Origin of the sequence: Agrococcus terreus (assembly GCF_014645235.1) — a bacterium.
Lineage (GTDB): Bacteria > Actinomycetota > Actinomycetes > Actinomycetales > Microbacteriaceae > Agrococcus > Agrococcus terreus.
Map to the genome: position 1 here is coordinate 1,454,012 of NZ_BMLM01000001.1, position 114,512 is coordinate 1,568,523.

The 114,512-nt window shown below is 74.1% G+C and carries 104 protein-coding genes and 5 tRNA genes (2 of these 109 running past the window's edge); 89 read left to right on the plus strand and 20 right to left on the minus strand.

The features are described from left to right. The 3 genes in view from IEW90_RS07045 to IEW90_RS07055 are tightly spaced (at most 56 nt apart) and all read left to right on the plus strand, a layout consistent with a single transcriptional unit that may run on beyond the window. Window positions 1-537: the 3' portion of an ADP-dependent NAD(P)H-hydrate dehydratase gene (locus tag IEW90_RS07045; protein WP_188717443.1), read on the plus strand. The gene continues 282 nt to the left of window position 1, outside the view; only the last 537 of its 819 coding nucleotides appear in the window; its start codon lies beyond the left edge, outside the window; the stop codon is at window positions 535-537. 56 nt (window positions 538-593) lie between these two features. Continuing rightward, window positions 594-2,021 (plus strand): helix-turn-helix domain-containing protein, encoded by a 1,428-nt coding sequence (locus IEW90_RS07050; RefSeq protein WP_188717446.1) that lies wholly within the window; start codon window positions 594-596, stop codon window positions 2,019-2,021. Next, window positions 2,018-3,472, plus strand: a complete 1,455-nt coding sequence (locus tag IEW90_RS07055; RefSeq protein ID WP_188717448.1) for a helix-turn-helix domain-containing protein — start codon at window positions 2,018-2,020, stop codon at window positions 3,470-3,472. The genes IEW90_RS07050 and IEW90_RS07055 overlap by 4 nt, the downstream gene beginning before the upstream one ends. A 4-nt stretch (window positions 3,473-3,476) precedes the next feature. On the opposite strand, the gene IEW90_RS07060 is transcribed toward IEW90_RS07055, so the two are convergent. The 5 genes from IEW90_RS07060 to IEW90_RS07080 form a co-directional block, all read right to left on the minus strand. Then, window positions 3,477-4,976, minus strand: coding sequence for a DUF7059 domain-containing protein (locus tag IEW90_RS07060; RefSeq protein ID WP_229679531.1), 1,500 nt, complete (start codon window positions 4,974-4,976; stop codon window positions 3,477-3,479). A 9-nt stretch (window positions 4,977-4,985) separates the two neighbouring features. Then, a complete protein-coding gene (locus tag IEW90_RS07065; RefSeq protein ID WP_188717450.1) occupies window positions 4,986-7,157 on the minus strand; it encodes a 3-hydroxyacyl-CoA dehydrogenase NAD-binding domain-containing protein in 2,172 nt (723 codons plus the stop codon). Further along, complete coding sequence (locus IEW90_RS07070; RefSeq protein WP_188718064.1) at window positions 7,157-8,341, minus strand: thiolase family protein; 1,185 nt, start codon at window positions 8,339-8,341, stop codon at window positions 7,157-7,159. The genes IEW90_RS07065 and IEW90_RS07070 overlap by 1 nt, the downstream gene beginning before the upstream one ends. Before the next feature lie 91 nt (window positions 8,342-8,432). Further along, window positions 8,433-9,611 (minus strand): HRDC domain-containing protein, encoded by a 1,179-nt coding sequence (locus IEW90_RS07075; protein ID WP_188718065.1) that lies wholly within the window; start codon window positions 9,609-9,611, stop codon window positions 8,433-8,435. Between the two features lie 61 nt (window positions 9,612-9,672). Further along, entirely contained in the window at window positions 9,673-10,269 is a 597-nt protein-coding gene (locus IEW90_RS07080; protein WP_188717452.1) for a DUF3000 domain-containing protein, read from the minus strand. Window positions 10,270-10,292: 23 nt separating this feature from the next. On the opposite strand from IEW90_RS07080, the gene IEW90_RS07085 reads away from it, so the two are divergent. After that, window positions 10,293-11,480, plus strand: a complete 1,188-nt coding sequence (locus tag IEW90_RS07085; protein WP_188717454.1) for an alpha/beta hydrolase family protein — start codon at window positions 10,293-10,295, stop codon at window positions 11,478-11,480. A 10-nt stretch (window positions 11,481-11,490) separates the two neighbouring features. On the opposite strand, the gene IEW90_RS07090 is transcribed toward IEW90_RS07085, so the two are convergent. Beyond that, complete coding sequence (locus tag IEW90_RS07090; protein WP_188717456.1) at window positions 11,491-11,922, minus strand: SufE family protein; 432 nt, start codon at window positions 11,920-11,922, stop codon at window positions 11,491-11,493. Then, window positions 11,919-12,866: a sulfurtransferase gene (locus IEW90_RS07095; RefSeq protein WP_188717458.1), complete on the minus strand. Its 948-nt coding sequence runs from the start codon at window positions 12,864-12,866 to the stop codon at window positions 11,919-11,921. Before IEW90_RS07095 ends, IEW90_RS07090 begins: the two co-directional genes overlap by 4 nt. A 135-nt stretch (window positions 12,867-13,001) precedes the next feature. On the opposite strand from IEW90_RS07095, the gene zapE reads away from it, so the two are divergent. Continuing rightward, complete coding sequence (zapE, locus tag IEW90_RS07100; RefSeq protein ID WP_188717460.1) at window positions 13,002-14,006, plus strand: cell division protein ZapE; 1,005 nt, start codon at window positions 13,002-13,004, stop codon at window positions 14,004-14,006. Between the two features lie 30 nt (window positions 14,007-14,036). Here zapE and IEW90_RS07105 read toward each other — a convergent pair whose 3' ends face one another. After that, window positions 14,037-15,236, minus strand: coding sequence for a Na+/H+ antiporter NhaA (locus IEW90_RS07105; protein ID WP_188717462.1), 1,200 nt, complete (start codon window positions 15,234-15,236; stop codon window positions 14,037-14,039). A gap of 187 nt (window positions 15,237-15,423) precedes the next feature. Between IEW90_RS07105 and IEW90_RS07110 the strand changes: the two genes are divergently transcribed. After that, window positions 15,424-16,650 (plus strand): ammonium transporter, encoded by a 1,227-nt coding sequence (locus IEW90_RS07110; RefSeq protein ID WP_188717464.1) that lies wholly within the window; start codon window positions 15,424-15,426, stop codon window positions 16,648-16,650. A gap of 68 nt (window positions 16,651-16,718) precedes the next feature. Here the strand turns inward: IEW90_RS07110 and IEW90_RS07115 are convergent, their stop codons facing one another. Together IEW90_RS07115 and IEW90_RS07120 are read right to left on the minus strand one after the other, a co-directional pair. After that, a complete protein-coding gene (locus IEW90_RS07115; RefSeq protein WP_188717465.1) occupies window positions 16,719-17,396 on the minus strand; it encodes an SDR family NAD(P)-dependent oxidoreductase in 678 nt (225 codons plus the stop codon). A gap of 38 nt (window positions 17,397-17,434) precedes the next feature. Next, window positions 17,435-18,688, minus strand: a complete 1,254-nt coding sequence (locus tag IEW90_RS07120; protein ID WP_188717467.1) for a hypothetical protein — start codon at window positions 18,686-18,688, stop codon at window positions 17,435-17,437. 255 nt (window positions 18,689-18,943) lie between these two features. On the opposite strand from IEW90_RS07120, the gene IEW90_RS07125 reads away from it, so the two are divergent. Beyond that, the gene (locus tag IEW90_RS07125) at window positions 18,944-19,330 is read left to right on the plus strand and encodes a four-helix bundle copper-binding protein (protein ID WP_188717470.1); all 387 of its coding nucleotides are present in this window, start codon (window positions 18,944-18,946) and stop codon (window positions 19,328-19,330) included. A gap of 69 nt (window positions 19,331-19,399) precedes the next feature. Here IEW90_RS07125 and IEW90_RS07130 read toward each other — a convergent pair. After that, window positions 19,400-19,475 (minus strand) — tRNA-Val (locus IEW90_RS07130). A 166-nt stretch (window positions 19,476-19,641) separates the two neighbouring features. On the opposite strand from IEW90_RS07130, the gene IEW90_RS07135 reads away from it, so the two are divergent. From IEW90_RS07135 to IEW90_RS07200, 14 genes are all read left to right on the plus strand, one after another. Next, window positions 19,642-19,713: transfer RNA gene (locus IEW90_RS07135), tRNA-Gly, on the plus strand. 36 nt (window positions 19,714-19,749) lie between these two features. After that, a tRNA-Cys gene (locus tag IEW90_RS07140) sits at window positions 19,750-19,820 on the plus strand. 16 nt (window positions 19,821-19,836) lie between these two features. Further along, a tRNA-Val gene (locus tag IEW90_RS07145) sits at window positions 19,837-19,908 on the plus strand. A gap of 131 nt (window positions 19,909-20,039) precedes the next feature. Then, on the plus strand, window positions 20,040-21,509 hold the full coding sequence (locus IEW90_RS07150) for a protein adenylyltransferase SelO (RefSeq protein ID WP_188717472.1): 1,470 nt from the start codon (window positions 20,040-20,042) through the stop codon (window positions 21,507-21,509). A 107-nt stretch (window positions 21,510-21,616) separates the two neighbouring features. Next, a complete protein-coding gene (thrS, locus tag IEW90_RS07155; RefSeq protein WP_229679612.1) occupies window positions 21,617-23,527 on the plus strand; it encodes a threonine--tRNA ligase in 1,911 nt (636 codons plus the stop codon). 143 nt (window positions 23,528-23,670) lie between these two features. After that, window positions 23,671-24,189, plus strand: coding sequence for an HIT family protein (locus IEW90_RS07160; RefSeq protein WP_188718066.1), 519 nt, complete (start codon window positions 23,671-23,673; stop codon window positions 24,187-24,189). Window positions 24,190-24,307: 118 nt separating this feature from the next. After that, window positions 24,308-25,207 (plus strand): pyridoxal 5'-phosphate synthase lyase subunit PdxS, encoded by a 900-nt coding sequence (pdxS, locus tag IEW90_RS07165; RefSeq protein WP_188717475.1) that lies wholly within the window; start codon window positions 24,308-24,310, stop codon window positions 25,205-25,207. Between the two features lie 2 nt (window positions 25,208-25,209). Then, on the plus strand, window positions 25,210-25,803 hold the full coding sequence (pdxT, locus tag IEW90_RS07170; RefSeq protein ID WP_188717477.1) for a pyridoxal 5'-phosphate synthase glutaminase subunit PdxT: 594 nt from the start codon (window positions 25,210-25,212) through the stop codon (window positions 25,801-25,803). Window positions 25,804-25,867: 64 nt separating this feature from the next. Continuing rightward, window positions 25,868-26,806 carry a DMT family transporter gene (locus tag IEW90_RS07175; protein ID WP_188717479.1) on the plus strand — a complete coding sequence of 313 codons (939 nt, stop codon included), beginning with the start codon at window positions 25,868-25,870 and terminating at the stop codon, window positions 26,804-26,806. Window positions 26,807-26,845: 39 nt separating this feature from the next. Then, a complete protein-coding gene (locus tag IEW90_RS07180) occupies window positions 26,846-27,463 on the plus strand; it encodes a hypothetical protein (RefSeq protein WP_188717481.1) in 618 nt (205 codons plus the stop codon). A 24-nt stretch (window positions 27,464-27,487) separates the two neighbouring features. Further along, window positions 27,488-28,249, plus strand: coding sequence for a YebC/PmpR family DNA-binding transcriptional regulator (locus IEW90_RS07185; RefSeq protein ID WP_188717483.1), 762 nt, complete (start codon window positions 27,488-27,490; stop codon window positions 28,247-28,249). A 4-nt stretch (window positions 28,250-28,253) separates the two neighbouring features. Next, window positions 28,254-28,814, plus strand: a complete 561-nt coding sequence (gene ruvC / locus IEW90_RS07190; RefSeq protein WP_188717485.1) for a crossover junction endodeoxyribonuclease RuvC — start codon at window positions 28,254-28,256, stop codon at window positions 28,812-28,814. 103 nt (window positions 28,815-28,917) lie between these two features. Further along, entirely contained in the window at window positions 28,918-30,591 is a 1,674-nt protein-coding gene (locus IEW90_RS07195; protein WP_188717487.1) for an MDR family MFS transporter, read from the plus strand. Continuing rightward, the gene (locus IEW90_RS07200; RefSeq protein ID WP_229679532.1) at window positions 30,575-31,051 is read left to right on the plus strand and encodes a MarR family winged helix-turn-helix transcriptional regulator; all 477 of its coding nucleotides are present in this window, start codon (window positions 30,575-30,577) and stop codon (window positions 31,049-31,051) included. Before IEW90_RS07195 ends, IEW90_RS07200 begins: the two co-directional genes overlap by 17 nt. 25 nt (window positions 31,052-31,076) lie before the next feature. Here IEW90_RS07200 and IEW90_RS07205 read toward each other — a convergent pair whose 3' ends face one another. Next, window positions 31,077-31,259: a hypothetical protein gene (locus tag IEW90_RS07205; protein WP_188717490.1), complete on the minus strand. Its 183-nt coding sequence runs from the start codon at window positions 31,257-31,259 to the stop codon at window positions 31,077-31,079. A gap of 115 nt (window positions 31,260-31,374) precedes the next feature. Here IEW90_RS07205 and ruvA point away from each other — a divergent pair, with 115 nt between their 5' ends. The 6 genes from ruvA (at window position 31,375) to IEW90_RS07235 (ending at window position 38,363) form a co-directional block, all read left to right on the plus strand. Continuing rightward, window positions 31,375-31,974, plus strand: a complete 600-nt coding sequence (gene ruvA / locus IEW90_RS07210; protein WP_188717491.1) for a Holliday junction branch migration protein RuvA — start codon at window positions 31,375-31,377, stop codon at window positions 31,972-31,974. Further along, on the plus strand, window positions 31,971-32,984 hold the full coding sequence (ruvB, locus tag IEW90_RS07215) for a Holliday junction branch migration DNA helicase RuvB (protein ID WP_188717492.1): 1,014 nt from the start codon (window positions 31,971-31,973) through the stop codon (window positions 32,982-32,984). The genes ruvA and ruvB overlap by 4 nt, the downstream gene beginning before the upstream one ends. A gap of 63 nt (window positions 32,985-33,047) precedes the next feature. Further along, complete coding sequence (gene yajC, locus IEW90_RS07220; RefSeq protein WP_229679533.1) at window positions 33,048-33,434, plus strand: preprotein translocase subunit YajC; 387 nt, start codon at window positions 33,048-33,050, stop codon at window positions 33,432-33,434. A gap of 3 nt (window positions 33,435-33,437) precedes the next feature. Further along, window positions 33,438-35,135: a protein translocase subunit SecD gene (secD, locus tag IEW90_RS07225; protein ID WP_188717493.1), complete on the plus strand. Its 1,698-nt coding sequence runs from the start codon at window positions 33,438-33,440 to the stop codon at window positions 35,133-35,135. Next, window positions 35,135-36,106, plus strand: a complete 972-nt coding sequence (gene secF / locus IEW90_RS07230) for a protein translocase subunit SecF (RefSeq protein ID WP_188717494.1) — start codon at window positions 35,135-35,137, stop codon at window positions 36,104-36,106. Before secD ends, secF begins: the two co-directional genes overlap by 1 nt. Window positions 36,107-36,134: 28 nt before the next feature. Then, window positions 36,135-38,363: a RelA/SpoT family protein gene (locus tag IEW90_RS07235; protein ID WP_188717495.1), complete on the plus strand. Its 2,229-nt coding sequence runs from the start codon at window positions 36,135-36,137 to the stop codon at window positions 38,361-38,363. Window positions 38,364-38,379: 16 nt separating this feature from the next. Here the strand turns inward: IEW90_RS07235 and IEW90_RS07240 are convergent, their stop codons facing one another. Then, a complete protein-coding gene (locus tag IEW90_RS07240; protein WP_188717496.1) occupies window positions 38,380-39,546 on the minus strand; it encodes an ROK family transcriptional regulator in 1,167 nt (388 codons plus the stop codon). 113 nt (window positions 39,547-39,659) lie between these two features. Between IEW90_RS07240 and IEW90_RS07245 the strand changes: the two genes are divergently transcribed. From IEW90_RS07245 to IEW90_RS07275, 7 genes are all read left to right on the plus strand, one after another. Beyond that, window positions 39,660-41,171, plus strand: coding sequence for a sugar ABC transporter ATP-binding protein (locus IEW90_RS07245; protein ID WP_188718068.1), 1,512 nt, complete (start codon window positions 39,660-39,662; stop codon window positions 41,169-41,171). Continuing rightward, a complete protein-coding gene (locus IEW90_RS07250) occupies window positions 41,168-42,178 on the plus strand; it encodes an ABC transporter permease (RefSeq protein ID WP_188717497.1) in 1,011 nt (336 codons plus the stop codon). The genes IEW90_RS07245 and IEW90_RS07250 overlap by 4 nt, the downstream gene beginning before the upstream one ends. Then, window positions 42,175-43,251, plus strand: coding sequence for an ABC transporter permease (locus IEW90_RS07255; protein WP_188717498.1), 1,077 nt, complete (start codon window positions 42,175-42,177; stop codon window positions 43,249-43,251). Before IEW90_RS07250 ends, IEW90_RS07255 begins: the two co-directional genes overlap by 4 nt. Then, window positions 43,248-44,462 (plus strand): substrate-binding domain-containing protein, encoded by a 1,215-nt coding sequence (locus IEW90_RS07260; protein WP_229679534.1) that lies wholly within the window; start codon window positions 43,248-43,250, stop codon window positions 44,460-44,462. Before IEW90_RS07255 ends, IEW90_RS07260 begins: the two co-directional genes overlap by 4 nt. Before the next feature lie 94 nt (window positions 44,463-44,556). After that, window positions 44,557-45,411, plus strand: coding sequence for a sugar phosphate isomerase/epimerase family protein (locus IEW90_RS07265; RefSeq protein WP_188717500.1), 855 nt, complete (start codon window positions 44,557-44,559; stop codon window positions 45,409-45,411). Beyond that, window positions 45,408-46,562, plus strand: a complete 1,155-nt coding sequence (locus tag IEW90_RS07270; protein ID WP_229679535.1) for a Gfo/Idh/MocA family protein — start codon at window positions 45,408-45,410, stop codon at window positions 46,560-46,562. Before IEW90_RS07265 ends, IEW90_RS07270 begins: the two co-directional genes overlap by 4 nt. Further along, a complete protein-coding gene (locus IEW90_RS07275) occupies window positions 46,559-47,560 on the plus strand; it encodes a sugar phosphate isomerase/epimerase family protein (protein ID WP_188717501.1) in 1,002 nt (333 codons plus the stop codon). The genes IEW90_RS07270 and IEW90_RS07275 overlap by 4 nt, the downstream gene beginning before the upstream one ends. A gap of 76 nt (window positions 47,561-47,636) precedes the next feature. Here the strand turns inward: IEW90_RS07275 and IEW90_RS07280 are convergent, their stop codons facing one another. Continuing rightward, on the minus strand, window positions 47,637-49,139 hold the full coding sequence (locus IEW90_RS07280) for a DUF349 domain-containing protein (RefSeq protein WP_188717502.1): 1,503 nt from the start codon (window positions 49,137-49,139) through the stop codon (window positions 47,637-47,639). A 57-nt stretch (window positions 49,140-49,196) separates the two neighbouring features. Continuing rightward, window positions 49,197-49,958, minus strand: coding sequence for a peptidylprolyl isomerase (locus tag IEW90_RS07285; RefSeq protein ID WP_188717503.1), 762 nt, complete (start codon window positions 49,956-49,958; stop codon window positions 49,197-49,199). Window positions 49,959-50,054: 96 nt separating this feature from the next. Here IEW90_RS07285 and IEW90_RS07290 point away from each other — a divergent pair, with 96 nt between their 5' ends. From IEW90_RS07290 to pyk, 45 genes are all read left to right on the plus strand, one after another. Next, window positions 50,055-51,392 (plus strand): replication-associated recombination protein A, encoded by a 1,338-nt coding sequence (locus IEW90_RS07290; protein ID WP_188717504.1) that lies wholly within the window; start codon window positions 50,055-50,057, stop codon window positions 51,390-51,392. Window positions 51,393-51,542: 150 nt separating this feature from the next. After that, window positions 51,543-52,172, plus strand: a complete 630-nt coding sequence (gene rpsD, locus IEW90_RS07295; RefSeq protein ID WP_188717505.1) for a 30S ribosomal protein S4 — start codon at window positions 51,543-51,545, stop codon at window positions 52,170-52,172. A gap of 113 nt (window positions 52,173-52,285) precedes the next feature. Beyond that, entirely contained in the window at window positions 52,286-52,465 is a 180-nt protein-coding gene (locus tag IEW90_RS07300) for a hypothetical protein (protein ID WP_188717506.1), read from the plus strand. Between the two features lie 81 nt (window positions 52,466-52,546). After that, complete coding sequence (gene alaS, locus IEW90_RS07305) at window positions 52,547-55,204, plus strand: alanine--tRNA ligase (protein ID WP_188717507.1); 2,658 nt, start codon at window positions 52,547-52,549, stop codon at window positions 55,202-55,204. Between the two features lie 14 nt (window positions 55,205-55,218). Next, the gene (gene ruvX, locus IEW90_RS07310) at window positions 55,219-55,695 is read left to right on the plus strand and encodes a Holliday junction resolvase RuvX (RefSeq protein WP_188717508.1); all 477 of its coding nucleotides are present in this window, start codon (window positions 55,219-55,221) and stop codon (window positions 55,693-55,695) included. Between the two features lie 3 nt (window positions 55,696-55,698). Beyond that, window positions 55,699-56,775, plus strand: coding sequence for an endolytic transglycosylase MltG (gene mltG / locus IEW90_RS07315; RefSeq protein WP_188717509.1), 1,077 nt, complete (start codon window positions 55,699-55,701; stop codon window positions 56,773-56,775). Continuing rightward, entirely contained in the window at window positions 56,775-57,620 is an 846-nt protein-coding gene (locus IEW90_RS07320; RefSeq protein ID WP_188717510.1) for a shikimate dehydrogenase, read from the plus strand. The genes mltG and IEW90_RS07320 overlap by 1 nt, the downstream gene beginning before the upstream one ends. Before the next feature lie 9 nt (window positions 57,621-57,629). After that, on the plus strand, window positions 57,630-58,256 hold the full coding sequence (locus IEW90_RS07325; protein WP_188717511.1) for a DUF1684 domain-containing protein: 627 nt from the start codon (window positions 57,630-57,632) through the stop codon (window positions 58,254-58,256). A gap of 67 nt (window positions 58,257-58,323) precedes the next feature. Then, window positions 58,324-59,508, plus strand: coding sequence for a chorismate synthase (gene aroC, locus IEW90_RS07330; RefSeq protein ID WP_188717512.1), 1,185 nt, complete (start codon window positions 58,324-58,326; stop codon window positions 59,506-59,508). Continuing rightward, a complete protein-coding gene (locus IEW90_RS07335; RefSeq protein WP_229679536.1) occupies window positions 59,505-60,035 on the plus strand; it encodes a shikimate kinase in 531 nt (176 codons plus the stop codon). Before aroC ends, IEW90_RS07335 begins: the two co-directional genes overlap by 4 nt. Before the next feature lie 53 nt (window positions 60,036-60,088). Further along, on the plus strand, window positions 60,089-61,150 hold the full coding sequence (gene aroB, locus IEW90_RS07340; protein WP_188717513.1) for a 3-dehydroquinate synthase: 1,062 nt from the start codon (window positions 60,089-60,091) through the stop codon (window positions 61,148-61,150). A 46-nt stretch (window positions 61,151-61,196) separates the two neighbouring features. Then, a complete protein-coding gene (locus IEW90_RS07345) occupies window positions 61,197-61,625 on the plus strand; it encodes a type II 3-dehydroquinate dehydratase (protein WP_188717514.1) in 429 nt (142 codons plus the stop codon). Between the two features lie 51 nt (window positions 61,626-61,676). Continuing rightward, window positions 61,677-62,237 (plus strand): elongation factor P, encoded by a 561-nt coding sequence (gene efp, locus IEW90_RS07350; RefSeq protein ID WP_188717515.1) that lies wholly within the window; start codon window positions 61,677-61,679, stop codon window positions 62,235-62,237. Window positions 62,238-62,239: 2 nt separating this feature from the next. Beyond that, window positions 62,240-62,659, plus strand: a complete 420-nt coding sequence (gene nusB, locus IEW90_RS07355) for a transcription antitermination factor NusB (protein ID WP_188717516.1) — start codon at window positions 62,240-62,242, stop codon at window positions 62,657-62,659. 115 nt (window positions 62,660-62,774) lie between these two features. Beyond that, on the plus strand, window positions 62,775-63,347 hold the full coding sequence (pyrR, locus tag IEW90_RS07360) for a bifunctional pyr operon transcriptional regulator/uracil phosphoribosyltransferase PyrR (RefSeq protein WP_188717517.1): 573 nt from the start codon (window positions 62,775-62,777) through the stop codon (window positions 63,345-63,347). Then, the gene (locus IEW90_RS07365; RefSeq protein ID WP_188717518.1) at window positions 63,344-64,309 is read left to right on the plus strand and encodes an aspartate carbamoyltransferase catalytic subunit; all 966 of its coding nucleotides are present in this window, start codon (window positions 63,344-63,346) and stop codon (window positions 64,307-64,309) included. Before pyrR ends, IEW90_RS07365 begins: the two co-directional genes overlap by 4 nt. Beyond that, window positions 64,306-65,613: a dihydroorotase gene (locus IEW90_RS07370; protein ID WP_188717519.1), complete on the plus strand. Its 1,308-nt coding sequence runs from the start codon at window positions 64,306-64,308 to the stop codon at window positions 65,611-65,613. Before IEW90_RS07365 ends, IEW90_RS07370 begins: the two co-directional genes overlap by 4 nt. Further along, window positions 65,610-66,101, plus strand: a complete 492-nt coding sequence (locus tag IEW90_RS07375) for a PH-like domain-containing protein (RefSeq protein WP_188717520.1) — start codon at window positions 65,610-65,612, stop codon at window positions 66,099-66,101. The genes IEW90_RS07370 and IEW90_RS07375 overlap by 4 nt, the downstream gene beginning before the upstream one ends. Next, on the plus strand, window positions 66,098-67,318 hold the full coding sequence (gene carA / locus IEW90_RS07380) for a glutamine-hydrolyzing carbamoyl-phosphate synthase small subunit (RefSeq protein ID WP_188717521.1): 1,221 nt from the start codon (window positions 66,098-66,100) through the stop codon (window positions 67,316-67,318). The genes IEW90_RS07375 and carA overlap by 4 nt, the downstream gene beginning before the upstream one ends. Then, window positions 67,318-70,590 (plus strand): carbamoyl-phosphate synthase large subunit, encoded by a 3,273-nt coding sequence (gene carB, locus IEW90_RS07385; RefSeq protein ID WP_188717522.1) that lies wholly within the window; start codon window positions 67,318-67,320, stop codon window positions 70,588-70,590. The genes carA and carB overlap by 1 nt, the downstream gene beginning before the upstream one ends. Continuing rightward, on the plus strand, window positions 70,587-71,393 hold the full coding sequence (gene pyrF, locus IEW90_RS07390; RefSeq protein ID WP_188717523.1) for an orotidine-5'-phosphate decarboxylase: 807 nt from the start codon (window positions 70,587-70,589) through the stop codon (window positions 71,391-71,393). Before carB ends, pyrF begins: the two co-directional genes overlap by 4 nt. Further along, window positions 71,390-72,304 carry a guanylate kinase gene (gene gmk, locus IEW90_RS07395; protein WP_188717524.1) on the plus strand — a complete coding sequence of 305 codons (915 nt, stop codon included), beginning with the start codon at window positions 71,390-71,392 and terminating at the stop codon, window positions 72,302-72,304. Before pyrF ends, gmk begins: the two co-directional genes overlap by 4 nt. A 79-nt stretch (window positions 72,305-72,383) precedes the next feature. Further along, window positions 72,384-73,142, plus strand: coding sequence for a GAF and ANTAR domain-containing protein (locus tag IEW90_RS07400; RefSeq protein ID WP_188717525.1), 759 nt, complete (start codon window positions 72,384-72,386; stop codon window positions 73,140-73,142). A 159-nt stretch (window positions 73,143-73,301) separates the two neighbouring features. Further along, entirely contained in the window at window positions 73,302-73,517 is a 216-nt protein-coding gene (locus tag IEW90_RS07405; protein WP_188717526.1) for a hypothetical protein, read from the plus strand. A gap of 115 nt (window positions 73,518-73,632) precedes the next feature. Next, window positions 73,633-73,890 carry a DNA-directed RNA polymerase subunit omega gene (gene rpoZ, locus IEW90_RS07410; RefSeq protein ID WP_188717527.1) on the plus strand — a complete coding sequence of 86 codons (258 nt, stop codon included), beginning with the start codon at window positions 73,633-73,635 and terminating at the stop codon, window positions 73,888-73,890. Further along, window positions 73,890-75,104, plus strand: coding sequence for a bifunctional phosphopantothenoylcysteine decarboxylase/phosphopantothenate--cysteine ligase CoaBC (gene coaBC, locus IEW90_RS07415; RefSeq protein WP_188717528.1), 1,215 nt, complete (start codon window positions 73,890-73,892; stop codon window positions 75,102-75,104). The genes rpoZ and coaBC overlap by 1 nt, the downstream gene beginning before the upstream one ends. Then, window positions 75,101-76,288, plus strand: a complete 1,188-nt coding sequence (gene metK / locus IEW90_RS07420; protein ID WP_188717529.1) for a methionine adenosyltransferase — start codon at window positions 75,101-75,103, stop codon at window positions 76,286-76,288. Before coaBC ends, metK begins: the two co-directional genes overlap by 4 nt. Window positions 76,289-76,302: 14 nt before the next feature. After that, on the plus strand, window positions 76,303-78,276 hold the full coding sequence (locus tag IEW90_RS07425; protein ID WP_188717530.1) for a primosomal protein N' family DNA-binding protein: 1,974 nt from the start codon (window positions 76,303-76,305) through the stop codon (window positions 78,274-78,276). 58 nt (window positions 78,277-78,334) lie between these two features. Next, entirely contained in the window at window positions 78,335-79,297 is a 963-nt protein-coding gene (locus IEW90_RS07430; protein WP_188717531.1) for a methionyl-tRNA formyltransferase, read from the plus strand. Further along, a complete protein-coding gene (locus IEW90_RS07435; RefSeq protein WP_188717532.1) occupies window positions 79,294-80,634 on the plus strand; it encodes an RsmB/NOP family class I SAM-dependent RNA methyltransferase in 1,341 nt (446 codons plus the stop codon). The genes IEW90_RS07430 and IEW90_RS07435 overlap by 4 nt, the downstream gene beginning before the upstream one ends. A gap of 44 nt (window positions 80,635-80,678) precedes the next feature. Beyond that, the gene (gene rpe, locus IEW90_RS07440; protein ID WP_188717533.1) at window positions 80,679-81,380 is read left to right on the plus strand and encodes a ribulose-phosphate 3-epimerase; all 702 of its coding nucleotides are present in this window, start codon (window positions 80,679-80,681) and stop codon (window positions 81,378-81,380) included. Further along, window positions 81,377-81,640 (plus strand): phosphoribosyl-ATP diphosphatase, encoded by a 264-nt coding sequence (locus IEW90_RS07445; RefSeq protein ID WP_188717534.1) that lies wholly within the window; start codon window positions 81,377-81,379, stop codon window positions 81,638-81,640. Before rpe ends, IEW90_RS07445 begins: the two co-directional genes overlap by 4 nt. Window positions 81,641-81,678: 38 nt before the next feature. Next, window positions 81,679-82,518 carry an ATP phosphoribosyltransferase gene (gene hisG, locus IEW90_RS07450; RefSeq protein ID WP_188717535.1) on the plus strand — a complete coding sequence of 280 codons (840 nt, stop codon included), beginning with the start codon at window positions 81,679-81,681 and terminating at the stop codon, window positions 82,516-82,518. 7 nt (window positions 82,519-82,525) lie between these two features. Next, window positions 82,526-83,284, plus strand: a complete 759-nt coding sequence (gene hisF, locus IEW90_RS07455; protein ID WP_188717536.1) for an imidazole glycerol phosphate synthase subunit HisF — start codon at window positions 82,526-82,528, stop codon at window positions 83,282-83,284. Next, complete coding sequence (gene hisI, locus IEW90_RS07460; protein WP_188717537.1) at window positions 83,281-83,634, plus strand: phosphoribosyl-AMP cyclohydrolase; 354 nt, start codon at window positions 83,281-83,283, stop codon at window positions 83,632-83,634. Before hisF ends, hisI begins: the two co-directional genes overlap by 4 nt. Continuing rightward, complete coding sequence (locus tag IEW90_RS07465; RefSeq protein WP_188717538.1) at window positions 83,631-85,142, plus strand: anthranilate synthase component I; 1,512 nt, start codon at window positions 83,631-83,633, stop codon at window positions 85,140-85,142. The genes hisI and IEW90_RS07465 overlap by 4 nt, the downstream gene beginning before the upstream one ends. Before the next feature lies 1 nt (window position 85,143). Then, window positions 85,144-85,695: a Trp biosynthesis-associated membrane protein gene (locus IEW90_RS07470; RefSeq protein WP_188717539.1), complete on the plus strand. Its 552-nt coding sequence runs from the start codon at window positions 85,144-85,146 to the stop codon at window positions 85,693-85,695. Window positions 85,696-85,747: 52 nt separating this feature from the next. Further along, the gene (locus IEW90_RS07475; RefSeq protein WP_373284733.1) at window positions 85,748-86,014 is read left to right on the plus strand and encodes a DUF6704 family protein; all 267 of its coding nucleotides are present in this window, start codon (window positions 85,748-85,750) and stop codon (window positions 86,012-86,014) included. A 3-nt stretch (window positions 86,015-86,017) separates the two neighbouring features. Next, window positions 86,018-86,806, plus strand: coding sequence for an indole-3-glycerol phosphate synthase TrpC (gene trpC, locus IEW90_RS07480; protein WP_188717540.1), 789 nt, complete (start codon window positions 86,018-86,020; stop codon window positions 86,804-86,806). Further along, on the plus strand, window positions 86,803-88,020 hold the full coding sequence (trpB, locus tag IEW90_RS07485; protein ID WP_188717541.1) for a tryptophan synthase subunit beta: 1,218 nt from the start codon (window positions 86,803-86,805) through the stop codon (window positions 88,018-88,020). The genes trpC and trpB overlap by 4 nt, the downstream gene beginning before the upstream one ends. Beyond that, window positions 88,017-88,916, plus strand: coding sequence for a tryptophan synthase subunit alpha (trpA, locus tag IEW90_RS07490; protein ID WP_188717542.1), 900 nt, complete (start codon window positions 88,017-88,019; stop codon window positions 88,914-88,916). Before trpB ends, trpA begins: the two co-directional genes overlap by 4 nt. A gap of 230 nt (window positions 88,917-89,146) precedes the next feature. Further along, on the plus strand, window positions 89,147-90,085 hold the full coding sequence (gene lgt, locus IEW90_RS07495) for a prolipoprotein diacylglyceryl transferase (RefSeq protein ID WP_373284755.1): 939 nt from the start codon (window positions 89,147-89,149) through the stop codon (window positions 90,083-90,085). Window positions 90,086-90,155: 70 nt separating this feature from the next. Continuing rightward, window positions 90,156-94,721, plus strand: coding sequence for a glutamate synthase large subunit (gene gltB / locus IEW90_RS07500; protein ID WP_373284734.1), 4,566 nt, complete (start codon window positions 90,156-90,158; stop codon window positions 94,719-94,721). Beyond that, window positions 94,714-96,165, plus strand: coding sequence for a glutamate synthase subunit beta (locus tag IEW90_RS07505; RefSeq protein ID WP_188717543.1), 1,452 nt, complete (start codon window positions 94,714-94,716; stop codon window positions 96,163-96,165). The genes gltB and IEW90_RS07505 overlap by 8 nt, the downstream gene beginning before the upstream one ends. Before the next feature lie 122 nt (window positions 96,166-96,287). Beyond that, window positions 96,288-97,781, plus strand: a complete 1,494-nt coding sequence (pyk, locus tag IEW90_RS07510; protein ID WP_188717544.1) for a pyruvate kinase — start codon at window positions 96,288-96,290, stop codon at window positions 97,779-97,781. Between the two features lie 62 nt (window positions 97,782-97,843). On the opposite strand, the gene IEW90_RS07515 is transcribed toward pyk, so the two are convergent. Then, window positions 97,844-97,925: transfer RNA gene (locus IEW90_RS07515), tRNA-Leu, on the minus strand. Between the two features lie 47 nt (window positions 97,926-97,972). Here IEW90_RS07515 and IEW90_RS07520 point away from each other — a divergent pair. Next, window positions 97,973-98,620: an ANTAR domain-containing response regulator gene (locus tag IEW90_RS07520; RefSeq protein ID WP_188717545.1), complete on the plus strand. Its 648-nt coding sequence runs from the start codon at window positions 97,973-97,975 to the stop codon at window positions 98,618-98,620. Window positions 98,621-98,872: 252 nt separating this feature from the next. Next, window positions 98,873-99,742 carry a hypothetical protein gene (locus IEW90_RS07525; RefSeq protein WP_188717546.1) on the plus strand — a complete coding sequence of 290 codons (870 nt, stop codon included), beginning with the start codon at window positions 98,873-98,875 and terminating at the stop codon, window positions 99,740-99,742. Between the two features lie 230 nt (window positions 99,743-99,972). On the opposite strand, the gene IEW90_RS07530 is transcribed toward IEW90_RS07525, so the two are convergent. Then, window positions 99,973-100,404: a PaaI family thioesterase gene (locus tag IEW90_RS07530; RefSeq protein WP_229679537.1), complete on the minus strand. Its 432-nt coding sequence runs from the start codon at window positions 100,402-100,404 to the stop codon at window positions 99,973-99,975. Between the two features lie 76 nt (window positions 100,405-100,480). Between IEW90_RS07530 and polA the strand changes: the two genes are divergently transcribed. The 5 genes from polA (at window position 100,481) to IEW90_RS07555 (ending at window position 109,017) form a co-directional block, all read left to right on the plus strand. Continuing rightward, window positions 100,481-103,102 carry a DNA polymerase I gene (gene polA / locus IEW90_RS07535; RefSeq protein ID WP_188718074.1) on the plus strand — a complete coding sequence of 874 codons (2,622 nt, stop codon included), beginning with the start codon at window positions 100,481-100,483 and terminating at the stop codon, window positions 103,100-103,102. After that, a complete protein-coding gene (locus IEW90_RS07540; RefSeq protein ID WP_188717547.1) occupies window positions 103,102-104,097 on the plus strand; it encodes a TIGR03560 family F420-dependent LLM class oxidoreductase in 996 nt (331 codons plus the stop codon). Before polA ends, IEW90_RS07540 begins: the two co-directional genes overlap by 1 nt. 86 nt (window positions 104,098-104,183) lie before the next feature. Continuing rightward, on the plus strand, window positions 104,184-105,875 hold the full coding sequence (locus tag IEW90_RS07545; RefSeq protein WP_188717548.1) for a DUF885 domain-containing protein: 1,692 nt from the start codon (window positions 104,184-104,186) through the stop codon (window positions 105,873-105,875). A 176-nt stretch (window positions 105,876-106,051) separates the two neighbouring features. Continuing rightward, window positions 106,052-107,509, plus strand: coding sequence for a 30S ribosomal protein S1 (gene rpsA, locus IEW90_RS07550; protein WP_188717549.1), 1,458 nt, complete (start codon window positions 106,052-106,054; stop codon window positions 107,507-107,509). Window positions 107,510-107,601: 92 nt separating this feature from the next. Continuing rightward, window positions 107,602-109,017 (plus strand): serine hydrolase domain-containing protein, encoded by a 1,416-nt coding sequence (locus IEW90_RS07555; RefSeq protein ID WP_188717550.1) that lies wholly within the window; start codon window positions 107,602-107,604, stop codon window positions 109,015-109,017. Here the strand turns inward: IEW90_RS07555 and IEW90_RS07560 are convergent. Next, window positions 109,014-109,637 (minus strand): DUF4126 domain-containing protein, encoded by a 624-nt coding sequence (locus tag IEW90_RS07560; RefSeq protein ID WP_188717551.1) that lies wholly within the window; start codon window positions 109,635-109,637, stop codon window positions 109,014-109,016. The two genes, IEW90_RS07555 and IEW90_RS07560, sit on opposite strands and share 4 nt — an antisense overlap. Before the next feature lie 100 nt (window positions 109,638-109,737). Here IEW90_RS07560 and IEW90_RS07565 point away from each other — a divergent pair, with 100 nt between their 5' ends. Both IEW90_RS07565 and IEW90_RS07570 read left to right on the plus strand, forming a co-directional pair. Next, window positions 109,738-111,360, plus strand: a complete 1,623-nt coding sequence (locus IEW90_RS07565) for a sensor histidine kinase (protein WP_188717552.1) — start codon at window positions 109,738-109,740, stop codon at window positions 111,358-111,360. After that, window positions 111,357-112,559: a nucleotidyl cyclase domain-containing protein gene (locus IEW90_RS07570; protein WP_188717553.1), complete on the plus strand. Its 1,203-nt coding sequence runs from the start codon at window positions 111,357-111,359 to the stop codon at window positions 112,557-112,559. Before IEW90_RS07565 ends, IEW90_RS07570 begins: the two co-directional genes overlap by 4 nt. A gap of 55 nt (window positions 112,560-112,614) precedes the next feature. On the opposite strand, the gene IEW90_RS07575 is transcribed toward IEW90_RS07570, so the two are convergent. Together IEW90_RS07575 and IEW90_RS07580 are read right to left on the minus strand one after the other, a co-directional pair. Further along, a complete protein-coding gene (locus IEW90_RS07575; protein ID WP_229679538.1) occupies window positions 112,615-113,439 on the minus strand; it encodes a response regulator transcription factor in 825 nt (274 codons plus the stop codon). 137 nt (window positions 113,440-113,576) lie between these two features. Beyond that, complete coding sequence (locus IEW90_RS07580; RefSeq protein ID WP_188717554.1) at window positions 113,577-114,089, minus strand: hypothetical protein; 513 nt, start codon at window positions 114,087-114,089, stop codon at window positions 113,577-113,579. Between the two features lie 256 nt (window positions 114,090-114,345). Here IEW90_RS07580 and coaE point away from each other — a divergent pair, with 256 nt between their 5' ends. Further along, window positions 114,346-114,512: the beginning of a dephospho-CoA kinase gene (gene coaE / locus IEW90_RS07585; protein WP_188717555.1), read on the plus strand. The gene runs 451 nt beyond the window's last position; 167 of the gene's 618 nt are visible here — the first part of the coding sequence; its start codon is at window positions 114,346-114,348; its stop codon lies off the right edge, out of view.

A 114,512-nucleotide genomic window follows, 5' to 3' on the forward strand; every position in this document is an offset into this window, starting at 1 on the left:
CGGCTCCGCGCGCTGCTGCTCGATGCGCTGGGGTCCGGCGCGCCGTGCGTCATCGACGCCGGCGCGCTCGACCTCGTGGGACGCGCGGGCGGCCGTGCGGTGGCGACGCCCCACGCCGGTGAGCTCTCGCGCGTGCTCCGCGCGCTCGGCAGGGACCTCGACGCGGAGGCGGTGCGCGCCGACCCCGCCGCCGCAGCGGCGGACGCCGCGGCGGCCCTCGAGGTCGTCGTGCTGCTCAAGGGCGCCACGACGCACGTCGCCGCGCCTGACGGCGCTGTCGAGGCCGTCGCCGCGACGACCCACCGGCTGGCGGTCGCCGGCAGCGGCGACGTGCTCGGGGGCCTGCTGGGGGCGGCCCTCGCGGTCAGCGCCGGTGCGGGCGGCAGGCTCGGCCTCCGCGAGATCGCCGAGGTCGCCGCCGAGGGCGCGCGCCGCCACGCCGCGGCCGCGCTGCTCGCGAGCGGCGGCGACGCGGGACCCGGCGCTCGGCCGATCGCCGCCCTCGACATCGCCGAAGCGCTGCGCGACGTCGTCTGAGGCGTGCCGGTATGTCGAGGTGCTGAGGAGTCCTCGATGTCCGTAGGATTCCCTACGTGGATGCCGACGACCTCATCGCGCGCGTGCGGGAGCTCGTCGCCGAGGGCGATCGCCTCGGCGCCGCGGCGGCGATGCAGCGCGGGATCGCCGCGGCGCCCGACGGCGCGACGCGGCTGCACCTCGAGGCGTACGGGCATTCCTTCCTGCTGGCGGTGAGCGACGGCCGCGGTGCCGACATCGGGGAGGTCCGAGCCGCGCTGGCGGCGCTCGACGAGCCGGATGCGCTCGCGCTCGACCCGGAGCTGCGGGAGCGGCTCCGGCTGGAGCTGCGGCTGTCGATCGCGGCGCTCGAGCGCGACGAGCGCGCGCACGACGAGCTGGTCGTCGCTGCGGCACGGCTCGTGCCGCAGCACCCGAGGGCGCTCACGACCGCGGTGCGCGCGGTCAACAACCGGCTCATGCTGCAGCTCGACCGCTTGGAGGACGAGGGCATCGGCCCCGGGCAGCAGGCCCACGTCGACGCCGCCCTCGCGATCGGGCAGGCCCGCGGGCTCGCCGCCGTGCTCGGCGGCCGGGGCCGCATCGACCGCCGCGCGGTGATCGCCGCCGTCGAGATGGGGGAGGGCGAGCGTGCCTGGCGGTGGACGCTCGAGGCGCTCGACCGGGAGATGTCCTCGTCCGAGCGCGTCGGGCTCGAGGGCCTGGGCGCGCAGATCGCCTGGGAGCGCGGCGACGCGGAAGCGGCGGTGCGGCTCGGGGAGCAGGCGAAGGCGCACGCGCAGGGCCGCAGCACCGATTGGACGCGGTCGCTGGGTGCGCTCGGGGGCGTCGTGGCGGCCGCGCACGGCGTGGGCTCGATGTCGGCGGCGCTGCGGGCGTATCGCCGGTCGGCGTCGCGCGAGGCGCATCGGATGCTGCCGACCCGGGGACACACCGTCGCGGCCATCGCGCTGGAGTCGGGCGCCGATCGCGACGAGGTCGAGGCGATGCTCGTCGGCTGCTACGGAGAGCGTGCCGGCTGGGAGTCGCCGTGGCGCGCGTTCTTCGACGCGAACGCGGCGCCGGGATCCTGGCGCACCGACGGCGTGCTCGACGCGTGGTGCGAGGATGCGGGGCCGGCATGGCGCCGCGCGGCCGCGATCCGGCTGCGCGCGCTCTGGCGCCTGCGGCAGGGCGACCACGCGCTCGCAGCGCGCGACGTCGCCCTCGGGCTGCGGCACGTCGCGCGCTGGCCCGGTCGGCGACGGGTCGCGCTCGAGCGCCTGCTCGACCAGGTGCGCCCGGTGCGCTCGATCACGGCATCGCAGTCCGCGGTGCTCGAGCTGGTGGTCCAAGGGCTCACCGATCGCGAGATCGCGGCGCTGCTCGACCGCTCCTCGCGCACGGTCGAGTCGCACGTGCGCGCCCTGCTGCGCGCGTACGGAGCGCCGAACCGCGTGGCTCTCGCGGTGGCCGCGTCGAGCGAAGCGATGCTCGGCCGATGAGCGACGAGGCAGGGGCGCTCGTCGCCGAGGCCGACGCGCTCATCGATGCGGTGCGCGAGGCGATCGCGGACGGCGACACCCTGGGCGCCGGCGTGCTCATGCGGCGCGCGTTCGACCTGGCCGTCGACGACGTGACCCGGCTGCACCTCGCGTCGCACGCCGCGTCGTACCGGCTCGCGCTCGCCGACGGCGACGAGGCGCAGGTCGAGGACATCGAGGGCATCCGGGCACGGATCGCGGGCGCAGACAGCGACGCCCTGGCGCCCGGGCTGCGCAGGCGCCTGGACCTCGAGCTCCGCATCTCGGCGGCGGTGCTCGGGCGCGACGAGGCGGCGCTCGACCAGCTCGTGGTGGCGTCCGCACGGCACGCGCGGCGCCACCCGGCCGCGAGGTCGACGACGCTGCGGGCAGCGAACAACCGCCTGATGGTGCAGCTCGACCGGCTCGAGCGCGTCGGCATCGGCCCGGGAGAGCCGGGGCACCTCGACGCCGGCATCGCGATCGGGCAGGCGCGCGCCATCGCCGACGTCCTCGGCGCGCGAGGCCGCATCGACCGCCGCTCGATCCTGGCGGCCACGATGATGGGCGACGCGGAGCGCGCACGGCGGTGGACGCAGGATGCGCTCGCGGGCCCGATGGCCGCCTCCGAGCGCGTCGCCCTCGAGTCGCTCGGGGCGCACCTGGCCTGGGAGCGGGGCGACGCGGCTGCCGCGATCGCGCTCGGCGATCAGGCTCGCGCGCACGCCCAGGGGCGGAGCGCGGAGTGGACCCGCACCCACGGCGCGCTCGGCGGCGTCGTCGCGGCGCTCGCCGGCTCGGGTTCGCTCCCGGCGGCCCTCCGCGCGTACCGCCGCTCCGCGAGCCGACGCAGCCACCTCGGCTTCGCCGGCACGCGAGCGCTCCTGGTCGGCGTGCTCGCGCTCGAGGCGGGCGCCGACCGCGATGAGGTCGAGCGCATGGTCGCCGGGTGCTACGGCGACCGGGCCGGGTGGGATCCGCGCTGGCGGGCGCTGCTCGACACGACCGCGGCGCCCGGGACGTGGCAGGACGGCGGACCGCTCGACGACTGGTGCGACGGGATCGGCCCCGCGTGGGAGCGCGCGACCGCCCTGCGCCTGCGGGCGCTCGCGCGCCTGCGCCGCGGTGACGCGAGCGGCGCCGCCGCCGACGTCGCGACGGGGCTGCGGCTGCTCGCGGGATGGCCGGGACGGCGGCGGGAGGCGCTGGAGCGGCTCCGCGACCGCCTGCGGTCGGCCCGCGCGGTGACGCCCGCGCAGGCGGCCGTGCTGGCGCTCCTGGTGCGAGGGCGCACCGATCGCGAGATCGCCGACGAGCTGGGCCGCTCCGCGCGCACGGTCGAGTCGCACGTGCGTGCGCTGCTGCGCGCCTACGACGTGCCGAACCGCGTCGCGCTCGCCGTCGCGGCCGCGCGCGGATCCTTCCTCGCCTGACCGCTCAGGCGGGCGTCAGCATCCCGATCCGCACGAGCTCGCGCACCCGCGGTAGCAGGTCGGCCACGAGGGGCGCCTCGTCGACCTCGAGGAGGCCCGCGATCGCGCCCAGCAGCACGCCGACGGGCAGCTCGCCGTCGCTCGCCCCGACGAGGCCGGCGAGCGCCGCGTCGACCGATAGGCTCCGGCCGAGCCCGCCGCCCTGGCGCAGCTCGATGACGGTGGGGCCCGCGGCGCCCGGCACCTGGTGCCGCGCTTCCGTGACGTCGGGCGCGGCGAGCAGGCGCGCCCCGAGCAGCGCGTCGTCGTCGCGCGCCGCGAGCCACGCCTCGGCCTCCAGCGCCTCGGCGAGGTGCGCGCCCGCGCGCTCGAGCGCGACGCCCTGCGGCACGCGCTCCGCGCGCGCGAGGCCGGTGCCGCCATCGTGGAGCACGACCCAGCCCATGCCGACCTCGTCGACGGCGCGCGCCTCGAGGTCGTCGAGCCATGCGCCGAGGAGCGCGTCGTGGCCGTCGTCCCCGGGGCGCGTGCCGCCGTCGCGCAGCCACAGCTCGGCGTACGCGACGGGGGAGAGGGCCTCGCGCTCGAGCACCCAGGCATCGAGCCCGGCGCCCGCCCAGCCGAGCGCGCGGTCGCGGCCGGCCGCTCCGCCGCGCGTCTCCCAGTTGCCGAGCATCCGAGCCGTGCCGCCGGGCGCGAGGTGCGCGGCGACGCCGCCCACGGCCGCCTCCATCAGCCGGTCGCCCTCGAGCCCACCGTCGCGGTACTCGTAGGCCGGCACGCCCGCTGCGCGCGGCGTGATGACGAACGGCGGGTTCGAGGCGACGAGGTCGAATCGCTCGCCCACGACGGGCTCGTAGAGCGAGCCGAGCCGCAGCTCGATGCCGTCGACGCCGTTGAGCGCCGCGTTCAGCGCGGCGAGCTCCAGGGCGCGCGGGGAGACGTCGGTGGCGACGACGCGCTCGGCGAAGCGCCGCAGGTGCAGCGCGACGATGCCGCAGCCTGTGCCGAGGTCGAGCGCCGTGCCCGCCGCCACGGGAGGCAGCAGCTGCACGAGCGTGCGGGCGGCGCCGCCGACGCCCAGCACGTGGTCGGGCCGCAGCGGCCGCGCGCCCGAGAGCTCGTCGAGGTCGCTCGCGACCACCCACGCCGACTCGCCGAGCGCATCCCGCATCGTCACGGGGCGCACCGCGAGCAGCGGCACCGCCTCGTCGTCCTCGAGGGCGACGACGCCGAGCGCGACGGCGCCCTCGAGCCCCGCCTCCGGCAGCGCCGCCGCGAGGTCGGCGGCGGGCACCCGGTCGCCGAGCACCAGCGCCCGCACGAGCGTCGCGAGCGGCCCCGGGTGCGCGAGCGCCGCCCGGCGGGCGGGCGCGGCGGACATGCGGGCGAGCGCGTCGGCGGCGTCGTCGCCGACGAGCGCACGGACGCCCCCGCTCGTGAACCCCGCGGAGGCGAGGTCACGGGCGAGGGCGTCTGCGTGCTGGAGCGGTGCGGAGTTCACCCAGCGAGGCTACGCGGCCCCGGCCACCGAGGCCGTCTCGCGGGCGGCCGGGCCCGCGATGCGCGGCGAGTGGAACGTGCCGCCGAACGCGCGCTCGGAGGCGCCGACCCGGTCGAGGTACGGCGTGACACCGCCCATCTGGAACGGCCAGCCCGCGCCGAGGATCATGCAGAGATCGATGTCCTCGGGTCCGGCGACGACCTCGTCGTCGAGCATGCGACGGATCTCGTCGGCCAGGCCGTCCTCGATCCGGATGCGCAGCTCCTCGGCCGAGAGCGGCACGGCGTCCTTCGGCGTGTGCTTCGCGACGATCTTCCGCGCCCGCTTGTCGATGCCCCTCGCGTTGCCCTTGCCGTCCTTCTCGAGCAGCACGCCCTCCTCGGCGAGCTCGTGGAGCGCCGCCGACTCGAAGAAGCGGTCCGGGAAGGCGCCGTGGTGCGTGTCGAGCACGTGCGCGCCCACCTTGAGGCCCACGAGGTCGAGCAGCACGAACGGGTCCATCGGGAACCCGAACGGGCGCTGCGCCTCGACGACGGTCTCGAAGGGCGTGCCCTGCTCGACCGCGTGCATCGCCTCGCCGAGCAGCTTCGCGAGGATGCGGTTCACGACGAAGCCGGGGGTGTCGCGCGTGATGACGGCGTTCTTCCGCAGGTCCTTCGCGACCCGCATCGCCGTGGCGAGCGTCGCGTCGTCGGTCGAGGGCGTGCGGACGACCTCGATGAGCGGCATGACCGCGACCGGGTTGAAGAAGTGGAAGCCGACGAGGCGCTCCGGGTGGGCGAGCGTCGCGCCGATCTGCTCGACCGAGAGGCTCGACGTGTTGGTCGCGATGACCGCCGTCTCGGACAGGTGCGGCTCGACCTCGGCGAAGACCTGCTGCTTGACCGAGAGCTCCTCGAAGACGGCCTCGATCACCCAGTCGCAGTCGGCGAAGTCGGCCTTGTCGACCGTGCCGGCGATGAGTGCGGAGAGGCGCTTCGCGGTGTCGCCGTCGACGCGACCCTTCGCGCGCAGCGCCTCGATCTCGTCGCGGATGCCCGCGACGGCCTTGTCCACTCGCGCCTGGTCGAGGTCGGTGATCACGACCGGCACCTGCAGGCGGCGCAGGAACAGCAGCGCGAACTGGCTCGCCATGAGCCCGGCGCCGATGATGCCGACCTTGGAGACGGGCTTCGCGAGCTTCGGGTCCGGCGCGCCGGCCGGCTTCTTCGCCCGCTTCTGCACGAGGTTGAACGCGTAGATCGAGGCCTGGAACTGGTCGCCGACGATGAGCTCCGACAGCGCGGCGTCCTCGGCGGCGAAGCCGGCGGCGCGGTCGTCCTTGCGGGCCAGCTCGAGCACCTCGAGCGCGCGGTACGGCGCCTGCGGCACCTCGCCGAGCTTCGCGCGGAGCGTGTCGCGCGCGACCTTGATCGCGATCGGCCACTTGACGGTGCGCTCGAGCGTGCCGGGCACGTGGGGGCGCTCCACCTTCTTGCCGCCGAGCACCGCGTCCGCCCAGGCGAGCGACGACTCGAGGAACGTCGCCGGCCCGAACATCGCGTCGGCGATGCCGAGCTCGAGCGCCTCGGCGGGCTTCAGCACCCGGTTCTGCTTGAGCGGGTTCTCGATGACGACCTTGAGCGCGCGCTCGATGCCGATGAGGTTCGGCAGGATCGTCGCGCCGCCCCAGCCGGGCACGAGGCCGAGGAACGTCTCCGGCAGCGCGACGGCGGGCGCGGCGGCGTTGAGCGTGCGGTAGTCGGCGTTGAGGCCGATCTCGAGGCCGCCGCCGAGGGCGAGGCCGTTGATGAACACGAACGTGGGCACGCCCGCGTCGTGGAGCAGCCCGAGCACCCGGTGGCCGAGCGCGGGCAGCTCCGCCGCCGTCTCGAGGTCGGGGATGGCCGAGACGTTCGACAGGTCGGCGCCGGCCGCGAGGAAGTAGGGCTTCCCCGTGACGGCGATCGCGTCGATCTCGCCGCGCGCGCCGCGTGCGCGCTGCTCGGTGAGCACGTCGCCGAGCTCGAACAGCGTCGCGGGGCCGAGCGTCGACGGGCGCGTGTGGTCGCGGCCGTTGTCGAGCGTCACGAGCGCGAGCGTGCGGCCGGAGGCGAGGGCGACGTCGCGCACGTAGGAGTGCGTGACCACCTCGTCGAACTCGGCCGCGGCCAGGCGGGGGAACTCGTCGCGGATCGCCATCACTTCCTCTTCCCGTAGTGCTTGTGGTGGGGGTTCTCCCAGATGACCGTGCCGCCCTGGCCGAGGCCGACGCACATGGCGGTGACGCCGTAGCGGACCTCGGGGCGCTGCTCGAACTGGCGCGCGAGCTGCAGCATGAGGCGCACGCCGGAGGAGGCGAGCGGGTGCCCGATCGCGATGGCGCCGCCCCACGGGTTGACGCGCTCGTCGTCGTCGGCGATCCCGAAGTGGTCGGTGAACGAGAGCACCTGCACCGCGAAGGCCTCGTTGAGCTCGAACAGGCCGATGTCGTCGATCGACAGGCCCGCCTTGGCGAGCGCCTTCTCGGTCGAGGGCACCGGGCCGATGCCCATGATGTCGGGCTCGACGCCCGCGAAGCCGAACGAGACGAGGCGCATCTTCGGCGCGAGCCCCAGCTCCTTCGCGGCGCGGCCCGAGGCCATGATCGACATGGTCGCGCCGTCGTTGAGGCCCGACGCGTTGCCCGCGGTGACGCGGCCGTGCTCGCGGAACGGCGTCTTCAGCGTCGCGAGGCCCTCCATCGTCGTCTCGGGGCGCGGCGCCTCGTCGGCCGTCGCGAGGCCCCATCCGGCCTCCGACTGCGTGGCGACGGGGATGAGGTCGTGCTGGATGTGCCCGGCGGCGACCGCGGCGGCGTACTTCTGCTGGCTGCGCATCGCGTAGCGGTCAGCGCGCTCCTTCGTGAGCGCCGGGAAGCGGTCGTGGATGCGCTCGGCCGTCTTGCCCATGTTCAGGGCGTCCATCGAGACGAGCTTCTCGGCCACGAACCGCGGGTTCGGGTCGGCGTCGAGGCCCATCGGGTGCCGGCCCATGTGCTCGACGCCGCCGGCGATGGCGACGTCGTAGCCGCCGAGCGCGATGCCGCCAGCGACGGTCGTGACCGCGGTCATGGCGCCGGCGCACATGCGATCGATCGCGTAGCCGGGCACCTGCACGGGCAGGCCCGCCAGCATGCCGACGGTGCGGCCGAGCGTGAGCCCCTGGTCGCCGGTCTGGGTGGTGGCGGCGATCGCCACCTCGTCGATGCGCTCGAGGGGGAGCGAAGGGTTGCGCTCCAGCAGGCCCGAGAGCGCCTTGACCGCGAGGTCGTCCGCCCTGGTGCCCCAGTACATCCCCTTCTCGCCCGCACGCCCGAATGGGGTGCGGACGCCGTCCACGAACACGACGTCGTCGTCAGCCACGGTGCCTCCTGATCGGTGATTGCGGCACCAGTGTAGGAACGGCTCCTGCGGCCGCAGAGGCGGGTGTGGCTTCCTACGACGAGGGCTCGGGGGCCTCCGGACCGAGTTGGTCGGCCTCCACAAAGGCGGCGGCGATCCTCTGTGCGGTCGCCGCAACCTGCCACGGGCGCGCATCGCGCGCGCGGAGGGCGTCGGCGACCGCCTCGGTGGTCGGCTCGACGCCGTCCCACGCGAGGCGGCGCAGCACGTCCGGGGTGAGGAGGTTCTCGGTCGGCATCGACAGCTCGGCGGCGACGGCCGCGAGCGCGGTGCGGGCGCGCTGGAGGCGCGCGTCGGCCTCGGGCTTGCGGCCCTTCCAGAAGCGCGGGGGCGGCGGCTCGTTCGACGGCACGCGGAGCACGGGCGGGTCGTCGCTCGCGCGGCCGGCCTCGATCGCGGCCCACCACCGGTCGAGCTCGCTGCGGCTCGCGCGGCCGACGAAGTCCTTGCGGGCGGCGAGGCGGCCCTTGCTCTCGGGATCGGACTGCGCGGCGACGAGCAGCGAGCGGTCCGGGATGAGGCGGCCGGGCGCGCGGTCGGTGTCGCGCGCGAGCGCGTCGCGGGCGAGCCAGAGCTCGCGGGCCACGGCGAGCTGGCGGCGGTCGCGGATGCCGTGGATGCCCGAGAGGCGCCGCCACGGCTCGGCGGCGGGCGGCTTCGGCTGGCGGACGAGCGCGTACGCGAACTCCTCCTCGGCGATCCGCTCCTTGCCCTGCGCGGCGAGCTCCTCGGCGAGCGCGTCGCGGAGGTCCGGCAGCACCTCGACGTCGAGCGCCGCGTACTCGAGCCACGAGTCGGGGATCGGCCGCTGCGACCAGTCGCTCGCGCCGTGCTCCTTGCGGAGGCGGATGCCCGCGAGGCGCTCGGCGACCGCGGCGAGGCCGACGCGCTCGAAGCCCGCGATGCGGGCGCCGAGCTCGGTGTCGAACAGCGTCGCGGGCTCGAGGCCGACCTCGCGCAGGCACGGGAGGTCCTGGCTGGCGGCGTGGATGATCCACTCCTCGCCGCCCACGGCCTCCTGCAGCGGCGAGAGGTCGTCGATCGTCGTGGGGTCCACGAGCACCGTGCCCGAGCCGCGCCGGTGCAGCTGCACGAGGTAGGCGCGCGAGGAGTAGCGGAAGCCGTTGGCGCGCTCGGCGTCGACCGCGACCGGGCCGACGCCCGCCGCGAGCCGGTCGGCGGCCGCGGCGAGCGCATCCGCGTCGCCGATCACGTCGAGGGGGCCCTGGACGACGGCGTCGCGCAGGTCGGTGCGGGGCTCGGCGCCCTCGGCCTCAGCCACGGGTGCGCCGCTTCGCGTCGATGCCCGTCGCGCCGGGCTGCACCGACAGGCCGGCGATGGCGCACAGCAGGTCGGTCCAGGCCGTGAGGTGCGCGCCGAAGTCGCGGCCGGTGGGCGTCCACGAGGCGCGCAGCTCGATCTGCGCGCCGTCGCCCTGCGCGGCGAGCTCGCCGAAGCCGCTCGAGAGGATCTTCGTGGCCGTGCCGGACTCCGAGTGGTGCTCGGCGCCGCGCTGCTCGAGCGCCTCGAGCAGGTAGGTCCAGGTGACCTCGGCGAGGAACGGGTCGACGCCGATCTCCGGATCCTGCGACGCCTGCGTGAAGCTCACGATGCGGAAGTCGCCGCCCCACGCCTCGGGCTCCTCGGGGTCGTGCATGAGGATGAAGCGGCCCGTGCCCAGGTCGGAGTCGCGGCCGTGGCTCGGCGTGCCGACGTCGGCCGCGATGGCGAACGAGAAGGGCGCGATGCGCCCGGGGGCAGGGATCTCGCGGACGGAGAGCTCGGGGCGCAGCTCGGCGCGCCGCAGCTGGTCGATGGCCGCCCGGAAGGCCTCAGGCACCGGGGCGGGCGCTGCACTGCTCGTGTCCACCCGGCAAGACTACGATCTGCACCGTGACGACGACTCGGAGGCGCGCCGCCGGTCGCGTCGCGCGTGCCGGCCTGGTCGCGGGCGGGGTGCTGCTCGGCGGCGCCGCCCTCGCGGTGACCGCCGCCTCCGCCGCGCTGGCATCGATGCTCGTGACGCCGCCCCGCGACCAGAAGGACGACATCCGCGTCCTCGGGCTCGACGCGCGCGGCGTCCGGCTCGGCCGCACGCCGGACACCGGCCTGCCCGGCACCTACGCGCTGTGGGTGGGGGAGCGGCTCGCGGTGCTCGGCCGCGTCGTCGACGAGGACGCGCACAGCGTCGTCCGCGAGGTCGACGCCGACGCCCGGGCGCTGCTGCAGGGCGTCTCGAGCGCGCGCTGGTCTGGCTACGCGCTCTTCCGACCGCGCCAGGTGACGTCGGCGAGCGAGCGCGTCGACGTGGCGACCGAGCTCGGGCCGGCGCCCGCGTGGATCATGGGCGACCAGTCGGCGTCGACGTGGTGCATCCAGGTGCACGGCCGCGGAGTGACCCGCCGCGAGACGATCCGCGGCGTGCCGCTCATGCTCGAGCGCGGCATCGCGTGCATGGCCGTCTCGTACCGCAACGACGGCGAGGCGCCGCCGAGCCGCGACGGCAAGCTCCGGCTCGGGCTCGACGAGTGGCGCGACGTCGAGGCGGCGATCGACCTCGCGCTCGAGCGCGGCGCGGAGCGGATCGTGCTCATGGGCTGGTCGATGGGCGGCCAGATCGCGCTGCAGGTCGCGCGCCGCTCGCGGCACCGCCGCCGCATCGTCGGGCTGGTGCTCGACTCGCCCGTCGTCGGCTGGGCGCCGACGCTGCGGCTGCAGGTCGCGCTCGTGCGCGCCCCCGCGTGGCTCGTCGACACGGCCGTGGGCCTCCTCGAGTCGCCCGCCGCGGTGCTGAGCGGCGGCCGCAGCCTCGACTTCGACGAGCTCGACAACGTGCTGCACGCCGACGCGCTCTCGCAGCCCATCCTGCTGCTGCACTCCGCCGACGACGGCTACGTGCCGCCGGACGCATCCCGCGCGCTGGCGGCGGCCAGGCCCGACCTCGTCGACTACCGCGAGTGGACGACCGCGCGCCACACGAAGCTGTGGAACCTCGACCGCGAGCGCTACGAGCGCGAGATCGGCGCGTGGATCGATCGCGTCGTGCTCGACGCGGAGCGCGCGGCCGAGCCGGCGGACTGAGCCCGACGGTCTAGGCGCGTTCGGCGAGCCGCTCGCGGATCTGCCGCTGGATGCGGCCGAGCATGCCCGCCATGCCGCGCAGCCGCAGCGGCGACACGGCGCGGTCGAGGCCGAGCAGGCGCGGCATGTCGGCCGGCACCGCGAGCGCCTCCTCGGGCGTCGCGCCCTCGAGGCCCTGCGCGAGGATCGACGCGAAGCCGCGCGTCGTGGGCGCCTCCTCCGGAGCCGTCGCGTGCACGTGCACCGCGTCGTCGACCTCGACGAAGAGGAAGACGGGCGATTGGCACTCCGCGACGCGCTCTAGCAGATCGGGATGCTCGGCGTAGCGCGCGGGCAGCGCCGGCAGCTCGTCGGCGAACTCGAGCAGCAGCTGCAGGCGGTCGGGCTCCGCGACGGCCTGGAAGTCGTCGACGGCGCGCTGGAGCCCGGCGGTCAGCGTCATCGGCGCACCGCAGGCGCCTGGCCCGGCTCGGCGCCCTGGACGATCGGGACGCCGACGAGCGAGCCCCACTCGGTCCACGAGCCGTCGTAGTTGCGGACGCCCTCGAGGCCCAGCAGGTGGGTGAGCACGAACCAGGTGTGGCTCGAGCGCTCGCCGATGCGGCAGTACGCGATGACGTCGCCGCCGGCGCGCAGGCCCGCGCCGTCGAGGTAGATCGCCTCGAGCTCCGCGCGCGAGCGGAACGTGCCGTCCTCGCGGACGGCCTTCCCCCACGGCACGTTCTGCGCCGAGGGGATGTGGCCTGCGCGCAGCGCGCCCTCCTCGGGGTAGGCGGGGGCGGTCGTGCGCTCGCCGGAGAACTCCTCGGGGCTGCGGACGTCGACGAGCGGGCCGGTGCCCAGGTGCGCGAGCACGTCGTCGCGGAAGGCGCGGAGCGTGCGGTCGTCGCGCTCGACGACGGGGTAGTCGACCGCCGCGCGGGCGGGCGCCTCGCGGGTCATCTCGCGCCCCTCGGCGATCCAGAGGTCGCGGCCTCCGTCCATGATCCGGACGTCCTCGTGGCCGTAGAGCGAGAGCACCCACAGCGCGTAGGTGGCCCACCAGTTCGACTTGTCGCCGTAGAGCACGACGGTCGTGCCGCGCCCGATGCCGCGCTCGCCCAGCAGCCGCGCGAGCGCCTCCGGGCTCACGTAGTCGCGCAGCACCGCGTCGTTGAGGTCGGTGTGCCAGTCGAGCTTCACGGCGCCGGGGATGTGGCCGACCTCGTAGAGCAGGACGTCCTCGTCGGACTCGACGACCACGACCTGCGGGTCGTCGAGGTGCGCGGCGACCCACTCGGTCGAGACGAGCCGCTCAGGGGCGGCGTACTCGGCGAAGCGCTCGGCGTCGGCGGGGTCGACCTCGGCGGCGGTCGCGCCGGCGGTCTCGGACGGGGTCTGGCTCACGGTGGCTCCTCGGCGTCTCGGCGGCTCCCCGGCGGGGATGCGCGCGACGCGTCACTAGGCTTCTGCGGTGGGAACGCCATCCTCCCACCGAACCTTCCACCGACGCCTGCGAGCCAGGTGCACCGAGGAGCCGCCATGCCAGCACCGATCTCGCTCGTGGAGCGCAGCCCCCAGGCCAGCGCGGAGCAGATCGTCGCGAGCCTCAGGCCGCCGCGCCAGTTCGACGGCGCGACCTTCGAGAGCTACCGGCCCGACCCCGACCACCCCTCGCAGCGGGAGGCGCTCGAGCGGATGCAGGGCGTCGTCGACGCGTGGGTGTCGCCGAAGCGCCGCCTCTTCAAGAAGGCGCCGGAGACGAAGCCCGGCATCTACCTCGACGGCGGCTTCGGCGTCGGCAAGACCCACCTGCTCGCCTCCCTCTGGAAGGCGATGCCCGGCCCGAAGTACTTCGGCACCTTCATCGAGTACACCGCGCTCGTCGGCGCGCTCGGCTACGCCGAGACGGTGCGCGCGCTGCAGGGCGCGCGGATCGTCTGCATCGACGAGTTCGAGCTCGACGACCCGGGCGACACGATGGTGATGACCCGCCTGCTCGGCGAGCTCGCGGCGGGCGGCACGAAGCTCGCCGCCACCTCGAACACGCCGCCGAACGCGCTCGGCGAGGGCCGCTTCGCCGCGGCGGACTTCCTGCGCGAGATCCAGGCGATCGCCGACCGCTTCGACATCCTCCGCATCGACGGCGACGACTACCGCCACCGCGACGTCTCGGGTCACGCGCCCGTGCTGTCGGACGACGAGATGGACGCCGAGCTCGCGCGCTTCGACGGCACCGTCGCGCTCGACGACTTCGACGCCCTCATCGGCCACCTCTCGAACGTGCACCCCTCGCGGTACATCGGCCTCGTCGACGGCGTGCGCGCGCTCGGCATCCGCGACGTGCGCACGCTGCAGGACCAGAACGACGCGCTGCGGCTCGTCGCGCTCGTCGACCGCCTCTACGACCAGCAGGTGGCGCTCCGCGGCTCGGGCACGAGCCTCGACCGCGTGTTCGGCGATGACATGCTCGGCGGCGGCTACCGCAAGAAGTACCTGCGGGCGATCTCGCGCCTCATGGCGCTGGCCGGCGAGCAGCCCGCCTGACGCGCGCTCGCCCGGTGCCGGCGCCGCGGATCAGACGCCGTCGGTGCGCCGCGCCTGCTCCTCGAGGTCGCGGACGCGGATCGCCTCGGTCTCGACCGCGGGGTAGCGGCGCGCGAGCAGCGCCGTGAACGTCGCGCCGATGAGCGCCGCGACGAGCGAGCCGGCGAGCACGCCGAGCGTGCCCTCGACGAGGAACTCCTCCGCGTCGCGGAACGCGAGCTCGTTCATGAGCAGCGAGACCGTGAAGCCGATGCCGCCGAGCAGCGCGACCGCGAGCAGCTCCGGCAGGGCCAGCCGCTCGGCGCGCGGCATGCGGGTGGCGGCCTGCGCGGCGGCGCCGGCGATCGAGATGCCGATGAGCTTGCCGACCGGCAGCGCGACGAGGATCGCCCAGAAGACGGGGCTGAGCTCCCCGAGCGGGATCTGCGGGATCGCGACGCTCGCGGCGACGAACGCGAACAGCGGCAGCACGAGGCCGTTGACGGTCGGCTCGAGCTTGACGCGCGCCGACTCCGCCGGCGCGGGCGTCAGGACGGCGCCGAGCGCGACGCCGGCGATGGTCGCGTGGATGCCGCTCGTCGCGACGAGCCACCAGGCCACGAGCGCGACGGCCACCATCGCGATGCGGAGCGGCCAGCTGCCCCGGCGCGCCGAGTAGGCGCGCCCGAGCGCCCAGAAGGCGGCGACCGCGACCGCCGCGCCCGCGAGCGCCAGCAGGTCGAGCGAGGTGGTGAAGAAGACGGCGATCACGAGGATGCCGATGAGGTCGTCGATGATGGCGAGCGCCAGCAGCAGCGCGCGCACGCGGCTCGGCAGGCGCCGGCCGACGAGCGCGAGCACGCCGAGCGCGAACGCGATGTCGGTGGCGATCGGGATGGGCCATCCGCGGTCGAGCTCGGACGGCACGATCGTGAGGAAGATGATCGCCGGCGCCGCGACGCCGCCGAGCGCGGCGATCGTCGGCACGACCGCGCGCCGCACGGAGGCGAGCTCGCCCTGCGTGAGCTCGTAGCGCAGCTCGATCGCGGCGACGAAGAAGAAGATGACGAGCAGGCCGTCGGTCACCCAGTGCGCCATCGACAGGTCGAGGCCGAGCACCTCGAACGGGAGGTGCCAGTGCTTCGCCGCGTCGAGCCCGGGCCCGAGCGCCGTGTTCGCCACCACGAGGCCGAGGACCGCGGCCCCCAGCAGCAGCATCGCCGACACCTGCGGGTTCCTGATCCACGTCACCGGACAATCCTGGCATCGCGGCGGATCCGCACCGGACACGGAGGAGGCCGGGAGTGGGCCGTAACACGCGCGAAACGCGGGGCGCCGCTTCGTAACGGACTCGAAACGCGAGCGCGCGAACGGGGGCAACACCGCCGCGCGATCCTCGAGAGCAGTCCCTTCCGGATCACCCCCAAGGAGCACCTCAATGGATGCAGGCAGCATCGCCTTCGGCGTCGTCGCGACGGCCCTCGTGCTGTTCATGACGCCCGGTCTGGCGTTCTTCTACGGCGGCCTCGTGCGCGCCAAGAGCGTCATCAGCATGATGATGATGTCGTTCGGGGCCATCGGCCTCGTCGGCACCCTCTGGATCCTCTACGGCTACAACATGGCTGCCGTCGACTCCCCCTTCGCCTTCTCGGGCAACCCCTTCAGCGACTTCGGCCTCGCAGCCCTCGCCGCCGGCGAGAGCGCGAACACCGACCTCGTGGGCGTCGCCTACGGCTCGACCTTCGCGATCATCACGGTCGCGCTCATCTCGGGCGCGATCGCCGACCGCGCGAAGTTCGGCGCCTGGATGCTCTTCGCGGGCGTCTTCGCCACGCTCGGCTACTTCCCGATCGCCGCGTGGGTGTGGGGCGGCGGCTGGGCGTACAGCCTGGGCGACCTGCTCGGCCTCCCGGCCGTCATCGACTACGCCGGCGGCACCGCCGTGCACATCAACGCCGGCGCGGCAGCACTCGCGCTCACGTTCGTGCTCGGCAAGCGCATCGGCTTCACGAAGGGCTCGCACAAGCCGCACAACGTGCCGTTCGTCATCCTCGGCGCCGCCGTCCTGTGGTTCGGCTGGTTCGGCTTCAACGTGGGCGCCGAGTGGCTCAACGAGCTCGGCAACGCGGGCCTCATCACGCTGAACACGATCGGTGCGACCGCCGCGGCCATCGTCGCCTGGCTCGTCGTCGAGAAGCTCAAGGACGGCAAGCCGACGGCCGTCGGTGCCGCCTCGGGCGCCGTCGCGGGCCTCGTCGCCATCACCCCGGCCTGCGCCAACCTGACGCCCGGCTGGGCGCTGCTCCTCGGCGTGGTCGCCGGCGCGGTCTGCGCCCTCGCGATCGAGCTGAAGTTCAAGCTCGGCTTCGACGACTCGCTCGACGTCGTGGGCATCCACCTCGTCGGTGGCCTCATCGGCACGCTCTACCTGGGCTTCTTCGCCACGGAGACGGGCCTGCTCCTCGGCGGCGGCTTCGGCCAGCTCATCGTCCAGGTGATCGCCGCGGTCGGCGTGATGGTCTACGCCTTCGTGGTCGCGTTCGTCATCGGCTTCGCGATCGAGAAGACGATCGGCTTCCGCGTGAAGAACGAGGACGAGCTCGCGGGCATCGACTCGATCGTGCACGGCGAGGAGGCGTACGCCTACGAGATCGAGCGCGTCTGACGCGTCGCACGCGCACGCAGGAGGGGCCCGGCAGCTGCCGGGCCCCTTCCGCGTGCGCGGCTATGCAGCTAGAGCGTGACGACGCCCCGGACGCGGTGGCCGACGGCGATCGACTGGCTGGAGATGGCGTTGGCGGGGGAGAGCAGGAAGAGCACGGCCCGCGCGACCTGCTCGGGGCTCGACTCGCCCGGCTTCCCGACCGCGACCTCCTGTGCGGGCGCCTCGACCACGGGCCCGGGGTCGACGACGTTGACGGCGACGCCCGTGCCGGCCAGCTCGTCGGCGAGCGCCTGCGCCGCGATCGTGAGCCCCGCGTTCCGGGTGGCGGCGGTGATGCTGCTCGAGAGGCGCGCGTTCTGGCCGCTGACGCCGACGATGCGGCCGGATCCGGCCTCGCGCATCGTCGGGACGACGGCGTTGGCGACCCGCAGGAACGTCATGGCCTTCGCCTCGAACGCCTGCGCGACCTGCTCGGGGTCGGAGGAGCGCGCGGGATCGAGGGTCTGTGCCGGGGGAGCGGCGGCGACGACCAGGCCGTCGATCCGGCCGTGGTCGGCGAGCACGCCCGCGACGGCGGCATCGACCGAGGTCGGGTCTGCCCCGTCGAGGCGCACGTCGGCGCCGTCGCCGCGCGCGGCGGTCACGACCGTCGCGCCCTCGGCGCGGGCGAGGTCGGCGACGGCGCGGCCGATGAGGCCGGTGCCGCCGACGACGAGGATGACGCGGTCTGCGAGCTGGAGGTCCATGGGGCGACGCTACGCCCGCGCGGCTGAGCGCCCTGCGACTACTCCTGAGTGGCGTCCTCGGTCGAGCCGGGCTGACCCTCGACCGCCGGATCCGCGACGTCGCTGCGCGAGCGGCGGCGGATCAGCCCGGACACCTTGCCGCCGAGGGCGCCTGCAGCCCCTGCCACCGCGCCACCCACCTGCTTCGCGGCGGTGAGCGCCTGCGGGTCGTCGGCGATCCCGTCGCCGTCGATGTCCACGCGGCGGAACGGTCGTGAGACGGTCGCCGCGGCGGCTGAGACGCCGGTGCCGACAACTGCGCCTGCGGTGGTCGCGCCGCTCGAGACCTTGCCCCAGACGTCCTCGCCGAAGCCCTTCGCGTCATCGGCCGCAGCCCGCATCGCGATGAGTGCTCGCGGAGGGTCCGGGATGCCGTCCCCGTCGAGATCGGGCAGGTCGAGGTCGGCGGGCCACTCGGTCGGCACGGAGGAGAACGCGGAACGGGACGCCAGCACGACGCTCTTGCCGAAGAAGAACGATGCGGCGCCACCCACCACCATGCCGATGCCGAAGGGCAGGATCTTCGCGACGGTGCCCGTGCCGGCCTTGGCCCCGAGCTTCACAGCGGCCGTCGTCAGCATCTGCTTCATCAGAGGGTTCAGCTGTCCGTCGGGCACGGCCGTGGCGACGACGTCGCCCCAGGCGCCGGTGCTCGCGGCGGCGCCGGCACGAGCGACATCACCCACGACGCCCATCGTGCTCGCGGTCCGGGCGCCGCCGGCCACCGCGCCCGACACCAGCTGCGTGACGCGGCCCTGGCTGTCCTCGCCCAGCGTCATGCCGAGGACGATGACCTTCGCGCGCTCAGGGTCCTCGACGTGCAGGCCGTGGACCTCAGCGACGGACAGTGCATAGAGGGCCGAGAGCTCGAAGAACAGTGCGAGGTCCGCGACGTTGAGCCCGAGCGCGACGGCTGTGCCGATGCCGGGGACCGCTGCGGCGCCGCCGACGCCTGCGCTCGCAGTGGTCACGGCGGCCAGGTAGCGGGACTCCATGATCTTGATCGCCTCGGCGGGTGTCGCATCCGGGTTGGCACGACGGACTGCCTGGATATGCGCGATGACCGCAGGGCGCTGGACCTTGATCGCTTCGTAGAGGCGGTGCTCGAACCCCGGAGGGAGCGAGGAGGAGGTGGTGGGCGGCGTCGTGTCGTCAGCCATCGTGGTGTCCTTCGTGCTGCGCTCGGTGCGAGCGAATGCCGCGCAGTGCGCGGGCTCCCGAGTCCGGCTCACCATAACCCGCAGGGGGGACATGGATCGTTCCGCGGCGCGTGTCGCGGGCGGCGACCGCTCCCGGCACGACGAAGGCCGGGCGTGCTGCGGGGCCTTCGGTGTTGGGCAGCACGAGACTCGCACTGGTGGCCTCTCGATGCGCCGACGCCAGTGCGCGGCGCTGGACGGCCTCGGAGCGCGTACGGAGGCGGCCCGCACGGCGCGCGGAGGCGCCGGGCGTACCGTCGCGCCCGGAGCGCGCCGCAGCGACGCCGCGCGCGGACGGGAGGAGCGATCATGCAGGGACACGACGACCACGGCCACGACAGCAGCGACGACCTGGGGACGCGCGAGGAGCACGCCCGCACGGGCGGCTGGGCCGCCCACGTCGCCCACCTCGAGGCGTGCGCCGCGGCGTGCCGGGACTGCGCCCGCGCCGACCGGCAGGAAGGCATGGACGACTGCGCGGCCATGTGCGAGGCGTGCGCGGAGCTGTGCGAGGCGACCGCGCGCATCCTCGCCCGCGAGGCGCCGCTGCCGGACGACGCGGTCCGTGCGCTGCTCGCCGCCTGCGCCGCGATCTGCCGCGCCTGCGCCGCGGAGTGCCGGAAGCACGACGCCGAGCACTGCCGGCGCTGCGCGGAGGCCTGCGAGTCGTGCGCGGAGGCGTGCGAGGCGGCCTGATCGGCGGCCTGCCGTGAGCAGCGGCGGCTCGGCACGACGAAGGCCCCGGCATGCTGCCGGGGCCTTCGATGGTGGGCGATACCAGACTCGAACTGATGACCTCTTCCGTGTGAAGGAAGCGCGCTACCAACTGCGCCAATCGCCCGTGCCCGCGATGCGGACTCGTCGATTCTGCCACACGCGCGGGGCCTCCGCTGACCATCCGGAGGCGGATCCCGCGGAATCCCGCGGGACGCGCGGAGGGCGCCCGCTCGATTTGGAATCGTCGCTCGCATCGGGTTATAGTCATCAGGTGCTCAGCGATGAGCCCCGCGGATGTGGCGCAGTGGTAGCGCATCACCTTGCCAAGGTGAGGGTCGCGAGTTCGAATCTCGTCATCCGCTCGAGAGCAATCTCATGTGAAGGATCTCACACCACCTGGTGGGGTGGCCGAGTGGTGAGGCAGCGGCCTGCAAAGCCGTCTACGCGGGTTCGAATCCCGTCTCCACCTCGATCATCAGCCAACTGGGCGATTGGCGCAGCGGTAGCGCGCTTCCCTGACACGGAAGAGGTCACTGGTTCGAACCCAGTATCGCCCACGATCACGAAGGCCCCGGCATCGCGCCGGGGCCTTCTTCGTGCGCCGACGGCCGTGCCGCCGCGGTGGGGGCACAGCCGGCGGTCACCGGGCGCCTGGTCGACCGCCAGGCCGCGCGCGTAGCCTCGCCGCATGCCCGCATCCGCGCTCGACGCCCTGCGCCTTGACGGCGCGTACGCCGCCGCGCTCCCCGAGCTCGCGGTCCCGTGGCAGGCGCAGCCACCGACCGAGCCGAGCCTGCTGGCGCTCGACGAGCCGCTCGCCCTCGAGCTGGGGCTCGACCCCGATGCGCTGCGCTCGGAGGCGGGCCTCGCGCTCCTCACCGGCACCGCCCTCCCGGACGGCGCGACGCCCGTGGCGATGGCGTACGCGGGGCACCAGTTCGGCGCCTACACGCCGCTGCTCGGCGACGGGCGGGCGCTGCTGCTCGGCGAGCTCCGCGACCGCGACGGCGGCATCCGCGACCTCCACCTCAAGGGCTCCGGCCGCACGCCGTTCGCGCGTGGCGGCGACGGCCTCGCCGCCGTCGGGCCGATGCTGCGGGAGCACCTCGTGAGCACCGCCATGCACGCGCTCGGCATCCCGACCACCCGCTCGCTCGCGGTCGTCGGGACCGGCAGGCACGTCGCGCGCGACGAGTGGCTGCCCGGTGCCGTGCTCGCGCGCGTGGCGAGCAGCCACCTGCGCGTCGGCACCGTGCAGCTCGCGCGCTCGACCGGCGACGTCGCCCTGCTCCGCCGGCTCGTCGACCATGCGATCGCGCGGCACGCGCCGGACGCCGCGGCGGCCGAGCGCCCCGCGCTCGCCCTGCTCGACCACGTCGTCGCGGTGCAGGCGCGCCTCGTGGCGCAGTGGATGCTCGTCGGCTTCGTCCACGGCGTCATGAACACCGACAACACGACGCTCTCGGGCGAGACGATCGACTACGGGCCCTGCGCGTTCATGGAGGCGTACGACCCGGCCACGACGTTCAGCTCGATCGATGCGCAGGGCCGCTACCGGTACGGCAACCAGCCGGGCATCGCGCAGTGGAACCTCTGTCGGCTCGCCGAGGCGCTGCTGCCGCTCATCGACGACGACCAGGGGCGCGCCATCGAGCTCGCGACGGCATCGATCGAGGCGTTCGCGCCGCAGCAGCGCGCCGCGTGGGTGCTCGGGATGCGCACGAAGCTCGGCCTGGCGGGGGAGCGGGTCGACGACGAGGCGGTCGCCGCCCTCGCCGACGACCTCGTGCGGCTCATGACCGCCTCGCGCGCCGACCTCACCGGCACGATGCGCAGCCTCGGCGCCGCCGCCCGCGGCGATGCGGCGCCGCTGCGGCGGCACCTGGCCTCGACCGACGGATGGGAGGCATGGACCGCGCGCTGGCTCGCGCTCGAGCCCGACGCCGCGGCCGCCGACGCCGCGAACCCCGCGTACGTGCCGCGCAACCACCTCGTCGAGGAGGCGTTCGCCGCCGCGACGGCGGGCGACCTCGCCCCGTTCGAGCGCCTGCTCGCGGTGGTGCGCGATCCGTTCGTGGAGCGGCCGGGCCTCGAGCGGTACGCGACCCGCGGGCCCGACGAGGACTTCCGCGCCTACACGACGTACTGCGGCACCTGACCGCGAGCCCGGGCTCGGGCGACGCGGCGGTGGGTGCGCACGGCGCCGGATAGCATCGAGCGGTGACCACCGGATTCGATCTCTTCACCGACCGTGCCGTCGTCGCCATGCGCGTCGACGGCGAGCTGCAGGACCTCGCCCGCGAGGTGACCGAGACGCAGACGGTCGAGCCGGTGACGATCGACAGCCCCGACGGCCTCGACATCCTCCGCCACTCCGCCGCGCACGTCCTCGCGCAGGCGGTGCAGAAGGTGAACCCGGACGCGCGGCTCGGCATCGGCCCGCCCGTCCAGGACGGCTTCTACTACGACTTCGACGTGCCCGAGGCGTTCTCGAGCGACGACCTGAAGGCGCTGCAGAAGGAGATGGAGCGGATCGTCAAGGCCGGCCAGCGCTTCGTGCGCCGCGTCGTGACCGACGAGGAGGCGCAGGCCGAGCTCGCCGACGAGCCGTACAAGCTCGAGCTGATCGGCCTCAAGGGCGGTGCCGCGAAGGCCGCCGAGGGCGCCTCCGTCGAGGTCGGCGCCGGCGAGCTGACGATCTACGACAACCTCGACATGCGCTCGGGCGAGGTGGTCTGGAAGGACCTCTGCCGCGGCCCGCACCTGCCCTCGACCCGCCTCATCGGCAACGGCTTCGCCCTCATGCGCGTCGCCGGCGCCTACTGGCGCGGCAAGACCGACCAGCCGCAGCTGCAGCGCATCTACGGCACCGCGTGGCCGACGAAGGACGAGCTGCGCGCCTACCAGCACCGCCTCGAGGAGGCCGCCAAGCGCGACCACCGCAAGCTCGGCCGCGAGCTCGACCTCTTCTCGTTCCCCGACGAGATCGGCTCGGGCCTCTCGGTCTGGCACCCCAAGGGCGGCATCGTCCGCGGCGAGATGGAGCAGCACGCCCGCGCGCGGCACGTCGCGCAGGGCTACAGCTACGTCTACACGCCGCACATCACGAAGCGCGACCTGTTCGACACCTCCAACCACCTCGTCACCTACGCCGACGGCATCTGGCCGCCGATCGTCATGGACGAGGAGCGCGACGAGGACGGCACCGTCACGAAGCCGGGCGTCGAGTACTACCTCAAGCCCATGAACTGCCCGATGCACATCCTCGTCTACAAGGAGCGCGCCCGGTCGTACCGCGACCTGCCGCTCCGCCTGGCCGAGAACGGCACCGTGTACCGCAACGAGCTCTCGGGGGCGCTGCACGGGCTCACCCGCGTGCGCGGCTTCACGCAGGACGACGCGCACCTGTTCGTCACCCCCGACCAGCTCGAGGAGGAGACCACCAAGGTCCTCGAGTTCGTGCTGTCGCTGCTGAGCGACTTCGGCCTGAGCGACTTCCGCCTCGAGCTGTCGATGCGCGACGACGAGAAGTCGAAGTGGATCGGCGACGAGGCCGTGTGGGAGACGGCGACGGATGCCCTCCGCCGGGTCGCGCAGGCGACGGGCCTCGAGCTCGTCGAGGAGCCGGGCGAGGCCGCCTTCTACGGCCCGAAGATCGACCTCAAGGTGACCGACGCCATCGGCCGCTCGTGGCAGCTCTCGACGGTGCAGCTCGACTTCAACCTGCCGGAGCGGTTCGAGCTGGAATTCACGGCGCCCGACGGCTCGAAGCAGCGCCCGATCATGATCCACCGCGCGCTCTTCGGCTCGATCGAGCGCTTCTTCGCGATCCTGCTGGAGCACTACGCCGGCGCCTTCCCTGCCTGGCTCGCGCCCGTGCAGGTCGTGGGCGTGCCGGTCGCGAACGACTTCGCCGACTACCTGGACGAGATCGCCGAGCGGCTGCGCGCCGAGGGCGTGCGCGTCGAGGTCGACCGCAGCGACGAGCGCATGCAGAAGAAGATCCGCACGCACACGCTCGCGAAGGTGCCGTTCCAGCTCATCGCGGGCGCGGCCGACCGCGACGCCGGCAGCGTCTCGTTCCGCTTCCGCGACGGCACGCAGGACAACGGCGTGCCGGTCGACGAGGCCGTGCGCCGCATCGTCGACGCCATCCGCACGAAGGCGCAGGTCTGAGCGTGGGCGGCGGCGAGCACGTCCACGGCGACGAGCCGGCCGAGCGCGCCGCCGAGCACCGCGACGCGCTGCCGGCGTTCGAGCCGGCCCCCGAGCAGGAGGCGCCGCTCGTCGCCGAGCACGCGTGGGGCGCGCCGACCCAGATGTCGAGCGAGCTGCCGGGCGTGCCCGACCACTTCCAGCGGCTCTGGACGCCCTACCGGATGGTCTACATCCAGCAGGGGCAGATGCCCGACGAGCACGCCTGCCCGTTCTGCCGCGCGCCCGAGCTCGCGGACGACCAGGGGCTCATCGTCGCGCGCGGCGAGACGTGCTTCGTGCTCATGAACCTGTACCCGTACAACACCGGCCACCTCATGGTCTGCCCGTACCGCCACGTCGGCATGTACGACCAGGCGACCACCGAGGAGGTCGCCGAGATGGCCGTGCTCACGCAGACGGCGATGCGGGTGCTGTCGCAGGTGACGCGCTGCCAGGGCTTCAACATCGGCATGAACCAGGGCCGGATCGCCGGCGCCGGCATCGCCGACCACCTGCACCAGCACATCGTGCCCCGGTGGAGCCTCGACGCGAACTTCTTCCCGATCATCGCGAAGACGAAGGCGCTGCCGATCCTGCTCGAGGACATGCGGCGCGACATCCAGGCGGCCTGGCCGGCGTGAGCCTGGCCCGCGCGAGCGCGATCGCGCGGGCGGGCCATCCGAGGGCCGCTGCGGCGAGGACCACGAAAGCCGGATTGGCCTGCTGGGGGCCCTCGCGCCCGGCGTAGCATCTGCGGATGTGAGCGAGAACCCCCAGACCACCACCGGCACCGCGCGCGTGAAGCGCGGCCTGGCCGAGATGCTCGTCGGCGGCGTCATCATGGACGTCGTCACCCCCGAGCAGGCCCGCATCGCCGAGGACGCCGGCGCCGTCGCCGTCATGGCCCTCGAGCGGGTGCCCGCCGACATCCGCGCGCAGGGCGGCGTCGCCCGCATGTCCGACCCCGACCTCATCGACGCCATCAAGGCCGAGGTGACGATCCCCGTCATGGCGAAGGCCCGCATCGGCCACTTCGTCGAGGCGCAGGTGCTCGAGGCGCTCGAGGTCGACTACATCGACGAGTCGGAGGTGCTCAGCCCCGCCGACTACGTCAACCACATCGACAAGTGGGGCTTCGACGTGCCCTTCGTCTGCGGCGCGACGAACCTCGGCGAGGCGCTCCGGCGCATCACCGAGGGCGCGGCGATGATCCGCTCCAAGGGCGAGGCGGGCACGGGCGACGTGTCGGAGGCGACGAAGCACATCCGCACCATCAACCGGGAGATCCGCCGCCTCTCGTCGCTCTCGAAGGACGAGCTCTTCGTCGCGGCGAAGGAGCTGCAGGCGCCCTACGAGCTCGTCGCCGAGGTCGCCGAGGCGGGCCGCCTGCCCGTCGTGCTCTTCGTCGCCGGCGGCGTCGCGACCCCTGCCGACGCGGCGATGATGATGCAGCTCGGAGCCGACGGCGTCTTCGTCGGCTCCGGCATCTTCAAGTCGGGCAACCCCGAGGCGCGCGCCGCCGCCATCGTGCGCGCGACCGCCTCCTACGACGACCCGAAGGCGATCGCGGAGGCATCGCGGGGCCTGGGCGAGGCGATGGTCGGCATCAACGTCGCCGACCTGCCCGCGCCGCACCGGCTCGCCGAGCGCGGCTGGTAGCCGTGGCCGGCCGGCCACGCGTCGGCGTCCTCGCGCTCCAGGGCGACGTGCGCGAGCACCTCGCCATGCTCGAGGGGCTCGGCGCCGACGCGCGCCCCGTGCGCACGCGCGCGCAGCTCGACGACGTCGCGGGGCTCGTGCTGCCCGGTGGCGAGTCGAGCGTCATCGACCGGCTCTCGCGCATCCTGGGCCTCCGCGACGCGATCGTCGACCGCATCGGCGACGGGATGCCCGTGTACGGCACGTGCGCGGGCATGATCCTGCTCGCCGACGAGATCCTCGACGCTGCGCCCGGGCAGCGCACCTTCGGCGGGCTCGACGCGGTCGTGCGCCGCAACGCGTTCGGCAGCCAGGTGGACTCGTTCGAGACCGACCTCGACGTGCCGGCGCTCGGCGCGCCGCCCGTCCGCGCCGTGTTCATCCGCGCGCCGGTCGTGGAGCGGACGGGGGAGCGGGCGACGCCGCTCGCGGCCGTCGACGGCCGCGTCGTCGCGATCGAGCAGGGGCCGCTGCTGGCGACCTCCTTCCACCCCGAGGTGCAGGGGGAGGCGCGCTTCCACCGCCGCTTCCTCGACCGCGTGGACGGGCTCGGATGAGCGCGGCAGCAGCGGCGCGCGGGCGCAGGCCCGCGGCGTGGGTCGCCGGTGGCAGGATCGCTCCGTGCCCGTCCTGAACCGCCTCCCGTGGCAGCTGCTGTGGCTGACCCTCGCGCTCGTGTGGGGCTCGAGCTTCCTCTGGATGAAGGTGGCGCTCGAGGCGTTCCACCCCATGCAGGTGTCGACCCTGCGCGTGGTCGTCGCGGCGATGACGCTCGTGCTGCTCGCGCTCTCCCTCCGGCAGCCGCTGCCGCGCGACCGGCGCACGTGGGCGCTGCTCTCGGTGTGCTCGTTCTTCCTCACCGCGCTCCCGTTCACGGCGTTCGTGGTCGCCGAGACCCGCATCTCGTCGGGCCTCGCCGCGATCGGCAACGCTGTGACGCCCATCGCGACGGTCCTGTTCGCGCTGCTGCTCCTCCCGAGCGACCGGCCGACGCCGCGCAAGCTCGCGGCCGTCGGCATCGGCTTCGGCGGCGTCGTGCTCGTGGCGGAGCCGTGGGCCACCACCGGCGCCCCCGACCTCGTGGGCTTCCTCATCGCCGTGCTCGGCGGCGTCTCGTACGGCATCGGCTGGACGCTGAACCGCAGGCTGCTGGCCGGCACCGAGGTGCCGGGACTGGCGCATCCGACCGCGCTCATGCTCACCGGTGCTCCGATGACGATCGTCGCGCTGCTCGTGTGGTCGGGCATCGAGGGGTGGCAGCCGCTCGCGCCGGTCGACGACGCGTCGCTGCTGCCCGCGCTCGCCGCCGTCGCGGTGCTCGGCGTGCTCGGCACGGGCGTCGCCTACATCCTGCAGTTCGAGGTGGTGCGCGCCGTCGGCCCGACGGTGTCGGCGACCGTCACCTACTTCATCCCCGTCGTCGCCGTCGGGCTCGGGTTCCTCGTGCTGCACGAGCGGCTCGGCCTGTGGCAGCTCGTCGGCGCCGCGATCGTCATCGGCGCGGGCCTGCTCATCCAGGGGCGGCGGACCCGGAAGCCGCAGGCGGCGCCCGCCGCCTGACCGCGCCGCCGCGTCAGCCGAGCCTGCCAGGATTGCGCCGTGCAGCCCTACTCCTCGCGCCCCGTCCACGCGGCCCTCCAGGTGCTCTGGGACCTCGCGGCCATCGCCACCCTGGTCGTGGCAGTCTGGCTCTCCGAGCAGGTGCGGGCGGCGATCGCGTCGCTCGGCGGCTTCGGCCAGCAGATCGAGGACGCCGGCTCAGGCTTCGCGACGACGCTGTCGGGCGCGGGCGACGCGCTGGCGCAGGTGCCCTTCGTCGGCGACGGCGTCGCGCAGCCCTTCCGCGACGCCTCCGGCTCCGCCGGCGACCTCGCCGCCGCCGGCACCGCCCTGCAGCAGTCGGTCGAGGCGCTCGCCTCGGCGGTCGGCGTCGCCCTGTGGCTGCTGCCCGCGATGTTCCTCGTGCTCGTCTGGCTCGTGCCGCGCATCCGCTTCGCGCTCCGCGCCGCCGGCACCGCGAAGGTCGCCCGCACCGAGGGCGGGCGCGACCTGCTCGCGCTCCGCGCGCTCGTCGCCCAGCCCGCCGCGCGCGTGCTCGCCGTCGTGCCTGACCCGGCTCGGGCGCTCCGCACCGGCGACGCCGCCGCCATGGACGCGCTCGCGGCGCTCGAGCTGCGCGCGGCCGGCGCCCGGCAGCGCCCCGGTAGGATGCCCTGAACCCCTCATCGATCCAGGAGCAGCATGTCCGGACACTCCAAGTGGGCGACGACCAAGCACAAGAAGGCCGTCATCGACGCGAAGCGCGCGAAGTCGTTCGCGAAGCTCATCAAGAACATCGAGGTGGCCGCCAAGCTCGGCGGCGCCGACCTCAGCGGCAACCCGACCCTCGTCGACGCCGTCCAGAAGGCGAAGAAGACGAGCGTCCCCAACGACAACATCGACCGCGCCATCAAGCGCGGCGCGGGCCTCACCGGCGACGCGATCGAGTACACGACGATCATGTACGAGGGCTACGGCCCGAGCGGCGTCGCGCTCATGATCGAGTGCCTCACCGACAACAAGAACCGCGCCGCGGCCGAGGTGCGCACCGCGATGACGCGGAACGGCGGCACGATGGCCGACCCCGGCTCCGTCGCCTACAACTTCAGCCGCAAGGGCGTCGTCGCGGTCACGAAGACCGAGGGCCTCAGCGAGGACGACATCCTGCTCGCCGTGCTCGACGCGGGCGCCGAGGAGGTGCTCGACCAGGGCGAGGGCTTCGAGATCCTCTCGGAGGCCACCGACCTCGTCGCCGTCCGCACGGCGCTCCAGGAGGCGGGCATCGACTACGACTCCGCCGACGTCGAGTTCGTGCCGACGCTGCGCGTCGAGGTCGACGCCGACACCGCGCGCAAGGCGCTCCGCCTCATCGACGCGCTCGAGGACAGCGACGACGTGCAGAACGTCTACGCCAACCTCGACATCCCGGCCGAGGTGCAGGCCGTCCTCGACGAGGACGAGTAGCCGGATGCCGGGGCCGTCGCCCGTACGCGTGCTCGGCGTCGACCCCGGCCTCACCCGCTGCGGCGTCGGCGTCGTCGATGTCGCGCGCCGCGTGCCCACGCTCGTGCACGTCGAGGTCGTCCGCTCCGACGCCTCCGAGCCGATCGAGCAGCGGCTGCTGCGCATCGGGCGCGGCGTCGAGGCGGCGATCGACGCGCACGCGCCGCAGGTGATCGCGCTCGAGCGCGTGTTCGCGCAGGCGAACCTGCGCTCCGTGATGGGCGTCGCGCAGATCTCGGGCGTCGTGCTGCGCGCGGCGGCCGAGCGCGGGATCCCGATCGCGATGCTCACGCCCTCCGAGGTGAAGGCGGCCGTGACGGGCTACGGCGGCGCCGACAAGGCGCAGGTCGCCGAGATGGTGCGGCGGCTGCTGCGGCTCGAGGCCGCGCCGCGGCCGGCCGACGCCGCCGACGCGCTCGCGATCGCCATCGCCGAGGGCTGGCGCACGCGCGCCGTCGGCACCGCGGCCGCCACGCCCGCGCAACAGGCGTGGGCCGCCGCGGAGGCAGCAGCGCGACGGCGCTAGCACGGGGGAGCGGCGACGCTCGGCGAGAAGGTTGACGCAGGTCAAGCACTGGGCGTATCGTTGATGCAGATCAACTGACTGCATCGCGCATCCTGGAGCCCCATTGACCACCACCGCCGCCGCACCCCGCCGCGTGCTCGCGCCCCTGTCGGGCCTGCTGCTCGGCATGTTCGTCTCGATGGTCGCCTCGACCGTCGTCTCGACCTCGCTGCCCGTCATCGTCCACGACCTGGGCGGCGACCAGGGCGTCTTCACCTGGGTCGTCACCGCGACGCTGCTGACGACCGCCATCTCGACCCCCATCTGGGGCAAGCTCGCCGACCTCGTCGACCGCAAGCGGCTCTACCAGGTCGCGCTCGTCGTCTTCGTGCTCGCGACCGCGGTCGCGGGCTTCGCGCAGGACCCGACCTCGCTCATCGCCTCGCGTGCGGTGCAGGGCATCGGCGCCGGCGGCCTCGCTGCGCTCAGCCAGGTGCTCATGGCCGACATCATCAGCCCGCGCGAGCGCGGCCGCTACATGGGCCTGTTCGGCGCCGTGATGGCCGTCGCGACCGTCGGCGGGCCGCTGCTCGGCGGCGTCATCACCGACTCCGTCGGCTGGCGCTGGAACTTCTTCGTCTCGCTGCCGATCGCGGTCGCGGCGCTCCTCATGGTGCAGCGCACCATCCCGCGCTCGGCGCCGAGCGGACGCCGCCCCCGCATCGACGTCGTCGGCATCGTGCTGCTCTCGACCGCCGTCTCGCTCCTGCTCATCTGGATCACCAACGCCGGCTCCGCCTTCGACTGGTGGGGCGTCGAGACCGCGCTCATGGTCGGCGGCTCGATCGTCGCGACGGTCCTCTTCGTCGTCGTGGAACTGCGCACCGCGGAGCCGCTCGTGCCGCTCACGCTCTTCCGCGACCGCACCTTCACGCTGTCCGTCATCGCCTCGATCGCCACGGGCATCGCCATGTTCGGCGCCTCCGTCTTCCTCGGCCAGTACATGCAGATGGCGCGCGGCGCCACGCCGACCGAGGCGGGCCTCATGACGATCCCGATGATCGCGGGCCTCCTGCTCTCGTCCGTCGGCGTCGGCGCGCTCATCACGCGCTACGGCCACTGGAAGCCGTACCTCGTGCTCGGCAGCCTGCTGCTCACCGCGGGCGCGGCGCTGCTCTCGACGGTCCACTACGACACCGACTTCGTGCTCGTCTCGCTCTACATGCTCCTGCTCGGCGCCGGCGTCGGCATGACGATGCAGAACCTCGTGCTCATCGTCCAGAACTCGGCGAGGCCGAGCGAGATCGGCGTCGCGAGCTCCGGCATCACGTTCTTCCGCAGCCTCGGCGGCACGGTCGGCGTCTCGCTCATGGGCGCTGCGCTCGCCTCGCGCGTCACCGAGCTGTTCACCGGTGCGCAGGAGCGCATCGGCGCGGCGCTGGCCGACCTCGGCCCCGCGGGCGCCGAATGGGCGGCCAAGCTCCAGAGCGGCGCGCTGCCGCAGGTGTCGACGCTGCCCGAGGGGCTGCGCGTCATCGTCGAGGACATCTACGCCCAGGGCATCTCGAGCGCGTTCCTCATCGCGGTGCCGTTCGCGGTCGTCAGCGTCGTCGCGATCCTGCTCCTGCCGAACGCGCCGCTGAGCGGCATGACGACGAGCGAGCGCCGCGACGCCGCGGAGGCCGACCTCGCGACGGTCTCGGTGCCGCAGGGCATGGATGCGCTCACCGCCACCGGCGCCGTGCGGGTCGTCGGCGAGGACGCCCCTACGATGGACGACCGTGGCCGCCGCTCCTGACGCCGAGCGCCTCGCCGCCGTGCAGGCGGTCGAGGACGAGTTCTCGAGCCTCATCGGCAGCTTCCGGCGGGTCATGGCGGAGCACGCGGAGCGCGTCAGCCCCGGCATGCTGCCGGGCGTCTACAAGGTCTTCACGACGATCGCGCGCCAGGAGGGCGTGACGCTCTCGGCACTGGCCGAGGCGCTCATGGCCGACAAGGGCCAGATGAGCCGGGCCGTGCGCGAGCTCGAGGGCCTCGGGCTCGTCGAGCGCACGCCGGACCCGGCGGACCGCCGCTCGAGCCTTCTCTCGGTCACCGCCGAGGGCAGGGAGCGGCTCGCGGCCGCGCGGGCGCCGCGCGAGCGCGCGCTCGTCCGGGCGCTGGAGGACTGGGAGCTCGACGACGTCCGGAGCCTCGCGCGGCTGCTCGGCGCGCTCTCGCGAGGCACGGCGCCGGAGGCGGATCCCATCGTCGGCTGAGACGGGGCGACGCGCCCCGGCCGGCTCAGCCGCGCGTGCGGTTGCCGCGGTAGCCGTACTCGATCGGCAGCGCGATCGAGGCCATCGTCATGAAGAAGCCGACGACGAAGAGCACGGCCTCGAGGCCCGGCGTCACGAACGAGTAGCCCATGACCACGAAGCCGCCGACCATGAGGACCATCGAGACGAGCCAGACGAGGAGAGGCATGCGTGAGCTCCGGAGGTTCGGGGTGCGGGGGACCGAGGTCGACGCTACCAGCCGGGGCCGCCCCCACGCGGCGCGGCAGCGCGGCCGCGTGGGCGACGCCGCCTAGGCTTCCAGGGTGATCGCAAGGCTCGAGGGCACCGTCCTGTCCGCCGTCGGCGGGCGGCTCGTCGTCGGCGTCGGGGGGGTCGGGCTGTCGGTCGCGGTCACGCCGCAGTGCTCGCTCGGCGCGCGCACCGGCTCGCCCGTCTCGCTGCGGACCGCCCTCATCGTGCGCGAGGACGAGCTCTCGCTCTACGGCTTCGAGACGGATGCGGAGCTCGAGGCCTTCGACCTGCTCCGCGGCGTCAGCGGCGTCGGCCCGAAGTCGGCGCTCGGCGTGCTCGCGCACCTCGCGCCCGACGAGCTCGCGCGCGCCGTCGAGGGCGGCGACGAGCGCGCCTTCAAGGCGGTCAGCGGCATCGGGCCGAAGACCGCGAAGCTCATCATCCTGCAGCTGACGGGCAAGATCGCGACCCCCGCCGCGGCGGCTCCCGCGCCGCTCGCGCCCGACGCCCGGGCCGACGTGCTCGTCGCGCTCACGGGCCTCGGCTGGCCCGAGCGCGCCGCGTCCGACGCCGTCGAGCGCGCCGTCGTCGTCGCTCCGGAAGCGGCGGGCACGACGGGCGCGCTGCTGCGCGCCGCCCTCGCGATCCTCGGCCCGGGGGCCCGCGCATGACCGACCCCCTCGTCGACCCCGTCGCCGGCTCCGACGAGCTTGCGTTCGAGGGCGCGCTGCGCCCCACCTCGCTCGCCGAGTTCGTCGGCCAGCCCAAGGTGCGCGGCCAGCTCGAGGTGCTGCTGCGCGCGGCGACCATCCAGGAGCGCACGCCCGACCACATCCTCCTCGCCGGTCCGCCCGGGCTCGGCAAGACGACGCTCGCGATGATCATCGGCGCCGAGACCGGCCGCCCGATCCGCTTCTCGTCGGGACCCGCGATCCAGCACGCGGGCGACCTCGCCGCAGTGCTCTCAGCGCTCGTGCCGGGGGAGGTGCTCTTCGTCGACGAGATCCACCGCATGGCGCGCTCCGCCGAGGAGATGCTCTACCTCGCGATGGAGGACTTCAAGATCGACATCATGGTCGGCAAGGGCGCCGGCGCCGCGTCGATCCCGCTCGAGCTCGCGCCGTTCACGCTCGTGGGCGCGACGACCCGCTCCGGCATGCTCCCGGCGCCGCTCCGCGACCGCTTCGGCTTCACCGCGCACCTCGAGCACTACGCCGCCGCCGACCTCGAGCGCGTGCTCTCGCGCTCCGCGCGCCTCATGGACGTGGCGCTCGAGCCGGCCGCGCTCGGCGAGCTCGCGCGCCGCTCGCGCGGCACGCCCCGCATCGCCAACCGGCTGCTGCGACGCGTGCGCGACTGGCTGCTCGTGCACGAGGGCTCGAGCGACCTCGACGGCGTCCGCGCGGCGCTCGAGCTCTACGACGTCGACGAGGCTGGCCTCGACCGCATCGACCGGGCGGTGCTCGAGGCGATCGCGCACCGCTTCGGCGGCGGCCCCGTGGGCCTGTCGACGCTCGCGGCGACCGTGGGCGAGGAGGCCGACACGATCGAGGCGGTCGTCGAGCCGTTCCTCGTCCGCGAGGGCCTCATCGGCCGCACGCCGCGGGGCCGCATCGCCACCCCGGCCGGCCTCCGCCACGCAGGCGTCGTCACGCAGGACGCGACCCTCGACGGGGTATGATGAGGGATTGCGTCGAGCGCGAAGCCGCGCCGACGGACCACCACTGAGAGGCCCCTTCAGACGATGCTGTTCACGCAGACGACCGCCAACGCCCAGTCGGGCCTCGGGATCGACCCGCTGACGATCATCATGCTCGTCGTGCTCGCGGCGATGATCTTCTTCATGTTCCGGTCGAACAAGAAGCGCAAGGAGCAGCAGTCGCAGCTCCAGGACAAGATGGTCCCCGGCGCCGAGGTCATGACGAACTTCGGCCTGTTCGGCGAGCTGCGCGCGGTCGACGAGGAGCGCAACGAGGCGCTCATCGAGATCGCGCCCGGCACCATCGTCCGCGTGCACCGCCAGACGCTCGCGCGCGTGGTCGAGGACGACGCGGTCGAGGAGACCGCCGACGCCGAGACGACCGCCGACGACGCCGGCGAGCAGCCCGGCGAGCCGCGCGACCGCGCCTGACCCGTGGCGAAGGCTCGCACGCGGGGCGCCCGCGCCCTGCTCTGGCTCGTCGTCCTGTTCGTGGCGCTCGGCGCCGTGAACTGGGGCGCCGTGCAGTTCGACGAGGACCAGAACGCCTCGTGGACCCCGCAGCTCGCGCTCGACCTCGAGGGCGGCACGCAGCTCGTGCTCGCGCCGCAGGTCGCCGAGGGCGCCCAGGTCACCCAGGAGCAGCTCGACCAGGCGGTGGCGATCATCCGCCAGCGCGTCGACGCCTCCGGCGTGAGCGAGGCCGAGATCACCACCCAGGGCGGCCAGAACATCGTGGTCGCCATCCCGGGCGAGCCCGACGCCGCCACGATGCAGCGCATCCAGGCCAGCGCGAAGATGGAGTTCCGCCCGGTCCTGCAGTCGGCCGCGGCGAACGCGCCCGGCGCGACGCCGGAGCCCTCCGAGAGCGAGCCCGCCGCGGGTGAGGACCCGCCCGCCGGCACCGACGCGTGGGACCAGGCCTGGGTCACGCCCGAGCGCCAGGCGGCGTTCGACGCGTTCCAGTGCGCCGACGTCGACACGACGGTCCAGGCGCCCGCCGACCAGCCCTTCATCACCTGCTCGACCGACGGCACCGCGCGCTTCCTGCTCGGCCCCGTCTCGGTCGAGGGCGCCGACATCGCCGACGCGCAGGTCACCCCGGCCACGAACTCGCAGGGCCAGGCGACGGGCGGCTGGGCCGTCGCGCTCGAGCTCGATGGCGACGGCCCCGCGAGCTTCGAGGCCGTCACCCGCGCGATCACGGGCCTGCCCGAGCCGACGAACCAGTTCGCGGTCGTGCTCGACTCGACCGTGCTGATGCCGATCACGTCGAACGCGGTGATCACCGACGGCAACGCCTCGATCACCGGCGGCTTCGACCAGGCGAGCGCCCGCAGCCTCGCCGACCAGCTGCGCTTCGGCGCGCTGCCGATCGGCTTCGTCGTGCAGTCGAACGAGACCATCTCGGCGACGCTCGGCGAGAGCCAGCTGCAGGCGGGCCTCCTCGCCGGCGTCATCGGCCTCGTGCTCGTCATCGCCTACTCGGTGTTCCAGTACCGCGCGCTCGGCGTCGTCGTCATCGCCTCGCTCGCGGTGGCGGCCGGGCTCACCTACCTCGTGGTGACGTTCCTCTCGAACACCGAGGGCTACCGCCTGTCGCTCGCCGGCATCGCCGGACTCGTGATCTCGATCGGCATCACGGCCGACTCGTTCATCGTGTACTTCGAGCGCATCCGCGACGAGCTGCGCGAGGGCAAGCACCTCACGAGCGCGCTCGAGACCGGCTGGAAGCGCGCCTTCCGGACGATCCTCGTGTCGGACGCCGTGAGCTTCCTCGCCGCCGTCATCCTGTTCCTGCTCTCGGTCGGCAACGTCCGCGGCTTCGCCTTCACGCTCGGCATCACGACGTTCATCGACATCGTCGTGGTCGCGCTGTTCACGCACCCCGTGCTCCGCATCCTCGCGCGCACGCGCTTCTTCTCCGAGGGCCACCCGCTCTCGGGCCTCGACCCGAAGGCGCTCGGCGCCGTCTACCGCGGCCGCGCGAGCTTCCGCGCGCCCGTCGTCGAGGGCAAGGGGAAGACGTCGTCCCGCGAGGCGCAGCGGCGCCAGACGATCGCCGAGCGGAAGGCCGCGGGCGACGCTCCGGTCGGCGCCGGCCGGTCCGGATCGAAGGGCGAGGAGTCCTGATGGCAACGCTCACCACCATCGGCAACGAGCTCTACACCGGCGAGCGCTCGGTCCCGGTCGTCCAGAAGCGGAAGCTCTGGTTCCTCATCGCGGGCGCCGTGCTCGTGCTGCTCGCGCTCGGCACCGTGCTGCGCGGCGGCTTCGTGTTCGGCATCGAGTTCACCGGCGGCAGCGAGTTCCGCGTCTCCGGCGTCGCCGACACCTCGGACGGCCCCGCGCTGGACGCGGTCGCCTCCGTGGTGCCCGAGGCGGACGCGCGCGCGACGGGCCTCGGCCCGGAGGCGCTGCGCGTGCAGACCGACGAGGTCACCGACGAGCAGGCCGGCGAGATCCGCGCCGCGCTCGCCGAGGCCTACGGCGTCGAGACCGGCGACGTCGCGTTCTCGTTCATCGGCCCGTCCTGGGGCGCCGACGTCACGACGCAGGCGCTGCGCGCGCTCGTCGTCTTCCTCGTGCTCGTGTCGATCGTCATGGCCGTCTACTTCCGCACCTGGAAGATGTCGCTCGCGGCGCTGGCCTCGCTCGCGTTCGACATGCTCGTGACGGCGGGCATCTACGGCATCGTCGGGTTCGAGGTGACGCCGGCCGCCGTGATCGGCTTCCTGACGATCCTCGGATACTCGCTCTACGACACCGTCGTCGTCTTCGACAAGGTGCGCGAGAACACGGCGCCGGGATCCTCCGGCACGTTCCTCGGGCAGATCAACCTCGCGGTGAACCAGACGATCGTGCGCTCGATCAACACGTCGATCGTCGCCGTGCTGCCGATCGCCTCGATCCTCTTCATCGGCGCGTTCCTCATGGGCGCGGGCACGCTCCGCGACATCGCGCTCGCGCTCTTCATCGGCACGATCGTGGGCACCTGGTCGTCGATCTTCGTGGCGGCGCCGGTCTACGCGGCGCTCCGCAAGGGCGACGAGATCAAGGCGGAGTCCGCGCTGCCGAAGCGCGAGCGGGGCGCGGTCGTCTGAGCCGGAGCGGCAGGGGAGCGGAGGCGCCATGAGCGATGCCCAGACCACGTCGGGCGGCTTCCGCACGCTCCTGCCGTTCCTGTTCTCGCGCTCGCACCGCGCGGGCGCGGTCGACGAGCTCATCCGCACCGTCAAGGCGCAGCACCCCAAGGCCGACACCGGGCTCATCCAGCGCGCGTACATCGTCGCCGAGGAGGCGCACCGCGGCCAGTACCGGAAGTCGGGCGAGCCGTACATCACCCACCCGGTCGCGGTCGCGCAGATCCTCGCCGACCTCGGCATCGGCGCGATCACGGTGGCCGCGGCGCTGCTCCACGACACGGTCGAGGACACGACCTACACGCTCGAGCAGTGCCGCGCCGACTTCGGCGACGAGATCGCCATGCTCGTCGACGGCGTCACGAAGCTCGACAAGCTGAAGTACGGCCAGAGCGCGCAGGCCGAGACGGTCCGCAAGATGGTCGTCGCGATGTCGAAGGACATCCGCGTGCTCGTCATCAAGCTCGCCGACCGGCTGCACAACGCCCGCACGTGGGGCTTCGTCTCGGGCGAGTCGGCGGAGCGCAAGGCGCGCGAGACGCTCGAGATCTACGCGCCGCTCGCGCACCGCCTCGGCATCCAGACGATCAAGGTCGAGCTCGAGGACCTCTCGTTCGCGGTGCTGCAGCCGAAGGTCTACCTCGAGATCAAGAACCTCGTGGAGGCGCGCGCGCCCGAGCGCGAGCGGTACCTCGAGGACGTCGTGCAGGCGCTGCGCGACGACATGAAGGCCGCGAAGATCCGTGGCAGGATCGCCGGCAGGCCGAAGCAGTACTACTCGATCTACACGAAGATGCAGGTCCGGGGGCACGACTTCGGCGACATCTACGACCTCGTCGGCGTGCGCGTCATCGTGCCGTCGGTGCGCGACTGCTACGCCGTGCTCGGCGCGATCCACGCCCGCTGGCAGCCCATGCCCGGGCGCCTCAAGGACTACATCGCGACGCCGAAGTTCAACCTGTACCAGTCGCTCCACACGACCGTGATCGGGCCGCGCGGCCACCACGTCGAGATCCAGATCCGCACGGAGGAGATGCACCGCCGGGCCGAGTACGGCGTCGCGGCGCACTGGAAGTACAAGCAGGGCGGCGGCCAGATGTCGTCGACCGACATGGCCTGGCTGCAGCACATCAACGACTGGCAGCAGGAGACCGAGGACCCGGGCGAGTTCCTCGAGTCGCTGCGCTTCGAGATCGGCGCCAAGGAGCTCTACGTCTTCACGCCGAAGGGCAAGGTCGTGGGCCTGCCGGCCGGCGCGACGCCCGTCGACTTCGCCTACGCGGTGCACACCGAGGTCGGCCACCGCACGATGGGCGCGAAGGTCAACGGGCGGCTCGTGCCGCTCGACACGCGGCTCGCCACCGGCGACGTGGTCGAGGTGCTCACCTCGAAGAACCCGGACTCGGGGCCGAGCCAGGACTGGCAGGGCTTCGTCACCTCGCAGCGGGCCAAGAGCAAGATCCGCCAGTGGTTCCAGCGCGAGCGCCGCGACGAGGCCGTCGAGGTCGGCAAGGAGGCGATCGCGAAGGCGATGCGCCGACACGACCTGCCGCTGCAGAAGCTCATGGGCCGCGACGCGTTCGCGCAGGTGGCCGCGCAGCTGAAGTACGACGACGTCACCGCGCTCTACGCCGCGGTGGGCGAGGGCCACGTCTCGACGCAGTCGGTGCTCGAGAAGGTCGTGGCCGCGATCCGGGTCGAGGAGGCCGGCGTCGACGACGCGCCGGAGCCGGTGCTGCCGACGCGCGCGCCGCGGGCGACGCATAGCAACTCGGGCGTGCTCGTGCGCGGCGCCGACGACATCCTCGTGAAGCTCTCGAAGTGCTGCACGCCGGTGCCGGGCGACGACATCGTCGGCTTCGTCACCCGCGGGCAGGGCGTGAGCGTGCACCAGCGCTCGTGCCCGAACGTGCAGGGCCTGCTCGCCGAGCCCGAGCGGATGATCGAGGTCGAATGGGCCCCGACGTCGAAGGGCCTGTTCCTCGTGAACATCCAGGTGGAGGCGCTCGACCGCTCCGGGCTGCTCTCGGACGTCACGCGCTCGCTCAGCGAGCACCACGTGAACATCCTCTCGGCGAGCGTGCACACGGGCTCCGACCGCCTCGCGATCAGCCGCTTCGTGTTCGAGATGGGCGACGTCACGCACCTCGAGAACGTGCTGAACGCCGTCCGCCGCATCGACGGCGTCTACGACGTGTACCGGATCACCACCGGCTGAGCCGGGCGCGACCGCCTCAGGCGGAGGCGATCGCGAGCTCGCGCGCCTCGGCGTCGAGCACGTCGGGCGAGAGCGCGTGCTCGATCGCGAGCGCGACGGCGCCGCGCACCGCCGCGTCGGCCTGGGTGGTGGAGGCGGCGATGCGCAGGTGCTCGGTCGCGAGCGGCAGCGAGCGGCGGTAGACGACCTCGCTGATGCCGGCGAGGAGCTCCTCGCCGGCGCCCGCGAGCCGCCCGCCGACGACGATGACCGAGGGGTTCACGAGGTTCACGAGCGTCGCGAGCACCTCGCCGAGGTCGCGTCCCGCCTGGCGCAGCGCCCGCACCGCCTCCGGGGAGCCCGCGCGCGCGAGGGCGACGACGTCGCCGGTGCCGGCGACCTCGAGCCCGTGCTCCCGCAGCGCCGCGGCGATCGCGGGACCGGCGGCGACGGCCTCGAGGCAGCCGAGGTTGCCGCAGCGGCACTCGGCCTCGGAGCCGGGCACGCGCACGTGGCCGAGGTCGCCCGCCGTGCCCTGCGCGCCGCGCTGGAGGCGCCCGCCGGAGATGATGCCGGCGCCGATGCCGGTGGCGACCTTGACGAGCACGAGGTCGTCGACCTCCGGCCAGGCCGTGCGCTGCTCGCCGAGCGCCATGATGTTCACGTCGTTGTCGACGAGCACGGCGCAGCCGAGCCGCTCGCGCAGGTGGCCGGCGACGTCGAACCGGTGCCAGCCAGGCATGATCGGCGGGCTGATGGGCATGCCGCTCGCGTGCTCGACGGGACCGGGCAGCCCGATCCCGAGCGCCACGAGCTCGCCCGCGTCGACGCCCTGCTGGGCGACGAGCGCCCGCACGGTCTCGACCACCCAGCCGAGCACGGCCTCCGGCCCCTCGGCGACGTCGAGGTCGGTGCGCGCGGTCGCGAGGGCGGCGCCCGCGAGGTCGGCGAGCTCGACGAGGATGTGGGTCGCCCCCACGTCGACGCCCGCGACGAGCCGGGCGCGCGGGTTGAGCGCGAAGAGCGAGGCGGGCCGGCCGCCGGTGGAGGCGGCGTCGCCGACGGGCGCGACGTAGCCGAGCCGCGCGAGCGCGTCGACGTGCGCCGTGACGGAGGAGCGGGCGAGGCCCGTGGCCCGCGCGAGCTCGGAGCGCGTGCGGGGCCGGCCGTCCCGCAGCAGGTCGAAGAGCTCGCTCGTGCGCATACCGAGCAGTGAAGCACATGCGGGGCGCTTCCGACACGCCGAAGGCAACTTTCGTCGGATGCTCGACAGAAGTGACGGATCCGTGCAACAGTGTCGCCGTGGACGAAGACGTCATGGCCGCAGCGAGGCCGCTGCACGCACCGGTGCTGCGCGCGAGCGGCATCGTCCAGTCGTTCCTCGGCACGACCGTGCTGCACGGCGTGGGGCTCGAGCTCCGCGCCGGCGAGGTGCACGGCCTCGTGGGCGAGAACGGCGCGGGCAAGTCGACCCTCATGAAGATCCTGGCGGGCGCCCACCAGCCGGACGCGGGCACGCTCGAGCTCGACGGCGAGCCCGTCTCGTTCGCGTCGCCCATCCAGGCGCAGCGCGCGGGCATCGCGACGGTCTACCAGGAGTTCAACCTGCTCGTCGACCGCTCGATCGCCGAGAACGTGTGGCTCGGCCGCGAGCCGCGCCGCGGCCCGGTCGTCGACCGCCGACGGATGCTGCGCGACACGCAGGCGCTGCTCGAGAGCATCGGCGCGCAGGGGCTCGACGCGGGCCTCCCGGTGCGCCAGCTCTCGGTCGCCGAGCAGCAGATCGTCGAGATCGCGAAGGCCGTGAGCCTCGACGCGCGCGTCATCTCGATGGACGAGCCGACCGCCGCCCTCGCCGACCACGAGGTCTCGCTCCTCTACCGCATCATCGAGCGCCTCACGGAGCGCGGCATCGCGATCCTCTACGTCTCGCACCGCCTGCGCGAGATCTTCGACCTGTGCACCACCATCACCGTGCTCAAGGACGGCACGCACGTGGGCACGTGGCCCGCCGCCGAGCTCGACGAGCGCGGCCTCGTTCGCCGCATGGTGGGCCGGGAGCTCTCGGCGTTCTTCCCCGACCGCCCGGAGGGCGCCGAGCTCGGCGAGCCGATGCTCGAGCTCGAGGGCGCCGGCAACGGGTTCGTCGACGACATCGCGCTCACCGTCCGCGCCGGCGAGATCGTCGGCCTCGCAGGGCTCCAGGGCGCGGGCCGCACCGAGCTGCTCTCGGGCGTCTTCGGCGCCGACCCCTTCACGCGCGGCACGATGCGCCTCCAGGGGCGCGAGACGCGCATCCGGTCGCCGCGCCAGGCGGTGCGCGCCGGCCTAGCGCTCATCACCGAGGACCGCAAGGGCCAGGGCCTGTCGCTCTCGCTCAGCGTGCTGCAGAACGCCCTGGGCGTCGTGCGCGCCGTGTTCCCCGGTCGCACCGGTGCCGCCCGCCAGGCGGCGCCCGAGCGCCTCGCGGAGCTCGCGCTCGTCGCGCGCGGGCTCGACCAGGAGGTGCAGTTCCTCTCGGGCGGCAACCAGCAGAAGGTCGTGCTGGCCCGCTGGCTCGCCGTCGCGCCCCGCGTCGTGCTGCTCGACGAGCCCACGCGCGGCATCGACGTCGGCGCGAAGTACGGCGTCTACGAGGTGATGCGCCGGCTCGCCGCCGACGGCGTCGCCATCCTCATGGCATCCAGCGAGCTCCCGGAGGTGCTCGGCATGAGCGACCGCATCCTCGTCATGCGCGACGGCCGGATCGTGGGGGAGGTGCCGCCCACCTCGAGCGAGGAGGACGTGCTCGCCCTCGCCGCCGGCGCCGAGGCGGAGGCCGCCGCGTGAGCGCCGTCGTGGGCGCCCGCCCGGTGCGCCGCCGCCGCCTCTCGACGACGGCGATCGTCTACCTCGTGCTCGTCGCGGTCGTGGCGCTCAGCGCCGTGCTCGTCACCGCGGCCGGCAAGTCGTTCTTCACCGCCGGCAACCTCGCCGCGATCCTCACCCTCATGTCGATCCTCGGCTTCGTGGCGATCGGGCAGACGCTCGTCATCCTCGCCGGCAGCCTCGACCTCTCGGTGCCGTACGTCGTGAGCACCGCCTCGATCGTCGGGGCGGGCATCATGGCGCAGGGCACGGCGGGCATCCTGCCGGGCGTGGTCGCGGCGCTGGCGGTCTCGGCGCTCATCGGGCTCGCGAACGGCCTCATCGTCACGCGGCTGCGCGTGCACGGCTTCATCGCGACGCTCGGCGTCGGGCTCATCATCTCCGGATGGCTCGGCACGAGCTTCCAGGGGTCGTTCGGCTCGGCGCCGCCCGAGTTCCGCACGATCGGCGCGACGCTCATCGCGGGCGTGCCGCTGTCCACGATCATCATGCTCGCTTGCGCGGGGCTCGCTGCGCTCATGCTGCACCGCACCCGGCTCGGCCACCACCTCTACGCCGTCGGCGGCAGCGCGCAGGTCGCGCGGCTCTCGGGCGTGCGCACCCAGGTGCCGGTCGTCGTCGCGCACGTGCTCTGCTCGACGCTCGCGGGCCTCGCCGGCCTGCTGCTGCTCGCCCGCACCTCCGTCGGCAGCCCGACCATCGGCTCGCAGGGCGGCTACGACCTCATGTCGATCGCCGCGGTCGTGCTCGGCGGCACGCTCCTCTCGGGCGGCGTCGGCAGCGTGCTCGGCACCATCGGCGGCGTCGCGATCTTCGCGGTGCTCGACAACGTCATGAGCGTGCTCGAGGTGAACCCGTTCCTCAAGGACTTCATCCGCGGCGCCGTCATCGTCGTGGCCGTCGCGCTCTACGCCTGGCGCAGCATCCAGCGCCGACCACCCAGGTTCCGGAAGGAGGCGGGCGCATGACCGCCGTCGCCGTCCAGCCCTCGCTCGGGCGCCGCTTCGTCGCGGGGCTCGGCACGCCGAGCGGCGCGGTGTTCCTGCTGCTCGTCGCGCTCCTCGTCGCGGTCGTCGTCGCGAACCCGAACTTCGCCGATCCGAACCAGCTCGTGCGCTTCCTTGCGCGCACCGCCCCCATCGCCATCGCGGCGATCGGCCAGTTCTTCGTCATCGTCTCGGGCGAGTTCGACCTGTCGATGGGCGCGGTCATCGCGACGCAGGTCGTGATCGCCGGCAACGTCATCGGCCAGGACGAGGCGATGATCCTGCCGGGCATCGCGCTCATGCTGCTCGTCGGCGTCGTCGTGGGCGTCGTGAACGGCCTGCTCACGACCGTCGCGAAGGTGCCGAGCTTCATCGTCACGCTCGGCATGATGCTCGCGCTCTACGGCTTCGTGCGCTTCCTCACCGGCGGCGCCGCCACCGGCAACCCGGTCGACAGCTTCCGCGAGATCGGCCGCGGCCTGCTGCTCGACACCATCCCGTACCCGGTAATCATGCTCATCGTCGTCGGGGCCGCGGCGTGGGCGCTCATGCGGGCGCCCTACGGCCAGACGCTGCTCGCCGTGGGCGACAACCCGGTGACCGCGCGGCTCTCGGGCACCCGCACCGTCGTCGTGAAGACCTCCGCCTTCGTGCTCTCGGCGCTCGCCGCGACGGTCGCCGGCATCCTGCTCGTCGGCTACGCCGGCGTGCACCCGAGCATCGGCCAGGGCTACGAGTTCCAGGCGATCACCGCGGTCGTGCTCGGCGGCGCCGTGCTCGGCGGCGGCCGAGGCTGGGTGCTCTCGGCGGCGGCGGGCGCGATCTCGCTCGAGCTGCTCTTCACGCTCCTCAACATCGCCGGCATCGACGCCACCTGGCGGCCCACCGTGCAGGGCGCGATCATCATCGCCGCCGTCGCGCTCGGCGGCGTCGCCTGGCGCGCGGCCCGCAAGCCCTCGGCGCCCGCGGCGGCCGCGCGCGCCGAGGATCCCGACCCCGCGCCGCCCTCGAAGACCACCACCCCACCCATCACCACCACCACAGGAGAGCAATGATGCGCCACACCAGGAAGGGCCTCGTCGTCGCGGCCCTCGGCGCCGCGATCGTCCTCGCGGCATGCAGCACCGACGGGAGCGTCGACCCCTCGGCGAACCCCGACACCGGGACCGAGCAGCCCGCCGAGACGCAGGCGTCCGGCGAGTGGTTCGACCAGGCCGTCTACGACGAGCAGTTCGAGCAGCGCTCGGCCACCTTCGAGGGCGACCCCGAGACGCCGTGGCTGCAGTACATCGACGGCGAGATGACCGACACGGCCGAGTGGGCCACCGACGAGCCGATGCGCGCGTGCTTCGCGAACGCCTCGATCTCGAACCCCTGGCGCCAGACCGGCTTCATCACGATGCAGCAGCAGGCCGAGGCCCTCACCGAGTCGGGCGTGCTCGCCTCGATGGAGGTCCGCGACGCCGGCGACGACGACAACACGCAGATCGCCGACATCGACTACTTCATCTCGCAGGGCGACTGCGACGCGTTCATCATCTCGCCGAACTCGACGGCGGCCCTGACGCCCGCCGTGGAGCGCGCGTGCGAGACGGGCCGACCGGTCATCGTCTTCGACCGCGGCGTCGACACCGACTGCGCCACGAGCTTCATCCACCCCATCGGCGGCTACGCCTGGGGCATCGACACGGCCGAGTTCCTCATCGACAACCTCGACGAGGGCTCGAACATCGTCGCGCTGCGCATCCTGCCCGGCGTTGACGTGCTCGAGCACCGCTGGGCCGCGGCCGAGAAGCTGCTCACCGAGGCCGGCATGAACGTCGAGGACCACTTCACCGGGGCCGACCCGACCGAGATCAAGAGCATCATCACCGACGCCCTCTCGGCCGGCGACGTTGACGGCATCTGGATGGACGCCGGCGACGGCGCCGTCGCGGCGATCGAGGCGTTCGAAGACGCGGGCGCCGAGCTGCCCGTCATCACCGGCGAGGACGAGATGAGCTTCCTCCGCGCCTGGCAGGAGCGCGACATCACCGCGCTCGGCCCGGTCTACTCGAACTTCCAGTGGCGCACGCCGCTGCTGGCGCTCGAGATGATCGCGAACGGCGAGCCCGTGCCGACGGAGTGGGTCCTGCCGCAGGTGCCCGTGACCGAGGACGACCGCGACGCGCTCATCGAGGCGAACGAGGGCATGCCCGACGGCCACTACGCCCGCTTCGGCGGCGAGGACCTGCCCGGCTTCCCGGACGCCTGGCAGAACCGCTGACGCAGCACCGCTGACCGGTGCCGGGCCCCGCGCGAGCGGGGCCCGGCCTGGCGGGACGCCGCCGCGCGCGCCGCGGCGGGGGAGGGAGGCGCGCGTGCGCGCCATCGGCATCAACACCTGGGTCTGGACGTCGCCCCTGCGCGACGCCACGGCCCCCGAGGCGCTCGCCCGGGTCGCCGGCCTCGGCTTCGACCTCGTCGAGCTGCCGCTCGAGCAGGCCGGCGACCTCACGGCCGACGCCATCGGGCCGCTGCTCGAGCAGCACGGCCTCGGCGCCGCGCTCGTCGGCGCCATGGGGCCCGGCCGGTCGCTCGTCGACGACGACCCCGGCGTCGTGCAGCGCACGCAGGACTACCTCGGCGCCTGCATCGACCTCGCGGCCGCGCTCGGCGCGCCCGCCGTCTGCGGGCCCTTCACGGCGGAGACCGGCCGCACGTGGCGGATGACGGCCGACGAGCGCCGCGGCATCGTCGGGCGCCTCCGCGCGGGGCTCGCCCCCGTGCTCGAGCGCGCGGCCGCGCGGGGCGTGCGGATCGGCATCGAGCCGCTCAACCGCTACGAGACGTCGCTGCTCAACACCGTCGAGCAGTCGCTCGACGCGGTCGAGCCGCTGCTCGGCGGCCAGCTCGGGCTCGCGCTCGACACCTACCACTGCGGCATCGAGGAGCGCTCGACGCCGGACGCCATCCGACGGGCGGGGGACCACATCGTGCACGTGCAGGTCTGCGGCAGCGACCGCGGCGCCCCCGGCGGCGACCAGACCGACTGGCCCGGCGTCCGCGCGGCGCTCGACGAGGTCGGCTACGCCGGCCCGCTCGTCATCGAGAGCTTCACCGGCGACAACGACGCGATCGCCGTCGCCGCCTCCATCTGGCGCCCCCTCGCGCCGACGCAGGACGACCTCGCGCGCGACGGGCTCGCGTTCCTCCGCGCACTGGAGGCGGCGTGAGCGCCGCGGCGCGGCGCCCGCTCGGCGTCGCCGTGCTCGGCACGGCCTTCATGGGGCGCGCGCACTCGCACGCGTGGCGCAACGTCGGCGCGGTCTTCCCGGACGCGCCGCCCGCCGCCATGCGCGTGCTCGCGGGCTCCGACCCCGACCGCACCGCGGACGCGGCCGCGCGCCTCGGCTGGGCGGAGGCCTCCACCGACTGGCGGGCGACGATCGCCCGCGACGACGTCGACGTCGTCGACGTCTGCACGCCCGGCCACCTCCACGCCGAGATGGCGATCGCCGCGCTCGAGGCCGGCAAGCACGTGCTCGTCGAGAAGCCGCTCGCGCTCGACGCCGACGAGGCCGAGCGGATGGTCGCGGCCGCGGCGGCCGCCCCGGGGCTCGCGATGCTCGGCTTCAACTACCGTCGCGTGCCGGCGCTCGCGCTCGCGCGGCAGCTCGTCGCCGACGGCGCCATCGGCCGCGTGCGCGCCGTGCGCGCCGCGTACCTGCAGGACTGGCTCGCCGATCCGGACGCGCCCATGACCTGGCGCCTCCGCGCCGAGACCGCCGGCTCCGGCGCGCTCGGCGACCTCGGCTCGCACGCGATCGACCAGATCCTCGTGCTCACGGGGGAGCGCGTGACCGGCGTCTCCGGCGCGCTGCGGACCGTGCAGCCCGAACGGCCCGGCCCGCACGGGCCCGAGCCGGTGACGGTCGACGACGCCGCGTGGGCGCACCTCGACCTCACGGGCGGCGTCACCGCGTCGCTCGAGGTCTCGCGCATCGCGGTCGGCCGCAAGAACGCGCTGCAGCTCGAGGTCCACGGCACCGACGGCGCCATCGCCTTCGACCTCGAGCGGCTCAACGAGCTCGTCGTCACGCGCGGGCGCGACGGGTGGCCCGAGCGCGTGCTCGTGACCGAGCCGACGCATCCGCACCTCGACGGCTGGTGGCCGCCCGGCCACGCGCTCGGCTGGGACAGCACCTTCGTCGCGCAGGCGGCCGACCTGCTGCGGGCGATCGAGTCCGGCGAGCAGCCGCGCCCGTCGTTCGCGGACGGCCTCGCGGTGCAGCGCGTGCTCGACGCCGTCGGGCGTTCCTCCCAGCGCGGAGGCACGAGGATCGACCTGGGCGACGGCGCCCCCACCGAGACGAGGACGAGATGACCAGGCCCTTCACGCTCTTCACCGGCCAGTGGGCCGACCTGCCCTTCGAGGAGGTCGCGCGGCTCGCCGGCTCGTGGGGATACGACGGCCTCGAGATCGCCTGCTGGGGCGACCACCTCGACGCCTCCCGCTGGGACGACGCCGAGTACGTGGCCGGGCGCCGCGAGATCCTCGAGCGGCACGGGCTGGAGGTGTGGGCGATCTCGAACCACCTCCACGGCCAGGCCGTCTGCGACGATCCGATCGACTTCCGCCACCAGGGCATCGTGCGCTCGCGCGTGTGGGGCGACGGCGACCCGGAGGGCGTGCGGCAGCGCGCCGCGGCCGAGCTCATGGACACCGCGCGGATGGCGCGCGCGCTCGGCGTCGGCACGGTCGTCGGCTTCACCGGCTCGTCGATCTGGCAGTACGTCGCCCAGTTCCCGCCCGTCCCCGACGAGGTCATCGAGCGCGGCTACCGCGACTTCGCCGACCGCTGGAACCCGATCCTCGACGTCTTCGACGAGTGCGGCGTGCGGTTCGCGCACGAGGTGCACCCGAGCGAGATCGCCTACGACCACTGGACGACCGTGCGCACGCTCGAGGCGATCGGGCACCGCGAGGCGTTCGGCCTGAACTGGGACCCGAGCCACATGCTCTGGCAGGGCATCGACCCGGTCGCGTTCCTCTCGGACTTCGCCGACCGGATCTACCACGTCGACTGCAAGGACACGAGGATGCGGATGGGCGACGGCCGCAGCGGCATCCTCTCGTCGCACCTGGCGTTCGGCCACCCGCGCAGGGGCTGGGACTTCGTCTCGGCAGGGCGCGGCGACGTGCCGTGGGGCGACGCGTTCCGCACGCTCACCGCCATCGGCTACCGCGGGCCGATCTCGATCGAGTGGGAGGACGCCGGCATGGATCGGCTGCAGGGCGCGCCCGAGGCGCTCGAGGCGCTGCGCCGCTTCGACCTCGACCCCTCCGAGGCGCGCTTCGACGCCGCGTTCGGCCAGGGCTGACGCGCCGGCGCCGGGCTGGGCGCACGACGGAGGGGCGGGACCTCGCGGTCCCGCCCCTCCGTCGTGCCTGGCTCGCTCAGCCCGCGGCGGAGACGACCTCGAGCCACGAGCGCTTCGTGGCGAGCTCGGCCTCGAGCTCGGCGCGCTGCTTCGCGTCCTTCGTGCCGGCGATGTCGGCCTCGAGCTTCTCGATGGCCTCCTCGAGCTGGCCCGCGAGGCCCGCGGAGCGCGCCTTGCGCTCCGGGTTCGTCGACTGCCAGTGCTTGTCGTCGAGCTCGCGCACGTGCGTCTCGATGCGGCGCATGCCGTCCTCGACCTCGCGGAGCGCCTCGCGCGGCACGCGGCCGATCTCGTCCCAGCGGCGCTGGATGCCCGTGAGGGCCGAGCGGGCGGCCTGGCGGTCGGTGATCTGCAGGATCGGCTTGGCCTCCTCGAGCAGCGCGCGCTTGGCCTCGAGGTTGCCGGCGTACTCCTCGTTCTCGACCGCGGCCTGCTCGGCCTTCGCGGCGAAGAGGACGTCGCCGGCCTCCTTGAACTGGGCCCAGAGCGCGTCGTCGACCTTGCGGCCGGCCCGGCCGGCGGCCTTCCAGCTGTCGAGCAGCGAGCGGTAGGCGGGGATGCCGTCGGAGCCCTTCGGCGCGAGCGCCTGCGCCTGCTCGACGAGCGCCTGCTTGCGGGCGCGGACGTCCTTGTGGGAGGCGTCGAGGTCGGCGAAGAAGCGGCGGCGGGCGGTCTCGAGCGTCGAGCGCGCGTCGCGGAACCGCTTCCAGAGCGCGTCGGCCTGGCCCTTGGGCAGGCGCGGGCCGTCCTTCTGCAGTCGCTGCCAGTCGGCGAAGAGCACGTCGACCTGCTGCATCGTCTGCTTCCACTGCACGTTCTGCAGGTCGCCCGCGGCGAGCTGCTCGATCGACTCGACGACCGTCGTGCGCTCGGCGATCGCGGCGTCGAGCTCTGCGCGCGAGGCGGCCTGCTGCTCGGCCTCGAGCTGGCCGAGCGAGCCCGTGAGCGCGTCGAGGCGGGCGAGGAGCGCGGGGATGTCGCCGACGGCGTGCGCCTCGGTGACCGTGGGCTTGAGGTGCGACGCGGCCTTCGCGACGTCGCGGGCGTTGGCGCCGCCGCGGACGCGCTGCTCGAGCAGGCGCACCTGGCCCTCGAGCTCGGCGTACTTGCGCTCGAAGTAGGCGAGCGCCTCCTCGGGGGTCGCGTCGGGGAACTGGCCGACCTCTCGCCAGCCCTCGCCGTCGCGGACGTGGACGGTGCCGGTCGCGTCGGCGCGGCCGGGACCGCGCTCGACGACCGCCTCCGCGGGCTCCGCGGGAGCGGCGGCGGGCGCCTCCTCGGCGGCGGGAGCCTCCTCGGCCGGTGCGTCTGCGGCGGCGGCGGGGGCCTCCTCGGCCGTCTCCTGCGCTGCGGGCTCGGCGTCCTCGGCGGCGGCCTCGGTCGCCTCGGCGGCGGGCGCAGCCGCCTCGGTCGACTCCGTCGCCTCGGCGGGGGCCTCGACGTCGGCGGCCTCCTGCGCGGCCGCCTCGGGGGCGGTCTCGTCGGCGGCGGGCTCGTGGGGCTGGGTCTGCTCAGGCATGGCGTGTCTCTCGTGGGAGGGAGATGGGCAGGACGAGCCTAGTACGGCGGCGGCCCGCTACTGCAGGTCGAAGCCCTCGATGGTGACGGGCTCGGCGGGCGGGCCGTCGGGCACGCCGCCCTCGGTGCCCGCGCTGATGACGTCGTCGCGCAGCTGCTCGAGGTTCGCGGTGACCCGGCCGACGACCGTGTAGCCGCCCGCGGCGTCCGACGGGATGGTCGTGTCGCCGTAGACGATGAAGAACTGGTGGCCGTTCGACTCGGCGTTGCCGCCCTGGCGCGCCATCGCGATCGTGCCCTCGACGTAGACGTCGTCGGCGGGCGCGTTCTCGATCGGGCCGTACATGAAGGAGGGGTCGCCGCCGCCCTGGCCGTCGAGCGAGCCGCACTGGAGCACCGAGAAGCCCTCGGAGGTCGTGAGGCGGTGGCAGGTCGAGCCGTCGTAGTAGTCGCGCTCGACGTCGTAGACGATGCCCGAGACGGCCTGCGGCGCGGCCTCGCCGTCGAGCTCGACGCCGAGGTCGACGCCGTTGATCGTCAGCGTGCCGGTCCAGGTGCGGCCCTCGGCGAGCGAGGGGTCGGGCACGAGCGACTCGGCCTGGGTCTCGCTGGCGCTCGGCGCGGGCGTCGCGGCCGGGTCGGCCCCGGCGTCCGGGCCCTGCCGGTCCCACAGGAGGGCGGTGCCGCCCAGCAGCACGACGAGGGCGGCGCCGGCGCCGACGAGCGAGTCGCGCACGCGGCGCCGCTTCGCCCGCTCGTGCACGGCCTGCCGCGCTCGGTAGTCGCGCACGCGACGCTGCTGCTCCTGCTTCGTGACCACGGATGCTCCTCACGGTGCCGCGCCCTCCGCGGCCGCCGTCCAGGCTAGCGGCTGGGGCCAGGCGGTGTGGGCGGCCGCGCCTAGCATGGAGGCATCATGATGGGGACGACCGCGCCGCTCGCCGTGCGCATGCGACCGACGAGCCTCGACGAGGTCGTCGGCCAGCGCCACCTGCTCGGCCCGGGCTCGCCGCTGCGCCGACTCGCGGCGCCGAGCGCCGAGGGCGCCAAGCTCGCCTCGGGCGGCCAGAGCGTCATCCTCTGGGGACCGCCCGGCACGGGCAAGACGACCCTCGCCCAGTCGATCGCGCACTCCTCCGACCGCCGCTTCGTCGAGCTGAGCGCGGTGACCGCAGGCGTCAAGGACGTGCGCCAGGTGATGGAGGAGTCGCTCGCCGAGCGCGACCTCTTCGGCCGCTCCACCGTGCTCTTCCTCGACGAGATCCACCGCTTCACGAAGGCGCAGCAGGATGCGCTGCTCCCCGGCGTCGAGCAGGGCTGGGTCACGCTCATCGCCGCCACGACCGAGAACCCCTCGTTCTCCGTCATCAGCCCGCTGCTCTCGCGCTCGCTCCTGCTCACGCTCCAGCTGCTCGACGACGACGACATCCGCGAGCTGCTCGAGCGCGCCATCGCCGACCCGCGCGGCTTCGACGGCCGCATCGCGCTCGACGACGACGCGCGGGCCCAGCTCGTGCGGCTCTCGTCCGGCGACGCCCGGCGGGCGCTCACCGCGCTCGAGGCGGCCGGCGCCCACGCGCTCGAGGCGGCGGGCGAGCCGGAGGACGACGACGCGCCCGCCGCGGTCACGGCCGAGGCGGTCGCCGCCGCCGTCGACCGCGCGCTGCTCCGCTACGACCGGCAGGGCGACGAGCACTACGACGTCATCTCCGCGTTCATCAAGTCGGTGCGCGGCTCCGATCCCGACGGCGCGCTGCACTGGCTCGCGCGCATGATCGAGGCGGGGGAGGACCCGCGCTTCATCGCCCGGCGCATCATCGTCTCCGCCGCCGAGGACATCGGCATGGCCGACCCGCAGGCGCTCGTCGTCGCGACCGCCGCGGCGCAGGCCGTCCAGCTCATCGGCATGCCCGAGGGCCGCATCCCGCTCGCCGAGGCGGTCGTCTACCTCGCCACCGCGCCCAAGTCGAACCGCTCCTACCGCGGCATCGACGCCGCGCTCGCCGACGTGCGGGCGGGCGACATCGGCCGCGTGCCGAACCACCTCCGCGACGCGCACTACCCGGGCGCCAAGCGGCTCGGCCACGGCAAGGGCTACCGCTACGCCCACGACGAGCCCTCGGGCGTCGCGACGCAGCAGCACCTCCCCGACCCGCTCGTCGGCCGCCGCTACTACGAGCCGGGCCAGCACGGCTACGAGCGCGACGTCGCGGCACGGCTCGAGCGCATCCGTCGGATCCTCGCGGGGGAGTAGCCGCGGCTCGGCCCGCGGGCCGCTCCTCTGCTAGTCTGGTCGCTGGTCCGCAGGGCGCCCACGCGCCCGCATCGGATCCGCACCCCTCCTTAGGTCCCGGCGCTCGGCCGGGACAGCCGCTCGCGCGGCAGCGACTCAGCGAAGGAAGTCATGTCCACGAAGTCCCGTACCCGTTCCAAGACGCGCCTCTCGCGCGCCCTCGGCGTCGCCCTGACGCCCAAGGCCGCGCGCTACCTCGAGAAGCGCCCCTACGGCCCCGGCCAGCACGGCCGCACCAAGCGCAAGGCCGACAGCGACTACGCCGTCCGCCTCCGCGAGAAGCAGCGCCTGCGCGCCCAGTACGGCATCCGCGAGGCGCAGCTGCGCAACACCTTCAACGAGGCCCGCCGCCAGGCCGGCCTGACGGGTGAGAACCTCGTCGAGCTGCTCGAGATGCGCCTCGACGCGCTCGTGCTGCGCGCCGGCTTCGCCCGCACCACGGCGCAGGCACGCCAGATGGTCGTGCACCGCCACATCATGGTCGACGGCCAGCGCGTCGACCGCCCGTCGTTCCGCGTGAAGCCGGGCCAGCTCATCCACGTGCACGAGCGCAGCGAGGGCATGGAGCCGTTCCAGGTCGCCGCCGCCGGCGGCCACGCCGGCGTGCTGCCGCCCGTCCCGGCCTACCTCGACGTGCAGCTCGACCGCCTCCAGGCGCGCCTCGTGCGCCGCCCGATGCGCGCCGAGGTGCCGGTCGTCGCCGACGTCCAGCTCGTCGTCGAGTACTACGCCGCCCGCTGATTCCAGCGCTGCACGAGAGGGGTCGCCGTCAGGCGGCCCCTCTCGCTCGTTAGACTGATCCGCACCCGTGCCGATCCGGCGCGGACGAAAGCGTGACACGAGGGGATCCCGCCGTGAAGAAGCTCCTGTTCCTGGCCGTCGGCGTCGCAGTCGGCGTGCTCGCCGCCCGCAAGCTCGAGGAGACCGAGAAGGGCAAGCGGTTCTTCGACGGCGTCGACTCGCGCACCCGCGAGTTCACCGACGCCGTCAAGGACGGCTACCGCTCCCGCGACCGCGAGCTGCGCGGCGAGTAGCCGCCCGACCCGACCTTCGCCCGGGCGCGACCGCGCCCGGGCTCGTCAGGCCCGCGAGGGCTGGAGAGACAACCCCACCTGATGCAGACCGCAGAGATCCACTCCCGCTTCCTGTCGTACTTCGAGCGCAAGGACCACGAGATCGTGCCGTCCGCGTCGCTCGTGAGCGACGACCCGGCGATCATGTTCACGATCGCCGGCATGGTGCCGTTCATCCCGTACCTCTCGGGCCGCGTGCCTGCGCCGTGGCCTCGCGCCGCGGACGTGCAGAAGTGCATCCGGACGAACGACATCGAGGAGGTCGGTCGCACGCCGCGCCATGGCACGTTCTTCCAGATGGCCGGCAACTGGTCGTTCGGCGACTACTTCAAGCGCGAGGCGATCGGCTACGCGTGGGAGCTGCTCACCGGCTCCGAGGCCGACGGCAACTACGGCTTCGACCCCGACCGCCTGTGGGTCACGGTCTACCTCACCGACGACGAGGCCGAGCGCCTCTGGCTCGAGCACACCGACGTGCCCGCCTCGCGGATCCAGCGCCTCGGCCTCGAGGACAACTACTGGATGACGGGCCAGCCCGGCCCCGCCGGCCCCGACTCCGAGATCTTCTACGACCTCGGCCCGGAGTACGGCCCCGACGGCGGCCCCGCCACCGGCAGCGACCGCTACGTCGAGATCTGGAACCTCGTCTTCATGCAGGACGAGATCGCCGACGTGCGCTCGAAGACCGAGTTCACGATCGTGGGCGAGCTGCCCAACAAGAACATCGACACCGGCATGGGTCTCGAGCGCATCGCCTTCCTCAAGCAGGGCGTGCAGAACATGTACGAGATCGACCAGGTGCGCCCCGTGCTCGACCTAGCGTCGGAGCTCTCGGGGCGTCGCTACGGCGCCGAGCACGAGGACGACGTGCGGATGCGCGTGGTCGCCGACCACGTGCGCTCCTCGCTCATGCTCATGGGCGACGGCGTCACGCCCGGCAACGACGGCCGCGGCTACATCCTGCGCCGCCTCATGCGCCGCTCGATCCGCTCCATGCGCCTGCTCGGCGTGCACGAGCCCACGTTCCCCACGCTGTTCCGCGCCAGCCACGACGCGATGGTCACCGCCTACCCGGAGCTCGGCGCGGCCTACGGCCGCATCGAGCGCATGGCGATCGCGGAGGAGGAGACCTTCCTCAAGACGCTCGAGGCGGGCTCGACGGTGCTCGACCTGGCCATCGGCGACGTCCGGAAGGACGCCGGCAAGGTCGTGCCCGGGAAGACGGCGTTCCTGCTGCACGACACCTACGGCTTCCCCATCGACCTGACGATGGAGATCGCGGAGGAGGCCGGCCTCGAGGTCGACCGCCCCACCTTCGAGACCCTCATGAGCGAGCAGCGCTCGCGCGCGAAGGCCGACGCGAAGGCCCGCCGCCGCCAGCTCGCCGACCTGTCGGTCTACAGCGAGCTGCGCGCGAAGGGCGAGACGGCGTTCCTCGGCTACGACGAGCTCGAGGCCGACGGCGAGGTCATCGGCATCGTCGCGGACGGCGCGCAGGCGACCTCGGCGGGCGTGGGCCAGGAGGTCGAGGTCGTCCTCACCGCGACCGCGCTCTACGCGGAGTCCGGCGGCCAGGACAGCGACCAGGGCCTCCTCATCGGCTCCGGCTTCGAGGCCGAGGTGCTCGACGTGCAGCGCGTCGTGCCGGGCCTCGTCAGCCACACCGTGCGCGTCACCTCCGGCGAGATCGCGGTCGGCGACGTCGCCCGCACGGTCGTCGACCCCGTGTACCGCCGCTCGGCGAACCAGGCGCACTCGGCGACGCACCTCGTGCACGCGGCCCTGCGCCAGCTGCTCGGCTCCGACGCCCACCAGTCCGGCTCGTACAACAAGGCCGGCTACATGCGCCTCGACTTCTCGTGGTCGAGCGCGCTGTCGCCCGACATGCGGGCCGAGCTCGAGGGCATCGCCAACACGGCGATCCGCGACGACCTGCCGGTCGAGACGCGCGTGCTGCCGCTCGACGAGGCGAAGGCGATGGGCGCGATGGCGCTCTTCGGCGAGAAGTACGGCGACGCCGTGCGGATGGTCGACATCGGCGGGCCGTGGTCGCGCGAGCTGTGCGGCGGCACCCACGTGGGCTCCTCGAGCCAGGTGGGCCTCATCTCGATCACGAGCGAGTCGAGCGTCGGCTCCACGAACCGCCGCGTCGAGGCCGCCGTCGGCCCGGACGCCTTCCGTCAGCTCGTCGCCGAGCGCTCGCTCGTCAGCGAGCTGACGTCGATGCTGAAGACGCCGCGCGAGCAGCTGCCCGGCCGCATCCAGGAGCTCGTGACGAGCCTGAAGCGCGCCGAGAAGCAGATCGCCGACTTCCAGTCGCAGCAGCTCTCGGGCCGCGTCGGCCCGCTCGCCGACTCGGCGGAGCGGATCGGCGACGTGCGCCTCGTCGCGACCGACCTCGGCGCCGTCGGCTCGCAGGACGACCTGCGCTCGCTCGCCGGCCAGGTGCGCGAGCGCCTGGGCGCGGAGGCCGCGGTCGTCGCGATCGGCGGCGCGGTCGACGGCCGCCCGGCGATCGTCGTGGCCACGAACCAGGCGGCGCGCGACGCCGGCGTGCAGGCCGGCCCGCTCGCGAAGGCCGCGGCCGGCGCGCTCGGCGGCGGCGGCGGCGGCAAGCCCGACATGGCGCAGGGCGGCGGGCAGGACGCGAGCGCGATGCCCGCGGCGATCGTCGCGGTGCGCGAGGGGATCCGCCGCTGAGCGCGGCGCCGACGATGCGACGCGGAGCGCGGCTGGGCGTCGACGTGGGCAGGGCCCGCGTCGGCGTCGCCCGCTCCGACCGCGACGGCCTGCTCGCCGTGCCGGTCGAGACGATCCAGCGCGCGAGCGTCGACGTCGTCGCGCGGCTCGTGGAGCTCGCCGAGGAGCACGGGGCCATCGAGGCCGTCGTGGGCCTCCCCGTCTCGCTCTCCGGCGGAGACACCCCGAGCACGCAGGACGCGCGCGACGTCGCCGCCCTGCTCGCCGAGCGCATCCCCGTGCGGCTCGTCGACGAGCGGCTCTCGACCGTGACCGCCTCGGCAGGCATGCGGGCGGCGGGCCGCAGCGCGAAGCAGCAGCGGAGCGCCATCGACCAGGCGGCGGCGGTCGTCATCCTGCAGCACGCGCTCGACAGCGAGCGCGCCGCCGGCCGCGCGCCGGGCGAGCTGCTGAGCACCGGCGGCGACGACGCCGCCTCCCGAGAGGACTGACCCATGGCCGGACGACGCGCGCGCGAGCGCAAGCAGCGGGCTCGCCGCAGGATCATCGGCTGGAGCATCGCGCTCGCCGTCGTGGTTGCCGTCGCGATCGCGGCGACGTGGGCGCTGCCGCGCGTGCTCGACCGCTTCAGCGGGCCCGAGGACTATGCGGGACCGGGCACCGGTGAGGTGATCGTGCAGGTGCAGTCGGGCCAGAACGGCTACGACGTCGCCGGGACGCTCGTCGAGCAGGACGTCATCGCGAGCGCCGAGGCGTTCACCGAGATCCTCGTCGCCGACCCGTCGATCCAGCTGCACCCGGGCGCGTACCGCGTCGCGCAGCAGATGTCGGCGCAGGGCGCGCTCGACGCGATCCTCGACCCGGCGAACCGCGTCGAGCTGCGCGTGACGGTGCCCGAGGGGTTCACGCGGGTGCAGGCCTACGAGCGGATCGAGCGCGACCTCGGCATCCCCTTCTCGGAGCTCATCGCGCTCGACGGCGCGCCCGCGGACTTCGGGCTCCCGGCCGGGGCGCCCAACCTGGACGGCTGGCTGTTCCCGGCGACCTATACGTTCGACGAGGGCGTGACCGCCGCGCAGGTGCTCGAGACGATGATCGACCGGCAGCGCCAGGCGCTCGACGCCGCGGGCGTGCCCGAGGAGGATCGCCAGCGGGTCCTGGTGGAGGCGTCGATGGTGCAGCGCGAGGCGCGGCTGCCCGACGACTTCGGGCGCGTCGCGCGGGTGTTCCAGAACCGGCTCGACATCGGGATGCCGCTGCAGTCCGACGCGACCGTCGCATACGGGACCGGCAACCTGCACGTCGTCACGACGACCGCCGAGGAGCGCGCGGACGCGTCGAACCCGTACAACACCTACGCGAACCCCGGGCTGCCGGTCGGTCCCATCGGCGCCCCGGGCGATGCCGCCATCCAGGCGGCGCTGAACCCGACGCCGGGCGAGTGGCTGTACTTCGTGACGGTGAACCCCGAGACCGGCGAGACGGTGTTCTCGAACACGCTCGCCGAGCACGACCAGGGCGTCGCGCGCTTCCAGCAGTGGCTGCGCGACAACCCGGGCTGGGGCGGCTGATGCCGGCGGCGGGCCCCGCGCGGCTCGCCGTCGTCGGCTCGCCGATCGCGCACTCGAAGTCGCCCGCGATCCAGGCGGCCGCCGCAGCGGCGCTCGGGCTCGACTGGGAGTACGGCCGGGCGGAGGTGCGGGCCGGAGGCCTCGCCGCGTTCGTCGCGGGCCTCGGCGCCGACTGGCGCGGCCTGTCGGTCACGGCGCCGCTGAAGGAGGAGGCCGCCGCCCTCGCGGCGACGCTCGACGAGCGCGCCCGCGCGACCGGGGGAGCGAACACGCTCCTGCTCGGCCCGCGCATCCGCGGCTGGAACACCGACGTGGGCGGCATCGTGCACGCGTTCCGCGAGAGCGGCCTCGAGGGCGCGGGGACGGCCGCGATCGTCGGCGCCGGCGCCACGGCGCTCTCGGCGCTCGTCGCGCTCGCCGAGCTCGGGGTGCGCGAGGTCGCGGTCGCGCTCCGCACGCCCGCGAAGGGGGAGCGGCTCGTCGCGCTCGGCGCCGAGCTGGGCGTCGCGGTGGCGCTCCAGTCGCTCGACGCGCCGCTGCCGGCGGTCGACGCGGCCGTCTCGACGCTGCCCGCGGCGGCGCCCGCCGTGCCGGCGTTCGCCGCGCCGCCCGCGCGCCTGCTCGACGCCGACTACGCCCGCGCCGACGGCTCGCGCTTCGCGGACTCGCTGCCGGACGGCGCGCTCGTCGAGGGCCTCGCGATGCTGCTCGGTCAGGCGGTGCTCCAGGCGCGAGTCTTCGCGACCGGCGCGGTCGAGGAGCCGCTGCCCGACGAGGCGGGCGTGCTCGCCGCGATGCGCGCAGCGGTCTCCCGGCCGGCGGGCGAGGGCGAGGGCGAGGCCTAGCCTGGCCGCATGACCGACGCCCCCCGCACCGCGCTCGCGACCGCCGACTGGCGCCGTCGCACGTTCGGCCTCTACGACGCGGTCCGTGCGAGCGACGACACGCGTGCCGCGCACGAGCTGTGGCGAACCGGCCGCGACGCCCTCATGGCGGCGCACCCGGCGTCGCCGCTCCTCGAGCGCGACCGCGCGGCGTTCGAGGGACTCCCGGTGGCCGCGTACGACCCGCGGTGGCGGTTCGAGCTGCCCCTCCTGCCGGCCGAGCCCGCACGCTTCGAGGCCGCGACCGGGACCGACGGCACCGTGCCGTTCGAGCGCATCGGCGTGCTGGAGCTCCCGGGCGTCGGGTCGCTCGACGTGTGGCGCCTCGCCTCGTACGGCGGCGGCATCTTCGTGCCGCTGCGCGACGGGCTCGCGGGCGCCCCGGGCGGCTCGTACGGCGGCGGCCGCTACCTGCTCGACACGGCCAAGGGCGCGGACCTCGGCGGCGATCCGGCCGGCGGCACGCTCGTCGTCGACCTCAACTTCGCGTACAACCCGTCCTGCGCGTACGACCCGGCATGGGCCTGCCCGCTCGCGCCGACCGGCAACGTGCTCGCCGCCGAGGTGCCGGTGGGGGAGCTGCACCCGGCGGCGTGACCGCGAGCGGCCGCGGCGGGGCCCGCCGCGCACGGTCGGGATCGCCGGGCCTGGCAGGATGGAGACCATGCTGCGCTGGCTCACCGCCGGGGAATCCCACGGCCCCGAACTCATCGCCGTCCTCGAGGGGCTGCCCGCGGGCGTGCCCATCACGGCGGAGGACATCCAGGCCGACCTGCAGCGCCGCAAGCTCGGCGCCGGCCGCGGCGCGCGCATGAAGTTCGAGCAGGACGCCCTGAGCCTCTCCGGCGGCATCCGCCACGGCCTCACCCAGGGCGGCCCCATCGCCATCCGCGTCGGCAACACCGAGTGGCCGAAGTGGATGGAGGTCATGAGCGCCGCGCCGCTCGAGGCCGAGCCCACCGGCGCCCGCGCCGCGAAGCTCACCCGCCCCCGCCCCGGCCACGCCGACCTCGTCGGCATGCAGAAGCACGGCTTCGACGAGGCGCGCCCCGTGCTCGAGCGCGCGAGCGCCCGCGAGACCGCCGCCCGCGTCGCCCTCGGCGCCGTCGCCCGCGCCTTCCTCGGCGAGCTCGGCATCCGGCTCGTCGCCCACACGCTCTCGATCGGTCCCGTGCGCGTGCCCGAGGGCGCCGCGCTGCCGACGCCCGACGAGGTCGACCGGCTCGACGCCGACGAGCTGCGCTGCGCCGACCCCGAGACGAGCGCGGCGATGCTCGCCGAGGTCGAGGACGCCAAGCGCTCCGGCGACACGCTCGGCGGCATCGTCGAGGTGCTCGCGTACGGCCTCCCGCCGGGCCTCGGCTCCTACGTGCACTGGGACCGCCGCCTCGACGGCCGCCTCGCGCAGGCCCTCATGGGCATCCAGGCCATCAAGGGCGTCGAGGTCGGCGACGGCTTCGAGACCACCCGCCGCCGCGGCTCCGTCGCGCACGACGAGCTGCTCGTCGGCGACGACGGCGTGCACCGCGAGACGGGCCGCGCCGGCGGCATCGAGGGCGGCATGACCACGGGCGACGTGCTCCGCGTGCGCGCCGGCATGAAGCCCATCGCGACGGTGCCGCGCGCGCTGCGCACCATCGACGTGGCGACGGGCGAAGCCGCGCAGGCCCACCACCAGCGCAGCGACGTGTGCGCCGTGCCCGCCGCGGGCGTCGTCGCGGAGGCCATGGTCGCGCTCGTGCTCGCCGACGCCGTCGTCGAGAAGTTCGGCGGCGACTCGGTCGCCGAGACCCGCCGCAACCTCGAGGGCTACCTCGCGGCCATCCCCGAGCGGCTCCGCACGACGTGAGCGCGCTGCCGGGCGACGAGGCGAGCACCGTGCCGCCCATCGCCCTCATCGGCCCCATGGCGGCCGGCAAGTCGTCGCTCGGGCGCAAGCTCGCGTCGCGGCTCGGCCGCACCTTCGCCGACACCGACCGGCTCGTCGTGCTCGCGCATGGGCCCATCCCGGAGCTCTTCGAGCGGGAGGGCGAGCCCGCGTTCCGGCGCCACGAGGCCGCCGCGGTGCAGCGGGCGCTCGTGCCGGGCGCGGTCGTCGCGCTCGGCGGCGGCGCGGTGCTCGACGCCGGCACGCGCGGTCTGCTCTCCCACGCCACCGTCGTGCTCGTCACCGTCGACGAGCGCGCCGCCGAGCGCCGCATCGGCGGCGGCGGCCGACCGCTGCTCGCCGACGGCATCGCCGCCTGGCGCCGCATCGCCGCCGAGCGCGACCCGATCTACCGCGAGCTGGCCGACGTGACCGTCGACAGCTCGCGCACCCCCATGACCCAGCTCGTCGACCGGCTGGAGCGGTGGCTGGGGGAGCGGTCCCTGTGACCGTCCGCCCCGCCCCCCGCAGGGCGACGAGCAGCAGCGACGAAGGAGCGAGCATGACCACCATCCACGTGGCGACCGACAGCCCGTACGACGTGCACGTCGGCCGCGGCATCCTCGTCGAGCGGCTGCGCGCCTCCCTCGGCGGCGCGCGCAAGCTGCTCGTCGTGCACCAGCCGGCGATGAGCCGGATCGCCGACCACCTCAAGGAGGAGCTCGGCATCGAGGTGCTGCTCGCCGAGGTGCCGGACGCGGAGGCCGCGAAGCGCATCGAGGTCGCGCAGTTCCTGTGGCAGATCATGGGCCAGGCCGACTTCACCCGCTCCGACGCGGTCGTCGGCCTCGGCGGCGGCGCCGTCACCGACCTCGCGGGCTTCGTGGCCGCGACGTGGCTGCGCGGGGTGCGCGTGCTCCAGGCGCCCACCTCGGTGCTCGGCATCGTCGACGCTGCCGTCGGCGGCAAGACCGGCATCAACACCGAGCAGGGCAAGAACCTGGTCGGCGCCTTCCACCACCCCTCGACGGTCATCGCCGACCTCGAGCTCGTCGACTCGCTGCCGCGCAACGAGCTCCTCACGGGCTTCGCCGAGGTCGTCAAGGCCGGCTTCATCGCCGACCCGCGCATCCTCGAGCTGCTCGAGACGCGCCTGGACGCGACGACCGACCCGACGACGCCGGAGTTCGCCGAGGCGATCGCGCGCGCGATCGACGTGAAGGCGAAGGTCGTCGCGAACGACTTCCGCGAGCACGGCGAGCGCGAGTTCCTCAACTACGGCCACACGCTCGGCCACGCCATCGAGCTGCACGAGCGCTACCGCTGGCGCCACGGCGCGGCCGTCTCGATCGGCATGGTCTTCGCCGCCGAGCTCTCGCGCCTCGCGGGCCGCCTGCCGGAGGCCGCCGTCGACCGCCACCGCGCGATCCTCGGCTCGCTCGAGCTGCCGATGACGTACCCGGTCGGCCGCTGGCAGTCGCTCCTCGCGTCGATGCGCCGGGACAAGAAGGCGCGCGGCGCCATGCTGCGCTTCATCGTGCTCGACGACGTCGCGAAGCCGCGCGTGCTCGAGGGCCCCGACGAGTCGATGCTGTTCATGGCCTACCAGTCGCTCGCCGACTGAGCGCGGCCCGCACCGTCCCCGGCCCGCGTCGCCCTAGGCTCGCAGCATGCGCATCCTCGTCCTGAACGGCCCCAACCTCGGCAGGCTCGGCACCCGCGAGCCCGAGGTGTACGGCTCGGCGACGCTCGCCGACGTGCAGGCGCTGCTCGACGGCCTCGACGGTGTCGAGGCGGAGGTGCGGCAGACCGACGACGAAGCCGAGCTCGTGCGCTGGATCCACGGCGCGGTCGACGCGCGCAGCCCGGTCGTGCTGAACCCCGCGGCGTTCACGCACTACTCGTACGCGCTGCGGGACGCGTGCGCGCTGCTGCAGGGCGTGGCGCCGCTCGTCGAGGTGCACATCACGAACCCGCACGCCCGGGAGGCGTTCCGGCACACGTCGGTCGTGTCGGGCGTCGCGACGGGCGTGATCGCCGGATTCGGCATCGACGGCTACCGGCTCGCGGCCGAGGCCCTCCTGCGGGCCTCCCGCTAGACTCATCTGTCGGCCCGCGAGGCCCGCTGACCCCCACGGAACGGAATCCCCATGGCGACCACGAACGACATCAAGAACGGCGCGGTGCTCAACCTCGACGGCCAGCTCTGGAGCGTCATCGAGTTCCAGCACGTCAAGCCCGGCAAGGGCGGCGCCTTCGTCCGCACGAAGCTGCGCAACGTCCGCAGCCTCAAGGTCGTCGACAAGACCTTCAACGCCGGCACGAAGATCGACTTCGCCACGGTCGACCGCCGCGACTACCAGTTCCTGTACAACGACGGCACCGACTTCGTGTTCATGGACAACGACACGTACGAGCAGCTGCCGATCCCCGCCGAGGTCGTCGGCGACGGCGCCAAGTACCTGCTCGAGAACGGCACGGCCACCATCTCGATGCACGAGGGCGAGGCCCTCCAGGTCGAGCTGCCCGCATCGGTCGTGCTCGAGATCACGTACACCGAGCCGGGCCTGCAGGGCGACCGCTCGAGCGCCGGCACGAAGCCCGCGACCGTCGAGACGGGCGCCGAGATCCAGGTGCCGCTCTTCGTCGAGCAGGGCACGAAGGTCAAGGTCGACACCCGCGACGGCAGCTACCTCGGTCGCATCTCCTGACCGTGGCAGAGGAGACCTACCCCTCACGCCGCAAGGCGCGCAAGCACGCCGTCGAGGTCCTGTACTCGGCGGAGGCGCGCGGCGACGCGCCCGAGGACATCCTGCGCGAGACCGCCGACCGGCTCGAGTGGCGGCGCCACCCGTGGTTCGCGTTCGCGCACGAGCTCGTGACGGGCGTCGCCGACGCCAAGGCCGAGGTCGACGAGCTCATCGCCTCGTCGAGCGAGCACTGGAGCCTCGACCGGATGCCGCGCACCGACCTCGCGATCCTGCGCGTCGGCGCGTGGGAGCTCGAGCACGGCACCGCCCCCTCGGGCGTCGTCATCTCGGAGGCCGTGCACCTCGCGAACGAGCTCTCGACCGACCGCTCGGGCGCCTTCATCCACGGCGTCCTCGCGAAGATCGCCGCCCAGCGCGGCTGACCGACGGCCACCCCGCAGCGCGTCGCGTGCCCCCTCCGGGGCACGCGACGCGCTACGATGGGAGCCGATCAGACAACCTTGAAGCCCGTCCCGTGAGGCGGAGAAGGGAGTCAGCATGACTTCGGCGCGCACCGTGCTCGGACCCGACGAGATCGGCAGGTCCCTGACGCGCATCGCCCACGAGATCCTCGAGGCGAACCACGGCCCGGACGACCTCGTCCTCCTGGGCATCCCCACCCGCGGGGCCCACCTCGCGCAGCGGCTCGCCGACCGCCTCGCCGCCATCACCGGCGACGACTTCGGCGCCCGCGTCGGCACGCTCGACGTGACGATGCACCGCGACGACCTGCGGGGCCGCCCCACGCGGGCCTCCGCCCCCACGCGCATCCCCGCCGGCGGCGTCGACGACCGCGTCGTCGTGCTCGTCGACGACGTGCTCTACTCCGGGCGCACCATCCGCGCCGCCTTCGACGCGCTCGCCGACCTCGGCCGCGCCCGCATCGTGCGCCTCGCCGTGCTCGTCGACCGCGGCCACCGCGAGCTGCCCATCCGCGCCGACTTCGTCGGCAAGAACCTGCCGAGCGCCCGCAGCGAGCACGTGAGCGTGCTGCTCGCCGAGGCCGACGGCCAGGACGCCGTCACGATCGAGGACGCCGCCCCCGAGGCGACGCAGGAGGACCGGGCATGACGCACCTGCTCACCGCCGCGATGCCGCGCGACGCCGCGATCGCGCTCCTCGACCTCGCCGAGGACATGCACCAGATCCAGGACCGGCAGGTGAAGAAGCTGCCGGCGCTGCGCGGCCGCACCGTCGTGAACCTCTTCTTCGAGGACTCCACGCGCACCCGCTCCTCGTTCGAGATCGCCGGCAAGTGGCTCTCGGCCGACGTCATCAACGTCTCCGGCAAGGGCTCGAGCGCCTCGAAGGGCGAGTCGCTGCGCGACACGGGCCTCACGATCGCCGCGATGGGCGTCGACGGGGTCGTCGTGCGCTCGGGCTCGTCCGGCGCGCCCGCGCTGCTCGCCGACTGGATCGGACGCCCGGTCGTGAACGCCGGCGACGGCACCCACGAGCACCCCACGCAGGCGCTGCTCGACGCGTTCGCGCTGCGCCGGCGCATCCATGGCGACGCCGCCCGCGGCAAGGGCCTCGACGGCGTGCGCGTCGCGATCGTCGGCGACATCGCGCACTCGCGCGTCGCCCGCTCGAACGCGCTGCTGCTGCCCGCGCTCGGCGCCGAGGTGACGCTCGTCGGCCCGCCCGCGTTCCTGCCCCCGGGCGCCGGCCCGACGCGCCTCGGCGTGCGCGCGACCACCGACCTCGACGCGGTCATCGCCGAGCGCCCCGACGCGCTCATGCTGCTGCGCGTGCAGCTCGAGCGGCAGACCGGCGCGGTCGTGCCGAGCGCCGCCGAGTACATCACCGGCTGGTCGCTCACCGACGAGCGGCTCGCACGGCTCGGTGACGAGGCCCGGATCATGCACCCGGGCCCCATGAACCGCGGCCTCGAGATCTCGAGCCGCGCCGCCGACGCCGACGCGTCGACGATCCTCGAGCAGGTCACGGCAGGCGTCTCGGTGCGCATGGCCGTGCTCTACTCGCTCCTCGCATCCGACCACCCATCCTCAGCAGACGGAGGCTCCCGATGACGACGCTGCTCACCGGCGCCCGCGTGCTCGGCGGCGAGGTCCGCGACCTCGCCATCCACGACGGCGCGCTCGTCGACCCCGCCTCGATCGACCGCGACGCGGCCGAGGTCGTCGACGCGGCGGGCCTCGTCGCGCTGCCCGGCCTCGTCGACCTCCACACGCACCTCCGCCAGCCCGGCGGCGAGCAGGCCGAGACGGTCGCGAGCGGCCTGCGCGCCGCGGCCGCGGGCGGCTTCACCTGCGTGTTCGCGATGGCGAACACGACGCCGGTGGCCGACACGCCCGCCGTCGTCGAGCAGGTGCACCGCCTCGGGCTCGAGTCGGGCCTCGCGACCGTGCGCCCCATCGGCGCCGTCACCGTCGGCCTCCGCGGCGAGCGCCTCGCCGACATGCTCATGCTCCACCGCAGCGCCGCGGGCGTCACGGTGTTCTCGGACGACGGCCACTGCGTCGCGGACGCCGAGCTCATGCGCCGCGCGCTCGAGCACGCCGCGTCGATGGACGCCGTCGTCGCGCAGCACGCGCAGGAGCCGAGCCTCACGCGCGGCGCGCAGATGCACGAGGGCGCGCTCTCGGCCGAGCTCGGCCTCGCCGGCTGGCCGGCCGTCGCCGAGGCGGCGGTCGTCGCCCGCGACGCGCTGCTCGCCGAGCTCGCCGGCGCGCGCCTCCACGTGTGCCACGTCTCGACCGCCCAGACCGTCGAGGTCGTGCGCGCCGCCAAGGCCCGCGGCGTCCGCATCACCGCCGAGGTGACGCCCCATCACCTGCTGCTCACCGAGGAGCTCGTGCGCGGCTACGACGGCCGCTACAAGGTCAACCCGCCGCTGCGCCCCGAGGCCGACGTGCTCGCGCTCCGCGAGGCGCTCGCCGACGGCACGATCGACATCGTCGCGACCGACCACGCGCCGCACGCCCCGGAGGCGAAGCAGGCCGCGTTCGCCGAGGCCGCCTTCGGCATGGTCGGGCTCGAGACGGCGCTCGGCGTCGTGCAGCAGTCGATGGTGGAGACGGGGCTGCTCGACTGGGCCGGGATCGCGCGGGTGCTCTCGACGGCGCCCGCCGCGATCGGCCGCGAGCCCGGCTACGACGCCCCGCTCGAGGTCGGCAGCCCCGCCCACGTCGTGCTCGTCGACCCCGCCGCGCGCCGCACGATCGAGGTCGGCCACCTGCGCGGCCGCTCGGCGAACTCGCCGTTCCTCGGCGTCGAGCTGCCCGGCGAGGTGCGCCACGTCTGGCACGCCGGCCGCCGCACCGTGCGCGACGGCGCCGTGCTCGCCGCGCCCGACGCGGGGGAGGCCGCATGAGCAAGGAGGCGTTCGCGCTGCTCTGCGCAGGGTTCGTCGCGCTCCTCGCGCTGCTCGCGGCGCTCGGCATCTGGCTGCGCCGCCGGCGCCAGCGCGACATCGCCGCGCCGCTCGGCTGGGCCGACGTCGCGCCGACCCTCGTCGTCCCCGCGCTCTACGTCGCGACCACCCGCGCCGGCCAGCCCTACGAGCGCGTCTTCGCGCACGGCCTCGGCTTCCGAGGCCGCACCGAGCTCGCGATCGACGCCGAGGGCGCGCAGCTCCTCGCCGACCGCCGCCAGGTGCGCATCCCCGCCGACCGCATCCGCTCGGTCGAGCGCGCCACCTGGACCATCGACCGCGTCGTGGAGCCCGGCGGGATGCTCGTCATCGCCCACGACCTCGACGCCCCCGTCGACACCTACCTCCGCATCATCGGCGACGACACCGAGGCGCTCGCAGCGCTCCGGGCGCTCGCGCCCGCACCCCAGGAAGGAGCCACCCCATGACCGTGACCACAGAGCCCGCGGCGCTCGTGCTCGAGGACGGCTCGATCCATCGAGGCACCGCCTACGGCGCCCGAGGCGCAGCCCTCGGCGAGGCCGTCTTCGCGACCGGCATGACCGGCTACCAGGAGACGCTCACCGATCCCTCCTACGCCGGGCAGATCGTCGTGCAGACCGCCCCGCACATTGGCAACACCGGGGTCAACGCCGACGACGCCGAGTCGCGCCGCATCTGGCCCGCCGGCTACGCCGTGCGCGCCGCGAGCCGGCGCCCCTCCAACTGGCGCTCCGAGGAGACCCTCGACGCGCAGCTCGAGCGCGACGGCATCGTCGGCATCGCCGGCATCGACACGCGCGCCGTCACCCGCCGCCTCCGCGACGCGGGCTCGATGCGTGCGGGCGTGTTCTCGGGCGAGGCGCTCACGACCGACGAGCAGATGCTCGCGGCCGTGCGCGACAGCCTCCCGATGGCGGGCCGGAGCCTCTCGGAGGTCGTCTCGACGCAGGAGCCGTACCGGATGCCCGCCGTCGGCGACAGCCTCGGCACGCTCGCGGTCCTCGACCTCGGCGTCAAGGCGTCGACGCTGCGCTACCTCGCCGAGCAGGGCTTCGACCTCGTGGTCCTGCCGCAGGGCTCGACCCTCGAGGAGGTGCTCGCACACGAGCCCGTCGCCGCCTTCTACTCGAACGGCCCCGGCGACCCCGCCGCCTCCGACGCGCAGGTCGCGCTGCTGCAGGGCATCCTGCGCGCGGGCCTCCCGTTCTTCGGCATCTGCTTCGGCAACCAGCTGCTCGGCCGGGCCCTCGGCCTCGGCACGTACAAGCTGCCGTTCGGCCACCGCGGCATCAACCAGCCGGTGCTCGACGTCGCCACGGGCCGCGTCGAGATCACGAGCCAGAACCACGGCTTCGCGGTCGAGGCCCCCATCGGCGAGACGATCGACAGCCCCGCGGGCCTCGGCCGCGTCGAGGTCAGCCATTACTCGCTCAACGACCACGTCGTCGAGGGCCTCCGCGCGCTCGACGTGCCGGCGTTCAGCGTGCAGTACCACCCCGAGTCCGCGGCGGGCCCGAACGACGCCCGCCACCTGTTCTCGCGCTTCCGCGAGCTCGTGCTCGCGCAGCGCGAGGGCGCAGCCCCGACGGGCGCGGACACCGCGACCGACGACGTGCGCGCCGCGGCCGCCCACCACACCACCGACCCGCAGAAGGACGCCTGATGCCCAAGCGCGACGACATCCGCTCCGTCCTCGTCATCGGCTCCGGCCCGATCGTCATCGGCCAGGCCGCCGAGTTCGACTACTCCGGCACGCAAGCCTGCCGCGTGCTGCGCGAGGAGGGCGTCCGCGTCATCCTCGTCAACTCGAACCCGGCGACGATCATGACCGACCCCGACTTCGCCGACGCGACGTACATCGAGCCGATCACGCCCGAGGTCATCGAGTCGATCATCGTCAAGGAGCGCCCCGACGCGATCCTGCCGACGCTCGGCGGCCAGACCGCCCTCAACGCGGCCATCCAGCTCCACGAGCAGGGCATCCTCGATCGCCACGGCGTCGAGCTCATCGGCGCGAAGGTCGACGCGATCCAGCGCGGCGAGGACCGCCAGCTGTTCAAGCAGCTCGTGCTCGACGCCGGCGCCGACGTCGCCTCCTCGGTGATCGCGAGGACGGTCGACGACGCGCTCGCGTTCGCGGGGGAGTACGGCTACCCGGTCGTCGTCCGCCCCTCGTTCACGATGGGCGGCCTCGGCTCCGGCTTCGCGCACGACGAGGCGGAGCTCCGCCGCTTCGTGAGCGACGGCCTGCACTCCTCGACCATCGGCGAGGTGCTCCTCGAGGAGTCGATCCTCGGCTGGAAGGAGTACGAGCTCGAGCTCATGCGCGACACGGCCGACAACACGGTCGTGGTCTGCTCGATCGAGAACGTCGACCCCGTCGGCGTCCACACGGGCGACTCGATCACCGTCGCGCCCGCGCTCACGCTCACGGACCGCGAGTACCAGCGCCTGCGCGACATCGGCATCGACATCATCCGCCGCGTCGGCGTCGACACCGGCGGCTGCAACATCCAGTTCGCCGTCGACCCCGCGGACGGCCGCATCATCGTCATCGAGATGAACCCGCGCGTCTCGCGCTCCTCGGCGCTCGCGTCGAAGGCCACGGGCTTCCCGATCGCGAAGATCGCCGCGAAGCTCGCGCTCGGCTACCGCCTCGACGAGATCCCGAACGACATCACGAAGGTGACGCCGGCCTCGTTCGAGCCCACGCTCGACTACGTCGTCGTGAAGGTGCCGCGCTTCAACTTCGAGAAGTTCCCCGCCGCCGACGCGACGCTCACGACCACCATGAAGTCGGTCGGCGAGGCGATGGCCATGGGGCGCACGTACGCGCAGGCGCTGCAGAAGGCGCTGCGTTCGCTCGAGCGGCGCGGCTCGTCGTTCCACTGGGAGGGCGAGCCTGGCGACGCCGCGGCGCTCCTGGAGGCGGCGCGCACGCCCACCGACGGCCGCATCGTGACGCTGCAGCAGGCGCTCCGCGCCGGCGCGACGATCGAGCAGGCCTTCGAGGCGACGGGCATCGACCCGTGGTTCCTCGACCAGATGGTGCTCATCGAGGAGGTCGCCGCCGAGATCCGCGCGGGCGGCCTCGACGAGGCGACGCTGCGCCTCGCGAAGGAGCACGGCTTCTCGGACGCGCAGATCGCGCAGCTCCAGGGCGTCGACGAGGCCGCGGTGCGCGAGGCGCGCTGGGCGATGGGCCTCCGCCCCGTCTACAAGACCGTCGACACCTGCGCGGGCGAGTTCCCGGCCGAGACGCCGTACTACTACTCGAGCTACGACGTCGAGACGGAGGTGACGCCGAGCGACCGCCGCAAGGTGATCATCCTCGGCTCCGGCCCCAACCGCATCGGCCAGGGCATCGAGTTCGACTACTCGTGCGTGCACGCGTCCTTCGCGCTCGCCGAGGCGGGCTACGAGACGATCATGGTCAACTGCAACCCCGAGACCGTCTCGACCGACTACGACACGAGCGACCGGCTCTACTTCGAGCCGCTCACGCTCGAGGACGTGCTCGAGATCGTGCACGCGGAGTCGGGCTCGGGCGAGCTCGTCGGCGTCATCGTGCAGCTGGGCGGCCAGACGCCGCTCGGCCTCGCGCGCGGCCTCGAGGCGGCCGGCGTGCCGATCCTCGGCACGAGCCCCGATGCGATCGACGCAGCCGAGGAGCGCGGCCTGTTCCAGCGCATCCTCGACGACGCCGCCCTCGTCGCGCCCCGCAACGGCACCGCGACGAGCGAGGACGAGGCGATCGCGATCGCCGAGCGCATCGGCTACCCGGTGCTCGTGCGCCCGTCGTTCGTGCTCGGCGGCCGCGGCATGGAGATCATCTACGACACGCCGAGCCTGCACGGCTACTTCGACCGCATCGCGGCGCACGGCATCATCGCCGCCGACCGGCCGCTGCTCGTCGACCACTTCCTCGACGACGCCGTGGAGGTCGACGTCGACGCGATCTACGACGGTCGGGAGCTGTTCGTGGGCGGCATCCTCGAGCACATCGAGGAGGCCGGCATCCACTCGGGCGACTCCTCGTGCTCGTTGCCCGCCATGGGCCTCGGCCGCTCGCAGCTGCTCGAGATCCGCGACGCGACGCAGCGCATCGCCGAGGGCCTCGACGTGCGCGGCCCGATCAACGTGCAGTTCGCGTACGGCGCGGGCGTGCTCCACGTCATCGAGGCGAACCCGCGCGCGAGCCGCACGGTGCCGTTCGTCGCGAAGGCGCTCGGCACGCCGATCGCGAAGGCGAACGCGCGCGTGCTCGCCGGCGCGACCATCGCGGAGCTCCGCGCCGAGGGCCTCCTGCCCGAGCGCGACGGCACGATCCTGCCGCTCGACGCGCCCGTCGCGGTCAAGGAGGCCGTGCTGCCGTTCCGCCGCTTCCGCACCGCGGACGGCCGGATGGTCGACAGCCTCCTCGGCCCCGAGATGCGCTCGACCGGCGAGGTCATGGGCATCGACCGCGACTTCCCGACGGCGTTCGCGAAGTCGCAGGCCGCGGCCTACGGTGGCCTGCCGCTCGCCGGCACGGTCTTCGTCTCGCTCTCGGACCGTGACAAGCGCCAGGCCGTGCTACCCGTGCACCGCCTCCACCAGCTCGGCTTCCGGATCGTCGCCACCGAGGGCACCGCCGAGGTGCTCGCCCGCAACGGCATCCGGGTCGAGACGGTGCGCAAGCACTCGGATGCGGGCGTCGAGCCCTCGATCGTGGACCTCATCGACGCGGGCGAGATCGACATCATCATCAACACGCCCACCGGTGGCACCGCGCGCGCCGACGGCTACGAGATCCGCGCCTCCGCCGTGGCCGCCGACAAGGCGCTGTTCACGACGGTGTCGCAGCTCGGCGCCGCCGTGACGGCCATCGAGGCCGCGCGCGAGGCCTTCGAGGTGACGAGCCTGCAGGAGTACCACGCGAGGCGGAGCGCATGACGCTCCTCGAGCGGCTGCGGGGCGCGGTCGCGGCGCACGGCGCGCTGTGCGCCGGCATCGACCCGCACCCCGCGCTGCTCGACGCGTGGGGCCTCGGGCGCGACGCGGACGGCGCCGAGCGGCTCGGCCGAGCGGTCGTCGAGGCCGCCGCCGGCCGCGTCGGCGTCGTGAAGCCGCAGGTGGCGCTGTTCGAGGCGTTCGGGGCCGCGGGCCTCGGCGCGCTCGAGCGCGTGCTCGCGGACGCGAGGGCCGCGGGCCTCGTCGTGATCGCCGACGCGAAGCGCGGCGACATCGGCTCGACGAACGCCGGCTACGCCGAGGCGTGGCTGACGCCCGGCTCGCCGCTCGAGGCGGACGCGCTCACCGTGAGCCCGTACCTCGGCGTCGGCGCCCTCGACGGGCTGCTCGAGGCCGCGGAGCGCGCCGGCAAGGGCGCGTTCGTGCTCGCGGCGACGTCGAACCCCGAGGCGGCGGCGCTGCAGCTCGCGCGCCACGCCGACGGCCGCACCGTCGCGCAGGGCGTCGCCGAGGCCGTCGCCGCGCGCAACGCGGAGACGCGTGCGGGCCACGGCATCGTCGTCGGTGCGACGATCGACCGCGCAGCCTTCGGCATCGCTTCCGACCCGGCCACGCCCATCCTCGCGCCCGGGTTCGGGGCGCAGGGCGCGCGCTTCGCCGACCTCGGCGCGCTGTTCCCCGCCGAGGCCCTCGTGCTCGCCTCCGCGAGCCGCAGCCTGCTGGCGCACGGCGCGGCAGGCGTCGCGGGCGCGATCGACGCCGCGCAGCGGGAGCTCGCCGCATGAGCGACGCGCCGGTCCCGCCCGACCCCGCGGCCGCCGGGCGCGCCGCGGTCGAGGCGCGCCGCGCGCGCGCGGCGGTCAAGGAGGCGCTGCGCTCCGGCGCCCGCGGCCCGCGCGACGTCGCCGAGCGCGCGTGGCACGAGCCGACGAGCCCGGAGGCGCGCCTGCGCTTCGCGGAGTATGCCGGGAGCCTGCGCGGCTTCGGCCCGCGACGCGTCGAGCGGCTCATGGCGTCGCTCGGCATCGCGCAGGGCAAGCGCCTCGGCGGGCTCGGCGGCTTGCAGCGCGAGCGCGTCCGCGGTTGGCTTGCCGACGTGGATCCCTCGCGTCGCCCCCGTCTCATCGTCCTCGCCGGCCCGACCGCCGTCGGCAAGGGCACCGTCGCCCAGTACGTGCGCGAGCACTTCCCGCAGATCCGGCACTCGGTGAGCGCCACGACGCGGCGGTCGCGCCCCGGCGAGATCGACGGGGTGCACTACTCGTTCGTCTCGGACGCCGACTTCGACCGGATGGTCGACGAGGGCGAGTTCCTCGAGCACGCGACCGTGCACAACCTCTCGCGCTACGGCACGCCGCGCTCGAGCGTGCAGGCCGCGCTCGACGAGGGCTCGTCGGTGCTCCTCGAGATCGACCTGCAGGGCGCGCGCCAGGTGCGCGAGTCGTTCCCCGACGCCGTGCTCCTGTTCCTCGCCCCGCCGTCGTGGGACGAGCTCGTCCGGCGCCTCGTCGGGCGCGGCACCGAGGACGAGGAGGAGCGCGCGAAGCGGCTCCGCACCGCCGAGGTCGAGCTCGCGAGCCAGGACGAGTTCGACGCGACGATCGTCAACTCCGACGTCGCCGAGGCGGCCCGCGAGGTCGTCCAGCGCATCCTCGAGGCCGAGGCCGCGGACGTCGAGGCGCCGTCGCGGCGCTAGGGTGGGGACAGGGCCGCCGACCTGACCGCGGCCCTGGACGGCGGCCCTGCGGCCACCCAGGACGAAGGATCATGCTGCCATGACGGAAGCATCCCGCGAGGCCCGCGTCCTCGCAGCGCTGGTCGCGATGGCCGGCAGCCTCACCGAGGAGTACGAGGTCGTCGACCTGCTCGACCGCCTCACGGAGGAGGCGCTCGAGCTGCTCGAGGTGGACGCCGCCGCGCTCGTGCTCGAGAACGCCCGGGGCGAGCTCGAGCTCGTCGCGTCCTCGAACCAGCAGGCGGGGTTCGTCGAGCTCGTGCAGCTCGACGCCGGGGACGGCCCCTGCATCGAGGCCTTCCGCACGGGCGAGCCGATCGTCGTCCCCGACGTGCGCGAGGAGGGCCCCCGCTGGGCCGAGCACCGCGCCGCGGCGGAGCGCGAGGGCTTCCGGTCCGTCCACGCGGTGCCGCTCCGGGCCGGCACGCGGACCATCGGGTCGCTCGGCCTCTTCCGCACGGTTCCGGGCGCGCTGTCCGAGGCCGACGCCCGCGTCGCGCGGGCGCTCGCCGACATCGGGTCGATCGCGATCCTCCAGGAGCGCGCGCTGCGGGAGTCCGAGGTCGTGTCCGAGCAGCTGCGCCGCGCGCTCGACAGCCGGGTCGCGATCGAGCAGGCGAAGGGCGTCGTCGCCGAGTCGCTCGGCATCGACATGGACGAGGCCTTCCGCATCCTCCGGTCCCACGCCCGGAGCACCAACGCCACGCTGCAGGACGTCGCGCGGCAGGTGGCGTCGCGCACGCTGCGGCTCGAGCGGGACGAGGCCCGGGGCGGCACCTCGGAGCGCACGGCCGTTTGACATCCGGAGCGCCGCCGCGCAGGGTGGAGGGACGAGCGGTGCTCCCCAGACCTCGGAGCCTGCGTCGCCGACACCCTGTCGGCTCGATGCGGAACGAGGCGAGATGGACACGAGCACCTGGCGCGGAGCGCGCCCTGACGGACGACGGGCCGGCTAGCCGTGGGCGCCCACGAGCTCCTCGCGATCGCGATCGCCGCCTACGCGGTCCTGCAGGTGGCGGCCATCGTGGTCTGGGTCCTGCGCCGGCCGGCCCGCCGCGCGGCCGCCGCGACCCGCGACCGCGCCGAGGCGCGCGGCTGGGCGGCCCTGCGCCGCGCCTGCCTGCGGCGGCGGGCCGCCGAGGAGCTCCGCGCGACCGCGACGACCGGCCGCTGACGCCCCGGGCGCAGCACGCGGCGTCCGCAACCGGTAGCATGGGCCCTTGCGCCGTGCCGGCGCACGAGCTTCGCGGGCCCCGCCCGCATCCGACCGCAGTCTGCAGGAGGCACCCATGGCCAAGGGCATCATCAACCCGCCGATCGACGAGCTGCTCGACAAGGTCGACTCGAAGTACCAGCTGGTGATCTTCGCGTCGAAGCGCGCGCGCCAGATCAACGACTACTACACCGACATCCACGAGGGTTCGATGTTCGACAACGTCGGCCCGCTCGTCGACGCGACGATCGAGGACAAGCCGCTCTCGGTGGCGCTCCACGAGATCCACCGCGACAAGCTCGTGCTCACCAAGGACGAGGCAGCCGAGGCCTGATGCGCGTCGTCGTCGGGGTCTCCGGCGGCATCGCGGCGTACAAGGCGGCGCTCGCGATCCGCGAGCTCGTCCAGGCCGGGCACGACGTCCACGTCGTGCCCACAGCGTCTGCGCTGCGCTTCGTCGGCAGGCCGACGCTCGAGGCGCTGAGCCGCAACCCGGTCTCGGACGAGGTCTTCGACGACGTCGCCGCCGTGCGCCACGTGGCGCTCGGCCAGGCGGCCGACCTCGTCGTGATCCTCCCGGCGACCGCGAACACCATCGCGAAGCTCGCGACGGGCCTCGCCGACGACCTGCTCGGCACGACGGTGCTCGCCTCGCGCGCGCCGCTCGTCGTCGCCCCGGCGATGCACACCGAGATGTGGGAGCAGGCCGCCACGCAGCAGAACGTGCGCACGCTCGCCGAGCGCGGCGCCACGATCGTCGGCCCCGTCGCAGGCGAGCTCACGGGCGGCGACACGGGCCTCGGCCGCATGGCCGAGCCGCACGAGGTCGTCGCCGCGGCCCTCGCGGTCGCCGGCCGCCGCTCCGGCCCGCTCGCGGGCCGCACCGTCGTCGTCTCCGCGGGCGGCACGCGCGAGCCCATCGATCCGGTCCGCTACCTCGGCAACCGCTCCAGCGGCGCGATGGGCGCCGCGATCGCGGCCGCCGCGCGCGACGCGGGCGCATCCGTCGTGCTCGTCGGCGCCAACCTGCAGGCCGCGCCTCCCGCGGGCGTCGAGCTCGTCGAGGTCGAGACGACCGAGCAGCTGCGCTCGGCGATGCACGAGCGCGCCGGCGCCGACGTCGTCGTCATGGCGGCCGCGGTCGCCGACTACCGCGTCGAGGCCGTCGCCGAGGCGAAGCGCTCGAAGGCCAGCTGGGGCGAGCGCCCCACGCTCGAGCTCGTCCAGAACCCAGACCTCCTCGCCGAGCTCGCCGCCCTGCAGGGCCGCGGGCTCGTCGTCGGCTTCGCCGCCGAGACCGAGCAGGACGACGACGCCCTGCTCGCGCTCGGCGCCGCCAAGCTCGCCCGGAAGGGGGCCGACCTGCTCGTCGTGAACCGCGTCGGGCACGACGAGGGCTTCGGCGCGGTCGACACCCGCGTGCGCGTGCTCGACGCCCACGGCGTCGTCGCCGACGCGGCCGGGCCCAAGACGTCGGTGGCACGTGCCATCGTCGAGACGATCGCGCGGCGGACGGCCGCGCGCAGCGAGAGCGAGGGGGACGCGTGAGCCTGCGCCTGTTCACGTCGGAGTCGGTCACCGAGGGCCACCCGGACAAGATCTCCGACCAGATCTCCGACGCCGTGCTCGACGCGATGCTCGCGCAGGACCCGCAGGCGCGCGTCGCCGTCGAGACGCTCGTCACGACCGGCCTCGTGCACGTCGCCGGCGAGGTGCGCACCACCGGCTACGTCGACATCGCCTCCCTCGCCCGCAGCGTCATCCTCGACATCGGCTACGACTCGAGCGAGGTGTCGTTCGACGGCAACTCGTGCGGCGTCACCGTCTCGATCGGCGAGCAGTCTCCCGAGATCGCGACCGGCGTCGACACCGCCGTCGAGGCGCGCGACGGCTCGGTCGACCCGCTCGACCGCGAGGGCGCCGGCGACCAGGGCATCATGTTCGGCTTCGCGACGGCCGAGACGCCGACGCTCATGCCCGCCACCGCGTGGGCCGCGCACCGGCTCGCCGAGCGCCTCGCCGCCGTCCGCCGCTCCGGCGAGGTGCCGTGGCTGCGCCCCGACGGCAAGACGCAGGTCACCATCGGCTACGACGGCTTCCGACCGGTCACGGTCGACGCGGTGCTCGTCTCGACGCAGCACGCGCCCGGCGTGACGAACGACGAGATCCGCGAGGCGGTCATCGCGCACGTCATCGACCCCGTGGTCGCCGACCTCGGCCTCGACGCGAGCGGCATGCGCGCGATCGTGAACCCCTCCGGCTCCTTCCTCACCGGCGGGCCGAAGGGCGACGCCGGGCTCACCGGCCGCAAGATCATCGTCGACACCTACGGCGGCGCCGCCCGCCATGGCGGCGGCGCGTTCAGCGGCAAGGACCCCTCGAAGGTCGACCGCTCCGCGGCGTACGCGCTGCGCTGGGTCGCGAAGAACGCCGTCGCCGCGGGCCTCGCCTCGCGCCTCGAGGTGCAGGCGGCGTACGCGATCGGCATGGCGCAGCCCGTCGGCCTCTACGTGGAGAGCTTCGGCACGGGCACGGTGCCCGACGAGCGCATCCAGGCCGCCATCCAGGAGGTCTTCGACCTGCGCCCCGGCGCGATCGTCCGCGACCTGGACCTGCGCCGGCCCGTCTACCGGAGCACGGCCGCGTACGGCCACTTCGGCCGCGAGCTGCCCGACTTCACCTGGGAGCGGCTCGACCGCGTCGACGCGCTGCGCTCGGCCGCGGGGCTCTGACCCGGGCGTCGGGCGTGGCGCCGGCCGAGCAGGGGGCGACGCGCTACGCGCGCGTCGTCGTCGACTCGCGGCTGCCGCAGCTCGACCGCGTCTTCGAGTACCGGGTCCCGCCCGCGATGGAGGGCGTCGCCCCGGGCGTGCGCGTGCGGGTGCCGCTGCGCGGCGACCGGCTCGCCGACGGCTGGGTGCTCGACGTGGCCGACGAGCGGGCGTGGGAGGGCGAGGTCGCCGACGTCGAGCGCGTCGTCTCGCCCGTGCCGGTGCTGCAGCCCGAGGTGTGGGCGCTCGCGCGCGCCGTCGCCGACCGAGCGGCGGGCGGCGCCTCCGACGTGCTGCGGCTGGCCATCCCGGGGCGCCAGGCGCGCGTCGAGAAGGCATGGCTCGCGCGCGGCGCGGCGGAGCCCGCGCCGCTGCCCGCGCTCGCCGACGACGCGGAGGCCGTGCTCCCGGGGCTCGTCGAGGCCCGCCGCCGCGTCGCGCTCGAGTGCGCGGGCGGCGTGGCGCCCGTCGCCGCGGCGGAGGGCGAGGCGTGGGTGGGCCGCTGGGCCGTCGCGCTGGCCGCGCTCGCGCGGCAGGCGCTCGAGCGCGGCGAGCAGGCGATCCTCGTCGTGCCCGACCACCGCGAGCAGCGGCAGCTGCGGCTCGCGCTCGAGGCCGCCGTCGGCGCGGACCGCGTCGTCGAGCTCGACGCGCGCCAGCCGAACCCCGACCGCTACCGGGGCTTCCTGCGCTGCGTCGGCCAGGAGCCCGTCGCGGTCATCGGCCCTCGCTCGGCGGTGTACGCGCCCGCGGCGCGCCTCGGCCTCCTCGTCGTCTGGGAGGACGGCGACCCGCTGCTCGCCGAGCCCCTCGCGCCGTGGGTGCACGCCCGCGACGCGGCGCTCGTGCGGCAGGCGCAGTCCGGCTGCGCGCTCGTGCTGGCCGGGCACGCCCGCTCGACCGACGCCGAGCGGCTGGTCGAGCTCGGCTTCCTCGAGCACGAGCTGCTGGGGCGCCACCGGGTGCGGGTGCTGCCCACCGCCATGACGGACGACGGCCGACGCATCCCCACCCAGGCGTTCGCGGCGCTGCGCGACGCGCTCGCCGAGCGGCCGGTGCTCGTGCAGGTCGGCAGGCCCGGCCACGCGCCCGGCCTGCGCTGCGGCGGCTGCGGCGCCCGCGGCCGCTGCCAGGCGTGCGGCGGCCCGCTCGGGCGGCGCACCCGCCAGGCGCCGCCGTCGTGCCGCCTCTGCGGGCGGATCGCCGCGGCCTGGCGCTGCCCGACCTGCCGCGCGACCGCACTCGTCGAGGTCGGCCGCGGCTCCTCGCGCATCGCCGAGGAGCTCGGGCGGGCGCTGCCGGGCGTGCCCGTCGTCGTCGCCGACGGCGAGCACGAGCGGCTGTCCCTCGACGCACGGCCGCGCATCGTCGTCGCGACGCGCGGCGCGGAGCCCATCGCCGAGGGCGGCTACGGCGCGGTCGTCCTGCTCGACGGCGACGCGCTCCTCGCGCGCGAGGGGCTGCGGGTCGCCGAGGAGGCGGTGCGGCAGTGGGCGACGGCACGGGCGCTCGCCGCGGAGGGCGCGCCCGTCGTGCTCGCCGGCGTCGCGGGCCCGATCGCCGCGGCGCTCACCGGCACGACCACGGTGCCGTTCGCCCGGGCGGAGCTGGCCGAGCGGCGAGCCCTGCGCTTCCCGCCCGCGGTGCGCGCCGCGACGGTGACCGGGCTCCCGGACGCCGTCGCCGAGGCGCTCGAGGCGCTCGCCGCGATCCCGCACGTCGACGTGCTCGGGCCCGTGCCGGTCGTGCCCGGTCCCGGCGCCGCGCCGACGGCCTCGGCCGCGCACTCGGAGCGTGCCATCGTCCGCTTCGGCTACGCGGAGGGCGCCGAGCTCGCGGGCGCCGCCCGCGGCCGCGTGCTCGCCGCCGCCTCCCGACCGCGGAAGCCCGGCGCGCAGGTGCGCCTGCGCATCCGGTTGGATGATCCCGAGCCCTTCGACGGGCTCTGACTCGCCCCTGCGCCGTCCCTCGCCCTCCCGCAGCCCGACCCGACCCACCACGGAGCCCATGCGCATCGTCTTCGCCGGCAGCCCCGCCGCAGCAGTCCCGAGCCTCGAGGCCCTCGCGCCGCACCACGAGGTCGCCGCCGTCGTCACGCGCGCGGCGTCGCCGCAGGGGCGTCGCCGCACGCTCACCCCGACGCCGGTCGCGGCGGCGGCGGAGCGGCTGGGGCTGCCCGTCATCGAGGCCGACCGGCTCGACGCGGCGGCGACCGACCGCATCGCCGCGCTCGAGCCCGAGCTCGCGGTCGTCGTCGCCTACGGCGGCCTCGTGCGCGAGCCGCTGCTGTCCGCCCCGGCGCACGGCTGGATCAACCTGCACTTCTCGCTGCTGCCCGCCTACCGCGGCGCCGCGCCCGTGCAGCGCGCCCTCATGGACGGCCGGACGACGACCGGCGTGAGCGTCTTCCGCCTCGTGCCCGAGCTCGATGCCGGGCCGGTCGTGCGGATGCGCGAGGCGCCCGTGCCCGAGGGCGCGACGGCGGGCGAGCTGCTCGCGTCGCTCGCCGAGCTCGGCGCCGAGGAGCTCGTCGCCGCGGTCGCCGCGATCGCCGACGGCACCGCCCGCTTCGTGGAGCAGGAGGGCGCGCCGAGCCTCGCGCCGAAGCTCGCGCTCGCCGACGGCGCGCTCGACCTCGCCCTGCCGGCGCCCGAGGTGCTCGCGCGCTGGCGCGGCACGACGCCCGAGCCCGGCGCGCACGCCGAGCTCGAGGGCGGCGAGCGGCTCAAGGTGCTGCGGCTCGCCCGCTCGGGCGCCGCGCCGCTCCCGGCCGGGCACGCGGCGATCGCCGGCCGCGCCGCGGTCGTCGGCACCGGCTCCGCGCCGCTCGAGCTCGTCGAGGTGCAGCCGGCGGGCAAGCGCCCCATGGCGGGCGCCGACTGGCTGCGCGGCCGCGGCGGCACGGCCACCCTGCTGGTGGGCGGCGCCGCTCCGGCGGATCGGGCCGCGGGCGCGGAGGCGAGCGCGTGAGCGCGCGCGAGGTCGCCCGCGACGTGGTGCTCGCGGTCGCGCGCGACGACGCCTACGCCAACCTGCTGCTGCCGCAGCGCATCCGCGACGCGCGGCTCTCGCCCGCCGACGCCGCGCTCGCCACCGAGCTCGCCTACGGCGCCCTGCGCTGGCAGGGCCAGCACGACGCGCTCATCGCCGACGCCGCCGGCCGGCCGATCGACGCGATCGACCCGACGACGCTCGCGACCCTCCGCATCGGCGCGCACCAGCTCACGCGCATGCGCATCCCCTCGCACGCGGCCGTGCACGAGACCGTGGCGCTGCTCGGCCGCGACCGGGGCCGCCGGGGCTTCGCCAACGCGGTCCTCCGGCGCCTGTCCGAGGACCCGGAGGCTCGGCTCGCGCGACTCGCCGACGGCCTCGGCGGCGACGACCGGCTCGGCCTCGAGACCGCGCATCCGGCCTGGGTGCTGCGCGCCCTGCGGCGCGCGCTCGACGCGGAGGGCGCGGCCGACGAGCTGCCGGCGCTCCTCGACGCCGACAACGCGCCGCCCGCGGTGCACCTCGTCGCGCTGCCGGGCAGGGGCGAGCCGGATGCGGCGCTCGCGCCCACCGCGAGCCCGCTCGGCCGCGTCGCGCCGGCCGGCGACCCCGCGCGGCTGCCTGAGGTCGCCTCGGGCGCGTGGCGCGTGCAGGACGCCGGCAGCCAGCTGGCGGCCCTCGCGCTCTCGCGCGCCGAGCCCGTGCGGGCGGGGGAGCGGTGGCTCGACCTGTGCGCGGGCCCCGGCGGCAAGGCGGCGCTGCTCGCCGCCGAGGCGGCGCGCACCGGCGCGTCGCTCGAGGCGAACGAGGTCTCGCGCCACCGCGCGAAGCTCGTGCGCGACGCGCTGCGCGGCATCGAGGGCGCCGACGGCTCGACGCCGCGCGTCGTGGTCGGCGACGGCCGCCGCTACCGCGACGACGGGCCGCGCTTCGAGCGCATCCTGCTCGACGCCCCCTGCACCGGCCTCGGCGCGCTGCGCCGCCGTCCGGAGGCCCGCTGGCGCAAGCAGCCCACCGACGTGCCCGAGCTCGCCGCCCTCCAGGCCGAGCTGCTCGAGGCAGCCGCAGCCGCGGTCGTGCCCGGCGGCCTCGTCGCCTACGTGACGTGCTCGCCGCACCTGGCCGAGACGCGTGCGGTCGTCTCGCGCGCCGCGTCGCTCGGCCTCGAGCCGGTCGACACCCGCGCGGTGCTCCGGGAGGTCGCGCCCGGCATCGCGCTCGGCGAGACGGGCGACGCCGCGCAGCTGTGGCCGCACCGCAACGGCACCGACGCGATGTTCGTGCAGCTGCTGCGCAGGGGCGCCGAGGGGTGACGCGCGGTCACGAGCATGCACGGGCGGTCGATAGGCTGGCACCCATGGTCAGGATCCACCCGAGCATCCTGTCGGCCGACTTCGTGAACCTGGAGCGAGACCTCGCCCGCATCGCGACCGCCGACGGCGTGCACCTCGACGTCATGGACGCGCACTTCGTGCCGAACCTCACGTTCGGCCTGCCGATGGTGCAGCGGATCGCCGAGGTGACGGACCTGCCGATCGACGTCCACCTCATGATCGACGACCCCGACACGTGGGCGCTCCAGTACGCCATCGGCGGCGTCGACTCGGTCACGTTCCACGCCGAGGCCACCCGCGACGCCGTCGCGCTCGCCCGCGAGCTGCGCGCGCGCGGCACGCGCGCCGCGATCGCCGTGAAGCCCGGCACCGAGGTCGACCTCGTCGCCGAGCACCTGCGAGAGTTCGACATGGTGCTCATCATGACCGTCGAGCCCGGCTTCGGCGGGCAGTCGTTCATGCCCGGCATGATGCCGAAGCTCGAGACGCTGCGCGCCCGCGCCCGCGACCTCGGCATCGACGTCGCCCTCCAGGTCGACGGCGGCATCACCGACGACACGCTCCCGATCGCCGCGGCCGCGGGCGCCGACGTCTTCGTCGCCGGCTCGGCCGTCTACGGCCACGCCGACCCCGCCGAGCGGATCGCGGCGCTGCGCGCCGCGGGCGGCGGCGAGGCCGTCGCGGCGGCCGCGGGCGATGCGCCGGCGGGTAGCCTGGAGCGGTGAAGACCTTCGACGAGCTGCACGCCGAGCTCGAGCGCACCCTGGCCGAGCGCCGGGACGGATCCCGCACCGTCGAGCTCGTCGACGCCGGCGTCCACGCGATCGGCAAGAAGATCGTCGAGGAGGCTGCCGAGGTGTGGATGGCGGCCGAGCACGAGACCGACGAGGACACCGCGCTCGAGATCTCGCAGCTGCTCTACCACCTGCAGGTGCTCATGCACGCGAAGGGCATCTCCCTCCAGGACGTCTACCGACATCTCTGACGCCGCAGCACATCGACGTCAGACCTGAAGGGACCCCCATGCTCAAGATCGCCGTGCCCAACAAGGGCTCGCTCGCCGAGACGGCCGCCACGATGCTCGAGGAGGCCGGCTACCGCGGCCGGCGCGACTCCAAGGAGCTCATCGTCCTCGACGCCCGCAACGAGGTGGAGTTCTTCTACCTCCGCCCGCGCGACATCGCCACCTACGTCGGCTCGGGCGCGCTCGACGTCGGCATCACCGGTCGCGACCTGCTGCTCGACTCCGGCTCGCCCGCGGTCGAGGTGCAGGGCCTCGGCTTCGCCCGCTCGACCTTCCGCTTCGCCGGCCCCGCCGGCCGCTTCCGCGAGACGGCGGAGCTGCAGGGCGTGCGCGTCGCGTCGTCGTACGACGGGCTCGTCGCCCAGCACCTCGCCGAGCGCGGCATCGACGCCCGGCTCGTGCGCCTCGACGGCGCCGTCGAGTCGGCCGTGCGACTCGGCGTCGCCGACGCGATCGCCGACGTCGTCGAGACCGGCGCGACCCTGCGCGCCCAGGGCCTCGAGGTGTTCGGCGACCCGATCCTCGCGAGCGAGGCGGTGCTCATCTCGAGCGGCGCCGAGAGCCCGGGCCTCGCGACGCTGCAGCGCCGCCTGCAGGGCGTCATCGTCGCGCGCGACTACGTGCTCGTCGACTACGACATCGAGCGCTCTCGCCTCGACGCCGCCATCGGCGTCGCCGCCGGCTTCGAGAGCGCGACCGTGAGCCCGCTCCACGACCCTGAGTGGGCTGCCGTGCGCGTCATGGTGCGCCGCGACGAGACCAACCACGTCATGGATGCGCTCGCCGACGTGGGCGCGCGCGCGATCATCGTCACGCGCATCCACGCCGCGCGGATCTGAGGCCGGCATGCTCGCCACCCGCGTCATCCCGTGCCTCGACGTGGCGCACGGCCGCGTCGTCAAGGGCGTCCGCTTCCAGGGCCTCGCCGACCAGGGAGACCCGGTCGAGCTCGCCGCGCGCTACGCCGAGCAGGGCGCCGACGAGCTCACCTTCCTCGACGTGAAGGCGACGGTCGAGGACGCCGGCACGATGCTCGACGTCGTCGAGCGCTGCGCCGAGCAGGTCTTCATCCCCCTCACGGTCGGCGGCGGCGTGCGCAGCCGCGACGACGTCGCGCGCCTGCTCGCGCACGGCGCCGACAAGGTGGGCGTCAACTCGGCCGCCATCCGCGACCCCGGGCTCATCGACCGCATCGTCGCCGACTTCGGCTCGCAGGTGCTCGTGCTCTCGCTCGACGTGCGGCGCGCGGCCGACCAGCCGAGCGGCTTCGAGGTGACGACGCACGGCGGCTCCCGCGGCGCGGGGCTCGACGCGATCGCGTGGGCCCGAGAGGCAGTCGGCCGCGGCGTCGGCGAGCTGCTCGTCAACTCGATCGACGCCGACGGCACGAAGGACGGCTTCGACCTCGAGCTCACGCGCGCCGTGCGCGCGGTCGCGACGACGCCGGTGATCGCCTCGGGCGGCGCGGGCGGCCCAGCCGACTTCGCGCCCGCGGTCGGCGCGGGCGCCGACGCCGTGCTCGCCGCGAGCATCTTCCACTCGGGGCAGTGCACGATCGGCGAGGTCAAGGACGCGATGCGGGAGGCCGGGGTGACGGTGCGATGAGCGACGGGACGGCGATGCCGCAACTGAAGAAGGACGCCGACGGGCTGGTCGCCGCGGTGATCCAGGACGACGCGACGGGCGACGTGCTCATGGTCGGCTACATGGACGACGAGGCGCTGCGGCGAACGGCGACCGAGGGCCGCGTGACGTTCTGGTCGCGCTCGCGCCAGGAGTACTGGCGCAAGGGCGACACCTCCGGCAACGTGCAGGTGCCTCGCTCGATCGCCATCGACTGCGACGGCGACGCGCTGCTCATCCGGGTGGACCAGACCGGACCGGCGTGCCACACGGGGGAGCGGACGTGCTTCTTCACGCCCGTGCCGACCACCGTGGTCGAGGAGCGGGCATGACCGACACCGACCGCGCCGCCTTCGAGGCCCTGCTCGAGGGCCACCGCATCGTGCCCGTCGTCCGCGAGGTCTTCGCGGACGTCGAGACGCCCGTCGGCGTCTACCGCCGGCTCGCCGACGGCCGCGCGGGCACGTTCCTGCTCGAGTCCGCGCAGCAGGGCGTGTGGAGCCGGTGGTCGTTCGTTGGCGTCGAGGCGTTCGGCACGCTCGTCGCCGACAGCGACGCCGTCGCCTGGCGGGGGAGCGTCGACGCCTCGCGGATCCTGGGCGACGACGTCCCCGGCACCGGGCTCGCGGCCCTCGAGCACCTGCTGCGCCGCTGGGCGACGCCGCGCATCCCTGGCCTGCCGCGCCTCACGGGCGGCCTCGTCGGCCACATCGGCTGGGAGGCCATCCGCGAGCTCGAGCGGCTCCCCGACGCGCCGCCGCGCGAGGTCGACGTGCCCACGACGGCGCTGTCGCTCGTCGCGACCCTCGTCGCGCTCGACCACCGCACCGGCACCGCGCACCTCGTCGCCAACGTGCTCAACGACGGCACCCAGGGCGCGGAGGCGCTCTGGGCCGACGCGCAGGCGCGCCTCGACGCGCTCGAGGCACGCCTCGCGGGCGACGCGCCCGGTGCCCTCGCGGCCCTCGACCGCGACGCCGCGGCCGAGCCGTCGGCGCGCGTCGCCGACGACGACTTCCGCGCCATGGTGGAGCGCTCGAAGCTGCACATCCGCGACGGCGACGTGTTCCAGGTCGTGCTCTCGGCCCGCTTCGACCTCGAGACCGACGCGACGCCGCTCGAGGTCTACCGCGTGCTGCGCATGCTCAACCCCTCGCCGTACCTCTACCTGCTCGCCCTCGAGGACGCCGAGGGCCGCCCGTACGCGGTCGTCGGGTCGAGCCCGGAGGCGCTCGTCACCGTCCACGAGGGCTCGGCCACGATGCATCCCATCGCCGGTAGCCGGCCGCGCGGCGCCGACGCGAACGCCGACCGCGCGCTCGCCGAGGAGCTGCTCGCCGACCCGAAGGAGCGCAGCGAGCACGTCATGCTCGTCGACCTCGCCCGCAACGACCTGCTGAAGGTGTGCGAGCCCGGCACGGTCGCCGTCACGGAGTTCATGGCGATCGAGCGCTTCAGCCACATCATGCACATCGTGTCGACGGTGGAGGGGCGGATGCGCCCGGGCACGACCGCGGTCGACGCGTTCCGCGCCACCTTCCCGGCCGGCACGCTCTCGGGCGCGCCGAAGCCGCGCGCGCTCGAGATCATCGACGAGCTCGAGCCGGCCCAGCGCGGCGTGTACGGGGGCGTCGCGGGCTGGCTCGACCTCGCCGGCGACGCCGACCTGGCGATCGCGATCCGCACCGTGACGATGCGCGATGGCGTCGCGCACGTGCAGTCCGGCGCGGGGCTCGTCGCGGACTCCGACCCGGAGGCCGAGCTGCGCGAGGTGCGCAGCAAGGCGGCCGCGCCGCTGCGCGCGGTCGCGGTCGCCTCCTCGATGCGGCAGCGGGGCTGACGTGCTGCGGCGCGCGCGCACGATCTCGGTGCTGGGCCTGCTGGCGGCCGGTGCGCTGGGCCTGCTCGCGGCGACGCAGCCGTGGGCGATGGTGACGCTCGTCGACGGCCGCGAGCTCACGACGAGCGGTCAGGGCGTGGCCGCGTCGCTCTCGATCGTCGCCTTCGTCTGCATCGCCACGGCGCTCGTGCTGCCGATCGCCGGGCGCTGGTGGCGCGTCGTGCTCGGCGCGCTCGCCGTGCTCGCCGGCGGCGCGCTCGCCGCCGAGGCGTGGGGCGCGCGGGCGCGCGTCGACGAGGCGGTCGCCGAGCTCGTCGCCGAGGCGACCGGGCTCGCGGGCAGCGCCCAGCAGGCCGAGATCGCGCGGCTCGCCGCGACCGGCTGGCCCGACGCCGCGGTCGCCGGCGGCGCGCTCGCCGTGCTCGTCGGCGCCTGGGTCCTCGCGACCGGCCACCGCTGGCCGGCGCGCGCCGCGCGCGCCGCGCGCTACGAGCGCACCGGATCCGGGCTCGCGTGGGACGCCATGGACGACGGCGAGGACCCGACTCGGTAGAGTGGACGCAGGGCGCCCTGCGTCCTCCACCCACCGACTTCGAGGAGCATCGTTGAGCACGCGCCCCGGCATCACCGAGCAGCACGCGGCCGACCTGGCCGTCGCCGAGTACGACCCCGCGTTCGTCGACCCCGGCCACGGCCACTCGCGCGCCGCCTGGGTCAGCATCGTCGTCATGCTCGTCGCCATCGCCGCCGGCACCGTCTTCTTCTTCCTCGACCAGCCGCTCCTCGTGTGGATCAGCGCCGGCGTGCTCGTCATCGGCGCGATCCTCTGGCCCGTCCTCGCCAAGGCGGGCTTCGGGGAGCAGGGGCACTAGGCCGTGCTCGACGCGCTCACCGAGGGCGCGCTCGAGGACGCGGCGCGCCGGCGGGAGGACCTCCCGATCGAGCGGCTCGAGGCGCTCGCGCTCGCGACGCCCGCGCCGCGCGCCGCCGCCGCGTTCCTCGGCACGCCCAAGCCCGGCTCGGACGGGCCGCACATCATCGCCGAGGTGAAGCGGGCGAGCCCCTCGAAGGGCGCGCTCGCCGACATCCCCGAGCCCGCGTCCCTCGCCGCCGAGTACGCGGCGGGCGGTGCGAGCGCCATCAGCGTGCTCACCGAGGGCCGGCGCTTCCTCGGCTCGCTCGACGACCTCCGCGCCGTCCGCGCGGCCGTCGACGTGCCCGTGCTCCGCAAGGACTTCATCGCCGACGAGTACCAGCTGCTCGAGGCGCGCGCGGCGGGCGCCGACATGGCGCTGCTCATCGTCGCGGCGCTCCCGGCGGCCCGCCTCGTCGAGCTTCACCGCTTCGCGACCGACCTCGGGCTCTCCGTGCTCGTCGAGGTCCACGACGAGGCCGAGATCGACGTCGCGCTCGAGGCCGAGGCCGGCATCCTCGGCGTCAACACGCGCGACCTCAAGACGTTCACCATGCACCCCGAGCGCTTCGCCGACCTGCGCGCCCGCATCCCCGCGGGCGTCGTGGCGGTCGCGGAGTCGGGGGTGCGCACCGCCGACGACGTGGCGCGCTACCGCCGCGACGGCGCCGACGCCGTGCTCGTGGGGGAGGCGCTAGTCCGCGACGGCGACCCCCGCGCCCGCGTCGCCGAGTTCGGGAGGGCAGCATGACCGCGCACGAGAGCCTGCGATCGCAGGAGGGGCCCTGGTTCGGCGCCTTCGGCGGCACGTTCATGCCCGAGCCGCTCATGGCGGCGATCGACGAGCTCGCCGCCTGCTACGACGAGGCGCGCCGCGACCCGGCGTTCCTCGCCGAGTTCCAGCGGCTCAGCCGCGACTACACGGGCCGCCCGTCGCTCCTCACCGAGGCGACGCGCCTCTCGGAGCGCGCCGGCGCGCGCATCCTGCTGAAGCGCGAGGACCTCAACCACACCGGCAGCCACAAGATCAACAACGTGCTCGGGCAGGCGCTCGTCGCGCAGCGGCTCGGCAAGACGCGCCTCATCGCCGAGACGGGCGCGGGCCAGCACGGCGTCGCGACCGCGACGGCCGCCGCCCTGTTCGGCATGGAGTGCGTCGTCTACATGGGCGAGGTCGACACGCAGCGCCAGGCGCTCAACGTCGCCCGGATGCGGCTGCTCGGCGCCACCGTCGTGCCCGTCACGAGCGGCTCCCGCACGCTCAAGGACGCCATCAACGAGGGCCTGCGCGACTGGGTCGCGAACGTCGACTCGACGCACTACCTCATGGGCACCGTCGCGGGCCCGCACCCGTTCCCCGCGATGGTGCGCGACTTCCACCGCGCCATCGGCGAGGAGGCGCGCGAGCAGGTCATCGCCATGACGGGCGGCCTGCCGGACGCCGTGCTCGCGTGCGTCGGCGGCGGCTCGAACGCCATGGGCATCTTCCACGCCTTCCTCGACGACGCCGACGTGCGGCTCATCGGCCTCGAGGCCGCGGGCGACGGCGCCGCCACCGAGCGCCACGCGCTCTCGATCGGCCGCGGCGCGCCGGGCCTCCTGCACGGCATGCGCACGTACCTGCTGCAGGACGACGACGGCCAGACGCTCGAGTCGCACTCCATCTCCGCCGGCCTCGACTACCCGGGCGTGGGTCCCGAGCACGCGTGGCTGTCGGACATCGGCCGCGCCGAGTACCTGCCGGTGAGCGACACGGAGGCGATGGACGCGTTCCTCGCGCTCACGCGCACCGAGGGCATCATCCCCGCCATCGAGTCGGCCCACGCGATCGCGGGCGCGCTGCGCCTCGCCGAGGAGCGGCCGGGCTCGACGCTCGTCGTCTCGCTCTCGGGCCGCGGCGACAAGGACGTCGCGACCGCGGGCCGCTGGTTCGGCCTGCTCGACGAGGACGCGGAGCAGGCATGAGCAGGACCGAGGACGCGATCCGCGCCTCCGGCGGGCGGGCGCTGATCGGCTACCTGCCGGTCGGCTACCCCGACCTGGCGACGAGCGTCGACGCCGCCGTCGCGATGGCGGAGGCCGGCGCGACGGCGATCGAGCTGGGCGTGCCGTACTCCGACCCCGGCATGGACGGCCCCGTCATCCAGGCGGCCACCCAGGCGACGCTCGAGCGCGGCTTCCGCCTCGAGGAGCTCTTCGAGGGCGTCGCGGCGATCGCCGCGCGCACCGACGCGCCCGTGCTCGTCATGACGTACTGGAACCCGGTGCTGCGCTTCGGCGTCGAGCGGTTCGCCGAGCGGCTCGCCGCCGCGGGCGGCGCGGGCCTCATCACGCCCGACCTCACGCCCGAGAACGCGGGGGAGTGGCTCGCCGCGGCGGATCGCCACGACCTCGACCGCGTGTTCCTCGCAGCGCCGTCGTCCTCGGACGCGCGGATCGACGCGGCGATCGCCGCCTCGCGCGGCTTCGTCTACACCGTCTCGACCATGGGCACCACGGGCGCCCGCAGCGACGTCGACCAGGCGGCGCGGGCGCTCAGCGACCGCATCGCGGCCCACGCGGCCGCGCAGGGCACGACGGCGATGCGCTGCGTCGGCCTCGGCATCTCCACCGGCGAGCAGGTGCGCGACGTGCTCGAGTACGCCGACGGCGCCATCGTCGGCTCGGCGCTCGTGCGCGCGCTCGGCGACGGCGGCGTGCCGGCCGTGCGCGAGCTGACGGCCTCCCTCGCGGCTGGCGCCGCGCGGGTCGACGCCTCGCAGGCCGACGAGGCGCAGCCCGACGCCCCGGCCGCCGCTACGATCGACGGCGGTGCGGCTCCGGCCGCCGCCGCGGCAGACCAGAAGGGCGCGAACGCGTGACCGACCTCCTCCAGAGCATCCCCAGCCCGACCCCCGAGTGGCAGCAGGTGCCCGTCGGGCAGTGGCTCGACGCGCTCGGCATCCTCGACCTCGCGCAGGGCTCGTGGATCGGCACCGCCGTCGTCGGCCTCGTCGCGGCGCTCGTGCTCTTCGTGGTCGTCGCCGCGGTCGCGCTCGTGCGCGGCGCGCTCACGCGCCGCACGGTCACGGACGCGCTGCTCTGGTCGCTCATCATCGGCGTCGCGCTGGGCGTGCTCACGCGCTTCGCGAGCCCGGCTTGGGGCATCCAGACGTACGCGATCTGCATCCTCGTCGGCATCCTCATCGCCGCCGCCCTCACCGGCTGGCGCCTGCACCAGCGCGGCGTCGAGGCCGGCTACGTCATCGACGTCGCCGTCTGGGCCGTGCTGCTCGGCATCGTCTTCGCTCGCGCCTTCCACGTCATCTCCCACCCGGACGACTACTTCGGCCCGGGCACCGACCCGCTCGCGGTCCTGCGCGTGTGGGAGGGGGGCATCGCCATCTTCGGCTCGCTCATCGGCGGCGCGCTCGGCATCTGGATCGGCTGCCGCAGCACGGGCCTCCGATTCACCACCTTCGTCGACGCGCTCGCGCCCGGCCTCCTGCTCGCGCAGGCCGCCGGCCGCCTCGGCAACTGGTTCAACCACGAGCTCTTCGGCCAGCCCACCGGGCTGCCCTGGGGCCTCGAGATCGAGGCGACGAACCCCGCCTACCCCGTGGGCCTGCCCGAGGGCGTGCTGTTCCACCCGACGTTCGCGTACGAGATCGTCTGGAACGTGCTCGGCGCCGCGGTGCTGCTGTGGCTCGACCGCAAGCGCGACGTGCAGTGGGGCCGCCTCATCGCCCTCTACCTCGTCTGGTACGGCGCGGGCCGCTCGGTGTTCGAGACCATCCGCCTCGACCCGTCGGAGCTCCTCCTCGGCATCCGCACCAACGTCTGGATGGCCTTCGCCGCCATCGCGATCGGCGTGGTCGTCTGGATCGTGCAGACGCGCCGCCACCCCGGCCTCGAGCCGTCGCCGTGGCAGCCGGGGCGCGAGCCGGGCGCCGAGGATGCCGTAGACTCGGAGGTCTACACCGAGCTCCCGGAGTCCCGCACCAAGGACGAGGAAGAGCCCGCCGCCCATCCCGCGGCCGCAACCAGGTAGTTCTCCGCGCCCGCACGGGCGCTCGCGGGCCGACGGCGTCCCGCTCCACCAGCGAGAGCAGAGGAGCACGATGCGCGCATCGACCAGCCTCCCGCGAGAGGGGCACGCGCCCTTCCGCGGCATGACGTCGCCCGCGGCGACCGGCATGTACGACCCGGCCCACGACAAGGACTCGTGCGGCCTCGCGATGGTCGCGACCACCCGCGGCACCGCGGGCCACGACATCGTCGCGCTCGCGCTCGACGCGCTGCGGAACCTCGAGCACCGCGGCGCGGTCGGCTCGGACGCCGGCACCGGCGACGGCGCAGGCATCCTGTCGCAGATGCCCGACGCGTTCCTGCGCGCCGTCGTGCCGTTCGACCTGCCCGAGGCGGGCGCGTACGCGGCCGGTCTCGCCTTCCTGCCCACCGACGACGCCGAGCGCGCCGCCGTGCGCGACCGCATCGGCGAGCTCGCCGGCCAGGAGCGCCTGCGGGTGCTCGGCTGGCGCGAGGTGCCCACCGACCCCTCGGCGCTCGGCAAGCTCGCCCGCGAGGCGATGCCCGCGATCGAGCAGGTGTTCGTCGCCTCCGCGGGCACGCCCGTCGCCGGCATCGAGCTCGACCGCCTCACGTGGCGCCTGCGCAAGCGCATCGAGCGAGAGGTGGGCGAGTACCTGCCGTCGCTCTCGAGCCGAACCATCACCTACAAGGGCATGGTGACGACGCTCCAGCTCGAGCCGTTCTACCCCGACCTCTCCGACGAGCGCTTCGAGACGAAGCTCGCGATCGTCCACTCGCGCTACTCGACGAACACGTTCCCGTCGTGGCCGCTCGCGCAGCCGCTGCGCATGATCGCCCACAACGGCGAGATCAACACCGTCGAGGGCAACCGCAACTGGATGCGCGCCCGCGAGTCGCAGCTCGCGAGCGAGCTGCTCGGCGACCTGCGCCCGCTGAAGCCCATCGTCACGCCCGGCATGAGCGACTCCGCCTCGTTCGACGAGGTGCTCGAGCTGCTCACGCTCGCCGGCCGCTCGCTGCCGCACGCGATCATGATGATGGTGCCGCAGGCGTGGGAGAACCAGCCCGACATGCCCCAGGAGCTGCGGGACTTCGCCGAGTACCACTCGCTCCTCATGGAGCCGTGGGACGGCCCCGCCGCCATCTCGTTCACCGACGGCTCGCTCGTCGGCGCGACCCTCGACCGCAACGGCCTGCGCCCGGGCCGCTGGCTCGAGACCTCCGACGGCCTCGTCGTCATGGCCTCCGAGACCGGCGTGCTGCCGATCGAGCCGAGCCGCGTCGTCCGCCGCGGCCGCCTGCAGCCCGGTCGCCTCTTCCTCGTCGACACCGAGGCCGGCCGGATCATCCCCAACGACGAGATCAAGATGCAGCTCGCCACGCAGGAGCCGTGGGGCGAGTGGCTCGAGGGCAGCCGCATCCACCTCGCCGACCTGCCCGACCGCGAGCACGTCGCGCACACCCCCGCCTCGGTCACGCGCCGTCAGCGCACCTTCGGCTACACCGAGGAGGAGGTCCGCATCCTCATCGGCCCGATGGCGAAGACCGGCGCCGAGCCGATCGGCGCGATGGGCTCCGACACCCCGATCGCGGTGCTCTCGAAGCGCCCGCGCCTGCTGTTCGACTACTTCGCGCAGGCCTTCGCGCAGGTGACGAACCCGCCGCTCGACTCGCTGCGCGAGTCGATCGTGACGAGCATGACCATGGGCCTCGGCCCGGTCCGCAACCTGCTGACCGCCACGCCCTCGCACGCGAGCCAGATCATCCTCGACTTCCCCGTCATCGACAACGACGAGCTCGCGAAGATCCGCGCGATCGACCGCACGCCCGGCTCGCGCCGCACCGTCGTCGTCAAGGGCCTCTACCGCGTGGAGGAGGGGCCGGAGGGCATGGAGCGCCGGCTCGAGGAGATGTGCCGCGAGGTGGACGACGCGATCGCCGAGGGCGCGCAGTTCATCATCCTGTCGGACCGCGACTCCACCGACCAGCTCGCGCCCATCCCGACGCTGCTCATGACGAGCGCCGTGCACCACCACCTCATCGCCGCGTCGACGCGCATGCGCGCCGGCATCGTGGTGGAGGCGGGCGACGTGCGCGAGGTGCACCACGTGGCGCTCCTCATCGGCTACGGCGCGAGCGCCGTGAACCCGTACCTCGCGATGGAGACGGCCGAGCAGCTCGCCCTCACCGGCCAGCTCGGCGCCGACGTCGACACCGCGGTGCGCAACCTCATCAAGGCGCTCGGCAAGGGCGTGACGAAGATCATGTCGAAGATGGGCATCTCGACCGTCGGCTCGTACGGCGGCGCCCAGGCCTTCGAGGCCGTCGGCCTCTCGCAGGAGCTCGTCGACCGCTACTTCGTCGGCACGCACTCGCCGCTCGGCGGCGTCGGCCTCGACGTCATCGCCGAGGAGGCGCGCCTCCGCCACCTCACCGCCTACCCCGACGAGCGCGCGCCCCACGCGCACGAGCGCCTCGCGACCGGCGGCGAGTACCAGTGGCGTCGCGACGGCGCGCCGCACCTGTTCAACCCCGAGACGGTCTTCAAGCTGCAGCACTCGACCCGCACGGGCCGCTACGACGTGTTCCGCGAGTACACGTCGATGGTCGACCGCCAGGCGGAGGAGCTGCAGACGCTCCGCGGCCTCATCGGCCTGCGCAGCGAGGGCCGCGCGATCCCGATCGAGGAGGTCGAGCCGGTCTCCGAGATCGTCAAGCGCTTCTCCACCGGCGCGATGAGCTATGGCTCCATCTCGAAGGAGGCGCACGAGACGCTCGCGATCGCGATGAACCGGCTCGGCGCGAAGTCGAACACCGGCGAGGGCGGCGAGGACGTCGACCGCCTGCTCGACCCCGAGCGGCGCTCGTCCATCAAGCAGGTCGCGTCCGGCCGCTTCGGCGTGACGTCGATGTACCTCACGCACGCCGACGACATCCAGATCAAGATGGCGCAGGGCGCGAAGCCCGGCGAGGGCGGCCAGCTGCCGCCCGGCAAGGTGTACCCGTGGGTCGCGAGCACGCGGCACGCGACGCCCGGCGTGGGCCTCATCTCGCCGCCGCCGCACCACGACATCTACTCGATCGAGGACCTCAAGCAGCTCATCTTCGACCTGAAGCGCTCGAACCCGACCGCGCGCATCCACGTCAAGCTCGTCTCGCAGTCGGGCATCGGCGCCGTCGCGGCGGGCGTCGCGAAGGCGAAGGCCGACGTCGTGCTCGTCTCGGGCCACGACGGCGGCACGGGCGCGAGCCCGCTGAACTCGCTGAAGCACGCGGGCACGCCGTGGGAGATCGGGCTCGCCGAGGCGCAGCACACCCTCATGGTGAACGGCCTGCGCGAGCGCGTCTCGGTGCAGGTCGACGGCCAGCTGAAGACGGGCCGCGACGTCATCGTCGGCGCGCTGCTGGGCGCCGAGGAGTTCGGCTTCGCCACCGCGCCGCTCGTCGTCTCCGGCTGCATCATGATGCGCGTCTGCCACCTCGACACCTGCCCCGTGGGCGTCGCGACGCAGAACCCGGTGCTCCGCGAGCGGTTCACGGGCAAGCCGGAGTTCGTGGTGCAGTTCTTCGAGTTCATCGCGCAGGAGGTGCGCGAGATCCTCGCGTCGCTGGGCCTGCGCTCGCTCGACGAGGCCATCGGCCGCGCCGACCTCCTCGAGGTCGACCGAGCCGTCGCGCACTGGAAGGCCGACGGGCTCGACCTCGCCCCGGTGCTCGCGCGCCCCGAAGGCGTCCACGGCGCCCCGCGCCGCACGACCGTGCAGGACCACGAGCTCGAGGACCAGCTCGACACGCGGCTGCTGCCGCAGCTGCGCGCCGCGCTCGACGCGGGGGAGCGGCTCGTGCTCGACCTCGAGATCGCGAACACCGACCGCGCCGTCGGCACGATGCTCGGCAACGCCGTGACGCTCCACGCGGGCGCCGACGGCCTCGAGCCTGGCACCGTCGACCTCACGCTGCGCGGCTCGGCGGGCCAGTCGCTCGGCGCGTTCGTGCCGCGCGGCATCGCGCTGCGCCTCCACGGCGACGCCAACGACTACGTCGGCAAGGGCCTCTCTGGCGGCCTCGTCACGGTCCAGCCCGCGGCCGACGCGGCGCTCGTCGCCGAGGAGAACGTCATCGCCGGCAACGTCATCGGCTACGGCGCCACGAGCGGCGAGCTGTACCTGCGCGGCGTCGTGGGCGAGCGCTTCCTCGTGCGCAACTCCGGCGCGACCGCGGTCTGCGAGGGCGCCGGCGACCACGCGCTCGAGTACATGACCGGCGGCGTGGCCGTCATCCTGGGCGGCACGGGACGCAACCTCGGCGCGGGCATGTCGGGCGGCGTCGCCTACGTGCTCGACCTCGACGAGCGCCTCATCAACCAGGACTCGTTCCACCAGGGCGAGCTGCGCGTCGAGCGCCTCGCCGAGGAGGACGAGATCGAGCTGCGCGCGATCCTCGCGCGCCACCTCGAGCTCACGGGCTCCGCCGTCGCCGAGCGCCTGCTCGACGAGGGCCTCGCCCGCATCTCGAAGCTCGTGCCGCGCGACTGGGCGATGGTGCGCTCCATCCGCCTCGACGCGCAGCAGCAGGGGCTCGACCCCGACTCGGACAACATCTGGCGGCAGATCCTGGAGGTGACCGGTGGCTGACCCTCGCGGCTTCCTGAAGGTGACGGAGCGCGAGCTCCCCAAGAAGCGCCCCGTGCCGGTGCGCATCCTCGACTGGCGCGAGATCGGCGAGCCGGGCGACAAGGCGGTGCTGAAGCGCCAGGCCGGCCGCTGCATGGACTGCGGCGTGCCGTTCTGCCACCAGGGCTGCCCGCTCGGCAACCTCATCCCCGAGTGGAACGACCTCACGTGGCGCGGCGAGGGCCGGGCGGCCGCCGACCGGCTGCACATGACGAACAACTTCCCGGAGCTCACGGGGCGCCTGTGCCCCGCGCCGTGCGAGTCGTCGTGCGTGCTCGGCATCAACCAGCCCGCCGTCACGATCAAGTCGATCGAGCAGACCATCGCCGACGAGGCGTTCGCGAACGGCTGGACCGAGCCGCACCCGCCGGCCCGCCTCACCGGCAAGACCGTCGCGGTCGTCGGCTCGGGCCCCGCGGGCCTCGCCGCCGCCCAGCAGCTCACGCGCGCCGGCCACACCGTCGCCGTGTACGAGCGCGACGACCGCATCGGCGGCCTGCTGCGCTACGGCATCCCCGACTTCAAGCTCGAGAAGCGCACGATCGACGCGCGCCTCGCGCAGATGACCGCGGAGGGCACCCGCTTCCGCGCCGGCGTCGAGATCGGTCGCGACCTCAGCTGGGAGCAGCTGCGCGAGCGCTTCGACGCGATCGTCGTCGCCACCGGCGCGCCCGTCGCGCGCGACCTCGAGATCCCGGGCCGCTCGCTCGACGGCGTGCACCTGGCGATGGACTACCTGGTGCAGCAGAACCGCGCCGTCGCCGGCACGGTGCCCGCGAACCAGATCAGCGCGGAGGGCAAGCACGTCGTCGTCCTCGGCGGCGGCGACACCGGATCCGACTGCATCGGCACCGCGCACCGCCAGGGCGCGCTCTCGGTCACGAACCTCGCGATCGGCGTGCAGCCGCCCACCGAGCGCCCCGAGCACCAGCCCTGGCCGATCCACGCGAACCTGTTCGAGGTGCAGACGAGCCACGAGGAGGGCGGCGACCGCCACTACCTCGTGTCCACCGTCGAGTTCCTCGCCAACGAGGTGGGGGAGGTGCGCGCGCTCAAGGTCGCCGAGACCGAGATCGTCGACGGCGTCCGCCGCCCGAAGGCGGGCACCGAGCGCGAGATCCCCGCCGACCTCGTGCTGCTCGCGCTGGGCTTCACGGGCGCCGACGCCTCGATCGGCCACGCGCTCGAGGTGCCGTACGAGCGCGGCGTGCCGCAGCGCCGCCCCGACTTCGCGACCGACGCGCCCGGCGTCTTCGTCGCCGGCGACGCGGGCCGCGGCGCCTCGCTCATCGTGTGGGCGATCGCGGAGGGCCGCGCCGCGGCCGCCGCGGTCGACGCCTACCTCGAGGGCGACACCGACCTGCCCGCACCCGTGCGCGCCACCGACCGGCCGTTCGCGGCCTAGGCGTCCGGCCCCCGGCGATCGCGCCGGGGGCCGGCACCGACCCGCGGGGCACTCCGGCTCTGCGAGGATGGAGACCGTTCGCGCCGAACACCCAGGCGGCGCGATGACGGAAGGCAGAAGCGATGAGAAGAGCCAAGATCGTCGCGACGTTCGGGCCGGCCCTCGCCGGCTACGACCAGACCAAGGCCGCGATCGCGGCCGGCATCAACGTCGCGCGCATGAACCTCAGCCACGGCGACCACGGCGTGCACGAGGAGGTGTACCGGAACATCCGCCGCGCGAGCGACGAGCTCGGCATCCCCGTCGGCATCCTCGTCGACCTGCAGGGCCCGAAGATCCGCCTCGGCAAGATCCCCGGCGGGCCCTACGAGCTCGCCGAGGGCGACCGGTTCACGATCACGACCGACGACATCGAGGGCGACGGCACGCGTGCCGGCACGACCTTCAAGGGCCTCCCGGCCGATGTCAGCCCCGGCGACCCGCTGCTGGTCGACGACGGCCGGATCGCGCTGCGCGCGGTCGAGGTGACCGACACGGAGGTCGTCACCGAGGTCGTCGTCGGCGGCCCGGTGTCGTCGAACAAGGGCATCAACCTGCCCGGCGTGGCCGTGAACGTGCCCGCGATGAGCGAGAAGGACGAGGACGACCTCCGGTGGGCGCTCGACCTCGGCGCCGACATCATCGCGCTCTCGTTCGTTCGCGACGCGAAGGACATCGAGCGCGTGCACGAGATCATGGACGAGGAGGGCCGCAGGCTCCCCGTCGTCGCGAAGATCGAGAAGCCGCAGGCCGTCGAGCACCTCGCCGAGATCATCGACGCCTTCGACGCCATCATGGTCGCCCGCGGTGACCTCGGCGTCGAGCTGCCGCTCGAGCAGGTGCCGCTCGTGCAGAAGACCGCGATCGAGCTCGCCCGCCGCTGGGCGAAGCCCGTCATCGTCGCCACGCAGGTGCTCGAGTCGATGATCGAGAACCCGCGGCCCACGCGCGCCGAGGCGAGCGACTGCGCGAACGCGATCCTCGACGGCGCGGACGCCGTCATGCTCTCGGGCGAGACGAGCGTCGGCAAGCACCCGATCACGACGATCGAGACCATGGCGCGCATCGTCGTCGCCGCCGAGGAGCAGGGCCTCGAGCGCATCCCGCCGCTCGGCACGAAGCCCCGCACGCAGGGCGGCGCGATGACGCTCGCCGCGCTCGACGTGGCCCAGTTCGTCGAGGCGAAGGCGATCATCGTCTTCACCGAGTCGGGCGACTCCGCGCGCCGCATGTCGCGGCTGCGCTCCTCGATCCCGACGTTCGGCTTCACGCCGGACCCCGAGATCGAGAGCCGCATGCAGATGATCTGGGGCATGGCCACGCACCTCGTCGACCGCGTGAGCGACACCGACGACATGTTCGCGCAGGTCGACGACGTGCTCATCGGCAAGGGCCTCGTGCCCGTCGGCGAGAAGGTCGTCGTCATCTCCGGATCCCCTCCCGGGATCTCGGGCTCGACGAACGACCTGCGCATCCACACGGTCGGCGACGTGCACCGCGAGGCCGCGCCCGCGTACCACGGCAAGCGCCGCATCGAGGTCGCGCACCGGTCGACGCCGGCCCCCGAGGAGCGCTAGCGCTCCTCCCGGCTCGGACCACGAGAGGGCGGCACCTGCGGGTGCCGCCCTCTCGCCGTGCGTGCCGGTGGTGGGACTCGAACCCACACTCCTCGCGGAAGCGCAGTTTGAGTGCGCCGCGTCTGCCGATTCCGCCACACCGGCTCTGCGCCGGACGCTGGGCGCCCGCCGCGAACACTAGGCTAGACCTCATGACCGACGACCTCTTCGCAGAGCCCCAGCTCGACGTCCCGCCCGCCGAGCCCGCCACGACCGCGCGGCGCGTCGTGGTCGCGGAGGACGAGTCGCTCATCCGCCTCGACATCGTCGAGACGCTGCAGGCCGCGGGCTTCGAGGTCGTCGGCGAGGCGGGCGACGGCGAGCGCGCCGTCGAGCTCGCGACGGAGCTCTCGCCCGACCTGGTGGTCATGGACGTGAAGATGCCGAAGATGGACGGCATCACGGCCGCCGAGCGCATCGGCAACGCCAAGCTCGCGCCCGTCGTGCTGCTCACCGCCTTCAGCCAGAAGGAGCTCGTGGAGCGCGCCGGCGAGGCCGGTGCCCTCGCGTACGTGGTGAAGCCGTTCACGCAGAACGACCTGCTGCCCGCGATCGAGATCGCGCTCGCCCGCTGGGACCAGATCCGAGCGCTCGAGGCCGAGGTCGCCGACCTGGCCGACCGCTTCGAGACCCGCAAGCTCGTCGACCGCGCGAAGGGCCTGCTGAACCAGCGCATGGGCCTGTCGGAGCCGGAGGCGTTCCGCTGGATCCAGAAGGCGTCGATGGACCGCCGCCTGACGATGGCCGAGGTCGCCGCCGCCGTCATCGAACAGCTCGGCGAGAAGAAGCCGAAGAAGTAGCCCGGGCGGCGCCCTGGGCTCGCCGCGCCCGCCGCGCCTCCACCCGCACGTCTGAGTGGTCACCTCCCGCGAGGGAGTGGCCACTTCGTGCATCGAGTGGTCGTCTCTTGCTGGGATCGGTCGCTTCCTGCAGCAGATGGTGACCAGTGATCGCGCGGATCGACCACTCGATCATCGTTCGCACATCGGCTGCTCTCCACATCGCTGTCCCGACGTCGCACGAGCGTTCGGCAGGGTGAGCACGATGCGGCCATGCGCTCCGAACACGCCTTCACCGTCCGCGACGCACTCGACTCGGGGATGACGCCCGCCGAGCTTCGCTCCGCCGCCTGGGATGCCCCGGCGCGCGGGGTGCGGACCGCGCCGGCCGCACCGGGCGGGCTGCTCGACGCCATCCGGGCGCTCGCCGCCGACGACCAGTACTTCTCGCACACGACGGCCGCGCTGATCCACGGCATGCCGCTGCCGCGTCGCCTCGAGGAGGACCCGCGCGTCCATCTCGCCTCGCCGACCGGAGCCGGCCGGATGCGGCGGCCCGGGGTCGTCGGGCACCGGCTCAAGTCCGAGGTGGTCCTGATCGACGGCGCGCGCGTCGAGGCTCCGGCGGACGCGTTCGTGCACCTCGCGACGCTGCTCTCGGTCGACGAGCTCGTCGCGATCGGGGACTGGCTGGTGTCTCCGCAGCGGTCGCAGCCATCGTCCGTCGAGGAGCTCGCAGCGGCGATCCGCCGCTACGCGGGCGCGCGCGGGCTGGCGAAGGCGCGCCGAGCGCTGGCGCAGGTGCGCGTCGGCGCGGAGTCGCCTCGCGAGACCGCGATGCGGCTCCTGGTGGTACGGGCAGGCCTGCCAGCGCCGGTGCTGCAGCACGAGGTCCGCGATGCGTTCGGGCTGTTCGTGGGGCGCCTCGACCTGGCGTGGCCCGCGCTGCGGCTCGCCGTCGAGTACGACGGCGAGCACCACTTCGCCTCGGCGGAGGCGATGGAGCGCGATGTCGCGCGGCTGCGCGAGCTTCGGAGGCTGGGATGGACGATCATCCAGGTGACGAAGCGCGACCTGCGCGACGGCGGCAGGCAGATCGTCCGGACCATCGCCGAGGCCTTCGCGAGCTGCGCGGCGCGCTGAGCCCCGGACGCTGTCAGCTGGGTCGGGCGGGCTCGACGCGACTGCATCCGCCGCGCCGCTCGCGTCGCGCATCGATCGGTCACGTTCGGCGATCAGTGGTCAAGATCTGCTGCACGAAGCGACCGATGACGACAGTTCTCGACCGGTCGATGCAGAACGTGACCGATCACGAGCAAGGAGTGACCAGTCGGGGGCACGAGCTGACCGCTCGGTGGCGGGGCGCCGCCGCCTCAGCGGGTGCGCTTGATGAAGTTCGTGATGCGGATGGTCGAGGCGCGTCGGCCCTCGTCGTCGGTGCAGACGATCTCGTGCACCGTCATGGATCCGCCGAGGTGCAGCGCGCGGCACTCAGCGGTGACCCAGCCCGAGGTGATCGAGCGCGTGTGCGTCGCGTTGAGGTCGACGCCCACGGCGACGGCGCCCTCGCCCGCGTGGATGTTCGCGGACACCGAGCCGAGCGTCTCGGCGATGACGCAGTACGCGCCGCCGTGCACGAAGCCGACCGGTTGGCGGTTGCCCTCGACGGGCATGCGCGCGATCGAGTGCTCAGCCGAGAGCTTCACGAACTCGATGCCCATCCGCTCGGCGAGCTCGCCTCCGGGTCGTCCGCCGCGCCGCTCCAGCAGCGCGTCCGTGGCCTCGTCGACCTCGTGCTCGGTCACGCGCGCTCCTCGCTCGATGGGGGTGTCGGCAGGCCGGGATAGGGTGACTGCCGTGTCGGACACGAAGCCTACCCTCATGGTCATCGACGGCCATTCCCTCGCGTTCCGGGCGTTCTTCGCCCTGCCGCTCGACAACTTCGTGAACTCGGAGGGGCAGCACACGAACGCCATCCACGGGTTCCTGTCGATGCTCCTCAAGCTGCTCCAGGACCACCGCCCGACGCACCTCGCGGTCGCGTTCGACATCTCGCGGTTCTCGTTCCGGACCCGCGAGTACGAGGCGTACAAGGGCACGCGCGACGAGACGCCCAAGGAGTTCAAGGGCCAGGTGCCGCTGCTCGAGGAGGCGCTGCACGCGATGGGCGTGCGCACCCTCTCGAAGGAGGACTACGAGGCCGACGACATCCTCGCGACCCTCTCCGTCGAGGGCCGGAAGGCCGGCATGGACGTGTTCGTCGTCTCCGGCGACCGCGACACCATCCAGCTCGTCAACGACGACGTCACGCTGCTCTACCCGGCCGTCCGCGGCGTCTCCGAGCTCAAGCACTACACGCCCGACGCGGTGCGCGAGCGCTACGGCATCGAGCCCGAGCAGTACCCCGAGATCGCGGCGCTCGTCGGCGAGACGAGCGACAACCTCATCGGCATCGACAAGGTCGGCGAGAAGACCGCTGTCAAGTGGATCCAGCAGTACGGCACCGTCGAGAACCTCCTCGCGCACGCGGACGAGATCAAGGGCGTCGTCGGCAACAACCTGCGCGAGCAGCGCGAGCGCGCCGAGCGCAACCGCCGCCTCAACAAGCTCCTCACCGACGTCGACCTCGGCGTTCGGCCCGAGGAGCTCGCGCGCGGCGCCGTCGACGAGGCGAAGCTGCGGGAGGTCTTCCAGCGCCTGCAGTTCCGCACGCTCCTCGACCGGGTCATCAAGCAGGAGGGCAGCGGCGAGGCCGTCGCGGCCCTCGAGCCCGAGGTCGCAGCGCCGGCGGTGCAGAAGCTCGTCGACGAGGAGCTCGACCTGTGGCTCGAGCGCGCGCAGGGCACGGTCGCCGTGTCGCTCGCGCTCGATGAGGCCGGCGCGATCGCCGGCTTCGGCGTCGCGACCGAGGGCGCGAGCGCCTACGTGCCGTACAAGCACGGCACGGGCGACTACGACGGCTTCGTCGCGTGGCTCGCCTCCGACGCCCCGAAGGCCCTGCACGACGTCAAGGCCGCGATCCGCGCCCTGCACCGCTCGGGCCTCGAGCTCGGCGGGGCGGTGCACGACACGCGCGTCGCCGCGTGGCTCACGACGCCGACGGCGCCGCCCAAGACGTTCGAGCTCGACTGGCAGACGGAGGCGCTCGTCGGCGCGACGCTGCCGGCCCCCGACCCGAACCAGCTCGTGCCCGAGGTGGAGCCCGAGCAGCTCGGCACCGTCGCGTGGCTCACGGGCGAGGTCGCCCGCGCGCAGCGCACGCGCCTCGACGAGGGCACGCAGGGCGTGCTCGACCGCATCGAGCTGCCCCTCATGCCCGTGCTCGACCGCATGGAGCGGCAGGGCGTGCAGATCGACGGCGCCGTGCTCGGGCGCATCCACGACCAGCTCCGCGAGCGCTCGGCCGAGCACGCGCAGGCGGCGTTCGCCGAGATCGGCCACGAGGTGAACCTCGGCAGCCCCAAGCAGCTGCAGACGGTGCTCTTCGAGGAGCTCGACATGCCCAAGACGCGCGCGACCAAGACGGGCTACTCGACCGACGCGCAGGCCCTCGCCGACCTGCAGGAGACGAACCCGCACCCGTTCCTCGACCTGCTGCTCAAGCACCGCGAGGCGACGAAGCTCGTGCAGATCATCGAGACGCTGCAGCGCGCCGTCGGCGACGACCAGCGCATCCACACGCGCTACGACCAGACCGGCTCCGCGTCGGGCCGCCTGTCGTCGAACGACCCGAACCTGCAGAACATCCCGGTCCGCACCGAGGTGAGCCGCGAGATCCGCAGCGCCTTCGTGCACGGCGAGGGGTTCGAGACGCTCCTCACCGCCGACTACTCGCAGATCGAGATGCGGATCATGGCGCACCTCTCGGGCGACGAGGGCCTCATCGAGGCCTTCCTCTCCGGCGAGGACCTCCACCGGTTCGTCGGCAGCCGCATCTTCGGCGTCGACCCGAGCGAGGTCACGTCGCTGCAGCGCGTGAAGGTCAAGGCGATGAGCTACGGCCTCGCCTACGGCCTGAGCGCCTTCGGCCTCTCGAAGCAGCTGCGCATCACGCAGGCCGAGGCGAAGCAGCTCATGCTCGACTACTTCCAGCGCTTCGGCGGCATCCGCGACTACCTGCGCGGCGTCGTGATGCAGGCGAAGGACGACGGGTACACGACCACGATCTTCGGCCGCCGCCGCCCGTTCCCCGACCTCACCTCGTCGAACCGCGTGCTGCGCGAGAACGCCGAGCGCCAGGCGCTCAACTCGCCCATCCAGGGCTCCGCCGCCGACATCATCAAGCGCGCGATGATCGCGATCGACCGCCGCATCCGCGACGAGGGCCTCGGCTCCCGGATGCTGCTGCAGGTGCACGACGAGCTCGTGTTCGAGGTCGCGGCAGGGGAGCGGGAGGCGCTCGAGCAGCTCGTGCGCGACGAGATGGCCGGCGCCGCCGAGCTCTCCGTGCCGCTCGAGGTGCAGGTGGGCGTCGGCGCCAACTGGGACGAGGCGGCGCACTGATGCGCTTCGGACTCTTCGTGCCCCAGGGCTGGCGGCTCGACCTCGTGGGCATCGAACCGGCGGACCAGTGGCAGCGGATGCTCGCCGTCGCGCAGCGCGCCGACGCGGGTCCGTGGGAGTCGGTGTGGGTGTACGACCACATGCACACGACGCCGCACCCCACCGACGAGGCGACCCACGAGGCGTGGTCCCTCATGGCCGCGCTCGCCGCGAGCACCGAGCGGGTGCGGCTCGGCCAGATGTGCACGTGCATCGGCTACCGCAACCCGGCGCTGCTCGCGAAGATCGCGGCGACCGTCGACTGCATCTCGGACGGCCGGCTCGAGTTCGGCATCGGCGCCGGCTGGTACGAGCACGAGTGGCGCGCGTACGGCTACGGCTTCCCGGGTGTCGGCGAGCGCATCTCGGCGCTCCGCGACGGTGTGCAGATCATCCAGCGGCTCTGGGCGGACGGCGAGGCGACCGTCTCGTCCGAGTCGTTCGAGGTCGACGGCGCCATCTGCCGCCCGCAGCCGCTGCAGACCGGTCGCGACGGCCGGCCGCGCATCCCCACCTGGATCGCCGGCGGCGGCGAGCAGCGCACGCTCCGCTACGTCGCGAAGTGGGGCGACGCGGCGAACTTCGGCGGTGGGCCCGAGCAGTTCGCGCGCAAGCGCGACATCCTCCTCGGCCACCTCGAGCGCGAGGGCCGCGACCCGGCCGAGGTGCGGCTCTCGTCGAACCTCAACGTGGTGCTCCGCTCGACGGAAGAGGAGGCGCGGCGCGTCGCCGATGAGGTCAATGCTCGTGCCGACACGGCGTTGCCCGCGGAGCACGCCCGCAGCGGCTTCCGCACGCAGGGCGCGGTCGTCGGCACCCCGCAGCAGCTGCTCGACCACCTCGGCGCGATGCGCGAGGCGGGGCTCGACACGCTCATCGCGTACATGCCGGAGGTCGCGTTCGACCAGGAGGGCATCGACCTCTTCGAGCGCGAGGTCATGCTGCACCTCGCGTAGCGACCGCGTCGACGCCGGCCGCGGCGGTCGCGGACGCGCCCGCACGCGCAGGCGATCCCTGGGGCCGCCCGCATAGGGTGGGGCGCATGACCGACCAGACCGCCGGCGCGCCGTCGCGCCCGCAGACCGACATCGACCGGATCGCCGAGGAGTACGTGCACCGCACGGCGGCGCTCAACCCGGAGCTCAACGTCTACCTCGGCCTCGAGGGCGACAAGGCGGGCTTCGGCGACTACTCGCCCGCCGGCCGCGCCGAGGCGGCCTCGCTCGCGAAGGACGTCCAGGCGCAGCTGCAGGCCGCCCAGCCCGTCGACGACATCGACTGGGTGACGAAGACCGACCTGCTGCGCGAGCTGCAGCTCGACATCGACGTCGAGGCCTCAGGTTGGGGCGACCGCGACCTCAACAACCTCGCGAGCCCCGCCACGGGCATCCGCGACATCTTCGACCTCATGCCCACCGCGTCCGAGGACGACTGGGCGCAGATCGCGCAGCGCATGCGCAACGTGCCGACGGCCATCGACGGCTACGTGGCCTCGCTCCGCAACGGCATCGCGAACGGCAACACCCCCGCCGGGCGCCAGATCGAGAACGTGCTCGACCAGTACACCGAGTACGAGGCGGGCGAGGGCTTCTTCCGCGACCTCGCCGCCGCCGCGAAGGCCGGCGACGCCGACCTGCCCGAGTCGCTCCGGGGCGACCTCGCCGAGGCCGCGCGCGCCGCGACCGAGGCGCACGCGGGCCTCGCGCGGTTCCTCCGCGAGGAGCTCGCCGCCTCGGCCAATCCGGTCGACGCCGTGGGCCGCGAGTTCTACTCGCTCATGTCGCGCCGCTTCCTCGGCGCGGAGGTCGACCTCGACGAGACCTATGCCTGGGGCATCGAGGAGCTCGAGCGCATGCGCGACGAGCAGGAGGCGATCGCCCGCGAGATCAAGCCGGGCGCGACGGTGCAGGAGGCGATCGCGTTCCTCGACCAGGACGAGTCGCGCAAGCTGCACGGCACCGACGCCCTCAAGGCATGGATGCAGCGCACGAGCGACCAGGCGATCGAGGAGCTCGGCCGCACCCACTTCGACATCGCCGAGCCCATCAAGGCGCTCGAATGCATGATCGCGCCGACGCAGACCGGCGGCATCTACTACACGGGCCCCGCGGACGACTTCTCGCGCCCCGGCCGCATGTGGTGGTCGGTGCCGAAGGGCGTCACGGAGTTCGACACCTGGCGCGAGCTCACGACCGTCTACCACGAGGGCGTCCCTGGCCACCACCTGCAGATCGCGCAGGCGACCTACAACCGCGAGCAGCTCAACCTGTGGCGCCGAGTCGCCGGCACCTCGGGCCACGCCGAGGGCTGGGCGCTCTACGCGGAGCGCCTCATGGAGTCGCTCGGCTACCTCGACGACCCCGCCGACCGCCTCGGGATGCTCGACGGCCAGCGCATGCGCGCCGCCCGAGTCGTGCTCGACATCGGCGTGCACCTCGGCAAGCCGCGCCTCGACGGCACGGGGGAGTGGGACTTCGACTACGCGTTCGACTTCCTGCGCTCGAACGTGAACATGAACGAGCCGTTCGTGCGCTTCGAGGTCAACCGCTACTTCGGCTGGCCCGGCCAGGCGCCGTCGTACAAGATCGGCCAGCGCATCTTCGAGCAGATCCGCGACGAGGCGAAGGAGGCGGAGGGTGACGCGTTCGACCTCAAGCGCTTCCACATGCGCGTGCTGAACATCGGCGGCGTCGGCCTCGACACGCTGCGCCAGGCGGTGCTGCGCGGCGCGTGACGCGCCCGCGTCGGCGGGGCTCCGGGCTGCGGCTCGGGGCCCCGCCGCCGGTTGTCGGCCTCTCCCTGCGCGTGTAGGCTTGCACGGTCACTCGTGTGGCACGCAATCCAACCGCTCTGCCGGCCGCGCTCCTGCGCGTCCCCGGCCCGACTCATCCCTGAAGGCTCATCATCTCCATGACCACTGCAACGACCAAGGCTCCGAAGCAGGTCGCCGTGAACGACATCGGCTCGACCGAAGACTTCATGGCCGCCGTTGAGAAGACCCTGAAGTTCTTCAACGACGGCGACCTCATCGAGGGCACCGTCGTCAAGATCGACCGCGACGAGGTCCTCCTCGACGTCGGCTACAAGACCGAGGGCGTCATCCCCTCGCGCGAGCTCTCCATCAAGCACGACGTCGACCCCACTGAGGTCGTCGAGGTCGGCGACTCCGTCGAGGCCCTCGTCCTCCAGAAGGAGGACAAGGAGGGTCGTCTGATCCTCTCGAAGAAGCGCGCCCAGTACGAGCGCGCCTGGGGCGACGTGGAGCGCATCAAGGACGAGGACGGCGTCGTCACCGGCACGGTCATCGAGGTCGTCAAGGGCGGTCTCATCGTCGACATCGGCCTCCGCGGCTTCCTCCCGGCCTCGCTCATCGAGCTGCGCCGCGTCCGCGACCTCACGCCGTACCTCGGCCAGGAGATCGAGGCGAAGATCCTCGAGCTCGACAAGAACCGCAACAACGTGGTCCTCTCGCGCCGTGCGCTGCTCGAGCAGACGCAGTCGGAGTCGCGCGGCCAGTTCCTGCAGTCGCTGCAGAAGGGCCAGGTCCGCAAGGGCGTCGTCTCGTCGATCGTCAACTTCGGCGCGTTCGTCGACCTGGGCGGCGTGGACGGCCTCGTGCACGTCTCCGAGCTCTCGTGGAAGCACATCGAGCACGCCTCCGAGGTCGTCGAGGTCGGCCAGGAGGTCACCGTCGAGATCCTCACGGTCGAGCTCGACCGCGAGCGCGTCTCGCTCTCGCTCAAGGCGACGCAGGAGGACCCCTGGCAGGTCTTCGCCCGCACGCACGCGATCGGCCAGGTCGCGCCGGGCAAGGTCACCAAGCTCGTCACGTTCGGCGCGTTCGTGCGCGTCGCGGACGGCATCGAGGGCCTCGTGCACATCTCGGAGCTGTCGAGCCGCCACGTCGAGACCGCCGACCAGGTCGTCTCGGTCGGCGACGAGGTCTTCGTGAAGATCATCGACATCGACCTCGAGCGCCGCCGCATCTCGCTCTCGCTGAAGCAGGCGAACGAGGGCGTCGACCCCGAGGGCACCGACTTCGACCCGGCGCTCTACGGCATGCTCGCCGAGTACGACGAGCAGGGCAACTACAAGTTCCCGGAGGGCTTCGACCCCGAGACGAACGAGTGGAAGGAAGGCTCGGACGCCGCCCGCGAGGCCTGGGAGGCCGAGTACGCCGCAGCGCAGTCGCGCTGGGAGGCGCACAAGGCGCAGGTGGCGTCGGCTCGCGACGCCGAGACGCTGTCGAACGACGTGCCCTCGAGCGCGCAGAGCTTCGGCGGCAACGAGGAGTCCTCGGCCGGCACGCTCGCCGACGACGAGGCGCTCGCCGCCCTGCGCGAGAAGCTCACCGGCTCGGCCGAGTAGCACGCAGCACGACAGCGGGCCGCACCCCTCGGGGTGCGGCCCGCTCTGTCGTGCGGGCGTGCTCGGCCACCCCGATCTGCGAGGATCGGGGCATGCCCTCCCACGAGCGCCTCGAGCGCGCCCTCGCGTACGCCGACCGCTGGATCGCCTACCGCCGCTGGCGCTTCAGGGTGCCCGGCGTGCAGGTCGCCGTGCGGGTCGGCGGCGAGCTCGTGCTCGACACGGCGCACGGCCTCGCAGACGTCGCCGCCCGCGAGCCGCTCACCCCGGCGCACCGCTTCCGCATCGCCTCGCACTCGAAGGCGCTCGCCGCGATCGTCGTGCTGCGGCTCGTCGACGAGGGCCGCGTGCGGCTCGACGACGAGGCGCAGGCGCACGCGCCGCAGCTGGCGGGCACCGACGCGGGCGCGCTCACGGTGCGCGAGCTGCTGTCCCACGGCGGCGGCGCGACGCGGGACGGCGACGACGTGTCGCACTGGCACCTGCAGCGAGACTTCCCGGACGCCGACGCCCTCGCGGCCCTCGCCCGCGGCGGCGCGGGGCGGATCGCCGCCTCGACCGAGTTCAAGTACTCCAACGTCGGCTTCGGCATCCTCGGGCTCGTCGTCGAGGGCGCGACGGGGGAGCCGTACGGCGCCGCCTTCGACCGGCTGCTCGCCCGCCCGCTCGGGCTCGCCGCCACCGCGGCCGACCTCGACGACCGCGTGCCCGGCGCCCGCACCGGCGCGCCCCTCGCGACCGGCCACAGCGGCATCCACTCGAGCGAGGCGCGCATCGCCTTCGCGAGCCCCGGCACGGGCGCCCTCGCCGCCGCGACCGGCGCGGCCTCGACCGCGGCCGAACTGACCGACGCGCTCCGCACGGTCGCCGACGCCGACGACCGGCTGCTCTCGGCCGCCTCGCGGCGCCGGATGCGGCAGCGGCAGTGGACGACGGCGGGCCGCGACGGGAGCCAGGCGGGCTACGGCCTCGGCCTCATGCTGCGCGAGCTCGACGGCCGCACCTGGGTCGGCCACGGCGGCGCCTGGACCGGCCAGGCCACCCGCACGCTCGTCGACCCCGAGCGCGACCTGGTCGTGTCGGTCCTCACGAACGCGATCGACGGCCCGGCGGAGGAGCTCGCGATCGGCGTCGCGCGCATCCTGCATGCGGGCCTCGAGGAGCCTGGCGCCGACGTCGACCTGGAGCTCCTGCGCTCGTTCGAGGGCGCCTACGCGAGCATCTGGGGCCGGCTCGACGTCGTCGAGCTCGGCGGGCGCCTGCTCGGCATCCCGCCGACGGCGGCCGATCCGCTCGCCGCCGTCGACGTGCTGACGCCCGAGGGCGACGACCGGGTGCGGATCGCGGCCGCGACCGGGATGGGATCCGGCCACGAGGTCGCGGTCGCCGCGCGCGGCGCCGACGGCCGGGTGGCGTGGTGGGGCGGCGCCTGGCACATGGCTGCGGTGGACGCGGTGCCCGCCGACGCGGTGCCTGCCGACGCCGAGCCGGCGGGGGAGCGGCCCTAGGCCCCAGCCGCCCGCTCGGTCGCGCTGCGGAGGTCGGCGTTCCGCCGCCGTCGCGCGGTGCGCACGAGCGACCAGGCGAACAGGCCCAGCAGCACGAGCACGACGAGCACGAGCAGCGGCGCGACGAGCGCGAGCACCGACAGGCCGACGGCGCCGGCGTCCTCGATCGTCGACACCACCGGTGCGGCCGCGCCGCCGGTCGCGACATTCGCCGCGGGCCGGAGCGCCGTCTTCCCGGCATGCACGACGAGCGCGATCACGGCGCCCAGCACGATCGGCACCCACTGGTTCGAGGCGAAGAACTCCGCCGGGTCCGAGACCGCCACGGTCGACGAGGTGGTCGACGAGCCGAACACGAGACCGCCCGCGGCGGGCCGCACGAGCGTCTGCAGCACGTCGTTGACGCTGTCGACGGCCGGCACCTTGTCGGCGACGACCTCGACGACGAGCAGCACGGCGATGATGCCGATCACCCACCAGCTCGACAGCCACGCCCAGCCCTCCGGCAGCTGGAGCACGTCGGGCAGCAGCCGCGCCACGAGACCGACGACGAGCAGCGGCACGTAGGCGTTCATGCCGGCCGCGGCGGCGAGGCCGGCACCCGTCAGCAGCTCGAGCATCGGACCTCCCGTCGCGCGGCGCGGTCGCCGCTCGAGCGAATGCTAGCCCGCCCCGGCGAGCATGCGCCCGAACCGGCGCCGCGCGCGGTAGCGTGCTCCCATGGCAGCGGCTGTCACGACGGCGCGGACCGGCAGCGTGCGCCCGGACCGCACGCGCGAGCGCGCGACGAGCGTGAACCAGCTGCTCTTCGGCCTCGCCGCCCTGCTCGCGTGCGGGCTCGTGCTCGTCGACGGGCAGATGCGCTCCGGCGACCTCATGCTGCTCGGCATCGTGCTCGTGTTCGTGCTCACGGTCGCGGCGATCGTCGTGCGCTGGAACCGCGTGCACCCGCTGCTCGTGCTGCTCATCCCCGTCGGCGACCTCGTGGCGGTGCTGCTCCTCCAGCTCGGCGAGCCGCACGAGGGCCTGTGGATGCTGTGGCTCGCGCCGGCCACGTGGCTCGCGACCGTCGGCGGCCTCACCGGCGTCCTCGCCGGCACCGTCGGCACGTCCCTCATGTTCTGGGTCGCCGAGCTGCTGCAGGCGGGACCGGAGACGCGCGGGCACCTCGTCCTCGGGCCCATCGCGATCGGCTCGGCGGCGGTGGTCGCCTACGTCGCGGCCCGCCGGGCGAGCGCCCAGCGCGCGCTGCTCGACGAGCAGGCGGAGTACCTGGACCACGCGGTCGAGCGCGCGCGGCGGCAGGAGGACGCGGTGAGCGAGGTGCTCGACGCCGTCGACTTCGGCGTGGTCCGCATCGGCTCCGACGGCACCCTCTCGATCGAGAACGAGGCGCACGCGCGGCTCTACCCGAGCGACTCCGACTCGGTGCCGCTCTTCGACGGCGACGGCGTCACGCCCACGCCCGCCGGGCTCGCCCCCACGGAGCGCGCCCGCCGGGGAGAGTCGTTCGAGGGCGTGCTCACGTGGCAGGGGCCGCAGGGCGAGGGGCGCCGCGCGCTGCAGTCGACGGCGCGGCGGCTCCTCGACGCGAACGGCCTCGACGTCGGCGGCATCCTCGTGACGCGCGACGTCACGGCCGAGCAGCTCGCGGTCCAGATGCGCGACGAGCTCGTCGCCTCGGTCTCGCACGAGCTCCGCACCCCGCTCACGAGCGTGCTCGGCCACCTCGACATCGTGCTCGAGGGCGACCAGCTGCCCGAGTCGGTGCGCCGCAGCCTCGAGATCGCCGAGCGCAACGCCTCCCGCCTCCTCGTCATCATCGGCGACATCCTCGCCGCCACCGCGGAGGGCGCCGGCCACCTCGACGTGCGCCCCGTCGACGAGGACGTCTCGCGCGTCGTGCTCCAGTCGGTCGAGTCGCTCGAGCCGCGCGCCGCGGCCCGCAACATCCGCATCGACGCGGCGGGCGTGGAGCCGGCCCGCGCCGAGATCGACCCGCTGCGCATCCGCCAGGTCGTCGACAACCTCGTCGGCAACGCGGTGAAGTACCACACCGGCGACGGCCTCATCGAGGTCGACCTCACGAGCGACGACCGCGACGTGTACCTCGTCGTGCGCGACGACGGGCCGGGCATCGCCGAGGAGGCGCTGCCGCGGCTCTTCGACCGCTACTACCGTGCGGAGTCGGCGGGCGCGCGCGCCGTCGGCACCGGCCTGGGCCTGTCGATCAGCCGCGACCTCGTGAAGGCGCACGGCGGCGAGATCACCGTGCAGAGCGAGCCCGGCAGCGGCGCGACCTTCGTCGTCCGGCTGCCCCGGCGGACGGGAGCCATCGCATGACGATCGACCTGCTGACCCTCTCGCTCATGGTGGCGCTCGTCGTGCACGTCGCCGGCGTGCTGTTCATCGTCGAGACGATGCTCCGCAAGGAGGACCGCTCCGGCCGCGTGTGGGCGCTCGCGTTCCTCGCGGCGATGCTCACGACCGAGGCCTACATGGTGTGGGCGGCGACCGAGGGCTCGTGGTGGGCGGTCGCGGTCGGCAACGCCACCTTCGTCGGCGGCACAGGGCTCCTGTGGCTCGGCTGCCGCTCGTTCAACGACCGCACCATCCAGCGCCAGGGCGCCATCGTCGCGCTCGCGGCCGCCGCGACCGCCGTCGCCGTCGCGCTCGAGGGCGACGCAGGCGGCGACTGGGCCGGCCACTGGCTGCTCTTCGGCGGCAACGCGGTGTTCGCGGCGCTCGGCGCCGCGGAGGCCTGGCGGGGTGCGATGCGCCGCAACGGCACCGCCATCGGCCTCGGCATCGTGCTCGCGATCGAGGCGGTCTTCTTCGGCGCGCGGCTCGTGGTGTCGGTGACGGTCGGCACCGACAGCGAGGTGTTCCGCGTCTGGCTCGGCAGCGAGGTCTCCGGCATCCTCACGATCGTGCTCACGATCGTCGCGGTCGTCGTCGCCTCGGTGCTCCGGGCCGAGAGCGTCCGGATGCGCGGCACCGACGACTCCGCCGTGCTCGCCATCGCCCCCGACGGCGTGCTGCTGCGCTCGACGTTCCTGCGCGTGCTCGGCGGCCGCCTCATGCGCGCGAACCGCCGCGAGGAGCTCTTCGGCGTGCTCGCGGTGCACATCGACGCGCTGCCGCGCATCGCCACCGCGTTCGGCGCCGACGAGGCCGAGCACGTGCGCCAGACCGTGCGCGCCGCCGCCCGGCGCCTGTCGCCGACGACGGCGGTGCTCGGCGCCGACGACGACGGCACGCTGCTGCTCGCGTTCCAGCCGGCGACGCTCGCCGAGGCGCGCCAGCTCGCGGCCCGCGTGCACCGCGCGATGCTCGACCAGCTGCGCACCGCGGGCGCCCAGGTGATGCCGGCGATCGGGATGGGCGTGAGCCTCACGAGCGTGGTCGGCTACGACCACCGCGCGATCGTCGCCTCCGCGATCGCCGCGGCGCAGCGCGCCATCGGCAGCGACGACACCTCGGTCGTGCTCGCCGGCGAGGAGGACGTGCCGGTCGGACGGCGCCGCTCGCCGCACGTCTGACCGCCGCGCGCAGCGGGCGCGCGCGACCCGGGCAGTGCCGCGGTCCGCCGCAGCGCTACGCCGTGCGGCGGTAGCCGACGCCGCGGACCGTCTCGATCCAGCGGGGGTCGGCGGGCGACTCGCCGAGCTTGCGGCGCAGGTTCGCGACGTGCACCTCGATCGCGCGGGCGTCGTGCTCGCTGAGGTACTGGTCGCGCTCACCGCGCTCGCCGCGGAGCATGCTCGCGAGCTGCAGCTTCGAGACGACCCGGCGGCCGGACCCCAGCAGCATCCGCAGGATGTCGAACTCGCTGCGGGTGAGCTCGAGCTCCTCGCCCTCGAGCTCCACGACCCGGGCGTCGGGCTCGACGCGGAGGCCGCGGTGCTCGAGCCAGCTCGTCTCCGGCGCGGCGGCCTCCACCCAGGGGAGCGGGCCGGTGAGGTGCAGCTGGTGCTGCGCGGCGCCCACGGACGTCGGCGTGGTCGGATGCGGCGCGGACGGCCGCGGCGCGGACGGGTGGGGCACCTGGAGCTCACGAGGGCGGCGCATCATGGCCTCGATGCGGGCGCGCAGCTCGCGCGGGCGGAAGGGCTTGACGATGTAGTCGTCGGCGCCCGTCTGCAGGCCCTGGAGCGTGTCGATCTCGTCGCCGCGCGCCGTGATCATGACGATGTAGGCGCTCGACGAGTTGCGGATCTGGCGCGCTGCCTCGAAGCCGTCGATGCCGGGCATGTTCACGTCGATCGTGACGACGACCGGGTCGTGCCGGCGCACGAGGTCGACGCCGGTGACGCCGTCGCTCGCCGCGTGGACGGTGAAGCCTGCCTGCGTGAGCACCTGCGCGAGCAGCTCGCGGATGTCCTCGCCATCCTCGATGACGACCGCAACGTCCTTGTCCACGACGCCCTCCGGATCCCTGCGCCCCTCGTGACGGGTCGCGTCCGCTGATGATAGCGCGGTCATGGGGTGCCTCCGCAGGTTCGGGGTCGGGTCGGCGGGCCGCTGCTCGAAGGCACCGCGGCCGCTCCGCGGCGCGCTCATCCGACGCTCCTGCGCCGCGCTGCCGTCGGCGGCGCCAGCAGGACGACGGCGACGAGCACCATGGCGGCGGCGAGGAGCGGCACCGCGAGGCCCGGCGCCACCACGGCCTCGGCGATGCCGCCGATGCCGGGGAGCCGAAGGCTCGGGGCCCACACCTCGCCGCCGACGACGGCGTCGCGGGCCGGGCTCCCCCCGGGACCGGCCGCGGCCGTCGTGATCGTCCACTCCTGCTCGCCGGTGCGCTCGACGGCCTCGACGCGCTCGAGCGCGATGCCGCCCGCGACGGCGGCGGGGAGGCCGACGAGGTCGCCGGCGGCGAGGCCGTCGACGGGCGCGCGGGTGACGACGACGAGGTCGCCGCCCGAGAGCGAGGGCCGCAGCGACGCGCCGTCGACCGCGAGCGGCCGGGCGAGCCCCGCGAGGGAGGCGGCCCAGAGCACCGCTGCGGCTGCGAGGCACACGCCGGCGATCGCCAGCAGCGCGATCGCGGTGCGGCGCGCGGCGATCATCGGACCGCTCCGCGGCCGGATGCGGTGCGGTCGGATGCGGTGCCGGCCGCAGGGCCTCCGGGCGCGGCGCGGAGCGGGCGACGGTCGTCGCCTGCGCTGGCGGTGCTCGCGGCCATTCGGTGCCCCCTGTGCGGCTGCTGGTGCTGCTTGGTCGGGACGCTACGCCGGGGCGCTCAGCGCGGGGCGCGCGGCGTGCACAGCGCTCGCTTGAGGTTCGCTCAGCGCCACCTCGCGGCCCGGCTGGCAGAGTGGGGCCATGCCCCTCGTCGCGCTCACCGGCGGCATCGCCTCCGGCAAGTCCACGATCGCCCGACGCCTCGCCGAGCACGGCGCGCTCGTCGTCGACGCCGACGCGGTCGTCCGCGAGCTGCAGCAGCCCGGCGGGGCCGTGCTCGCGGCCATCGCGGAGCGCTTCGGCGACGG

Coding starts and splice junctions, on each gene's coding strand:
- IEW90_RS07055 (WP_188717448.1), top strand. CDS start 2,018: ATGAGCGACGAGGCAGGGGCGCTCGTCGCCGAGGCCGACGCGCTCATC.
- IEW90_RS07065 (WP_188717450.1), bottom strand. CDS start 7,157: ATGGCGATCCGCGACGAGTTCCCCCGCCTGGCCGCGGCCGAGTTCGAC.
- IEW90_RS07090 (WP_188717456.1), bottom strand. CDS start 11,922: ATGACGCTGACCGCCGGGCTCCAGCGCGCCGTCGACGACTTCCAGGCC.
- zapE (WP_188717460.1), top strand. CDS start 13,002: ATGCCAGCACCGATCTCGCTCGTGGAGCGCAGCCCCCAGGCCAGCGCG.
- IEW90_RS07110 (WP_188717464.1), top strand. CDS start 15,424: ATGGATGCAGGCAGCATCGCCTTCGGCGTCGTCGCGACGGCCCTCGTG.
- IEW90_RS07115 (WP_188717465.1), bottom strand. CDS start 17,396: ATGGACCTCCAGCTCGCAGACCGCGTCATCCTCGTCGTCGGCGGCACC.
- IEW90_RS07120 (WP_188717467.1), bottom strand. CDS start 18,688: ATGTCCCCCCTGCGGGTTATGGTGAGCCGGACTCGGGAGCCCGCGCAC.
- IEW90_RS07125 (WP_188717470.1), top strand. CDS start 18,944: ATGCAGGGACACGACGACCACGGCCACGACAGCAGCGACGACCTGGGG.
- IEW90_RS07150 (WP_188717472.1), top strand. CDS start 20,040: ATGCCCGCATCCGCGCTCGACGCCCTGCGCCTTGACGGCGCGTACGCC.
- thrS (WP_229679612.1), top strand. CDS start 21,617: ATGCGCGTCGACGGCGAGCTGCAGGACCTCGCCCGCGAGGTGACCGAG.
- IEW90_RS07160 (WP_188718066.1), top strand. CDS start 23,671: ATGTCGAGCGAGCTGCCGGGCGTGCCCGACCACTTCCAGCGGCTCTGG.
- IEW90_RS07185 (WP_188717483.1), top strand. CDS start 27,488: ATGTCCGGACACTCCAAGTGGGCGACGACCAAGCACAAGAAGGCCGTC.
- ruvC (WP_188717485.1), top strand. CDS start 28,254: ATGCCGGGGCCGTCGCCCGTACGCGTGCTCGGCGTCGACCCCGGCCTC.
- IEW90_RS07205 (WP_188717490.1), bottom strand. CDS start 31,259: ATGCCTCTCCTCGTCTGGCTCGTCTCGATGGTCCTCATGGTCGGCGGC.
- ruvB (WP_188717492.1), top strand. CDS start 31,971: ATGACCGACCCCCTCGTCGACCCCGTCGCCGGCTCCGACGAGCTTGCG.
- yajC (WP_229679533.1), top strand. CDS start 33,048: ATGCTGTTCACGCAGACGACCGCCAACGCCCAGTCGGGCCTCGGGATC.
- secF (WP_188717494.1), top strand. CDS start 35,135: ATGGCAACGCTCACCACCATCGGCAACGAGCTCTACACCGGCGAGCGC.
- IEW90_RS07235 (WP_188717495.1), top strand. CDS start 36,135: ATGAGCGATGCCCAGACCACGTCGGGCGGCTTCCGCACGCTCCTGCCG.
- IEW90_RS07240 (WP_188717496.1), bottom strand. CDS start 39,546: ATGCGCACGAGCGAGCTCTTCGACCTGCTGCGGGACGGCCGGCCCCGC.
- IEW90_RS07245 (WP_188718068.1), top strand. CDS start 39,660: ATGGCCGCAGCGAGGCCGCTGCACGCACCGGTGCTGCGCGCGAGCGGC.
- IEW90_RS07255 (WP_188717498.1), top strand. CDS start 42,175: ATGACCGCCGTCGCCGTCCAGCCCTCGCTCGGGCGCCGCTTCGTCGCG.
- IEW90_RS07260 (WP_229679534.1), top strand. CDS start 43,248: ATGATGCGCCACACCAGGAAGGGCCTCGTCGTCGCGGCCCTCGGCGCC.
- IEW90_RS07275 (WP_188717501.1), top strand. CDS start 46,559: ATGACCAGGCCCTTCACGCTCTTCACCGGCCAGTGGGCCGACCTGCCC.
- IEW90_RS07280 (WP_188717502.1), bottom strand. CDS start 49,139: ATGCCTGAGCAGACCCAGCCCCACGAGCCCGCCGCCGACGAGACCGCC.
- IEW90_RS07290 (WP_188717504.1), top strand. CDS start 50,055: ATGATGGGGACGACCGCGCCGCTCGCCGTGCGCATGCGACCGACGAGC.
- rpsD (WP_188717505.1), top strand. CDS start 51,543: ATGTCCACGAAGTCCCGTACCCGTTCCAAGACGCGCCTCTCGCGCGCC.
- alaS (WP_188717507.1), top strand. CDS start 52,547: ATGCAGACCGCAGAGATCCACTCCCGCTTCCTGTCGTACTTCGAGCGC.
- ruvX (WP_188717508.1), top strand. CDS start 55,219: ATGCGACGCGGAGCGCGGCTGGGCGTCGACGTGGGCAGGGCCCGCGTC.
- mltG (WP_188717509.1), top strand. CDS start 55,699: ATGGCCGGACGACGCGCGCGCGAGCGCAAGCAGCGGGCTCGCCGCAGG.
- IEW90_RS07320 (WP_188717510.1), top strand. CDS start 56,775: ATGCCGGCGGCGGGCCCCGCGCGGCTCGCCGTCGTCGGCTCGCCGATC.
- IEW90_RS07325 (WP_188717511.1), top strand. CDS start 57,630: ATGACCGACGCCCCCCGCACCGCGCTCGCGACCGCCGACTGGCGCCGT.
- aroC (WP_188717512.1), top strand. CDS start 58,324: ATGCTGCGCTGGCTCACCGCCGGGGAATCCCACGGCCCCGAACTCATC.
- aroB (WP_188717513.1), top strand. CDS start 60,089: ATGACCACCATCCACGTGGCGACCGACAGCCCGTACGACGTGCACGTC.
- IEW90_RS07345 (WP_188717514.1), top strand. CDS start 61,197: ATGCGCATCCTCGTCCTGAACGGCCCCAACCTCGGCAGGCTCGGCACC.
- efp (WP_188717515.1), top strand. CDS start 61,677: ATGGCGACCACGAACGACATCAAGAACGGCGCGGTGCTCAACCTCGAC.
- pyrR (WP_188717517.1), top strand. CDS start 62,775: ATGACTTCGGCGCGCACCGTGCTCGGACCCGACGAGATCGGCAGGTCC.
- IEW90_RS07365 (WP_188717518.1), top strand. CDS start 63,344: ATGACGCACCTGCTCACCGCCGCGATGCCGCGCGACGCCGCGATCGCG.
- IEW90_RS07370 (WP_188717519.1), top strand. CDS start 64,306: ATGACGACGCTGCTCACCGGCGCCCGCGTGCTCGGCGGCGAGGTCCGC.
- IEW90_RS07375 (WP_188717520.1), top strand. CDS start 65,610: ATGAGCAAGGAGGCGTTCGCGCTGCTCTGCGCAGGGTTCGTCGCGCTC.
- carA (WP_188717521.1), top strand. CDS start 66,098: ATGACCGTGACCACAGAGCCCGCGGCGCTCGTGCTCGAGGACGGCTCG.
- carB (WP_188717522.1), top strand. CDS start 67,318: ATGCCCAAGCGCGACGACATCCGCTCCGTCCTCGTCATCGGCTCCGGC.
- pyrF (WP_188717523.1), top strand. CDS start 70,587: ATGACGCTCCTCGAGCGGCTGCGGGGCGCGGTCGCGGCGCACGGCGCG.
- gmk (WP_188717524.1), top strand. CDS start 71,390: ATGAGCGACGCGCCGGTCCCGCCCGACCCCGCGGCCGCCGGGCGCGCC.
- IEW90_RS07400 (WP_188717525.1), top strand. CDS start 72,384: ATGACGGAAGCATCCCGCGAGGCCCGCGTCCTCGCAGCGCTGGTCGCG.
- rpoZ (WP_188717527.1), top strand. CDS start 73,633: ATGGCCAAGGGCATCATCAACCCGCCGATCGACGAGCTGCTCGACAAG.
- coaBC (WP_188717528.1), top strand. CDS start 73,890: ATGCGCGTCGTCGTCGGGGTCTCCGGCGGCATCGCGGCGTACAAGGCG.
- IEW90_RS07430 (WP_188717531.1), top strand. CDS start 78,335: ATGCGCATCGTCTTCGCCGGCAGCCCCGCCGCAGCAGTCCCGAGCCTC.
- rpe (WP_188717533.1), top strand. CDS start 80,679: ATGGTCAGGATCCACCCGAGCATCCTGTCGGCCGACTTCGTGAACCTG.
- hisG (WP_188717535.1), top strand. CDS start 81,679: ATGCTCAAGATCGCCGTGCCCAACAAGGGCTCGCTCGCCGAGACGGCC.
- hisF (WP_188717536.1), top strand. CDS start 82,526: ATGCTCGCCACCCGCGTCATCCCGTGCCTCGACGTGGCGCACGGCCGC.
- hisI (WP_188717537.1), top strand. CDS start 83,281: ATGAGCGACGGGACGGCGATGCCGCAACTGAAGAAGGACGCCGACGGG.
- IEW90_RS07465 (WP_188717538.1), top strand. CDS start 83,631: ATGACCGACACCGACCGCGCCGCCTTCGAGGCCCTGCTCGAGGGCCAC.
- trpB (WP_188717541.1), top strand. CDS start 86,803: ATGACCGCGCACGAGAGCCTGCGATCGCAGGAGGGGCCCTGGTTCGGC.
- trpA (WP_188717542.1), top strand. CDS start 88,017: ATGAGCAGGACCGAGGACGCGATCCGCGCCTCCGGCGGGCGGGCGCTG.
- gltB (WP_373284734.1), top strand. CDS start 90,156: ATGCGCGCATCGACCAGCCTCCCGCGAGAGGGGCACGCGCCCTTCCGC.
- pyk (WP_188717544.1), top strand. CDS start 96,288: ATGAGAAGAGCCAAGATCGTCGCGACGTTCGGGCCGGCCCTCGCCGGC.
- IEW90_RS07520 (WP_188717545.1), top strand. CDS start 97,973: ATGACCGACGACCTCTTCGCAGAGCCCCAGCTCGACGTCCCGCCCGCC.
- IEW90_RS07525 (WP_188717546.1), top strand. CDS start 98,873: ATGCGCTCCGAACACGCCTTCACCGTCCGCGACGCACTCGACTCGGGG.
- polA (WP_188718074.1), top strand. CDS start 100,481: ATGGTCATCGACGGCCATTCCCTCGCGTTCCGGGCGTTCTTCGCCCTG.
- IEW90_RS07540 (WP_188717547.1), top strand. CDS start 103,102: ATGCGCTTCGGACTCTTCGTGCCCCAGGGCTGGCGGCTCGACCTCGTG.
- IEW90_RS07545 (WP_188717548.1), top strand. CDS start 104,184: ATGACCGACCAGACCGCCGGCGCGCCGTCGCGCCCGCAGACCGACATC.
- rpsA (WP_188717549.1), top strand. CDS start 106,052: ATGACCACTGCAACGACCAAGGCTCCGAAGCAGGTCGCCGTGAACGAC.
- IEW90_RS07555 (WP_188717550.1), top strand. CDS start 107,602: ATGCCCTCCCACGAGCGCCTCGAGCGCGCCCTCGCGTACGCCGACCGC.
- IEW90_RS07560 (WP_188717551.1), bottom strand. CDS start 109,637: ATGCTCGAGCTGCTGACGGGTGCCGGCCTCGCCGCCGCGGCCGGCATG.
- IEW90_RS07565 (WP_188717552.1), top strand. CDS start 109,738: ATGGCAGCGGCTGTCACGACGGCGCGGACCGGCAGCGTGCGCCCGGAC.
- IEW90_RS07570 (WP_188717553.1), top strand. CDS start 111,357: ATGACGATCGACCTGCTGACCCTCTCGCTCATGGTGGCGCTCGTCGTG.
- IEW90_RS07580 (WP_188717554.1), bottom strand. CDS start 114,089: ATGATCGCCGCGCGCCGCACCGCGATCGCGCTGCTGGCGATCGCCGGC.